The following is a 115,343-nucleotide window of genomic DNA, read 5'->3' on the forward strand; positions in this document are numbered from 1 at the left end:
CCCGCCGACGATGACGACGTCGTGTCCGCGCGTGCCGCGCCGCGTGGTCGAGGCGGTCATGGCTCTTGGTAGCACGCGTCGTTGGGCGCCGCCAGGTAGCCGAGGGGCGCCGCACGGTCGACGACGGCCCGGCGCGGGCCGGTGGTGCTGCCGGCGGCCGACGGCCCCGTCAGCGGCCCTCCGGCGTCTCCCGTCTCCGCGGCGCCGCCCCGCGAAACAGCTCTCCCGCCTCGGCGGTCCGGCCCAGTTGCTCCAGACAGTGCGCCTCGTCCTCGCGGGCGGCGGCCGTGTCGGGGTGGTCGGCGCCCAGGACGCGTTCGCGGGCGGCGGTCACCCGGCGGTACTCGGTCAACGCGGACTCCCAGCGGCCCAGCCAGCCCAGGCCGACGGCGACCTCGCGGCGGCTGACGAGGGTGTCGGGGTGGTCGGCGCCCAGGACACGTTCGCGCATCGCGGCCACCGCGCGGGACTCGGCGAGCGCCTCCTCCCAGCGGCCGAGCCGGCCGAGGTTGACGCCGATGCCGTGCCGGGCGCGCAGGGTCTCGGGGTGGTCGGCGCCCAGGACGCGGGCGCGGTCGTCGGCCAGTTCGCGGTACAGGGCGAGCGCCTCGTCGCTGCGGCCGAGCCGGCCCAGGCTGATGCCGGTCTCGTAGCGCGCGGCGAGGGTGTCGGGGTGGTCGGCGCCCAGCACCCGGGCACGCGCGGCGGCGACGCCCCGGTAGGTGGCGAGCGCCTCCTTCCAGCGGTCCAGCTGGCCGAGCGCGTACGCCACCTCGTAGCGGGTGACGAGGGTGTCGGGGTGGTCGGCGCCCAGCACCCGGGCGCGGGCGCCGGCGACGTCGGCCGCCATCCGGTGGGCGTCCGCCCAGCGGCCGAGCCGGCCGAGGCTGAAGGCGAGGTTGTGGCGGCAGCGCAGGGTGTCGGGGTGGTCGGCGCCCATCGTGTGCTCCCGGGCGGCGAGGACGGCGGCGTACACCTGGTGGGCGTCGGCGTGCCGGCCGAGCCGTCCCAGGACGTACGCCATCTCCTGGCGGACGGCGAGGGTGTCGGGGTGGTCGGGGCCCAGGACGCGGATCCTGGCCTCGGCCACCCGCTTGTAGACGCGGAGGGCGTCGGCGGGGCGTCCGGTGCGGCTGAGGGCGAAGGCGGCCTCGTAGTGGCTGGCGAGGGTGTCGGAGTGGTCGGGGCCGAGCAGGCGCTCGCGGGCGGCGGCGACCGTCCGGTGCACCTCGCCGGCCTCGGTCCAGCGGCCCAGCCGGCCCAGCCGCAGGCCGACGTGGTGCCGGGCGGCCAGGGTGGCGGCGGTCTCCGGCGGCGGGCCGGGGCGCCGGCCGGCGACGGGCTCGTCGGCGGGCCACGCGAGCCGCCCGTCGGACACGCCGCCCGCCTCCCCGCCCGCACCGGACGCCCCGGAACTGCCGCCCGCCACCGCCCCGGAGCCGCCGCCCGCCACCGCTCCGGAGCCGGCCGAGCCGTCGGCCGAGCCGCGGGCGTACGTCCAGGACGGCGGGCCCGCCGCGCGCCCGGCCGGCTGGGGTGCCCGCGGCCGGACCGCGACGGCGGTCGGCACGTACGCCGGCGCGGTGCGGCCGGCCGCGATCCGGCGGCCCAGCTCCCGGGCGTCGCCGGGGCGCTGCTCGGGCCGTTTGGCCAGCAGGTCCAGGATGATGCGCTCCAGGTAACCGGGCAGGTCGGGACGGTGGCTGCGGGGCGGCAGCGGCGGGGTGTCGCGGTGGCCGGCGAGCACCGCCCAGGGATCGTCCAGGTCGAACGGCGGTACGCCGGTGGCCAGTTCGTACAGCACGCAGCCGAGCGAGTACAGGTCGCTGCGCCGGTCGACCTCCGTACCGCCGATCTGCTCCGGGGACATGTAGTGCGGGGTGCCCATCGCGACGCCCGTGCCGGTGAGCCGGGCGGTGAACCCCACGTCGTGGCCGAGCCGGGCGATGCCGAAGTCGCAGATCTTCACCGTGCCGTCGGCCAGCCGCACCATGTTGGCGGGCTTCAGGTCACGGTGCACGATGCCCTGCTCGTGGGTGTAGGCGAGGGCGGCGGCGACCTGTTCGGCGATGTCGACGACGTCGGTGACCGCCAGCGGATGGTGCTTGTTGTCCTCCAGGAGCTGACTGAGGTTGCGGCCCTCCAGCAGTTCCATGACCAGGAACAGCACCCCGTCGGAGTCACCGAAGTCGTGCACCACGGTCACCCCGCGGTGCTGGAGCGCGGCGGCCACCCGGGCCTCGCGGCGGAACCGCTCCCGCAGCACCCGGGTGAAGGAGTGGTCCTCCTGCGCGGCGAGCGGTTTCAGGCACTTGACGGCCACCCGGCGGCCCAGCGACTCGTCGCGGGCCCGCCACACCTCCCCCATCCCGCCGCGTCCGATCAGGTCGAGCAGCCGGTACCGGCCTTGGATCAGCGTGCCGTCCCCCGTGCACCCCATGGACCCCATAGAAGCGCGCCCCCGTCGCTGTCGCTCCGCCCTCCCCTGGCCCGTCCAGTATGGCGGTCCATGGGCCTGGTTTGTACGGGGCCGAGGGCGCCCACGGTCCGACGCGTCAGCGCAGGGTGTCGAGGAACGCCCCGCACGCCTTGGCGCAGTCCCGGCACGCTGCGGCGCTGTCCTCCGCGCCCGGCTGCCGGTCGAAGACCTGCGCGCTCTCCAGGCACACCTGCCGGCACCACTCCAGCTGGACGCGTATCGCCTCCTCGTCCACCTGGGTCTGCTCGGACAGCACCCGGCAGGTCGCGTCGCACACCTCGGCGCACATGATGCCCTTGCGCCGCACGAGTTCCTGGTTCTCCGTGCCGTCCGGGTCCACGAGGCTCGCCCGCAGCGCGCACACACGGGCGCACTCGGTGCACGCCTGTGCACATGCGAAGCGGTCCTCCAGGAACTGGAACAGCTCCTGCTGCGAACTGGTCGAACCGGTCGTAGTCGTCGTAGTCGTGGAAGTCGTGGAAGTCACACCGGGCGGGTTGCCGCCGCGGCCCGCGCCAAACCCGCCGAGCCCGGTGTTCCCAAGGCCTCCGGCCGGTTTTCCGTCACCCGCCCCGGGCACCCGTTCACCCTCCGGAAGCGACGACGAACGGAGGTGTACGGCATGCCGGGACGACAGGAACTGCCGTCGACCCTGGAGCGGTCTCCCGAGGAGGCCCAGCGCACGTGGATCAAGGCGCACGACTCGGCCGTGCGGGAGTACGGCGAGGGCGAGCGCGCGCACCGGGTGGCGTACGGCGCGCTGAAGCACACGTACGAGAAGGTCGGCGACCACTGGGAGCGCAAGGAGGGCGGGCGCAAGGGCCCCTCGGACCCGCGGTCGGCCCGGCCCCGGGGGCGCGGCGGGCGCAGCGGCGAGGGTGTCGACGAGAACGCGACCAAGCAGCACCTGTACGACGTCGCCAAGCGGCTCGGCGTCGAGGGGCGGTCGCGGATGTCGAAGGAGGAGCTGCTCGGCGCGATCCGCAAGGCGAACCGTTCGCAGACGCGATCCGCGCGAGAGAGCTGAGGGGTTCGTGGCGGGGAGCGGGGGTACTCGGCGCCCATGACTAGCGCATGGATGGAGATGGCCGCGAGCAACGGCGCCATGGGCGTCGGACTGGTCGTGGCGGCTTTCGTGGTCGTGGCGCTGCTGATCGGCGCCTTCGCTGTCGGCATCCGCGTCAAGCGCCGGGAGTCGCCGCCGCCGACCCCGGACGAGCAGCCGCACATGCCCGCGGGCGGACCGGTCCGCGAGACCCGGGAGAGCAGGGCGCCGGAGGAGGTGCCCCACGGTGACGAGCGGCTGCTGCCGCACGACCTCCATCGCCAGAGCAGCCGCTCCGCCCCGGAGCAGCCGCGGCGCCGTTGGGACGAGGGCAGCAGCGGTTCCTTCGGCAGCGGCGGCCCGGGCGGCGGTCACTGAACGACGAGGCCACCGAAGACCTAGGTGACCGACGAGGAAGTGAGAACCATGGCCGACTCCGCCCACAACGCCCTGCCGTTGCCCGACTACGACCATCTGCCGCTCGGCAGCCTGGAGAGCCGGGTGCGGTCGCTGGGCACGGACGAGGTGGAGGAACTGCTCGCCTACGAGCGGTCGCACGGCGACCGGCTGCCGGTGACGGAACTGCTGGCGTCCCGTCTGGAGCAGTTGCAGGCGGGCGCGGTGCCGACCTCCGGCGACCCCGGTGCCCTGCGCCCCGAGCAGAGCCGGGGCCACGGCGGCTCCCCCGTCTCCCCCGCGACCTCCCCGCAGCCGTTCGGCGCACCGCCGCACGGCACCCCGGACCAGCGCGGCAAGCCGAAGGGCGACCGGAGCTAGGTGTATTGATCACGAGCGTTGTTAACGCCGACGGGGCTTGATCATGGCGAAGACCTCCGGTGTGGTGGAGCTGTCTAGGACTGCACCGCACGGAGGTCTTCGTGTCCCACCGTAATGCCCGGCTGACCGTTCACGGCAGGCGGCTCCTCATCGAGCGTGTCCACGCGGGCCGTCCGGTCGCGCACGTCGCAGCCGAGATGGGCATCTCGCGCGTCACGGCCCACAAGTGGGTCCGCCGCTGGCGGGCCGAAGGCGAGCAAGGGCTGCACGACCGCTCCGGCAGGCCGCGCACGGCCACGCCGCCGGGGTCGGCCACGGTGGTGCCGACGGTCACTCCGCGGTGCGCGCGGTCGGGCAGCGGGCCTCGTGCGCCGTGCCCGCCGGGGCCGGCCGGTCGGCGGTGGGCTCGGTGGTGGGCCGGGTGGCGGCGGCCCGCGGGGCCGGCGGGGCCAGGGACACGGCGACCGCGCCGACCGCCGCGACGGCCGCGAAGAGGGCGAAGCTCCAGCCGATGCCGGCGTCGGAGGCGAGCAGCAGGCCGCCGACCGAGGGGCCGAGGATGCCGCCGAGCCGGCCCACCCCGAGCGACCAGCCGATGCCCGTGGCGCGGGCCGGTACCGGGTAGGAGCGGGTGACGTGGGCGTTGAGCATGTTCATCGTGCCGATCGCCCCGAACCCGCTGACGGCGACGAGTACGTAGGTCAGCGCCACGGGCCCGCGCACGCTCAGCAGGGCCACGCACAGCGCGCCGAGCGCGAAGGCGCCCACGACCACGTACGTGGAGCCGACGCGGTCGGCGAGCCGGCCGGCCAGGAGCGAGCCCACGATCGAGCCGAGGTTGAACACGAGCAGGAAGGAGAGCGCCGAGCCGAGCGGGTAGCCGGCCTCCCGCATCAGCTCCGGCAGCCAGGTGTTCATCCCGTACACCAGCAGCAGCGCGGCGAAGGCGGCGGTCCAGAACAGCAGGGTGCGTCGGGCCAGACCGCCGGTGAACAGGGCCCGGACACCCGCGTGCCCGGTGCTCGGCGGGGGTTCGGGGACGGTGCGGCCGAGCCGTGCGGCCAGGGCGCGCGCCTCGTCGAGCCGCCCGCGGCCCACCAGGTGCTCGACGGACTCCGGGAGGTAGCGCAGCGCCAACGGCACCACCAGGACGAGCGGGGCCGCGCCGATGACGTACATCACCCGCCAGCCCGCGTCCTCCACCAGACCGATGGCGAGCGCGGAGGCGAGGATGCCGCCGACGGCGTACCCGGACTGCATGGCCATGTAGGTGAGGTTGCGCCGGTGGGCGGGCGCGTACTCGATGGTCAGCGCGGTCGCCGCGGGCAGTACGGCGCCCAGCCCCAGGCCGGTGAGGAAGCGCAGCACCATGAAGGTGTCCGGGTTCTGGGCGGCGGCGCACGCGGCGGTCAGCAGGGAGAAGGCGGTGAGTCCGCCGATCAGGGTGCGGCGGCGGCCGAGGCGGTCCGCGAGGGAACCGGCGAGCAGGGAGCCCAGCAGCATGCCGACGAGCGCGCTGGACGCCAGCCGCCCGGCCTCGGCCGGTCCGATCCCCCACTCGTCCATGAGCGCGGAGACGGTGGTGCCGTAAACGACGAGGTCGTACCCGTCGAACGCGACCGCGGCCCCGCACAGACCGATGACCAGTGGCGTACGCAGTCGGCGTGCGACCAGCATGCTTGCTTACCCTCCCAGGGGACGTGGACAGGCATGCCGAGGGGGCGGCTGTGAGCCGCCGCCCCCTCGGCAGAGAAAGTAAGGCAAGCCTAAGTCAATGGGTCAGGCGTTCATGAACTGCCCCGGCTTCAGCGCCCGGCCGCTGATCCGTACGTCGCCGATGGTGCCGTGGAACACCTGGCTGACGGCGTCGGCCCACTGGTAACCGCCCAGCAGGAACGGCAGGCCGAGGGCGGTCAGGCCGACGGCCCTGGAGGTGGGATTGCGGCCCTCCTCGCAGCCGTTGACGTAGAGCTTGCTGATCCGGCCGTCGTTGACGACGGCGACGTGCCACCACTCCTCCTTCTGGAGCAGGTGGCTCCAGGCGGTGGTGGCGCCGTCCTGGTTGAGCGGGTAGGCGTTCCACTGCAGTTCGATGGAGCTGGACAGGCCGAGGCTGAGAATGGGCTCCTCCGCGGTGGCGGTCGGCCCGTTCTTGCCGGCTGCGGCGGCGGTGCCCGCGCGGCTGAGCATCGCCGACCAGCCGTTGCGGCCGCCGTCCCAGTCGGCGGGCACCTTGAAGAACACCTCGAAGGTGTAACCGCGTTCGAAGGTCTCGCGGTTGAGGGGGGCGCTGTCGACCGTGCGCAGATAGCTGCCGCTGACCGGGTTGCCCTGGCCGGCGAAGACCAGGCCGGCGTGGGCCGGCTGGTCGGGGTGGTGGTCGCCGGTGCGGACGAGAGCGTGCGCGGGGGTGCCGGGCACGGTACGCACTTCGAGGTCGTTGCCGTTGCCGCTGCGGTCCTCGAACACCGTGCCCGCGGCGACGTCGGTGCCGGCGGCGCCCTCGTCGAACCGCCAGTAGGCGAGCGTGCCGGGCAGCAGCATCCGGCGGGCGGGGCGGGCCTTGCGGGGCGGCACCGGGGCGAACCCGGAGAACCGCTCGTCGAAGTCGATCTCCATGGAGAACCGGTCGACGGCGGAGGTGAGTTCCAGCTCCTGCGCGGCGAGCGCGTTCAGCTCCCCGTCCGCCGCCAGCTCGCGGATCCACGGGGAGAAGGTCGCGACGTCGATCCGGCCGCGGTCGAGGTCGAAACGGTAGGAGCGGACCATGCCTGCGCCGCCGTAGTACCGGTCCTGGTAGTTGGTGATGTGCAGGTGTACGTCGTGACCGGCGTCGTTCTTCATGACGGTGCTGCCGGGCGGCCAGTAGTGCCCGTTGAGGGTGAGGAAGATCTGGTCGTTGCCCTTGATGAGCTTGTCCCACAGCTGCTGCCCGTAGCCGGACAGGCCGGCCGTGCCGTCGTCGTAGGAGCCGACGATCTCGTGGGTGGTGACGATCACCGGCAGCGTCGGGTTGCCGGCGATGACGGCGTTGGCCCAGGCGAAGCCCGACTCCGACAGCCGCCAGTCCAGGGCGAGCAGCATCCAGTCCCGGCCGCCGGCGCGGAAGACGTGCGCGGTGTTGTAGCCGTCGGGGCTGGAGGCGTGGTGGCTGGGCCGCTTCTTCGCCCGGGCGACGCTGAAGGTGTCCAGGTACGGGGTGTCACCGCGCTGGTCGTCGTCGCTGACGTCGTGGTTGCCGGCCAGCACACCGTAGGAGGCGCCCGCGCGGTCCAGCAGGCCGAAGACCTCGGTCGCCGCGGCGTACTCCTCGGCGAGCCCGTTGTTGGTCACGTCGCCCAGGTGGGCCAGGAAGACGATGTTCTCGTCGTTGCCGCCCGCGCGGCCCTCGGGGTCCAGGACCCAGCGGAAGGACGCCTCCACCGGGGCCGGGTGGATGCGGTCCTGGTCGAACATGTACTGGGTGTCGGGCATCACGACGACGGTGAACCGGGGGCTGTCCGGGTCCGGACTCCACTTGCCCTTCGGCCCCCGGGACGTCGTGGTCCGGCCGTAGGGGTCGTCGTCCGCGCCCTGGCCGCCGTGGCCGGCACCGGCACCGGCCGCGTGCGCGGGGGCCGCCGCCAGCAGCCCGGCCGCGCCCGCTCCCGCGCCGAGCGCGCCCGCCCGCTGGAGGAAGGCGCGGCGGCTCGACGCGGCGACGCCGTCACCGTCGGGGTCCGCGGTGACGGGGCACGCGCAGCCGGAGGGGTGCGCGTCGACAGGTCTGTGCATGATCACTCCCGTACTCGTCGTTCGAACGGGCGCACGCTAACGACGGCTCGGGAACGGCAGACCCGCACACCGGAGTCCGGATACCGAACGCTGCCCCAACAGCACACAGCGGCCGCCCCATTGTGCCGTTAGGTAAGCCTTGCTTTACTCAAACCCAGTCAAGTGCCGTTCCTGGGAGGAACCTCCATGCGGGTCGTCATGTTCGGCTACCAGACCTGGGGACACCGGACGCTGCAGGCCCTCCTGGACTCCGACCACGACGTGGTCACGGTCGTGACGCACCCCAGGAGCGAGCACGCCTACGAGAAGATCTGGAGCGACTCCGTCGCCGACCTGGCCGCCGCCCACGGCGTCCCCGTCGTCATCCGCGACCGGCCCGACGACGAGGAACTGGCCGGCCTCCTGGAGAAGGCGGAGCCGGACATCATCGTGGCCAACAACTGGCGCACCTGGATCCCCCCGCGCGTCTACTCCCTGCCCCGCCACGGCACGCTCAACGTCCACGACTCGCTGCTGCCGAAGTACGCCGGCTTCTCGCCCCTCATCTGGGCGCTCCTCAACGGGGAACCGGAGGTCGGGGTCACCGCCCACATGATGAACGAGGAACTCGACGCGGGTGACATCGTCGTCCAGCGCGCCGTCCCCGTCGGACCGGCGGACACGGCGACCGACCTGTTCCACAAGACCGTCGACCTCATCGCCCCGGTCACCATCGGCGCCCTGGACCGCATCGCCGCCGGGGACACCGAGTTCACCCCGCAGGACCGCTCCCAGGCGTCCTTCTTCCACAAGCGCGCCGAAGAGGACATCCGGATCGACTGGGACTGGCCGGCGGAGGACCTCCACCGTCTGATCCGCGCCCAGTCCGCCCCGTATCCGGCGGCGTTCACCTTCCACAAGGGCAGGCGCCTGGAGATCCTCGCCGCCTTCGTGTCCCGGGGCCGCTACGGCGGCACCCCCGGCCGCGTCTTCTACCGGGAGGGCGACGGCGTCGTGATCGTCGCCGGAGCCGACGCCCGCAGGGGCCGCAACCACGGCCTCGCCCTCACCCGGGTACGGACCGAGGAGGGCCGCGAGTGCTCCGCGGCCGAGTACTTCACCACGATGGGCGGCTACCTCACCAGCCGGCCCTGAGCGGCCCGCCGCACACACGCCGCGGCGTCCGTGCGGCGTCCCGGTCGCCGAGCCGGAGCCGCCGGGCCGCGGCAGGCGACGGTGCTCACGGCTGTCCGGCCGGTGAGGTGCGGACGGGTTCCCCCTCCGCCGTCCTCGGGGCCGGCACCGGCAGCCGGGAGGCCAGCGCGGCGGCCGTGCGGCCCAGGGGCGTGGCCATGATGCCGGCGACGGTGGTGTGCCCGGCGATGTAGGCGTCGAGGTGGTGCCACGCCCAGGGCAGACGGGTCAGGGCGGCGTGGGCGAGGCCGGGGGTCCGGAAGAACAGGCGCATCAGGACGCCGCTGGCGCGCATCTCGACGCCGAGGGTCTCGTCGATCCGGCGGCCGTAGTCGCGGGTGGCCGCGGTCGCCTGCTCGGCGCCGGTGGCGGCGACGACGCGGACGGCGGCCCGTCCCGCCATGTCCCCCGAGCGCAGGGCGTAGGAGATGCCCTCGCGCGACCAGTGGTCCAGGAGGGCCGCGGCGTCCCCCGCGACCAGCACCCGCCCCCTGGCCAGCGGGGAGCCGGGACGGCGGCACCGGGTGAGGTGGCCGGTGTCGTGGAGGGGGCGGGGGCCGAGCAGGCCGTGGCGGCCGAGGAAGTCCTCCTTGTAGGCGCGCAGGGCGACCGGGTTGCCGCGGGCGGCGACCACCCCGGCCGTGCAGACGTCCCCCTTGGGGAAGATCCAGCCGAACGAGCCCGGCAGCGGCCCCCATTCCATCAGCAGCCGGCCCCGCCAGCGGCCGGCCGTCCGTTCGCCGACCGGCACCTCGGCCTCCAGGGCGAGGTCGACCTGCGCGCACTCGACCCCCACGTACCGGGCGACCCGGCTCGCGCTGCCGTCCGCGCCGACGACGGCACGGGCGCGCAGCAGGCCGCCGTGCCCGGTCCGCACGAGGACGGTGTCGCCCTCCTGTTCCAGAGCGGTCAGCGCGGTGCCGTCCCGGACCTGCGCGCCCGCCCGGGCGGCGGCCTCGGTGAGGGCCGCGTCGAGTTCGCTGCGGTAGACCATGGCGCAGGTCGGGGTGGCGCAGGTGAGGGTGCGTTCGGCGCGGCCGTGGTGGGCGAAGGTGAACCGCCCGGCCGTGTCGTAGATCCTCAGGGGCAGGTCCGGGGGCAGCGCGGCCAGGGACGCTCCGATGAGGCCGCCGCCGCAGGTCTTGTAGCGGGGGATGACGGCGCGCTCCAGCAGCAGCGTCGTACAGCCGCTCTCGGCGGCGACCCGGGCGGCGGTGGCGCCGGCCGGCCCGGCGCCGATGACGATGACGTCCCAGGTGCGGGGCGCGGGGGCCGGGGCGGGGGGAGGGGGCATGGGTTCATCACCTGCTGGAGGAGGGGGCGGCGGGGTGGTGCGGTGGACGGTCAGTGCCCGTCGGCCGGTCCGGCCTCGGGGGCGGCGTCCCTCTCGGGGTGGAGGCGGGCCAGGAGGTAGCGGGTGAGGGCCGAGGCGGTCGGGTGGGTCCACATCACCGTGGTGGGGATGTCCAGGGACAGGTCGCGCTGAAGGCGGTTGCGCAGGGCGATCGCCATGAGCGAGTCCAGGCCCAGCGTGACCAGGGACGTGTCGGCGTCGAACCGGTCGGCCGGCAGCCGCAGCACCGCGGCGATCTGCTCCGCCACCCGGGGCAGCAGGACCCGTTCGCGCCCCTCGGCGCCGTCCGCCGCGCGCAGGGCGTCCAGCAGGTCGCCGCGCCCGTCCGCCGGGTCCGTGCCCGCCGTCGGGGCGGCCAGTGCGGCGAAGAAGGCGGTGCGGCCGGTGGCGGGGTAGGAGTCCAGCCACCGGGGCAGGTCCACGGGCGTGCAGGCGGTGCGGTCGCGGTCGTGGGCGAGGAGGCGTTCCAGGGCGGCGATGCCCTCCGCGGGCGTGATCATGGCGTAACCGCGGTCCGCCATGCCGGTGCCGCGGCCGACTTCCGCCCAGGGTCCCCAGTTGACGCAGGTGGCCGGCAGGCCCTGGGCGCGGCGCCAGGAGGTGAACTCGTCCAGCCAGGCGTTGGCGGCGGCGTAGGCGCCCTGTCCGGGGTTGCCGAGGAGGGACGCGGCCGAGGAGAAGGTGACCCACCAGTCCAGTTCCTGTCCGGTGGTGGCGTGGTGCAGCAGCCAGGCCCCGGTCGCCTTGGGCCGCCAGACCCTCTCCAGCAGTTCCGCGGAGAGGTTGGCGACGGTGGCGTCCTCGACCACGGCCGCCGCGTGGACGACGCCGCGCAGCGCGTGGCCCGTCGCCAGGGCGGCCCGGACGAGGCGGTCGGCCACGCCCGGTTCGGCGAGGTCTCCGCTCACGACCTCGACACGGACGCCGGACTCCTGTGCCAGCGCGTCGAGTTCCGCCCGGACGGCCGCGGTGGGCGTGCCGCGGGACGTCAGCACCACGGCACCGGCGCCGCGCTCGGCCAGCCAGCGGGCGACCAGCAGTCCCAGCCCGCCGAGCCCGCCCGTGACCAGATAGCTCGCGTCGGCCCGGACCACGGGGACGTCCTCGGGCCGCACGGGGAGGGTGTCGGTGCCCTCGGCGGGCCAGGTGAGGACGAGTTTGCCGGTGTGCCGGGCGGAGGCCATGGCGTGGAAGGCCGACGCCGCCTCGGTGACGGGGTGGTCGGTGACGGGCAGCGGCGGCAGGGTGCCGTCCGCGAGCAGGCCGGCCAGTTCGCGGTAGCCCTCGGCGAGCAGGTCCGGTTCCCGGCGCATCATCAGCAGTACGTCGACGCAGGTGAAGGTCACGTTGTGGCGGAAGGGCAGCAGGCTCAGCCGGGTGCCCGCGTAGACGTCCCGCTTGCCCAGTTCGACGAAGCGGCCCCGGTGCGCCAGCAGTTCGAGGCTCGCGGTCTGCGCGGGTCCGGTGAGGGAGTTGAGTACGACGTCGACGCCGCGGCCCCCGGTGAGGTCGCGCACCCGGTCGGCGAAGGCCAGGCTGCGGGAGTCCATGACGTGCGCGACGCCCAGGCCGCGCAGAAAGGCCCGTTTGGCCTCGCTGCCCGCCGTGGCCAGCACGTCGGCGTCGTGGACGCGCGCCAGGTTCAGCGCGGCCAGGCCGGTGCCCCCGCTCGCACAGTGGACGAGCACCGTCTCGCCTCGGCGGAGCCGCGCCAGGTACCGCAGGCCGTACCAGGCGGTCAGGTAGGCGCAGGGCAGGGCGGCGGCGTCCCGCGTGCTCATCGCGTCCGGCACCGGCAGCAGGCAGTCGGCGCGGACGGTCGCGAAGGACGACATGACGGCGGACTCGTCCGCGTCCACGAACATGGCGGCCACCCGGTCGCCCGCGCGCACCTCCCGTACGCCGTCCCCGACGGCGGTGACGACGCCCGCGCCGTCGAACGCGCAGACGTCCCGCGCGGGCTCCTCCCCCGCGTTGAACTGCTGGTAGACGCCCATGGCCTGGAGGACGTTGATGAAGTTGACGCTGGTGGCGTCGAGCCGTACCTCCACCTCGCCGGGTGCGGGCCGGCGACGGGAGCGGGCGACCAGTTCGAAGGAGCCGAGGTCGCCGGGGCGTGTGAGGTGCAGGGCGATCCGGTCGCGTCCGCGGTCCACGGCGGTGCGGCGGCGGTCCCGGTCGTCCAGCGGAACGTTGCGCAGCCGCGCCAGGTGACGCGTGCCCCGGCGGTAGGCGACCTCGTCGTGCTCGTCGGGGCAGGACAGCAGTTCGGCGGCCACGTCCTCGACGGGCGTGTGCTCGTCGGTGTCCAGGACGGCGGGGCGCAGTTCGGGGTGCTCGTAGCTCAGGACGCGCACCAGCCCCCGCAGGCCGGCCTGGGCCAGATCCGGCCGGTCCTGCGGGGCGACGTGCTGTGCGGCACCGGTGACCGTCCACAGGCGGGGCGCCGCGCGGCCGTCCGCGCAGGTGCGGGCCGTTTCCGCCAACCGGGCCACCTGCTGCCGGGCGTGGTGGTCGGGCGACGCCCCGCCGGACACCGGCCCGGGCAGGTACACCACGGCCCGCGGCGCGGCCCCCGACGGCAGGAGCGGCGCGGCGCCGGCCGTCCGCACGTCCACCGCGGCGCCCCGCTCTCGGAGGGCCCGGCCGAGACGGGCCGCGTACCGCGTACGCCCGTTCTCCGCCAGCAGCACCCAGCCGCCGCCCGCCGTGTCCGGTGCGGGACGCTCGCCCGGCTCCCAGACCGTCCGCAGCAGCCGGCCGGCGAAGCGCTCCTCGGCGCTCTCGGCGGGCACGTGACGGAACTCCACCCCGGTGGCGTCGGCGGCCCGCGCCCCGTCGTCGTCCCACAGCCGGAAGTCGGCCGTGAACCGGTCGCCGTCCCTTCCCGTGAGGGTGACCAGGCAGTACCCGCTCAACGGCACCGCCGCGTACAGCCGCAGCGTCTCGATGCGCCGGGGCAGGACCCCTCCGGCGGGCACGGCGCCGGTGCGCAGGACGACGGCCGCGACGGCCTGGAGGCAGGTGTCCAGCGCGACGGGGTGGCAGTGCAGGGCCTGCGCGCCGGCCCGGCCGCCGTCCGGGACCCGGAGGCGGGCCAGCAGCCGGGCGCCCGTCCGGTCGGCCGGTGACCCGTCGGTGGACAGGGCCTGGAGGCCGAGGAACGCCGGGCCGTGGTGCACACCCCGCTCCTCGCGCATCTGCCGGTAGACGTCCGCCACGTCCACGGCGTGCGGGAACCGCGCCGCCAGGTCCCGCGGGTCACGGCCCGGCGGCCCGGGCTCCCCCTCGGGGGTGCGGTGCAGGTCCGCCCGGGCGTGCTGGACGGCGGTGCCGTCGGACGCCGTGCCGACCACCCGCCAGCGGGCGGTGTCCGGGCCGGCCGTCTCGGCGGTCGCCGTGACGGACGTGCCGTCGGCCGCCGGCAGCAGCAGCCGCTGGAGGTCCACGCCGGTCAGGCTCAGCCGCCCCGGACCGGTGCCGAACAGGTCCGCGGCGGCGGCGACGGCCATCTCGCACAGCGCGGCACCCGGCACCACGACGACGTCGTTCACCCGGTGCGCGTCCAGCCACGGCAGCGTCGTCGCGGTGATCCGGGTCTGCCACAGGTGACGGCCCTCGCCGTCGGGGTCCACGGTGTGCGGCCCGGTCAGCGGATGGGCGGCGAGGGCCGCGTGCGCCCCGGGCGACCGGCGCAGCGGCGAGGGCTCGACGACGTACCGCGTCCGCTCCCAGGTGGTCGGCGGTACGTCGGCCAGAGCCCCGTCGGCGTACCGCTCGGCCCAGTCCAGCGGGTGCCCGGCGCAGTGCAGCGCCGCCACCTGGGTGCGGAACGCCAGCGCGTCGTCGGTGTCGCGCAGCAGGGAGGGCACGACCGCGGTGCCGGTGTGACCGTGCGCGGTGAGCGTGGCCTGCACCGGGTGGACCAGCACCGGGTGCGGGCCGATCTCGACGAACACCCGGTGTCCGTCGTCGGCCGCCGCCCGCACGGCGTCGCCGAAGCGCACCACCCGCCGCAGGTTGTCCGACCAGTAGGCGGCGTCGAAGGCGACGGGCGCGCGCGGGTCGTCGGTGACGGTGCTGTAGAAGGCGGCCGCCGGCGTCCGGCCGGTGACCCCGGCGAGCGCGTCGGCGAGGTCGGGCAGGATGGGGTCCATGTGGGCGGTGTGCGAGGCGACGTCCACCTCGATGACGCGCACGCCCACCCCGCGCGCCTCCCACTCCTCGGCGAGCCGGCGGATGCGGTCGGCGTCCCCGCCGACGACCGTGTCCTCCGGTGACGCGACGACGGCGACGCTCACGCCCCGTACGCCGTCCTCCGCCAGCAGCCGTTCGACGTCGGCGCGGCCCAGGGCGACCGAGGCCATCAGTCCCTGTCCGGCGGTGCGCAGGATCAGCCGCGAGCGGCGGCAGATGACCCGTACGCCGTCCTCCGGGCTCAGCGCGCCCGCGGCGACCGCGGCGGCGACCTCGCCCATGGAGTGGCCGATCACGGCCGCCGGTTCGACGCCGTGGGCCCGCCACATCGCGGCCAGTCCCAACTGCACGGCGAAGATGACCGGCTGCACCCGGTCGAACCCGGTGACCACCTCGGGCCGGCCCAGGGTCTCGCGCAGGGAGAAACCGGACTCCGCGGCCACGAGCGGTTCGAGCATGCCGACGACCCGGGTGAACTCGGGGTCGTGGCCGAGGAGACCGCGGCACATGCCCGCCCACTGCGAGCCGTGCCCGGAGAAGACCCAGACCACGCCCTTCCCGGCCTCCGGTACGGCCCGCCCGGTCGCCGTGCCGACGGCGGACACGGACCCCTGGGCCAGTTCCTCCAGCCGCGCCACGAGTTCCGCCCGGTCGGCGGCGACGACGGCGGCGCGCTCCCGGGCGGGCGAGCGGCGCACCGCCAGGGTGTGCGCGACGTCGACCAACGGCACCCGCGCCCCCTCACCGCGCAGCCACCGGGCCAGCCGCCCGGCCGCGGCCCGCAGCGCGACGGGCGTGCCGGCGGACAGCGGGAACACCCGCGAGGCAGCGCCGGAAGGGACCGTGCCGGCCACGCCGTCCGGTGCCGGACGACGGGCCGCGCGCCGAGCCGCGGGGACCGTCGGCGGCGCTTCCACCACCACGTGGGCGTTGGTCCCGCTGATGCCGAACGAGGAGACCGCCGCCAGCCGCGTTCCCGCCCGGACCGGCCACTCCACGGCGTCGGTCGGCACGAACAGCCGGGTCCCGGCGGGGTCGATCTGCGGGTTCCAGTCGGTGAAGTGCAGACTGGCCGGCACCGTGCCGTGCCGCAGTGCCGCGATGGTCTTCAGCAGCCCGGCCACGCCCGAGACGGGCTCGGTGTGCCCGATGTTGGTCTTCACCGAACCCAGTGCGCACCGGTTCCGGCCCTTGCCGTACACGGCGGCCACCGCGGCGAACTCGATCGGGTCGCCCACCGCCGTGCCCGGCCCGTGCGCCTCCACCATGCCGACGTCCCCGGCCTCGGCCCCGGCCCGCTCCAGCGCCAGCCGGTACAGATCGATCTGCGCGGGCTCCGAGGGCGCGCTCAGCCGCGTACCCCGCCCGTTCTGGTTGACCGCCGTGCCCCGCAGCACCGCCAGCACCCGGTCCCCGGCCCGCCGCGCGTCCGACAGCCGCTTGAGTACGACGACACCGGCGCCCTCTCCCCGGACGTACCCGTCGGCCGCCGCGTCGAAGGCGTGGCAGCGGCCGGTCGGGGAGAACACCCCCCACAGGGCGGGCGCGACGACCCCCTCGGGTCCCAGGGTGAGCATCGCGGCCCCGGCGAGGGCGACGTCCGACTCGCCGGTCCGCAGGCTCTGGCAGGCGGTGTGCACGGCGACCAGCCCGGACGCGCAGGCGGCCTCGACGACGACCTGGGGCCCGCGCAGGTCCAGCATGAACCCCACCCGGCCGGGTCCGATGCTGTCGAAGCCGGTGTACATCGCGTAGGCGTCGACCTCCTCCAACGGCCGCTGCACCCGCAGCATGTAGTCCTTCTGATAGAGCCCGAAGAACATGCCCGTCGGCGTACCGGCCAGCCGCCGGGCCGGGATCCCGGCGTGCTCGATCGCCTCCCAGGTCACCTCCGACAGCAGCCGGTGCTCGGGGTCCACCCAGGGCGCTTCCTGGGCGTTGATGCCGAAGAACTCCGGTTCGTAGGCGTAGACGTCGTCGTCCAGGAAGCAGCCGTGGCGCAGCCGGTCCGCGACCGGGGCGGGCAGCCCGGCCAGCTCCGCCCGTTCCCACCGCTCCGCCGGCACCTCCCGCACCGTCTCCCGGCGTGCCATCAGCAACCGCCACAGCGAGGCGAGGGAGCGGACCTCACCGGGGAACCGGCAGGCGGCCCCGACGACCGCGACCGGCTCGTCCCCGCCGGCCCCGGGCTCCTCGACACGGGCTCTTGCGTGCATGGGCAGTCCGTCCTTCGCCATGAGAGAACCGGGAGACGGCCGGTCCGGCACGCGCTCCGCCACGCCCGCAGACCGATCGGGCGAGGTCCATCCATTGCGGCACGGGACCCGGCACGGGCCAAGGGCGTTCAGCGGACGGGCGGAAGTGCGCCGGAGGAAGATCCGGACGCCGACGCTTCGAGTTCAGCCGGTCGAGTGGGCTATTGAAAGACCTTCATTCCGGTCCGGCGGTCAGGGAACGGCCGTACGCCTCCCGCCCGCGTCGCAGCGACGGCACCGGCCCGGCCCCGGCCATCGGCGTCCGTGCGGCTGCCCTCCCGGCCGGTGGGCACGGATGCTTCCGGGAGCGGGCCACCGACCGAACCCCGTCCGGCCGGCAACACGCCCGGCCGGCAGCGATCCGCTGGTCGCAGGAGGTACCCATGAACCCATGAGGATGCTCGTCAACGTCCCGGGGACCGTCGTGGCGGACGCGCTGCGCGGCACGGCGGCCGCTCATCCCGAGCTGACCGGGGGGCGAGGGCATCCGGATCGCGAAGGTGCTGGTGGAGAGGGCGCCCCCACCGGCACACGGACCCGGCTCCGCCGTTCTCAGCCGACGCCCTCCGCCACCACCGCCAGGGCCGAGCGCAGGGTCGCGGCCAGTTCGGCGCGGGCCGTCGCCGGGTCGGCGGGGGTGGCGGCGGTGTGCCAGGCGTGGTGTTCGACCGCCGCGCGCAGCGCCCCGTTGAACATCGCCGCCTGGATCGCCGGCCGCAGGTCACCGGCGGGCAGCCCGGCCCGTTCGGCGAGGGCGCGGGCGAACGCCGGTTCGGCCTCGTCGTGCGTCTGGAGCCAGACGGCGCGCAGCCCCGGCTCGGTGCGGGTGAGCCGTACCAGCGCGCCGACGGTGGCCCGGTCCGGCCCGGCGAGGAGACGGCCGCCGGTGCCTGTCTCCCCACCGGGGCCGGAGTCCGAGCCGGCGCCGGAGTCGAAGTCGAAGACCTCGTCGAGCGGCCGGCCCGGGTGCCAGCGGCGCAGCGCGTCCGCGATCAGCTCGACGCCGGCCATGAGCAGTGGCCGTACGCAGCTCTCTTTGCTGGGGAAGTAGCGCCAGACGGTCCGCGCGGAGACGCCGACCGCCTGTCCGATCTGCTCGCCGGTGGTGGCGGCGACGCCCTGGGTCACGAAGAGGCGCACGGCGGCGTGGGCGATCTCCAGCCGGATCTCGGCCTTGCGTTCCTCGGTCAGGGGCGGCCGCCCCGTCCGTCCGCGGCCTGCGGTCACGTTCTCCTCCGTCTTCCTGTGACGCCGGTGGTCGCTGCCCGGGAATTCTCCCCCACGACTTTTTGTCACTCGGAGACACTAAGTCGTAGGGTGCGGGCGAGGGGTGCGACGCCCCCTGCCAGGCACAGAACGGAACAGAGGAGCAGCACATGGCCGGCGGACGCAGTGTGATCGTGACGGGGGCGGCCTCGGGTATCGGGCGGGCCGCCGCGCTGGCCTTCGCCGCGGAGGGCGACCGCGTGGTGGTGGCCGACCTCGACGCCGAGGGCGCCGCGGCGGTGGTGCGGGAGGTGGAGCGGGCGGGCGGCACGGCGGTGGCCGTCACCGGCGACCTGAGCGAGCAGGCGGTGGTCGACCGGGTGGCGGCCACCGCGGTGGAGCGGTTCGGCGGGGTGGACGTGCTGGTGAACAACGCCGGGATCATGGACCGCATGTCGGCGCCGGCGGACGTGAGCGACGCCGAGTGGGAGCGGGTGCTCCGGGTCAACCTCACCGCCCCGTTCCTGCTGACCCGCGCCGTCCTGCCGCACATGCTGGCGGCGGGCAGGGGCGCGATCGTGAACACCGCCTCCGAGGCCGCCCTGCGCGGCAGCGCAGCCGGCGCCGCGTACACCGCCTCCAAGCACGGCGTGGTGGGGCTGACCAAGTCCCTCGCCGTGATGTACCGGGGACAGGGCATCCGCGCCAACGCGATCTGCCCCGGCGGCACGGCGACCGCCATCTCCATGGACGCCGACCGCAGCGCCCACGGCCCGGCGACGATAGCCCCGCACTTCGTGAACCTCGGCCGGGTGTCGCGGCCCGAGGAGCAGGCGGCGGCGATCGTGTTCCTCGCCTCGGAGGCGGCGAGCAACGTCAACGGCGCGGTACTGCCCGTCGACGACGGCTGGTCGGCGGTCTGAGGCGGGGACGGCTCCTGTGCGACCGCGGCGTCGCGCCAGCCACTACGACGCCGTCAGGAACCGGCGGGCCAGCCGCTCCCCCGTCCGCTCGGCGGCCGACCGGTCCTCGACGGTGCCGACCCGGCTGCCCTTGAAGACGATGTACGTGACGCCGGACGGCACTCCGCCGGCGCGCGGGTCGGGCCGGATGCCGAGTTCCTCGGCCAGGGCGTAGGACCCCTCGCCGACCACGCCCCGGGGACCGACGTCGCCGACGACCGCGTACCGCACCCGGTCCCGGTACACCACGGCCGCGACCGAGCCGCCGGTGATGCCGTGGTCGCGGTGGTCCCAGGCGGCGTCGGCGCCGGGCACGACGATGTACGGCAGGCGTTCGGCGTCCAGCGGCCGGCCGTCCGACTGCGTGAAGGCGGTGGAGGCGGTGAAGGCCGGGTCGGTGCCGCGGTTGCAGCGGACGCCGGGCCGTCCGTCGCAGTCGACGTCCAGGTCGGCCTTCCAGAACACCGCGTCGGGCGTCCCGCACACCGGGATGTCGGCCGGTCTGCCGGCATCACCCCGGTAGCGGCCGGGTGCGACGGGGGCGCAGTCGCGCACCTTCGCCAGCAGACCGGCGGCGGTGACGGCGTCGTCGCCCGGTTTCTCCCGGACCTCCTCGAAGGCGGTGCGGGCATGCGCCTCGGCGCCGGGGCGGGGCGGGGGCGCGTCCGGGAGCGTCGTCGGGGCGAGCAGGGCGGCACTGGCCGCGACGAGCGTCAGCGACTGGGCGCGCGTCATGGGTCTCTCCTGGGGCGTCGGCGGAAACTGACGGGTACTCAGCCCCAATGTCCGGCCGCGGTCACCGCGCGGCCACCGGAGGAGGGCCGGACGGTGCACGCCGGGCACGCCGACGGGAGACGGGCGGCCGGCGCCCGATCGGCTCCGGCCGCCCGCACGGCGCGGCACAGCGACGACAGCGGTTCGCGCCCTCGACCCAACTGTCCCGTCGAGTCGGGAAGTTGGGCCGCCGTGGACGTCAGCATACGTAACTCTTACGAGTGACCGCGAACTCCCACCCACTTGATGTGACCGCGTCAGCGGGCCATATTGGTCCGGACCATTACCGTCGAGCCGTCCGGGAGGCAGCGCCGTGCCAGCCGTATCCGCTCCCGCCGGTCGCCGGTGCCCGCGCCTCTTCCCCCGCGTCGCCCTGCTCTGCGCCGCGTCGGCGCTGGCCGCCTCCTGCGGCTGGGGGGACGGGGCCGGGAGCGGGGACGTACCGCCGCCGGGGGCGCCGACGGGGGTCACCGCCGAGGCCGGGACCGCGACCAGCGTGCACGTGATGTGGAACACGGTCGCCGGGGCCGACGGCTACGAGGTCTACCGCGGGCGGACGAAGGTGCGGGAGGTGTCCGGCTCGGAGCGCATGGTGGACGTCACCCGGCTCCGGCCGTCGACCGCGTACGCCTTCACCGTGCGGGCGCGCGACGAGGACGGGCGTACGGGGCCGCCCAGCGGGGAGGCGCGGGCGACCACGCCCGCGGCCGTCGCGGAGGACCACGCGCCGCCCGCCCCGCCCTCGGACGTCCGGGGACGGGCCGCCGGCGGCCGTGCGGTCCAGCTCTCCTGGAGCGCGGCGACGGACGGCCGGGACGTGGTCTCCTACGACATCCACCAGGGCGGCACCAAGATCCACAGCGTGGGCGGGGAGCAGACGGCGGCCGTGGTGACGGGGCTGCGGCCCGGTCACCGCTACGCCTTCACGGTCCGGGCCCGGGACGCGGCCGGCAACGTCTCGGCGGCCGGCGGACCCGTCCGGATCAGCACGCCGGGCACCGACGACGGGCGGGCCACCGCGCCCACCGGGCTGCGCGCGAGCAGCCACCGCGCCGACGGGGCGTACCACATCGACCTCAGCTGGGTGCCGCCGGTCACGGACGGTGTGGTGACGGAGTACCGGATCCGGCTCGACGGGGAGCCGGCCACCTCGCTCGTCTACGGGGGCGACGCCCCGCGCGACCGGGCGGAGCACAGCTTCTACGCGGGCCGCGAGGCCGGCGTCACGCACCGGGTACGGGTCCGGGCGAAACTGCCCGACGGCACCTGGGGCGGCTGGTCGGTGGAACGGACCGTCACCACGGGCGCCCAGGACTGACCGTTCACCGCAGGCGCCCAGGACTGACCGTTCACCGCAGGCGCCCGGCACGGACCGTCACCGCAGGCGCCCGGAACGGACCGTACGCTACCGGCCGCGTCCGCCGATGAGCACTTCTGGGCATCTCGGTGAGCTTCCCGGTGAGCAGTCGCCGAGGGCAGTGTGGACGCCGCGACGGCACAGTCCGGACGGGAGCGGCGCGGTCACCTCGTCCGCCCGCACGACCGTGCCCGCGCGCACCCGGGCACGGGCCGCCCCCTCGGCCCGCGCCCGCATGTCGACGTACTCCCGGAACGCGACCGGCCCCCCGGCGGGGCGGACGCGGTGGCGCCGGCCGGGCATGAGAACAGAGGAAGACACGTGCACAGTTCGTACGCTCACCAGGCCGGCCAGGCCGACGCGGCGCGCCAGGCCGACCGGCCGCGGATCCCGGTGACGATCCACGCCGAGGACCCCGTCTCGCAGGCGGGGATGCGCAGTCAGCTGCGTGAGCTGCCGGACCTCGACGTCGTCGAGGCCGCCCGGCCCGCCCCCGGCGCGGTGGCCGTGCTGGTCGTCGAGGTGCTGGACGAGGAGGCGTACGCCAGGCTGCGCAAGATCCTGCGCACCGACGGCTCCCGTTCCGTCCTGGTGGTGAGCAGACTGCGCGGCCATGAGCTCCTCGACGTCATCGAGTGCGGCGTCGGCGCGGTGGTGTGGCGGCACGAGGCGACGGCGAGCCGTCTGCTGCAAGCGGTCCTCGCGGCCTCGCGCGGCGACGGTCACCTCCCCGCCGACCTGCTGGGCAGGCTCATGAACCAGGTCGGCACCCTGCACCGCGGCGCCGCCTCCCACCCGGCCGTCCCCACCGGGCTCACGCTGCGGGAGACCGACGTGCTGCGGCTGATCGCGGACGGGCTGGAGACGCGGGAGGTCGCGGCGAAGCTGGCGTACTCGGAGCGCACCGTCAAGAGCGTCCTGCAAGGTCTCACCATGCGACTGCACCTGCGCAACCGGACGCACGCGGTGGCGTACGCCCTGCGCGAGGGCCTCATCTGACACCGGGCGGGGCGCCCCGCCCCCGCGACCTCCGGCATGCCGGTGGCGGGGTCGAGGCCCACCGTGGTCAAGGGGTCGGAGGTGGCGAGGGCCGGCAGTGTGTCGGGCATGATGCCGAGCTGGCCGGGGACGGTGGGGTGGCCGCTGCAGCGCCGGCAGGCCGGCGGCCCGCCCCGGCAGGTCCGCCCGCCGCGGCGCGGCCGCCCGGCCGTCGGCGGCCGCACCCGCCCGTCGTCCGCCCATGCGCACGGCGTGTCCTCCTGAAGGCTCGGATTCGTTCACCGTCCGGGGGTCCCGGCGGCAGGCGGCAGGGACGGCCCCAGGGAGAGGCCCGCCGCCCGCCCGGCAGGGCCCTACTGCTCGACCGGTGCGGGCGGGAAGCCCTCCGCGGACGACGTCCCGGGCTGGTCCTGGTCCTTGACCCGGCCCGCGTGCAGGGCCGCGAAGAGCGCCTCGTCGACCGTGCCGGTCGCTTCCAGGCCCAGGGACCGCTGGCAGGAGGCGACGCGCTGGGCGAAGAGGTCCTCGGCGACGTTGCTCGCCCGGCCGTCGGCGCTCCGGAGGTAGTGGATGTCGGCCTCGACGTAGCCCCGCAGCGCTTCCACGTCTCCGGCGTCGTACTGCGAGTTGTCCGCCCACACGAGGATGCCGTTCATCCAGACGACGTCCGGGTTCTCGTCCCCCGGCTGGACGGACGACGTACCGCTGCCGAAGTGGGCCATCATCAGCGCCGTCATCGTGGACCGGCCGAGGTTGCCCGGGCCGTCCGTGGTGGCCGTGACCCCGCCGTACCGGGCGTCATTGGCCTCCTGGAAGCACGTGACCGCCGCCGTGGTCGCCTCGTCCATGACACCGGTACGGACGGTGCTGGTCAGCCGGCAGGGGTCCGACGCGTTCAGGGTGCTCAGCCGTACCTGGGCGAACTGCACGAACAGATTGGGACCGTCCCCCGGGCGGAACGGCAGCGGTCCGGCGGCGGTCTCCCGCTGCTCGGCGCCCGACGCATCGGACCCCTTGGAGCCACCGGACGCCGAGCCGCCGGAGCCCGCGCCGGAGCCGCTGTCCTCGGCGTCGCCCCCGGAGGTACCGGGCGCCTCCTCCGGGCTGACCAGGGGCGCTTGCGAACCGGGCGCGTCCGGAGACAGCTCGGGGGCGGGCGCGAGGTCCGCGGCGACCTCGTCGGTCCGCTCCGTCGCCAGGCTGCGCACCTGCGGCTGATAGCCGAACCACAGGACGGCGAAGGCGAGGGCGAGCGCGACGGTCACGCTCAGGCAGGTGGCGAGCCGGCGGGCCAGCACGCCGCGCTGCACGAACACCCCGTCGACAGCGTGCGGTTCCGCGCCGGAGCGGTGGACGCGCAGGGTGTACGGCCGCTCGTCGCTCGCCCCGAACCAGGTGATCCCCCGGGGCTTCAGCCTCACCTTCACGAAGGCCGCGCGCCCGGGTTCGATCCGCACGCTGGCGGGGCTCAGCTCGTAGTCCAGCTGGTCGCCGTTGTCGGAGCCGGTGAGCGACGCGGTCAGCGGGGTGTTGCCGAGGTTGTCGACGGCCAGCCGCGGCCGGCCGCTGAACCGGCCCTTGACCGTGTGCGGTACGAGTTCGGCGCGCAGTTCGGTGAAGGGAGTGACGGTGAGGCTGCCCTCGACGACGGTCGCCGCTCCGGTCTGCTCCGTGGGGGTGATCCGGATCGCGTACGGGTGCGGGCCCGCGGTCGCGTCGGGGGTGCGGGGCAGGGCGAAGGTCAGCCGCGCGGTTCCGGTGGTACCGGGGTAGAGCCGCAGCGTCCGCGGCTCCACGGCCGTCCACGGAGCGAGGTCGCCGACCGCTTCGAAACGGTACTCGTCGACGATGTCACCGGTGTTGCGCAGCCGGATCCGTACCGTCACGTCGGCACCGGGGTCGACGGTGGTGGAAGCGGGTTCGAGGGAGGTCCAAAGGCTCACGGGCCGACAGTAGGAAGCGGCCCTGAGCGGTGTCAGCGTCCATGGGGGCGGGGTTGTCGCCCGTCCGTACGGCACCGGGTTCCGCGCCCGGGCGGCCGGTGCGCGGTCGTCCGGTGCCGTCCGTGACGTCGGCCACGGGCGCCGGCCGCGCGATCGGGCAGGGGCCGCCGGAGCCCGGCCGCAGGCGGACGCGGCAGCCACCGGGTGGGCGCGGCGGCGGTGGCCGGCCCCGCCGGGAACCGCCCTTCCGGGCGCGTCCGCTGCCCTGCCGGGCGGTTCGCGGGCGGCCGTCCGGGCTCCGGCACCGTACGGACGCGCCGCGCGCGCCGCCCGCGAGCGGCACCGGCTCGGTACTTCCCGTAGGGCTCCGGTCGTCAGCTCAGCGCGCGCAGTGCGCGCTCCCGCTCCCACAGCGCGTCGCACACCAGGTCGACGCCGAGCGTCAGATGACGGCGGTAGGTGCTGAACGGCAGGCCGAGCCGCTGCGCGGCGCCCTGCTGGGTCCGCACGCGCTGGAAGTAGGTGGTGTACAGGGCCTGGTACGCCTTGGAGTGGCCTGCCGTCCCCTTGAGCCGGTCCACGGTCTCGGCCAGCAGCGAGCGCAGCAGGTCGGTGGGGTCGGCCTCGCTGTGGCGGGCGCGGTCGTCGAGGAGACGGGTGTCCAGCAGCGGGCTGCTCTCCAGCGCGCTCGGCTGCAGGACGGAGCGCAGCGCGTCGCGGACCGCCGCCCGGAACTCCTCGCCGCCCAGGGTGACGGCGGGGGCGTCCGCCCGGCCGGCCGGCGGGCTCGGGTGCAGGGCGCCCGGCTGGGTGCGGTCGAACCAGATCTCCAGGGGCGTGACCCGCCAGTCGCAGCCGAAGGTGGTGAAGACCCGGTCGTTGTCCCAGGGGGTCTCGGCCACCTGCTGGTGTCCGAGGTGGTGCATCAGGCCGCTCCACAGGGCGGCGTCCGGGGAGACGATGAAGGACCACGCCAGGTTCCGGGAGCGTATCCAGTCGCGGCAGATCCGCAGCTGCATCAGGTGGCCCACCGTCGAGATGCCGCCGTAGTCGGCCGGGTAGACCATGAACCGGGACATCAGCAGGTGCTGGCCGGCGCGCAGCGGGGCGACGGCGTCCACGTGCTGCCAGGCCGCCGCCGCGACGGGGTCCTGGTCGGCTCCCTCCCCGGGCGTGGTCAGCCGGAGCCAGGCCATGAAGGCGACGAGTTCGCCGGTACGCGCGGAACGGTAGGCCCAGAAGCCCTCGGGGTGCCGCCCGAGCCAGTGGCGCACGAGACGGGCGGAGCGTTCGCCCTCCGTGTCCGCGGTCATCCGGACGGCGGTGTCGTGGTCCTCGGGCCGCAACGGGCCCTCGTACACGTCGCCTTCGCGGGTGATGCCGGTGAAGTACGGCCCCATGGGACCGTAGCGCTTGAGGTGGGTCAGCGCCCGGATGGCGGCCATCGCCTCGTCCTCCGGCGCGTTCCGCGCGCGCTGCAGGAGGTGGTGGCCGACCACGCGGTGCATCCGCTCGTACCCCTGGGCGTCGCGCCAGCGCAGGTCGCGGTCGATCACCTCGGCCGCGGTCTCGTGCAGGAAGAGGCCCTGCCGGCCGAGTTCGGCGTACGGCAGGCCGCGCAGCCACGCGAACATGCGGGGGGCGTGTTCCTCGCCGACGACCGCGCGCAGCAGGCCCTCGGTGGTGACGAGGGTGTGGGCCGCCGTCTCCAGGGCCAGCCGCTCGTGTCCGGCGGGCAGTTCGCCGACCAGGGAGGTGAGCAGGTCGGTGATGACGTCGGGGGTGGGGGACCAGTCGTCGGCGGTCGATGACTCGGTGACGGCGACGCTCGCGGCGAGGCTGAGCGCCAGGGGGTGTCCGCCGGCGAAGGCGAACACGGCGTCCCGCAGGTCCTCCCGGACGCCGCGCCGCTCCAGCAGGGTCCTGGCGTCGTCCCGGCCGAGGGCGGCGAGCGGCAGGACCTCCAGGATGCCCTGCCAGGCGGCGTCGTGCACCCAGTGCGGGGCCGGGGCGAGCCGGCTGGCCACCACGACGGCGGAGCCCGCGGGGAGGTCCGGGAGGTAGGTCTCCCGCAGCCAGTCCTCCAGTCCCTGGCAGTGCTCGAAGGCGTCGACCAGCAGGACCGCCGGCCGGTCCGTCTCCGCCGGCGTCTCGACCGTGTCGGCCTCCAGCGCGAACCCGGTCGGTGAGGGGTCGATACGCCGGCCGTCCACCCGGGTCACCCGCCGGCCGCCGGCCAGCGCCTCGTCGGCGTACCGTCTGAGCAGGGCGGACTTGCCGACTCCGCCGGGGCCGTGGACGTAGAGCACGGACGGGGCGGCGGGGTCCGCGGTCAACACGGCCCGGAAGCGGGCGAGTTCGTGGGAGCGCCCGATGAAGGCCCGTTCACGGGCGGCGGACAGGCGGGTGGACAGCCGCGGACTTCCGGAACGCATGATCGGCAATCTAACACCTGGCCGGGCGCGGGCTCCGGCGTGCTTCTCCTGGTGAGACGGGGTGCACCAAGGCGCGCGGGACGGGTCCGCCGACGCCCGTGCCCGTACGCGGGTGCCGGTGCCGTACCACCGCGCGTCACCTGCCCGGATGCGCTGGGCATGCGGCGCGGGCCGCCGCCCTGTTGGCTGCCCGTGGGACGGCACGGGCCGTTGCCGATCCGGCGGCGTAAGGGATGTGCCGCCGGCCGTGCTGTCGAAAGGGCAGTCCACATGCGCATCTCCCAGCCGACCCTCCGCTCCGGGCCGCTCGTGGCAGCCGCCGCGCTGCCCCTGGCCCTGACCGCCGGCCCGGCCGCCGCCGGCCCCGGTATCTCGGTGAGCACCACCGGGAGCACCGTCTCGGTCACCACCGCCGCCTGCGCCCAGCTCAACGGCAGCTGGGGCACGGCCTCGCTGCTGAACAGCGGCCAGTCCAGCTTCGCCCAGGGCCGCCAGGTGGCGCTGTCGGGCACCAGCGCGAGTCAGACGGCCGCGTGGTCGGGCGTCAGCCCCGGCACCTACACGGTCATCGTCATGTGCTCGAACAACAGCACCGCCGGCACCCAGACCGTCATCGTGTCCCGGACCGCCTCCCCCTCGCCGTCCAGCAGGCCGACGATCTCCGCGACGGCCTCGCCGTCCCGGGGCGTCATGGGCGGTGTCGGCGGGGCGGTCAAGGACTACGGCACGGTCACGCTGGTGGCGGGCGGTGCCCTGGTGGGTTCCGGTGTCATCGCCACGGGCTGGTTCCTGCGCCGCCGCGCCAAGCCGTACCGGTTCTGATCACCTGGTGTCCCCGGCCGGACCCGGCAGCTCGGGGAAGTCGGTGAGCGCGTGCCGCAGCCACCGCGTCCAGAAGGTCTCCAGGTCGATCCCGGCCCGCAGCACCAGGTGCCGCAGCCGGTCCTCGGCGCCGTCCCTGCCCGGTGGGAAGTCGCGCCGCTCGATCTCCTCGTACTCGGCCAACTGGGCCTCGTGCAGCTCCAGATGGCGGCGCAGATCCGCTTCGATCCCCTCGGTGCCGACCACCGCCGCGGCCCGCAGCCGCAGCAGCATCGCGTCCCGCAGCGGTTTGGGGTCGTGTGCGGCGGCGGTCCAGCGGGCCAGTTCGGCGCGGCCCGCGGGCAGCACCTCGTACGCCTTCTTCTGGCCGCGGGCCGGCTGTGCGGCGGGCAGGGCCCGGATCAGTCCCGCGTCCTCCAGTTTCCCCAGCTCGCGGTAGATCTGCTGGTGCGTCGCCGACCAGAAGTAGCCGATCGACCGGTCGAACCGGCGGGTCAGTTCCAGTCCCGACGACGGCTTTTCGAGCAGGGCGGTGAGGATCGCGTGCGGGAGTGACATGGGCTCATCCTAGGGACGGCCGCGGGCCGTCCTACAGGCTCGCCGCCAGCTCCGTGCCCCGCGCGATCGCGCGCTTGGCGTCCAGTTCGGCGGCCACCTCGGCGCCGCCGATCAGGTGCGCGCGGCGGCCGGCGGCGACCAGCTCGTCGTAGAGGTCCCGGCGCGGTTCCTGGCCCGTGCACAGGACGACGGTGTCGACGTCGAGGACCGTGCTCTCGCCGCCGACGGTGACGTGCAGTCCGGCGTCGTCGATCCGGTCGTAGCGGGCGCCCGGGATCATGGTGACGCCGCGGTGCTTCAGTTCGGCACGGTGGATCCACCCGGTGGTCTTCCCGAGCCCGGCGCCCACCTTGGTCGTCCGGCGCTGGAGGAGGTGGACGGTGCGGCGGGGGGCGGGGCGCTCGGGTGCGGCCAGGCCGCCGGGGGCGCGGTACTGCGGGTCGACGCCCCAGTGGCGGAAGTACGTCTCCGGGTCCTCGTGGGCCTGGTCGCCGGCGTCGGTCAGGTACGCGGCGACGTCGAAGCCGATGCCGCCGGCGCCGAGGACCGCGACGCGCTCGCCGACGGGGGCGCCGCCGTGCAGGACGTCCAGGTAGCCGAGGACGCTCGGGTGGTCGACGCCGGGGATGGCGGGGACGCGCGGGGTGACGCCGGTGGCGACCACGATCTCGTCGTAGCCGTCGAGGCCGGCGGCGGTGACGGTGGTGTTCAGGCGGACGTCCACGCCCTCGCCGTCGAGCCGGGTGCGGAAGTAGCGCAGTGTCTCGTCGAACTCCTGCTTGCCGGGGACCCGGCGGGCCACGTTCAGCTGGCCGCCGATCTCGTCCGCGGCGTCGAACAGGGTGACCCGGTGGCCGCGTTCGGCCGCGGTCACGGCGCAGGCCAGCCCGGCCGGTCCGGCGCCGACGACGGCGACGCGCTTGCGCAGCCGGGTGGGGGCGAGGACGAGTTCCGTCTCGTGGCAGGCGCGCGGGTTGACCAGGCAGGAGGTGATCCTGCCGCTGAAGGTGTGGTCCAGGCAGGCCTGGTTGCAGCCGATGCAGGTGTTGATCGCCTCGGGACGCCCGGCCGCCGCCTTGGCGACGAAGTCGGGGTCGGCGAGCATCGGGCGGGCCATGGAGACCAGGTCGGCGGTCCCGTCGGCGAGCAGCCGCTCGGCCAGCTCCGGGGTGTTGATCCGGTTGGTGGCGACGAGCGGCACGGACACCTCGCCCATCAGCCGCCTGGTCACCCAGGTGTAGGCGCCGCGCGGCACGGAGGTGGCGATGGTGGGGACCCGCGCCTCGTGCCAGCCGATGCCGGTGTTGATGATGGTGGCCCCGGCGGCCTCGACGGCCCGGGCGAGGGTGATCACCTCGTCGAGCGTGGAGCCGCCGGGGACCAGGTCCAGCATGGACAGGCGGTACACGAGGATGAAGTCCTCGCCGACCGCCTCGCGCACCCGGCGGACGATCTCCACGGGGAAGCGGGTCCGGTTCGCGTAGGAGCCGCCCCAGCGGTCGGTGCGGTGGTTGGTGCGCGCGGCGATGAACTCGTTGATCAGGTAGCCCTCGGAGCCCATGATCTCGACGCCGTCGTAGCCGGCCGCGCGGGCGAGGCGGGCGGTGCGCGCGTAGTCGTCGATCGTCCGCTCGACCTCGGCGTCGGTCAGCTCGCGGGGGACGTGGGCGCTGATCGGGGCCTGGAGCGGGCTGGGGGCGACCAGGTCGCGGTGGTAGGCGTACCGGCCGAAGTGCAGGATCTGCAGGGCGATCCGGCCGCCCTCGCGGTGCACGGCGCCGGTGACGACGCGGTGCCGCTCCGCCTCCGCCTCGGTGGTGAGCTTGGCGCCGCCCTCGTACGGGCGGCCCTCGTCGTTGGGGGCGATGCCGCCGGTGACGATGAGGCCCACTCCCCCGCGTGCCCGGGCGGCGTAGAACGCGGCCATCCGCTCGAAGCCGCCCTCGGCCTCCTCCAGGCCGACGTGCATGGAACCCATCAGGACCCGGTTGGGCAGCGTGGTGAAGCCCAGGTCGAGCGGGCTCAGCAGGTGGGGGTAGCGGCTCATCGGGCCCTCCGTGCGCGGTGTCGTGCCTCTGTTGTAGAGGACGGCCACCACCTTTTGCAACTAGTTGCATAAGGTGGCGTCGCGCACAGGGGGCCCGCCGGTCAGCGGCGGTTCTCCAGCCGGACGTGCAGCTCCCGCTCCTGGTCCCCGGAGGCCGTGCACAGGTCCCGCACGGTGAACAGGGAGTCCAGGGTGGTGCGGAACCGGTCGATCGCCCAGTAGCCGCCCTGCACGTCGGCGTCGACCGGGGCGGCCAGCCGGGACGGGCCGTAGGTGCCGTGCCGGCCCTCGGAGACCTCGAAGGTCCCGAGCCACACGGTGGGCCGCACCTCGTGGCAGTCCCGGGGGACGTCGTCCGCGCACCGGTCGGACGTGAAGCACGCGCACAGGGTGTCGAAGACGGTCCGGGCGTCTTCCTTGCTGCATCCGCTCAGCTCCACCGAGACGGATTCCGGGTGGGTTCGCTCGGCGTCCATGGTGATCGCTCCTCTCGGGCCGCGCTCCCCCCCACTCACCAAGAAAAGCACCACCCCGGGCGGAGCACTACCGCGCGCCGTCCGGGGTGGCGGGCGGCGCGGCTCAGCCGCGGGTGAAGCGGTACGTCTTGCTGTCGGTCAGCACGCAGAAGCCCGGGGAGACGACGATCACGCGCAGGGTGCCGGTGCGGCGGTCGTAGTCGATGCCCTCCGCCTCGAAGGTGCCCGAGCAGGCGCTGCGCAGCGGCAGCTGCCTCAGGGCGGTGACCTGGCCGGTGACGTCGGCGGTGCCGCTCGGGGCGGCCGACAGGTCGATCTGGAGGAGCGGCTTGGTGATGCCGAAGAGGGCGCCTTCCGGGTCGTCGGAGGAGCACAGCAGGCGGGTGGCGGTGACGAAGTCGCAGCCCTGGACGTCGCGCACGGGGCGGTCGAGGCGCACGGTGGCGGCCTGCGGGAGGTTCGCGGAGGGCGAGGTGGCGGGGTTGACGCCCGGGGTCGGGAAGACCAGCAGCCGGCTCATGGTGCCCCACTCGCCGGACAGCATCCACTGGCCGTCGGGGGAGATCGCGGCCCAGGAGTTGTTCAGCGCCTCGCCGGAGCCGAGCGCGTGGGTGTACTCCGCCCAGGTCCCGTCGGGCGCCTGCACCCGGAACATCTTCGCGGCCCCGTCGTCGCGCTGGTACGGCTCGATGTAGTGGCCGTCGTAGGAGGCGTCGGGGTCGCCGACGTGGTTCCAGCCCCGGGCGGAGAGGCCGAGCGGGATGGTGCCGATGCCCGTGTAGCGGTTCGGGCTGTTCGCCGGGACCTCGACGGAGGCCAGCCCCTGGCTCTCGGTCAGCGGGTCGGCACGGTCGGAGCCCACCTCGGTCCAGGTGTCGGCGGCGGTGGTCGACGCGTCGGCGGCGGCGGGCGGGGCGGCGGCGAGGACGGCCGCGAGGGCGCAGGCGGCGATCCCGGAGAGGACCGCCTGACAACGTTGCCGGACGTCAAGGGGCATGGGTCGGCTCCTCGGTGGGGGCGGAAGGGCGGGAGGGACGTGTCCGGCGCACAGTGTGGCGTGACCCGGCAGGTCATGTACAGACCAACCCCCGCCCCGGTCACCCCTGCCCCGCCCCTACCGCCGCCCCTGCCGCCCCTGCCGCCCGCGTGAGCCGTGCGTCGCTAGCCCCGCACCCCCATCACCACATGGGCGTACAGCTCCTCCGACACCGCCAGCCGGGCCGTCAGACCGGCGCGGGTGAGGACGTCGAGGGCGGCGGGGGCCTGGCGTTCGCTCGTCTCGGCCAGGAGGCAGCCGCCGGGGGCGAGCCAGCGCCCGGCACCCTCGGCGACCCGGCGCAGCACGTCGAGCCCGTCGGCGCCGCCGTCCAGGGCGAGCGCGGGCTCGTGGTCGCGGGCCTCGGCGGGCAGCAGGGGGACCTCCGCGGTAGGGACGTACGGCACGTTGGCCGCGAGGAGGTCGACGCGGCCCCGCAGCGCGGCGGGCAGCGCCTCGAACAGGTCACCGGCGTACACCCGGCCGCCGGCCGCGGCGAGGTTGCGGCGGGCGCAGCGCACCGCGGCCGGGTCGATGTCGGCGGCGTGCACCTCGGGGGCGTCGAGCCCGGCGGCCAGGGCGGCGCCGACCGCGCCCGAGCCGCAGCACAGGTCGACGACGACGGAGGCGTCCGGGGCGTGCGCCAGGGCCTGGCCGACGAGGAACTCGGTGCGGCGCCGGGGGACGAAGACACCGGGTTCCACGGCTATCCGCAGGCCGCGGAACTCGGCCCAGCCGACGACGAGTTCGAGCGGAAGACCGGTGACACGGAGGTCCACCAGGGCGCTGATCCCGTCGGGGGTGCGGGCGGCGGAGAGGATCAGCTCCGCCTCGTCCTCGGCGAAGACACAGCCCGCGGCGCGCAGCGCGGCCACGATCCGGTCACGGGAGGGATGAAGGGCGGAAGAGGAAGGCGAAGGAGAAGACGGTGAGGACATGAAGGACGAGAAGCCTTTCGGGTACCGAAGGGCGCTCTCGCGGTCACCTGCCGGGGGTGACCCGGCTGCCGAGAGAGGAGAACGCCCGCGCCGACACAGCGGTGATGGGTCCCACCTCCTCGGTCCACGACGGCCGGGACGGTCCGCGGCCGTCGGTCACACTACCCCACCGGCACCCCATATCAGGTTGTATGATGCAACCAAGTAAGTGGAGGAGGTCCCGTGACAGCACCCGACAGGCCCGGCGAGACGAGCCCCGCTTCCGGGGCGAGCGAAGCCGAGGAGATCATCCACCGGGAGCTGACGGCCTTCGCCCGGCGGGCCCGCTCCTCGGCGGGCCGGATGCATCCCGAGCTGTCGCTGGTGTCGTACACCCTGCTCGGGCACCTGGAGGAGCGGGACGGCTGCCGGGCCACGGACCTGGCCGCGCACTACGCGCTGGACAAGTCCACCGTCAGCCGCCAGGTGGCCGCCCTGGAACGGACCGGCCTCGTCGAGCGGCGCCCGGACCCCGACGACGCCCGGGTGCAGGTCCTGCACCTGACGGAGGCGGGCCGGCGCATCCTGGCCCAGGTCACGGAGAGCCGCCGTACGGCGTTCCGGGAACGTCTCGCGGACTGGCCGGAGGAGGACCTCGTACGGTTCGCCCGCTACCTGGCGCGGTACAACGCGTGGCCCGCGCCCCACCGGCGTCCCGGGCCGGACGCGTAGTCCCCCGCCCCGGGCCCGTACTGTGGAGGACTTCCGTACGGTTCGCACGCCGCCGCCCCCGGCGGCCCGAAAGGCACCACCGCATGAACATCACCCGAGGCTTCACCGGACGCCCGCGCGCCGTCCGTCCGGGGCTGCCGCCCGGCCAGTACGACGCGCGCGACGACTGGCCCGTGCTGTCCGCCGAGGTCACCCCCGACCTGGCCGCCGCCGACTGGTCCTTCCGCGTCGGCGGACTGGTGGCCGAGTCCCGCTCCTGGAGCTGGGAGCAGGCCCATGAGCTGCCCGGGGCGGCGTACGAGGGCGACATCCACTGTGTGACGGGCTGGTCGAAGTTCGGGATGCGGTTCGAGGGCGTGTCCCTGGACTCCTTCCTGGCGGCGGCCGGTCCGCTGCCGTCCGCCACGCACGCCGTGGCCTACGCGCACACCGGCTACACGGCGAACCTGCCGCTCGCCGACCTGACCGGCGGGCGCGCCTGGATCGTCTGGTCGGCCGACGGCCGGCCGCTCGCCCCCGAGCACGGCGGGCCGGCCCGGCTGATCGTGCCCCACCTGTACTTCTGGAAGAGCGTGAAGTGGGTCGCGGGCCTGGAGCTGCTCGACCACGAGGAGCCGGGCTTCTGGGAGGGCAACGGCTACCACGCGCGCGGCAACCCGTGGCAGGAACAGAGGTACTCCGGTGACTGAGCAGGCCGTCTCCCCCGTGCCGCGCACGCGGTTCGCCGTGCCCGGGCGGATCGCCGTGGACGAGCAGGTCGCGGCCCGCTGGCAGACCGCCACGCTCACCGAGATCCGCCGGGAGACGCCGCGCGCGGCCACGTTCCGGTTCGCGGTGCCCGGCTGGGCCGGTCACCTGCCCGGCCAGCACCTGCTGCTGCGGCTCACCGCCGAGGACGGGTACACGGCCCAGCGCCACTACTCGCTGGCGTCGGCGCCGGACGGTTCCGGGCACATCGAGCTGACCCTGGACCGGGTCGCGGACGGCGAGGTCTCCGGCTGGTTCCACACGGTGGCCCGGCCCGGTGACCAGGTGGCGGTGCGGGGACCGCTGAGCGGGTTCTTCGCCTGGCCGGGCGACCGGCCCGCGCTGCTGATCGGCGCCGGTTCCGGCGTCGTGCCGCTGATGTCGATGGTGCGCCACCACCGGGCGCGGAACCTGTCGGTGCCGCTGCGGCTGGTGGTGTCCGCGCGCAGTCCCGAGGACCTGCTCTACGCGCGGGAGTACGGCGCGAAGACGACGCGGGTGTTCACCCGGTCCGCGCCGCGGGGGACGCCCGTGGGCCGGCTGACGACCGCGCACCTGGCGCCGCTGCTGGCCGAGCGGCCGGCCGGTGGCTGGGAGGCGTACGTGTGCGGGTCCAACTCCTTCGCCGAGCACGCCTCGCGGCTGCTGGTGGCGTCCGGGCAGCCGGTCGACCGGATCCGTATCGAGCGCTTCGGCTGAGCCGGCCCCCGAAAAGCGCCGCCCGGGCCTCCGGCCGCGTTTTCCGGTCCCGCGGCTGGGCACCTGAGCGGCGGCGCGGAGCGGCCGTCCGGCGTGGCGGGCGGCGCGGTGCACGGGACCGGCCGGACGGGGTACCAGAACCGTGCGGGTACCCGTACGCGGGCGGGACGCCGAGGGACCGGCGGCCCGGGAAGCCGTGCGGCCGGCCGTCCGGCCCTCCGGCCGCGGTGACGGCGAGGAGGACGAGATGCGAACCCGGGTGCGCGGCTGGCGCTGGCGACGCAATCCGCTGCGGCGCCGGTCGGACGTGATCGAGGCGTGGACGGTCCTGGTCGTGGCCGTACTGCTGCTGGTGGGAGCCCCGGCGCTGGGAGCGGCCACGGCGTGGTGGGCGCACGGCCAGGCGCGGGCGGTCGCCGCCGAGCAGCGGGCCGAGCGCCGGCAGGTCCGGGCGGAGGTGGTCGGCACGACCCCCGAGACGCTGCCGTCGGTGCAGTCCGGCGGGCAGCACTCCTACCGGGCCACCGTGCGCTGGAGCGAGCCGGGCGAGGCACCGCGGACCACCTCTGCGCGGCTGCCGGCCGAGACCCGGCACGGCGAGACCGTGACCGTGTGGCTCGACGCGCGGGGCCGGAGCGTGCCGCCGCCATCCGGCGGGGCCACGGTCTGGCGGCACGCGGTCACCATGGGCGCGTGCGCCACGGCGGGCTCGGCGGCGGTGGTGCTCCTCGGGCACTGCGCGGTACGCCGGGTGGCGCTGCGGCACCGGCTGGCGGAGTGGGACCGCGCCTGGGCCCGCGCCGAACCTCAGTGGTCGCACCGCGACGCCTGATCCGATCACCTTCCCCACCGAGGTCTTCCTCCCGTCACGTCGGAGCCCCGCAGAATACGCGTGAACAGCGGTGACGCCTGATACCAGCCCTCCGGGCGCGGCGTCGACCACGGTCGTTTCCGGCCAGGATCTGGCGAGTCATCCGATCACTCACGTACGGTGTGATCATCCGGACGGTCCGGCGCCGTCCCTCACCCAAAGGCGGTTCTCGATGGCCCTGTTCGACCTTCCGCTCGACGAACTACGCGACTACCGCAGCGCGGCACCCGAGCCGGAGGACTTCGACGCGTTCTGGAGCAAGACGCTCCAGGAGTCCCGCGAGCACGACCTGGACGCCCGCTTCGAGCAGGTCGACACGGGGCTGACCAGGGTACGGACGTACGACGTGACGTTCGCCGGGTTCGGCGGCCACCCGGTGAAGGGCTGGCTGAACCTGCCGGCCGAAGCCGAGGAGCCGCTGCCGCTGGTCGTCGAGTACATCGGCTACGGCGGCGGACGCGGCCTGCCGCACGAGCACCTGCTGTGGGCCGCCAGCGGCCGGGCGCACTTCGTGATGGACACCCGCGGCCAGGGCAGCGGCTGGGGCGGCGGAGGCGGTACGGCCGATCCCGTCGGCGGCGCCCCCGCGTACCCGGGGTTCATGACCAAGGGCATCGACGCGCCGGAGAACTACTACTACCGCCGGGTGTACACGGACGCGGTGCGCGCCGTCGAGGCGGCCCGCTCGCACCCGCTGACCGACGCCGCGCGCACCGCCGTCCTCGGCGCCAGCCAGGGCGGCGGCATCACCGTGGCCGTGGGCGGCCTGGTGCCGGACCTGACGGCGGTCGCGCCCGACGTGCCGTTCCTGTGCGACTTCCCGCGCGCGACCACGCTCACCGACCGGCACCCCTACCGGGAGATCGGCCTGTACCTGAAGACGCACCGGGGCCGCGCCCAGGACGTCCGGCGGACGCTGTCCTACTTCGACGGGGTGCACTTCGCGGCCCGCGGCCGGGCCCCCGCGCTGTTCTCGGCGGCGCTGGAGGACATGACCTGCCCGCCCTCGACGGTGTTCGCGGCCTTCAACGCCTGGGCCCACGAGGACAAGGACATCGAGGTCTACGAGTTCAACGACCACGAGGGCGGCGGCCCCTTCCAGGAGGCCGCCAAGGTGCGCTGGCTGAGCGGCCGGCTCTGACCGGCGTCAGGGTCTGCGGGCGGTGACCAGGCGGGCGCGCGGAGCGCCGTCGGGCCGCCGCCCGAAGCCGGGCAGGGGCCGCAGGTCGACCTGGAACCCGGCCCGGACCAGTTCCCGGCGCACGTCGCCGAGCCGGAAGGTCCGGTAGTACATCACGAACGGCGGCCGCCACACGGCGTTGCGCACCCGCATCGCCGCGTCGAAGCCGAGCAGCGCCCAGTAGGCCCGGGAGCCCGGCCGCGGCGGCGCTCCGAGCGGGAAGGCGAAGCGGCCGCCCGGCCGCAGCGCGGAGTACACCTGGTCGAACAGTCCCGGCAGTTCCCGGGGCAGGAAGTGGCCGAACGCGCCGAAGCTCACCACCAGGTCGAACGCCTCGGTGAACGGCAGGGCGCGGGCGTCGGCGCGGACCCAGGAGACCGTCGGCCCGGCGGGGCGGACCGGCCGCCGGGCCACGTCCAGCATGCCCGCGCTGAAGTCGACGCCCGTGGCGCTCCCGCGGCACAGGCGGGCCAGGACGTCCATGCCCGCGCCGGTGCCGCAGCACAGGTCCAGCCCCGCCTCGAAGGGGCCCAGCGGCAGCAGCGCGGAGGCCACGGCGTCGAGCACCCGTGGTGGGGTGCGGTACGGGGTGTGGTCGAACTTCGGGGCCAGCAGGTCGTAGCCGTGCTCGACCGACGACAGTGCCTGGACGGCGAGTTCACGCAGGGTGGGAGCCTCGGGGCGGGACATCCGGTCAGCCTAGCGGTGCCTCGCCGGTAGTGGTACGGTGTACTCAGCACACGTGCACGCCTCCCTTTCTTGCGAGGCGCCGGTGCCGTTCTTCTCTCGGTTCGCCGAGACCTCCCGTCCGTTCCGTTCGGAGCATCGGCTTTTCCACACCACCCCGCGAGCGGGTCCTCCCGTCGTCGCCAAGGTGCTGTTTCCCGCCGTCCGCAGGCATGCCCCCTGGGCCCGGCCCGCACGGCCTCTCCCCCCTCCCCACGCGCTCGTCTCGTTCACCGTCCTCGAAGGGACCCCTCATGACCACCACGATCGAACACCCTCCCGTCCAGCAGGCCCCGGCCGAGACCGTCAGCGGCGTCCTCGACCTGGACGCGGGCGGCAAGGGCCACCTGCGCACCGCCGGTCTGCTGCCCACCCCCGCGGACGTGCAGCTCCCCACCGCGCTGATCCGCCGGTACGGCCTGCGCAAGGGCGATCTCGTCGAAGGCGTACGCGGCGACCGGCGCACCCTGACCGACATCGTCCGGATCAACGGCCGCACCCCGCAACGGCCGGCCGCGCGCCGCAACTTCGCCGATCTGACGCCGCTCCACCCGCACCAGCGGCTGCGCCTCGAACACCCGGCGGCGGGTCTCGCCGGACGCGTCCTGGACCTGCTGGCGCCGGTCGGGAAGGGGCAGCGCGGTCTGCTCGTGGCCCCGCCGAAGACCGGCAAGACCGTACTCCTCCAGCAGATCGCGGCCGCCGTGACCGGCAACCACCCCGAGTGCCGGCTGATGGTCCTGCTGCTCGACGAGCGGCCCGAGGAGGTCACCGACATGCGGCGCTCGGTGCGCGGCGAGGTCTACGCCTCGACCTTCGACCGGACGCCCAAGCAGCACATCGCCCTGGCCGAGCTGGTGATCGAACGGGCCAAGCGGCTGGTCGAGGCCGGTGAGGACGTCGTCGTCCTGCTCGACTCGCTGACCCGGCTGTGCCGGGCGCACAACAACGCCGCCGGTCCGGGCGGGCGCACCCTCAGCGGCGGTGTCGACGCGGGCTCGCTGACCGGGCCCAAGCGCTTCTTCGGCGCCGCCCGGCAGGCCGAGGAGGGCGGCTCGCTCACCATCCTCGCCACCGCGCTGGTGGAGACCGGTTCCCGGGCCGACGAGTTCTTCTTCGAGGAGCTCAAGAGCACCGGCAACATGGAACTGCGGCTGAGCCGCGAGCCGGCCTCCCGCCGTCTCTTCCCGGCCGTGGACATCGACGGCTCGGGCACCCGGCGGGAGGAACTGCTGCTGTCCCCGGCCGAGTTGACGGCCGTGGCGGGGCTGCGGCGGGCGCTGCGTTCGCGGGACGGACACGGCGGCCTGGAGACGCTCATCGAGCGCCTGCGCGAGACGCCGGACAACGCCGCCTTCCTGCGCCGCGTCCAGCCGACGCTGCCCGCCACCGGCTGACGGTCCGCCCCCTCCTCACCTCGCGGCCCGTACCGCCTGTGCGGCCCGTGCGGCCCGTGCGGCATCCGGGTGCCCGTCCCCGGCCACTCGGCCCTGACAGCGTGGCGCCGGGCGATCCCCTTCCTACGTTTGCGGTATGACTATCGGATTCTCATCCCGGCTGGCCCTGTCCGGATGCGCACTGTGCGCGTTGGGGCTGCTGGCCCTGGCGCCCGCCGCGGCGGCGGTCCGCACCCGGCCGCCGGACCCCGGCCCGGCCGCCGGACCCCGGGCGGTAACACCGCAGCCGGGCCTGCTGTACCGCTCCGGCACCCAGGTCCGCCCGCGCCCCGGGGCGCCGGAACTCCCCGATGTCTCCGGTCTGTCCTGGGTGGTGGCCGACGCCGGCAGCGGCGAGGTGCTGGCCGCGCACGACGCCCACCGCAGGCTGCCGCCCGCCTCCACCTTGAAGACGCTGTTCGCCCTCACGGTGCTGCCGGTGCTGCCGGGCGGCATCCGCCACGAGGTGCGTCCCGAGGAACTGGCCCGGGTCGGCCCGGGCAGCAGCCTCGTCGGGGTCGCCGAAGGGCGTACCTACCGGGTCGCCGACCTGTGGAACGGGGTGTTCCTCAACTCCGGCAACGACGCCGTGCACGTGCTGGCCGCGCTCAGCGGCGGCTGGCGCGAGGCTGCCGCCCGGATGCAGGCCAAGGCCCGCGCGCTGGGCGCCCGCGACACGGAGGTGCGCTCGCCCGACGGCTATGACGCGCCGGGCCAGGTCTCGTCCGCCTTCGACCTGACGCTGTTCGGCCGGGCGGGGCTGCGCAACCCGGAGTTCGCCCGGTACTGCGCCCGGGCCGCGGCCCTCTTCCCGGGCGGCGGCGGGGACGTGTACCCGATCGAGAACACCAACCGGCTGCTGACCGGCGCGGACGGGGTCGCCGCGTACCCGGGGCTGGTCGGCGTCAAGAACGGCTACACCAGCGGCGCCGGGCACACCCTCGTCGCCGCCGCCCGGCGGGACGGACGGACCCTGCTGGTGACGGTGATGAACCCTCAGGAAGGCGGCGCCTTCGCCGTGTACGAGGAGGCGCGCTCGCTGCTGGACTGGGGGTTCGCGTCGGCCGGGCGGGTCGATCCGGTGGGCTCGCTGGACGCCCCCCGCGCACGGTCGCGGCCGGGACCGGAGCCGTCGGCCGAACCCGTCGCGGTGGCGGCTCCGGCCGGGGACGGGCCGGGCTGGGCGGAGACCGGGGCGGTCACGGCCGCGGCCGGGTTCGGCGCGGGCGCGGTGGCGCTGGTGCTGCGGCGGGTGCCGGGCCGTCCGGACGAGGAGTGACCGGCCGGCAGCGCCAGCAGCAGGCCGAGGGTGATCCAGACGTAGGCGTTGCCGCCGAGGAAGCCGGCCACGCCCGAGGCGTCGTCGGTCCACAGCCACACCACGCTGGTGCACAGCACCGCGTACAGGGCGCCCGCGACGCGCGGGTGGCCGGTGCGCAGCAGCACCGCGAAGGACGGCAGCAGCCACACCAGGTGGTGCACCCAGGTGACCGGGCTGACCAGGCACGCGGCCAGTCCGGTCAGGGCGAAGGCCGCCGTCCAGTCCGCCGCGGCCAGGGCCCGCCGGGTCCGCCACGCCCATACGCCGAGGACCAGCAGCACCGCCGCCGCCCACACCGCCCGGTCCGGTTCGCCGAGTCTGGCCAGCACCCCTTGGAGGGACTGGTTGGAGACGTAGTCGAGGCGGCCGACGCGGGTGGTGTCCCACATCGCGTGGGTCCAGTAGAAGCGGGAGGCGTCCGGCACCGCCCAGGCGGCCAGCGCGGTCGCCCCGGCGGCCACGGCCGTCGCGACCCCGGCCGCCCGCCGGCGCCGGGCGAGCAGCAGCAGGCCGATGAAGAGCGCGGGGGTGAGCTTGACGGCCGCGGCGAGGCCGATGCCGACGCCCGCCCACCGAACGCGCCCGGTGGCCAGCAGCCATCCGTCGGCGAGCACGAGGGCCAGCAGGATCAGGTTGACCTGGCCGAAGCTGACGGTGTCGCGCAGCGGCTCGAACAGGGCGAGCAGGCAGACGGTCAGGGCCCAGCCGTAGACACCCGGCCGCCGCCGGGCGCCGTCCGCCAGGACGCGCAGCACCGCCGTGAGGGCGATCAGGTCCAGCAGCAGGCAGACGACGACCGCGGCGGACAGGCCGAGCAGCGCCATCGGCAGCATGGCGAGGGCCGCGAACGGCGGGTAGGTGAAGCCGTACGCCGTGCCGGGCACCCGGTAGTCGTAGATCCGGCCGCCGTGGTGGATCCAGCTGTCCACGGTGCCGTGGTAGACGCGCAGGTCGAACCAGTCGCGCAGCAGGGGCACCGTCGCGGTGAAGACGGTCACGGCGGCGGCCAGGGCCAGGACCAGGGCCAGCCGGCCGCGGTCGGTGGACGGCTGCCTCATCCGACCGGGTCCAGCGCCGGGGCCGGCCGGGCCTGCCGGAACTGGTGGGCCTGCCACAGCACGACCGCGGCGAGGACGCCGCCGCACACGGCCAGGGCCAGCTGGCCCGCGTCCGCCGCTCCGCCGCCGGGCAGGGTGGCCAGGGCCAGCACCCCGGCCACGGCCGCCGCGCGGTGCCGTACGGGGGCGGGCGCGGCGGCGGCGATCAGGTAGAGGCCCCACAGGGCGTACCACGGGCGGATCGCCGGGCCGAGGGCGGCGACGACGGCGAGGCTGAGACCGACGGCGTACACCGGGCGGTGCCGCAGCCGGAGCCAGACCAGGAGGACGGCGACGGCGGCACACGCCAGGCCGAGGGTGTGCCAGGCGGGGACGGCCAGGTGGGCGAGGCTGCTGCCGACGCCCGCCAGGAGGTCGCGGGTGGCGCCGCCGAGGAGGGTCGTCAGGGCCCAGTTGCCGGTCGAGACGGGGGTGTCGAGGGCGGCGGTCCAGCCGTATCCGGTACCGGTCACGGCGGTGGCGGCGACGGTGGTGGCCGCGGCCGTGAGGGCGGTCGTCAGCAGGGCGCGCGCCGGGCGGCGGCCCGCGCGGATCTGGAGGACGACGACGGCGGCGAGCCCCAGCGCGGCGGGCGCCTTGACCAGGGCGGCCAGGGTGACCAGCGCGGCCCCGGCGGCGGGCCACCGGCCCAGCGCGGCGACCAGGCCGGCGCCGAGCAGCCCGAGCATGACGGCGTCGTTGTGGGCGCCGGCCACCAGGTGGAGCAGGACCAGCGGGTTGAGCGCGCCGAGCCACAGCGCGGCGGCCGGGTCGGCGCCGCTGTGCCGGGCGAGCCGGGCCAGGGCGAGCGCCATCAGCGCGACGCCGGCCAGCGCGACCAGCCGCATCCCGGCGACGCCCGCCTGGAGTTCGCCGCGGGTCAGGGCGGACAGGAGGGCGGAGACGCCGATGAACACCGGCCCGTACGGGGCGCTGGTGTGCTGCCACAGCGGCGCGACCTCGTCGGCGAGCGGTCCGCCGAGGCGGGCCGGGCCGTGGGTGTAGACGTCGATGCCCGCGTCGGCCATGGCGCCCTGCGCGAGGTAGCTGTAGACGTCCCGGCTGAACAGCGGCGGGGCGAGCAGCAGCGGTGCCGACCAGAGCGCCAGGACCAGCAGCAGGGCGCGCGGCGCCGGCGGCTCGGGGCCGCTCACCAGACGTCCGAGCAGGGCCCAGGCCGCGATCAGCAGGACGATGCCGAAGTAGACGGCGACCAGGCCGAGGGCGGCGCCGCCGGAGGCGGGGGCGAGCAGCTCGCGCACGGGCAGGGCACCGGCCGTCTCACCGCCCGTCGCGAGGGCGGCGGTACCGGCCAGGCCGAGTAACCGGCAGCGGCGGAGGTCGGCGGAGAGGACGACGGGCAGCACGCGGGCAGCATGTCGGCGCGGGGTGGCCGGGAATCGACGCGCCGCCCTCCGCCCGGGGGACTGCGGGTGACCGCCGGGCGATCCCGCCCCGGTGGCCGCGGTGCCGCCGGTGGTGGGGTCAGCCCCACCCCCGCCCGGGGGTGAGCACCGTCCGGGCTCGGGGGCCAACATCATTCTGCTGCCGCACGGCCGTTCACATACTGAAGTACATGGTCGATCCGACGGCGCCCACGACGGTGCGCACAGACAACACGTCCATACGCCGGCCCGCGCGGGACCGGGAAAGGGGCAGCGATTTCGCCGAACTCTCCCGCCGTATCACCGAGGCGGGACTGCTGCGGCGGCGCCCGCTGTACTACACGGTGCGTTTCGGTGCGGTGGGAGCCGCGCTCGCGGGGTGCGTGGCGGCGTTCCTGGCGCTGGGTGACAGCTGGGGGCAGGTGGGCGTCGCCGTCGCCCTGGCCGTCGTCTTCGGCCAGCTCGGACTGGCCGCCCACGACCTCGCCCACCGCCAGGTGTTCTCCCGCCGGCGCCCCAGCGAGATCGGCGGTCTGCTCACCGCCGACCTGCTGCTCGGCATGAGCTACGGCTGGTGGATGAACAAGCACACGCGCCATCACGCCAATCCCAACCACGAGGAGAAGGACCCGGACGTCTCCCCCGACATCCTGGTCTGGAGCCGGCGGCAGGCGCGGCAGGCCGAGGGGATCGCGCGGTTCGTCGGGAAGCACCAGGCCGCGCTGTTCTTCCCGCTGCTGACCCTCGAAGGCCTCAACCTGAGTTTCAACAGCTTCAAGGCGCTGCGCGGTCCGTCCATGAAGCGGCCGGTGCTGGAGGGCACGCTGCTGGTCGCGCACTTCGCGCTGTACTTCGGCGGGCTGTTCACGGTCCTCTCCCCCGGCAAGGCGCTCGTCTTCATCGCCGTCCACCAGGGCCTGTTCGGGATCTACCTGGGCTCGGTCTTCGCGCCCAACCACAAGGGCATGCCGATGATCGAGGAGGGCACGCGCCTGGACTTCCTGCGCCGTCAGGTGCTCACCTCCCGCAATGTCCGGGGCGGAGCGTTCATCGACGCGCTGATGGGCGGCCTCAACTACCAGATCGAGCACCACCTGTTCCCCAGCATGCCGACGCCCGCCCTGGCCCGGGCGCAGCACATCACCGAGCGGTACTGCGCCGAACTGGGCGTCCCCTACCACCAGACGGGGCTGCTCGCCTCGCACCGGGAGGCGCTGCGGCACATGCGCGCCGTCGGGGAGCCGCTGCGCGCCGCCCGGTGACCGGCGGGAGCGGGCTCAGCCCCAGAGGACCCGGCCCAGGGCCACGCCCGCGAACGCCGCGCCGACGCCGGCCGCCACGCTGAGCAGCACATTGCCGACGGCGTGCCGGTTGTCCCCGGCCTCCGCCAGCCGCAGCGTCTCGTACGAGAAGGTCGAGTACGTGGTGAGGGCCCCGCACAGGCCGGTGCCGAGCAGCAGCTGGAGGCGGGGGCCCGCCGCGCCCGTGAGGGCCGCGCCGGTGAGCAGGCCGAGGACCAGCGAGCCGGCGACGTTGACCAGGAAGGTGCCCCAGGGCAGGGACGAGCCGTACCGGGCGCGCACCGTGCGGTCGGTGAGGTAGCGGAGCGGGGCGCCCACCATGGCGCCCACGACGACGAGCAGCCAGTTCACGAGGACCGCCCGCCCGTCACCGTCAGGACCCGGCGGGTGGCCGAGGCGGCGAGCCAGACCGCGGTGAGCGCCGCGAGCGGGGTGGCGGCGAGGTAGGCCAGGGCGACGGGGAGGTGCCCGGTCCCGGCCAGCTGCCGGAAGTCGACGGTGAACGTCGAGAAGGTGGTGAAGCCGCCGAGCACCCCGGTGCCGAAGAAGGGCCGCAGCAGGCGGTGGACGGGCCACACGTCGGTGACGGTCATGAACACGCCGATCACGGCGCAGCCGGCCACGTTGACCCAGAAGACGGCCCAGGGAAAGCCACCGGCCCCGGCCGGCCAGCCCAGGGCGGCCGCGTAGCGGGCGGCGGCTCCGGCGCCTCCGCCGAGCGCCACGGCGGCGAGCACGGGCAGCTGGCTCCGGACGGGCCGGGGTGGGGTGGCGGGAGGCGCGGCGGCGCTCTCGGGCTCGGTCATGAGGGGGTGGCCATGAGGGGGTGCGTCTTCCTACTCGCCGGCCTGGATGCCGTCGTGCGCAAGCAGGGACCGTTGGCGGCGCCTGTGCCGCGGTTCGGATACGGCGGGCCCCTCCGCCGCGCCGCGCGGGAGCGGGCGCGGCCGGTGACCAGCGTAACGCGGGCCGCGCCGAGGCCGGGCCGGCCGGTCGCCACCGCCCCTTGCCGGACCGTGATGTCGGCGACGGGTCCGCCGGTGGGCGGCTCCGGCCCTTCGGGTGCGGGCCCGGCCCGGTACTACCATGCGGATATGGCAGCGAAGACGGCCGGCGTGCGGCTGGAGGACCGGTGGCGGGAGATCCTCTCGGTGCACGCGCGCACGTCCTGTGAGATCGACCGGGTCCTGCACCCCTACGGCCTCGGCGCGAGCGACTTCGAGGTGCTCGACCTCCTCGCCGCCACCGTGCACGAGGAGGGGGACCACTGCCGGGTGCAGAACCTCGTCGGCCGGGTCCATCTCAGCCAGAGCGCGCTGTCCCGGCTGATCGCCCGGCTGGAGCGGGACGGCCTGGTGCGGCGCACCGTCTGCCTGGAGGACCGGCGCGGCGTGTGGGTGGCGCTGACCCCCGAGGGCCGCGACCTGCACGCCGAGACGCTGCCGTTGCAGCGGGCGGTGCTGGCCCGGACGCTGGGCGACGACGCCCGGTAGGGCTCGGTCAGGGGCGCGCCAGCAGGGTGCGGACGCCGTCCGAGGTGAGGGTGAGCCGGTGCTCGGAGCCGGCGTCGATGGACAGGGACAGGTCGTCGGCCGGCCACTGCGCGGCCAGGGCGCCGAGCGGCACCAGGCGGTACCGGGAGACGAACGGCAGCAGGCCGGCCATCTCCAGCTCCGAGGTGAAGACGGGCACCACCTGCCCGCCGCCCGACTGTTCCAGCACCGGCAGCGCCAGCGAGGTCGCGCCGGTGGCGTCCTCGTCGCTCGCGTCGTCCGGCACCGGGACGAGCACCTCGCTGCCCGCCAGCGTGTCGAGCGCCGCCGTGTCCGCGGTGTTCTCGGCGAGGGTGTCCAGCGCCCGCTGCGCGGGGGTCGCGGTGTTGTCGTTCGCAGGAGTCTCCATGGCGGTTCCCTGATAGCGGCGGTGTGCCGCCCGTCCTCGTGGTGAGCGGCACGGGCGCGGTCCCGCCTCGCGTACCCGGTCGGGGCGGCGGCAATCCTGTCCGGGACGCCCCTCGGGCGCCGGCCGCCGAGGAGCGAGCCGGCCGCCGGGGACCAGCGCGGGGGTTGACCCCGGGCCCGGTCGACGGGTGTCATGTTACCGGTAACACGCTCTCGGTCCCGCGCGGCGCCCCGCCCCCTCGAAGGGAACCCCCGTATGCCCGCCCTGACGACGACCTCCGACGGATTCCTGCTCCACGGCGAGCCGTTCCGCATCATCTCCGGTGCGCTGCACTACTTCCGGGTCCATCCGCGGCAGTGGGCCGACCGGCTGCGCAAGGCCCGCCTGATGGGGCTCAACACGGTGGAGACCTACGTCCCGTGGAACCTCCACCAGCCGGACCCCGCCGGTCCGCTCGACCTCGACGGCATCCTCGACCTGCCGCGCTTCCTGCGGCTGGCCGGCGAGGAGGGGCTGCGGGTGCTGCTGCGGCCCGGCCCGTACATCTGCGCCGAGTGGGACGGGGGCGGGCTGCCCGGGTGGCTCACCGCGGACCGGGGCATCCGGCTGCGCAGCGGCGACCCCCGGTTCACCGCCGCCGTCGACCGCTACCTCGACCTGCTGCTGCCCCCGCTGCTGCCGCACCTCGCCGCGTCGGGCGGCCCCGTCATCGCCGTACAGGTGGAGAACGAGTACGGGGCGTACGGCGACGACACCGCGTACCTGAAGCACCTCGCCGAGGGACTGCGGGCGCGCGGTGTCGAGGAGTTGCTGTTCACCTGCGACCAGGCCGACCCGGCGCACCTGGCCGCCGGGAGCCTGCCGGGCGTGCTCGCCACCGGCACCTTCGGCAGCCGCATCGAGGAGTCGCTCGGCACGCTCCGCGCCCACCGGGGCGAAGGGCCGCTGATGTGCGCCGAGTTCTGGATCGGCTGGTTCGACCACTGGGGTGGGCCGCACCACGTGCGGGACGCGGCCGACGCCGCCGCCGACCTGGACCGGCTGCTGGCGGCGGGCGCCTCGGTAAACCTGTACATGTTCCACGGCGGCACCAACTTCGGCCTCACCAACGGCGCCAACCACCACCACGCCTACGCCCCCACCGTCACCTCGTACGACTACGACGCCCCGCTCACCGAGTGCGGCGACCCCGGGCCGAAGTACCACGCCTTCCGCGAGGTCATCGCCCGCCACGCCCCGGTGCCGGACGGACCCGTCCCGGCCGCGGGCCCCAAACTGCCGCCGACGCCGGTGGAGCTGGACCGGCGGGCGCCGCTGCTGCCGTACGCCGTGGCGTCGGGAGCGGCGGCGTGCGGTGACGATCCGCTGGCGATGCACGAGCTGGGGCAGGCGTCCGGCCTGGCCCTGTACCGCACCACCGTGCCCGCCGCCGGTGACGGGCTGCTGCGCTTCGAGGGCGGGGTCGGCGACCGGGCCCAGGTCTTCGTCGACGGCGCCCCGGCGGGCGTGCTGGAGCGCGAGCGCGGCGAGGAGACGCTGCCGGTGCGCGTGCCCCGCCCCGGCGCCACGCTGGACGTCCTGGTGGAGAACCTGGGCGGGGTCAACTACGGGCCGCACATCGGGGACCCCAAGGGTCTCCTCGGGCCGGTCTCCTTCGACGGGACGGTGCTGCGCGGCTGGGAGTGCCGTCCGCTGCCGCACGGGGTGCCCGGCCCGGAGGCGTTCACGGCGTCCGGGACCGGACCGGCCGCCGCCCCGGCCTACCACCACGGCACGTTCGAGGTGACGGTGCCCGCCGACGCCTTCCTGGCGCTGCCCGGCTGGACCAAGGGGCAGGCGTGGGTCAACGGCTTCGCCCTCGGCCGCTACTGGAACCGGGGCCCGCAGTGCACGCTGTACGTCCCCGCGCCGGTGCTGCGCCCGGGGGCCAACGACCTGGTCCTGCTGGAACTGCACGGCGGTGTCGCCGGACGTGCCCTGCTCACGGACGCCCCCGACCTCGGGCCGGACAAGGTCTGACCCGGGTAGGCCCCGGTCCGACCGGGTCAGATCCGGGTCCGCCCCGGTCCGACCGGGTCAGTCCGGGTCCGACCGGGTCAGTCCGGGTCCGCCCCGGGTCCGACCGGGTCAGATCCGGGTTCGGTTCGGCCCTGGTCCGGGACCGGGTCCGGCCCGTGTCGCCGCCTGTCCCGCCCGGGTCAGATCCGGGTCCGACCCTGGGTCCGGGACCGGGTCCGGCCCGTGTCGCCGCCTGTCCCGCCCGGCCTATGCTGTGCTTCTGCCGGGCGGGACGGGTCCGCCGTACCGCCGTCTGCCGACGCGGAGGAACGGACCCGTCATGAGCCCGAGCGCACCCGAGGGCCCCGCGCGGCGCAGCCGGCGGGGCTTCGCCGGGGCGCGTCCCGTGATGGACGACGTGGCACGCCGCGCGGGCGTCTCCAAACAGACCGTCTCCCGGGTGCTCAACGACCATCCCGCCGTCCGCCCCGAGACCCGCGAGGCGGTGCGGGAGGCCATGCGGGCGCTCGGGTACCGCCCCAGCCGCAGCGCGCGGTCCCTGGCCAGCGGACGGACCCGGATGCTGGGCGTCATCTCGTTCGACGCCGCGCGCTACGGCCCCGCCGCCATCCTGGCCGCGATCGACACGGCGGCGCAGAAGGCCGGTTACCTGGTCAGCTCCATCGCCCTGGACACGGCCGACCGGGACACGGTGGTCGAGGCCGTGGACCGGCTGTCGGCCGAGGGCGCGGACGGGGTGATCGCCATCGCGCCGCAGCGGTGGGTGGGCCGGGCCCTCGCGGACACCGCTCTGACCTCGCCCCTGGTGGTGCTGGACGACACCCCGGCGGTCGTCGGCGATTCCGGCAGCGGGGCCCGCAAGGCCACCGGGCACCTGCTCTTCCTCGGCCACCGCACCGTCCACCACATCGCGGGCCCGGCCGGCTGGACCTCGGCCGATCTGCGGCTGGCCGCCTGGCGGGGTGCCCTGGAGGAGGCCGGGGCCGAGGTGCCCGAGCCGCTCGTCGGCGACTGGAGCGCGGACGCCGGGTACGAACTGGGCCGGCGGCTGGCGCGGCGGGCGGGGGCGACGGCGGTGTTCGTCTCCAACGACCAGATGGCGCTGGGCGTCCTGCACGCCCTGCACGAGGCCGGGCGGCCCGTCCCCGGCGAGGTCAGCGTGGTCGGCTACGACGACATTCCGGAGGCGGCCCACTTCCTGCCCCCGCTGACCACGGTGCGCACCGACTTCGCCGAACTCGGCACCCGGTCGCTGCGGCTGCTCCTCGACCGGATCGACGGCGCCGCGCCGGCGCCGTCGGGCACACCGGTCCCGGCCGAGCTGGTGGTGCGGCGCAGCAGCGGGCCGCCGCCGGTCCGGTAGCGCCCGGCGGTCGATTGCGGCACTGCCCCCGGGGTGTTTCGCTGGCGCCTGAAGATCAACCGAGTGGGAGGCATCGCCATGACCGTCGAGACGGCAGCGCAGGCCGTGTTGTCCGGGCTGAACGACATCCGGTCCGACGTGGAGGACCTGTACCGCGACCTCCACGCCCACCCCGAGCTGGGCTTCCGGGAGCACCGCACCGCCGGGAAGGCGGCCGAGGTGCTGCGCGGCTGCGGTTACGAGGTGACGGAGGGGCTGGGCGGGACCGGCGTGACCGGCGTACTGACGCGGGGCACCGGTCCCACGGTGCTGCTGCGCGCGGACATGGACGCCCTGCCGGTGCGGGAGGCGACCGGTCTGCCGTACGCGTCGACGGTCACGGCGGAGGACGCGGAGGGCCGGGACCGGCCGGTGATGCACGCCTGCGGGCACGATGTGCACGTGGCCTGCATGGCCGGGTTCGCCCGGCTGATGGCGGCGGCGCCGGAGGGCACCTGGCGGGGCACCCTGGTCGTGCTGTTCCAGCCCTCGGAGGAGAACGGCGACGGCGCCCGGGCCATGCTCGACGACGGTCTGACGGAGAAGGTGCCGCGGCCGGACGTGGTCCTCGCCCAGCACGTACTGCCGTACCCGGCCGGATACGTCGGCACGCGCCCCGGCTCCTTCCTCTCCGCCGCCGACAACCTGCGGATCACCCTGCACGGGCGGGGCGCGCACGGCTCGGCCCCGCAGACCGGGGTCGACCCCGTGGTCATGGCGGCGATGTGTGTGATCCGGCTCCAGACGGTGGTCTCCCGCGAGACCGGCGCGACCACGCCCGTCGTCGTCACCGTGGGCAGCATCCAGGCCGGCACCGGGCCGAACATCATCCCCGACCACGCCGTCCTCCAGCTCAACGTGCGCACGTACGACGAGGCCGTGCGCGAGCAGGTGCTGGCCGCGATCGAGCGGATCGTGCGCGCGGAGGCGCAGGCGTCCGGGGCGCCGAAGGAGCCGGAGATCGAGCACCTGCGGTCGTTCCCGCCGACGGTCAACGACGCCGGTGTGACCGGGACCGTCACCCGTGCCTTCGCGGACCATTTCGGCGACGCCCTGCACACGGTCGAACTCCAGACGGCCAGCGAGGACCTGAGCGAGATCCCGGCGGCGTTCGGCGTCCCGTACACCTACTGGGGCATCGGCGGCATCGCGCCGCAGGCGTATGCCCGGGCCGAGCAGCGGGGCACCCTCCGGCAGGACGTCCCCTCCAACCACAGCCCGAGGTTCGCCCCGGTCCCGCAGCCCACCCTCGACACCGGTGTGCGGGCGCTGACGGTGGGCGCGCTGGCCTGGCTGGCGGGGTAGCGCGGGCCCGGTCACCGAGACACCGCGGGAGCCCTGTCACCGAGGCCGGGCGGCGCTCATTCGATCACCCCTGCCCCCACTTGATCGATCATCGGGGCGGTGTGGTTAACATATGAGCGCCGCCTAGCTCGAAAGATGGAACCGTGACTGTCAACGACGACTCGTTCACCGACTGGAAGAACCGCGAGGAGATCGCGGAATCGATGATCCCGATGATCGGGAAGCTGCACCGGGAGCGGGACGTGACGGTCCTGCTGCACAGCCGCTCCCTGGTGAACAAGTCGGTGGTCAGCATCCTGAAGACGCACCGCTTCGCCCGGCAGATCGCCGGCGCGGAGCTGTCGGTCACCGAGACGCTGCCCTTCCTCCAGGCACTCACCACGCTCGACCTCGGCCCGTCCCAGATCGACATCGGCATGCTCGCCGCGACCTACAAGGCCGACGACCGGGGGCTGTCGGTGGCCGAGTTCACCGCCGAGGCCGTCGCCGGGGCCACGGGGGCGAACAAGATCGACCGGCGTGAGCCGCGGGACGTCGTCCTCTACGGCTTCGGCCGCATCGGCCGACTACTGGCCCGGCTGCTGATCGAGAAGGCCGGCTCCGGCAACGGGCTGCGGCTGCGCGCCATCGTCGTCCGCGACAGCGGGGGCGGCGACCTCGTCAAGCGCGCCTCGCTGCTGCGCCGGGACTCCATCCACGGCCAGTTCCAGGGCACGATCACCGTCGACGAGGCGAACAGCACCATCGTCGCCAACGGCAACGCCGTCAAGGTCATCTACTCCGCCGACCCGACGACGGTGGACTACACGGCGTACGGGATCAAGAACGCCATCCTCATCGACAACACCGGCCGCTGGCGCGACCGGGAGGGCCTGTCGCAGCACCTGCGCCCGGGCATCGACAAGGTGGTGCTGACCGCGCCCGGCAAGGGCGACGTCCCCAACATCGTGCACGGCGTCAACCACGAGACGGTCAAGCCGGACGAGCGGATCATCTCCTGCGCCTCCTGCACCACCAACGCGATCGTGCCGCCGCTGAAGGCGATGGCCGACGAGTACGGCGTACTGCGCGGGCACGTCGAGACGGTCCACTCGTTCACCAACGACCAGAACCTGCTGGACAATTACCACAAGTCCGACCGGCGGGGCCGTTCGGCGCCGCTGAACATGGTGATCACCGAGACCGGCGCCGCCTCGGCCGTCGCCAAGGCGCTCCCGGACCTGAAGGCGCGGATCACCGGCTCCTCGATCCGCGTCCCGGTCCCGGACGTGTCGATAGCGATCCTCAACCTCCAGCTCGCCCGCGAGACCACCCGCGAGGAGGTCCTGGACCACCTGCGCGAGGTGTCGCTGACGTCGCCGCTGAAGCGCCAGATCGACTTCATCACCGCCCCGGACGCGGTCTCCAGCGACTTCATCGGCTCCCGGCACGCCTCGATCGTCGACGCCGGCGCGCTGAAGGCCGAGGGCGACAACGCGATCCTCTACCTCTGGTACGACAACGAGTTCGGCTACTCCTGCCAGGTGGTCCGGGTCGTCCAGCACGTCTCCGGCGTGGAGTACCCGACCTACCCGGCGGTCGACGCCTGATCCCGGCCCGGGACGCGCGGGCGGGCAGGTCAACACCCGTGTTCCGCCCCCGCGTTGGCACGTCGCCGGTTCGATCCGCACCGGGAGTGGTACCTCTCCTTCACGTCCGTTGTCCGGCAAGGAGAAGGAAATGGCTCCGCAGGTACGCGAGGTGATGACCCTCGGCCCGGTCACCGTGGCCCCCGACACCCCGGTCCCGGAGGTGGCCCGCGTCATGCGCGACAAGGACATCGGCGCGGTACTGGTGGTGGCCGACGGGCGGCTGCGCGGGCTGGTCACCGACCGTGACCTGACGGTGCGCATCCTCGCCGACGCCCAGGACGCCTCCGCCCGGACGGTCGCCGAGGCGTGCAGCGGGGACGTGGTGTGCGTCGCCCCCGAGGACGACGTCGACCGGGCGGTGCAGCTGATGCGGGGCAAGGCCCTGCGCCGGCTGCCCGTGGTCGACGACGGCCGCCCGGTCGGCATCGTCACCTTGGGAGACGTGGCCGTCGACCAGGACCCCACGTGTGTCCTGGCACGGATCAGCGCGGCCGAGCCGAACCGCTGAGGGCACCCGGCGGCGGGTCCGGGTGAGCCCTCCTCCGAGGGGTACTCCGTCCGTGCCCGAGGGCCCGGGCGCCCGGGCCCGGCCGAGCACTCCCGGACAGGATCGATCGCTCATGGACCCGTCCTCCCCCGACGACTCACTGCGGCTCCACTTCATCGGCAACGCCACCGTGCTGCTCCGGTACCGCGGGCTGAGTCTGCTCACCGACCCGAACTTCCTGCACCGCGGCCAGCTCGCCCACCTCGGGTACGGGCTGGTCAGCCGCCGTCTGACCAAGCCCGCCCTGGACCCGCGCGACCTGCCGGCCCTCGACGCGGTGGTGCTGTCCCACCTGCACGGCGACCACTGGGACCGCCGGGCCAGGCGGCACCTGTCCCGGTCCCTGCCGATCGTCACCACCCCGCACGCGTCCCGCCGGCTCCAGGCCGTGCACGGCTTCCACCGGGCCGTCGGGCTGCGCACCTGGCAGGAGGAGACCGTGCGGCACGGGGACGCCCAGGTGCGGGTCACCGCGCTGCCCGCCCGGCACGCGGGCCACCCGGTGCTGCGGCGCCTGCTGCCGCCGGTGATGGGGAGCCTGCTGGAGTTCGGCCCGCTCGGCGGGCCCGCGCGGCACTGTCTGTACCTCTCCGGCGACACCCTGCTCTTCGACGGCCTGGACGAGATCGCCCGGCGTCATCCGGCGATGGACCTCGCCGTGCTCCACCTGGGCGGTACGACGCTGCCGGGCGGCTCCGTGGTGACCATGGACGGACGCCAGGGCGCGGAACTCGCGCGGCGGCTCGGTCCACGGCTGGTCCTGCCGGTGCACTACGACGACTACACGGTCTTCCGCTCACCGCTCGACGCCTTCCTGGCCGAGGCCGGCCGCGCGGGGCTCGCCGACCGGATCGTGCACTGCCGCCGCGGTCAGCGGGCGGTCCTGGGCCCGGACGGCGGGCCGCCCGTCGTCACGTAGCGCGGGGGCGTCCCGGGCAGCCGGGCGCCGGGGCGGAACGCGGTGAACACGCGGGGGTGCGGGTACTCGCGGCGGCATGAGGAAACACGCGTGGTGGCAGGGGCCGGCGGCCGGCATGGCCGGGGTGGTGGTGATGACGCTGGCCGAGAAGGCCGAGCAGCGGCTGACCGGCCGTCCCGATTCCCATGTGCCCGCCCGGACCCTGCAGCGGCTGACCGGCCTGCCGGAACACCCGGGCGGCCGTCAGCCCGTGCCGGTGAACCTCGCCATGCACGTCGGGCAGGGCGCCCTCCTGGGCGTGCTGCGGTCGGTGATGGCACACGCCGGGCTGCGCGGGCCCTGGTCGTCGGCGCAGTTCGCCGTCGTACGGTTCACCAGCGACCAGATCCTGGAGAACGCCACCGGCGTGGGCGCCCCGCCGCCCACCTGGCCCCGCCGGGAGCTGGTGGTCGACCTGTTCCACAAGACGGTGTACGCCTTCGTGACCGGTGCCGTCGCCGACGCCCTGGCCGCCCGCTCGGGCCCGGGGCCCGGGCAGCGGCACGCCGCGGCGCGTCCCGGCCGCCACGCGGACGCGGGACCCGTGCCCCGCGCTCAGGTTCGGGGGCGATGACCCGGCCCGGGACCGGCGGGAGGACGCCCCTCGTCCCAGCGGCCTCGTCCCAGCGGCTTCATCCCAGCGGCCTCGTCCCAGCGGCAGAACGGCACGACCATGACGGACACCCCCCACATGACCACCTTCACCACCCTGCGCGGCCTGACCGCCCTGGTGACCGCCCGCCACGGGCTCTACGTGCGCTGGTCGCTGGGCCCCGGCAAGGACCTGTCGGCGATCTCCAGCACGGACGACCTGACCGGCGTGGCGATGCCCGGTCTGTCGGCCAGCCCGCTGGACGTCGAGAGCTGGTGGGGCGACCGGCCGCCGGGCGTCTGGGTCGCCCGGCGGCTGTACGACTACTCCCACCTGCCGCGGGTGAAGCACTCCGGCACCCGCCCCTGGGTGCTGGCCGGCCGGGAGGTGGCCCGTGGGCCGGACAACGAACCGCTGGTCACGGACGTGGAGCCGCTGGGCTGGATCGACGCACGGGTGATCGCCGAGGCCGGTGACATCATCCGCCGGCAGCGCGGCCCCTGGGGGCCGTTGAACCGCGACGGAGCCGTCGGGGCCTGACCGCCGGGCCGGATCCCGGTTCCCCCGTGCCCGCCGTCCGGGCCCGGCGTCCGCCCCAAACCGGCGTTCAGCCCTTCCCCATGGCCCTGCGGGCGGCGTCCTTGGTGCGGTCCATGAGGGCGGCGACAGGGCCCAGGGCCATGTTCTTGGCCCCCGACTCCACCCCCGGATGCGGGCGGGTGGGTGCCATCGCCTCGGCGGCCTTGATCGCCCGCGCCATGGCCGCCAGGCTCGCGGCGTCGGTGCTGCGCCGGATGTGCGTGAACTCGTACCGCTCCTCGGCCCGGGCGTGTTCCTGCACGTCGGTACGGAGCCGCATCAGCTGGGACAGGAACTCCGGGTCGTCGGTGTCCATGTCGTCGAGGACCGCGAGGGTCTCCTTGGCGGCCTTCTCCTCGGCGAGCCGGTCGGCGACGACCTCCTCGCCGCCGTCGAACGCGCGCCGCGCGAAGGGATGGATCACCTCCTCCTCGGCTGTCTCGTGCACCGCCAGCAGCCGCACCAGCCGGCGGAAGGCGTCCCGGCGTTCCTCACCGGTGCACGCCTCCACCTCGTCGAAGAGGTTGCGGATGTCGCCGTGCTGGCGCATCAGCAGCGCCACGACGTCGTCGTCCTCGGCGTGGTCGTCCCCGGCCTGCGGGGTGTGCAGCTCGGACATGTCGTGCCCCCTCACTTCTCGCGCATGGCGGGGTCGGGGTGCTCGCCCTCGGACTGGACCCGGTACTCGCGGCCGAACATGGCGTCGTGCTCGGCCATCACGCGGTCGCTCGGCGGGGCCTCGCCGCCGTGGATCTGCTCCTGCATCGCCTCGAACCGCTCGTGCGCCTCGCGGACGTAGCCCGCTCCGAGGGTGGTCAGGTCCATCTGGGTGTCCAGCAGTTCCCGCAGATAGCCCTTGTTCGGCTCGAAGGTGAGCACGTTGGGCAGCTCGGGCGCCAGCACCGAGGCGGGGTCCCGGCCGTCGTGGCGGCGCATCAGGTCGCAGGCGGTGTGCAGGTGCTCCAGCTCCATGTTCAGGTGCAGCTCCCAGATCGCCTTGACCCTGGGGTCGCTCTCCTGCTCCATGAAGGAGTAGTACAGGTAGCACTCGTTGTACTCGTGGTTGACGAGCTGCTCCCACCACGTCTCCCCCGGGTCCACCAGGGACTCGTAGTGGGTGACGTGCTCCTCCTCGATCAGCCCGATCTCCTGGTAGAGCTGGCGGGCGATCGGCTCCATGTAGGTGGGGCCGGTGTTCATGTAGAAGTTCATGGTCTGCTGCTCCGCCGACATGATGGTCAGCGCGTGCAGCTTGGACAGCGGGTTCGTCGTGTCCTTGTCGTAGGGGTCACGGACGTTGTCGACCGGGTCGCGGTGGTGGAACCGGGTGGGCCGGCCGGGCATGACCTCGGTGAGGTTGTCGACGATCGACTCCGCCTTGCGGTGCTCGATCATCTCGTACAGGTTCGCGTACCGGTACAGGTGGTCGAAGTCCTCCAGCACCCCGAACTGGTACGCCTGCTTCAGGTACGGGTCCGGCTCCATCCGCGCCACCCACGCCGTCAGGTCCACCGCGACCTGCTCGTAGGCGATCGTCGTCTCCAGGACCGAGGACAGCCCCGGAAGCAGCCAGTTCACGACCTTCTGCTGCTGCGCCTCGATGTACCGGGTGCGGGCCAGCTGCCGCTTGATCTCGGGGTCGGGACAGTGCCGGGCGAGCTGGTGGCTGAAGAGGATCGCCTCCACCTCGATGCCGTTCATGGTGATGATCCGGCAGCGGGTGTAGGGGTCGCACCGGTCCGGGTCGATGGGCTCCACGTTCAGCTCGCGCCAGCTGCGCAGCTGGCGGTCGAGCGGGATACCCCGCTGCTCCAGCGGATTGAACGTCATACGCCTGCCTCCTGAGGACGAGGGGGGACTCGCGCGCCGCCGGGGTACCCCGTTTCCGGCGGTCGGCGCGGACGTGCACTCGCAGTCTTTCCGCCGGGGGCGGTTCCGGGCCACCGCTCACGTCCATGGGCCGGAGGGTTCCCCCTGGTGGCTCAGTCAGGGCGACAGCGGGCCCGGCGTATGACATGTCCGGATGCCGCTGGGCGGGGGAAGCGTCCGTCAGCCGCTGTGCTCGTGGGTCCGCTCGCCGTCCCCGGCGGCTTCCGGCTCCGGTCCGTCCTGCCCGCGCAGCCGCACCTCGACGTGGCCGTCGACGACGCGGGTGTCGAAGGCGGGCTGGGGTGCGGTGGCGGGGCCGCGGACGTTCCAGCCGTCGGAGAGCCGGAAGACGCTGCCGTGCCAGGGGCAGGTGACGCACCCGTCGGCGACCGCGCCCTCGGACAGGGGTCCGGCGAGGTGGCTGCACCGCTCGGCCAGCGCGTGGACGGTGCCGCCGGTCTCACGGACGACCAGGACCGGCACGTCGTCCACGGTCCGCCGTACGGGCTCGCCGGCGGGGAACTCCGCCACGTCGCCGACCCGGTGCCAGCCCGGCGTGACGACGTGCGGGACCTCCTCGGCGTGGTTGGCGCCGGAGGCCTGGCGGTAGGCCAGGTGGCCGCCGAGCATGCCGCCCGCGCCGACCGCCGTCAGACCGAGGAACCCGTACGCCCGTCCGGCCGCCGGCCGGCCCGTGAGGCGGCACAGCAGTGAGGCGCCGTAGAGGCCGAGGGCGGTCGTGTTGGCCAGGGCGTGCACCAGGCCGACCCGCTGCTGCTGCGGGTGGAGTTCCGCCCAGTCGACGGCGCCCGTCACGGCGGCGGGCGCGGCGGTCGCGAGCCCGACGCCGATGAGCAGGCCCGCCTCCCGGGAGCGGCCGGGGCACAGGTCGAGCACGGCGGCCGAGAGCCAGCTGCCGATCGGCACCTGCACCAGCAGCGGGTGCACCGGGTGCCCGAGCCACCGGCCGTGCAGCAGGTCCCGCGCGGACCCCAGGGGCAGCGCCCGTACCCTCCTGCCCAGGGCGTCGATGACCGTGTCCGCCTTGGGGGTGCGTTCCAGGGCGTCCAGCAGCCACAGGACGCGGTTCTGCCCCATCCGGCGGTGACCTGGCTTTCTGTTCATGAGCGGTGAGTCCCCCGGGGAGCGGTGCGGAAACGCCCGGTGGGTCCGGCTCAGCCGCAGTGCAGGCGGACGCGTGGCCAGGAGGTGTTGGCGTAGCCCTTGGGGTTCCACACGGTGGCGGGTGACTCGGGGGTGGTGGCACCGGCGCAGTCCCAGGCCCGGGCGACGACCTCCGACGCGCCTGCGGGCAGGTCCAGTACGGTGCGCCAGTGCTGCCACACCCACGGGCCGGCGGCCTCGTCCAGGTCGGCCCGCGTCCAGGAGCGGCCGCCGTCCGGTGACACGTCGACCCGGGCGACGGTGCGGTCCTCGCCGGCCAGGGCGTAGCCGGTGATCACCGTCGGGCCGGCGGGCGGGCGGGAACCGTCGGCGGGGCTCAGGACGGCGCAGTTCAGGGTGAGCGGTCCGAGCGGGATGCCGTCTCCGGGGCGAGTGCGGCCGGGGTCGGCGCCGGCCGGGAGCAGGCGGTAGGCGGTGGCCTGGAAGTAGGCGTCGGACGGTGCGGTCCGGGCGGTGATCCGGTGCAGCCACTTGACGCTGCGGGCACCGATCCAGCCCGGCACCACCGCGCGCAGCGGCGCTCCGTGCACGCGGGGCAGCGGGCGGTCGTTCATGGTCCAGGCGAGCAGCACCTCCGGTCCGAGCGCCTTGCCGAGCGGGACCGAGACGCCGTAGGGCTGCGGCGGATCGGCGAGCGGGGAGACGTCGGGGGCGGTGAAGGCGATGTGCGCCGTACGGGGGTCCAGGCCGGCGCAGGCGAGGACGTCGGCCAGCCGGACGCCGCGGAAGCGGGCGGTGGACAGGGCGCACGGGCCCCACGGTGTCTCGCCGGGGATGTCGCGTACGCCGGTCAGTTCCGTCCGCCGGTTGCCCGCGCACTGGAGGGTGGCGGTCACCTCCGCCTCCTCGAACCGGGCCCGCAGCTCGGCCGCCGACAGGCTCAGCCGCCGCTCGACCAGGCCGTCCACCTCCAGCCGCCACCCGGCCGGGTCGATGTCGGGGACGGGACCGTGGTTGCGGCTGTAGAAGGCGTCCAGGGGGGTGATGCCGCCGCCGGTCAGCGCGGCGGGTGGTGGTTCGGCGTTGAACGGCTCCCGTTCGTGCACCACCATGTCGTTCCGTTTGCCCCACAGGCCCATATGTCGTGATTATCCGCTCTCTCTCCGGTGTCCGCGCGGCTGGACCGTCACCGAGCGCGGCCGGAGCGTCATCGGCGCGAACATCCGGCCACCGGCGGCACACCGCCTCGCGGCCGGCCGATCGCGCCGCCCAGGACAGGACCTCTCCGGACTGCCGCCTCACCGCCATATCACCGAAAAGAACACGCCATGGAAAATGCCGGCCCGCTGGCCGGTTTTTCGCCGAAGACGCCGCGTTCGGCGCCTCCACGGCCGACCGATGGGGCGGCCCCCGCCCGGCGCAAGGAAATCGACAATTCCTCATGAACCCCCTGCGCACAGTTCTCTATGAAGCTCCTATGAACAGCATGTTGCACGCTCCGGCCATGACCGAGGGTGTGCATTACGTTGACCGCAGGTGTTGCCACAGAAGCTCGGACGCCGCAGCGTAAAAGCCTACCCACCGAGGAATCCTGTGAAGTTGCACAAGCAACCGGACGACCTTGTGGCCGTCATCGGAGCCGGCGCCATGGGGACCGGGATATCCCAGGTCGCGCTCCTCGCCGGCCACCGGGTGCTCCTGCTGACCCGCCGTGCGGAGAGTTCCCGCCGAGGCCGGGAGGAAATCGAGAGCCGTATCCTCCGACTGGTCGACAAGGGACGGCTGGGCAAAGAGGAAGCGCTCGCCGCTCTGGATTGTATTACCAGCTCGGAAGAATTGACCGAAGCGGCATCGGCCGGCCTCGTCATAGAGTCCGTGCACGAGGACATGGCGGCCAAGTCCGCACTTCTCGCGGACATCGAGAAGCATGTGGGCGAGGAATCCGTCATCGCCACCAACACTTCTTCCCTGTCCGTGACCGCTCTCGCCGCCGGCCTGGAGAACCCGGCCCGGTTCGCGGGACTGCACTTCTTCAATCCGGCTCCCCTGATGGCGCTGGTCGAAGTGGTTTCCGCGCCGTCCACGGCCGAGCGCACCACCCGTTTCCTGCACCGGACCGCGGAGCGCTGGGGAAAGACCCCGGTGTTCTCCGCCGACCTGCCCGGATTCATCGTCAACCGGGTGGCACGCCCTTTCTACGGAGAGGCGCTGCGCACCCGGGAACAGCGGGCGGCGTCACCGGCCACCATCGACGCGGTCCTCACGGGCTCGGGGGGCTTCGCCATGGGCCCCTGCGCGCTGATGGACCTCATCGGCCACGACGTCAACGAAGCGGTCACCCGGGGGGTGTGGAGCGCCTTCCACCACGACGCGCGCTTCGCGCCCTCCCTCGTCCAGCGCAAGCTGGTGGAGGGCGGGTACCTCGGGCGCAAGACGGGCCGGGGGTTCTACGACCACGGGCCCGGCGCCGCCCGGCCCGTCCCCGACACCCGCGCCCCGGTGTCCGTACCGCCGCCGCGTCTGGTGCGTCTGCACGGTGACGCCGGGCCCGCCGGAGGACTCGTGGACGCGCTCGTCGCGGCCAGGATCCCCGTCGAGCGGGTGGCGGCGGCCGCCGGCAGCGCGCTGGACGGCATGTTCGAGCTGCCCGACGGGACGCTGCTGCGTCTGACCGACGGGCGTACGGCCGACCGGCACGCCCGGCGTACGGAACGTCCGGTCGTCCTGTTCGACCTGAGCCTGGACTTCGCCACCTCCTCCCGGACCGCCCTGGCGGTGAGCGGCGGGACGTCCGACGCCTCGCGGGACGCCGCGGTGGGCCTGTTCCAGCTGCTGGGCAAGGACGTCAGCACGGTGGACGACATCCCGGGGCTGCTGGTGTTCCGCACCGTCGCCATGCTCGTCAACATCGCGCTGGACGCGGTGGCCGACGGCCTGGCGAGCGCCACCGACGTCGACACCGCCATGCGCTTGGGCACCAACTACCCGCTGGGGCCGATCGCCTGGGGCGAGCGGATCGGGCTGCCCTCGGTCCTCGCCCTGCTGGAGAACCTCGACGACGAACACCGGGACGGGCACTACCGCCCCTCCCCCGCGCTGCGCCGCGGGGCACTGCGCACCGGCCCGCTCGCGGCCTGACCCCCATGCCAGAAAGGGAATCCCACCCATGCAGCAGGCTCTGTCACACCTCGCCCAGGACGTCGCGTCGGCCAAGGAGCAGGGGCGCTACCGGACGTACCTGAACCTGGAGCGCCGCGCCGAGACGGCCCCGCGGGCCGTGCTCCACGCCGCCGACGGTCCGCGCGAGATCACCGTCTGGTGCTCCAACGACTACCTCTCGCTGAGCCACCACCCGACGGTCGCCGACGCGGTCGCCGACGCGGTGCGCGGCGTGGGCCTGGGCACCGGCGGCGCGCGCAGCATCTCGGGCACCAGCACCTTCCACGAGGACCTGGAGGCCGAGCTCGCCTCGCTCTACCGCAAGGAGCGGGCGCTGCTGTTCAGCACCGGCTTCGCGGCCAACGACGCCACCCTGTCGGTGCTGGGCCGGCGCATACCGGGGCTGGTGATCTTCTCCGACGAGCTGAACCACGCTTCGATCATCCAGGGCATCCGCAACAGCGGCGCGCAGAAGAGGATCTTCCGCCACAACGACACGGGCCACCTGCGCAAGCTGCTGGAGGAGACGGACCCGGACGCGCCCAAGCTGGTCGCCTTCGAGTCCCTGTACTCCATGGAGGGCGACTTCTCCCCGGTCCGGGAGATCGTGGACATCGCCGAGGAGTCGGGCGCCCTGACCTACCTGGACGAGATCCACTCGGTCGGCATCTACGGCGAGGAGGGCTCCGGCTACGCGGAGCAGCAGGGGGTCCGCGACCGGATCACCGTCTTCCAGGGCGGTTTCGGCAAGGGGCTCGGCGGGGCCGGCGGTTACATCGCCGGGCCGGCCTCGGTCATCGACAGCGTGCGGACCTTCGCGGCCCCGTTCGTCTTCAGCACGTCCGCCCCGGCGCCGCTGGTGGCCGGCGCGCTGTCCGCGCTGCGTCTGGTCCGCCACGACTCCACCCAGCGGGACCTGCTGCGGGCGCGCGCGGCGGAACTGAAGGAGGGACTGGCCGCGCGGGGCATCCCGGTCATCTCGCGGGACAGCCACGTGGTCCCGGTGCTCGTCGGTGACCCGCACCGCAACAAGCAGGTCAGCGCGTTGCTCCTGGGCGACCACGGCATCTACGTCCAGCCGGTGAACGCGCCGACCGTTCCCGAGGGCACCGAGCGGCTGCGCGTCACGCCCACCTCCCGCCACACGGCCGAGGACGTCCAGACCTTCGTCGAGGCGCTCGACGCCGTGTGGTCGGCGGCCGGTCTTCCCCGCGGCCGCTGATCGCACCGGCCGACGGCCGTCGCCCCGGCACGGGTTCCGGAACGGTGCTCGTGCCGGGCCGCGGCCGAACCTGAACACGAGATGTCGAGGATTCCCGTGAAAAACTCCACCCCGCCTGTGCTCTGGCTGCTCGCGGTGGGCGCCTTCGCCATCGGCACGGACGCGTTCGTGATCGCCGGTGTGCTGCCGGAGATCGCGCACGACCTCCGTGTCTCCTCCGGTGCCGCCGGTCAGCTGATCACCGTGTTCTCCCTGACGTACGCGCTGTTCGCCCCGGTCAGCGCCACGATCACCGGCTCGCTGTCCCGCCGGACCGTACTGGCCTGCGGGCTGGGGACGTTCATCGCCGGCAACGTGATCTCCGCACTGGGCGACTCCTACGGCTGGGTCGCGGCGGGCCGGTTCGTCGCCGCGCTCGGCGCCGCCTCGTACACGCCCCAGGCGTCCGCCGCCGCCGCGTCCCTGGTCCCCGAGGAGCGCAGGGGCCGGGCACTGGGGATCGTCATCGGCGGCCTGACCGTGGCCACCGCGCTGGGAGTGCCGATCGGCACCTGGATCGGCGGCCTGGCGGGCTGGCGGGCCACGCTCTGGGCGGTCGCCGCGCTGGGCGCGGTCGCGCTGCTGGGGAGCCTGACGCTGCCGAGACTGGCGCCCGCGGGCAGGCACCCGCTGGCCGAACGGCTCTCGGGCCTGCGCGACCCGGCCGTCCTGATCACCCTGTCGGTCACCCTGCTCGCCGTCACCTCCGAGCACGTGGTCTACACGTACATCGGCCCGGTGCTCCAGGACGCCACCCACGGCGGGCGGGCGCTGTCGGTGCTGCTGTTCGTGTTCGGCGTCGGCGCCGTCGCGGGCAACGCCATCGCCGGGATCGCCACCGACCGGCTGGGCAACCGGGCGGTGCTCCTGCTCGCCGTCGGCGGCATGGCGGTGGACCTGGCCCTGCTGCCGCTGTGGTCCGATTCCCTGATCGGGGCGGGCGTCGCGCTGTTCGTCTGGGGCGCCACGGGGTGGATGTACCTCGTGCCCCAGCAGCACCGGCTGCTTTCGCTCAGCGAGGCGAGCGGCCCCTTCACCGTGGCGCTCAACAGCTCCGCTCTGTACCTGGGCATCGCCATCGGCGGCGTGGTCGGCGGTCTCCTCGTCAACACCCGGGGCCCCGAGTCGACCGCCGTGCCCGCCTTCGTCCTCGCAGCCGTCGCCGTCGCCGTCGCGGCCCTCACCTACGGACGTCCCACCCCCACCGGTCCGGCGCGGGAGACACGCAGTGATCCCGCACTGCAAGGAGTTTCCGACGATGACTGACCGACCTGCCGCCGACGACCCGGTCGTCATCACCGGGATAGGCGCCCTGCTGCCCGGTACCGGATCGGCCGCCGCATTCTGGCAGCACCTCTCGGGCGGGCGGTCCCAGATCGGGGCCCTCACCCGGTTCGACGGCCCCGCCGAGGGAATGCCCGTGCACGCGGCGGCCGAGATACGCGACTTCGACCACACCGCCCACCTGCCCGGCCTCGACCCCTCCCACGCCCACAAGTACAGCCGGGAGATCCTGATCGCGGTGTCCGCGCTCGTCCAGGCCCGCGACGACGCGGGCCTGGGCCAGGGGGATGTCGATCCCCGGCGGCTCAGCGTCATCTTCTCCTCGTCGCGCGGCCCGCTCTCCTGGTGGCAGCCGGTGCTGCGTGGCGAGGACCCGACGGCGTACGACGACAAGGGCGCCATGTTCCGCGGGCTGCCCGGCACCCCGGCCAGCCTGGCCGCCATCCACACCGGGGCGAAGGGCCTCGTCACGACGGTCAGCAACGCCTGCGTCGGCGGCCACCAGGCGATCGGCCTGGCCCTGCGGGAGCTGCGGGCGGGCAGCAGCGACGCCGTCCTGGTGGGCGGCCACGAGTTTCCCATCCTGCCCGAGGTGGCGCGCTGCTACCGGGCGCTGGGCAGTGGTGTGCTCTCCACCGAGTCCGAGGACCCGTCCCGCGCGGTGCGCCCCTACAGCGCCGACCGCGAGGGGTTCGCCCTCGGCGAGGGTTCCGTGGTGCTGTGCCTGGAGCGGGAGTCGGCCGCCCGGCGGCGCGGTGCCCGGGTGTACGCCCGTGTCCTCGCCCACGCCTCGATGAACGAGGCCGACCACCCCACCACCATGGACCTGACCGGCAAGGTCACCGCCGGTCTGGTGGTGGAGGCCCTGGAGGAGGCCGGGCGCCGCCCGGACGAGGTGGGCTACTTCTGCGGCCACGGGACCGCGACCCGCTACAACGACCTCGCCGAGAGCCGGGCCCTGCGCGCGCTGTATCCCGGCCGCGGTCTCGGGGCGCTGCCCCCGATCAGCTCCAACAAGCCGATCTACGGGCACACCTTCGGCCTGGCCGGGATCATCAACGCGGCCTCCACCGCCTTGATGCTGCACCACCAGCGGCTGGTGCCGACCATCAATCTGACGACGCCCGACCCGGAGTGCGACCACGACCACGTGGCGGAGGGCGCCCGCGACACCTCGTTCGACCTCGCGGTGTCCATGTCGTTCGCCTTCGGGAGCCAGACGTCGGTGCTGGCGATGGGGGCGGCGGCCTGAGATCCGCGCCCCGGCCGCCCCGGCGGGCCGGTAACCGGGGCGCGGGCGGGCCGTCGAGGGCGGAGCGGCACTCGTCAGCAGCGGGACCGGCCTCGCTCCCGCTGGAGCGGGTCGCCGCGGACGCCCGCTGTCCGGGCACGGCCTCCGCGCCGCGTCCGGCGGGCGTGACGAGATGCCGCCGGCCGTCTTGGAGCACGGTCCGGGAGATCGGCATCGCCGTCGCGCCCTGTCAGCGGTTCCGGGACGCGTCGGGCCGGTCCACGATGCCCTCGACGATGCGCAGCAGCCTTTCCCCCGCCCGGTCGATGCTGCCGTTCTGGGTGCTGACCTGCGCGCCTTCGAGTACGAAGGTGATCTCGGCGGCGACCTGGTCGGGGTCGGGCAGCCCGGCCTCGGCGCACATGCCGGCCAGTCTGCGGGTCTGGCGGGCCTTGTGTTCCTCGATCACCTGCCGGGCGGGGTGGTCGCGGTCGGGCAGCTCGGCGAGGGAGTTGATGAACGGGCAGCCCCGGTGCGAGAGCGCCGGCAGCCCTTCGGCGATGAAACGGGCCAGGCCCAGGATCTGCTCCCTGGGCCGCCCCGGGTGTTCCGCCTCGGCCCGGTCGAAGGCCGCCTGGTAGTCGGCGGCGACGATCCGCAGCCACTCCGCGACCAAGGCGTCCTTGGTCTCGAAGTGCCGGTAGATCGCCATTTTGGTGGTCTCGGCCCGCTCGGCGATCGCCTGGACGCCCACCCGCCGGATCCCCTCGCTCTGGAACAGCTCCTCCGCCGCGTCGAGGATGCGCTCACGGGGCGGCAGTTTCGCCACCCGGTCCGGTCTTCTGGACGGCCTCGCGGCGGTCGGTTCCATGGCTGCTCCGTGACATCCGGTCGGTTTCGGCCCCTCGGCCCCGGCCTTTTCGGCCCCTGGTACGGTACCAGTCCGTCCCATGCGATACCGATCGGTATCGTCAGGGACTCACCGGTATCGTTCGCGTTCTTTTCTCATCTTCTTTTCGTGTTTTCTTTTCGTGTTTTCTCTTCGCATCGGGAGTGGCAGTGGAAGTTGCCGAGTACGTGAGGTTCGACGCTGTCGGACTGGCGGAGCTGGTGGCCGGGGGCGAGGTGACGCCCGCCGAGGTGGAGGCGGCCGCGCGGGCGGCGGCGCGGGCGGTCGGTCCGCGGATCAACGCCGTCGTGGAGACCTGGGACACCGACGACCGGCCCGCTCCCGGCAGCGCGCCGCTGGCCGGTGTCCCCTTCCTGATCAAGGACCTCGGGGTCACCATGGCCGGGCGGCGCACGGAGCTGGGCAGCCGGCTCGCGGCCGGTCTCGTCGCCGGCGCCGACTCCTTCCTGATGACCCGCTTCCGGCGGGCCGGCCTCGTGACGTTCGGGCGGACCGCGACCCCGGAGATGGCGTACAGCGTCACGACGGAACCGGTGCTGTACGGCGCGACCCGTAACCCGTGGGACGTGACGCGCAGCGCGGGCGGCTCCAGCGGGGGCGCGGGCGCCGCGGTCGCCGCCGGGGTGGTGCCGATGGCGCACGCCACCGACGCGGCCGGATCCCTGCGGATACCCGCCGCCTGCAACGGCCTGTTCGGGCTGAAGCCCACCCGCGGCCGGGTCTCCATGGGCCCCGGCGCGGACGAGGTCTTCAACGGCCTGGCCGTGCACGGCGCCGTCAGCCGCTCCGTGCGCGACAGCGCGGTCCTGCTCGACCTGATCAGCGGCCCGGAACCGGGCGACCCCTACTACGCCGCGCCGCCGTCCCGGCCGTACGCGCAGGAGGTCACCCGTGACCCGGGCTCGCTGCGGATCGGGGTGCTCACCCAGGCGTGGGGCGGACGCCGCACCACCGCCGCCGTGGCCGACGCCGTCGCGCGCACCGCCGCCCTGCTCGCATCCCTCGGCCACCGGGTGGCGGAGGCGGAGGTGGACCTCGGGGCCGGCTGGGAGGAGTTCGTGCTGGCCAACGCCCGACAGTGGGCGGCGAATCTGGCCGCCCAGGTCGACGAACTGGCCGCCGGGCTCGGCCGGCCGGTCGACTCCTCGACCCTGGAGCCGCCCGTCCTGGCGAGCTACCACTACGGACGGCAGGTCACCGGCCCGCAGTTCGTCGCCGCCCTCGGGATGCGCAACCGGGTCGCCCGGAGCCTGGCCCGGTCCTTCGAGGCGTACGACGTGCTGCTCACCCCGACCCTGCCCGAGCTTCCCGTCCCCCTCGGCACGTTCGCCGAGGGGGAGGAGACGCTGGACGGCCACGGGTGGCTCGACCGGGTCCTGTCCCGTGCGCCGTTCACCGCGGTGTTCAACGTGGCGGGCACGCCCGCCATGTCCGTACCGGTGACGGCGGACGCCGGGACGGGGCTTCCGGTCGGGATGCAGTTCGCCGCCGGTCACGGCCGCGAGGACAGCCTCTTCCGTCTCGCCGGCCAGCTGGAGCAGGCGAGCCCGTGGTCGGGCCGGACGCCGGCGGTGTGGGCGGGGGACGGCGAGGGCCGCTGAGGCGTGACCCCCGCCGGGCCCCCGCCGGTCACAGCCGCAGGCCGGCCCCGCGGGGGAAGAGCGGGTCGGCGGTGTCGTCGGGGACGTCCGGGCGGGACGCCTCGACGGCCGCCATGGAGCGGGGCAGTTCGAACGGCAGCCGGCCCTCGGGCCGGGCCCGGCCGAACACCACGTCCAGGACCGCCGCGTCGTCGGCGCCGTAGTCGGCGATCAGCGCGGCGGCCCGTTCGGCGATCTCCGGGATGACCGCGGCCCGCTCCAGGTTGACGCAGACGACCGTGGGCACCGTGTCCAGCAGGTCGAGGACCGGCTTCAGCTCCTCCTCGGTGAAGTCGAGCCGGCCGGAGTGGAACATCGACTCGAACTTGTTCGGGCGGGGCTCGTAGGGGGTGCGCAGCCGCAGGACGGCGAGGTCCGCCCGCGCCGGGTCCGCCACCACCTCGCCGTACCCGCCCGCCGTCCCGGCCGCCACGTTCTCCACGTAGAGCCTGGGGCGTCCGGTCACCGGGAGGGTGTGCTCCCGGTTGGTGAGGAGGGTCAGGGAGCGGCGCTGGGCGCGGGCGCCCGCCTCGGCGAAGTCGGCGCGGCCGACGGTCTCGGCGGCCCGGTCGGCGTCGACGTACGGGTCGTCGAACAGGCCGAGGACGAACTTCTCCCGCAGTACGCGGCGCAGGGACGCGTCCAGGCGGTACTCGGGGACGCGGCCCGAGGCGACGAGTTCCTCGACGAGTTCGGGGCGGGCCTCGCCGCCGAACTGGTCGCAGCCCGCCTCCAGCACCCGGGCCGCCCGGTCCGCCTCCGACAGCGACTCCAGGCCCCAGGCGCGGGCCTCGTGCCGCTCGCCGAAGATCTCCGCGTCGCTGATCAGACCCCAGTCGGTGCAGACGATGCCGTCGAAGCCGAGGCGGTCCCGCAGCAGGCCCTGGACGACGTCCTTGTTGAAGCCGAAGCCGACCTCCTCCCAGTCGGTGCCGACGGGCTGCCCGTAGTACGGCATCATCTGCGCGCACCCGGCGGCGATCGCCGCCTTGAAGGGCTCCAGGTGCAGGTCGCGCATGCCGCCGGGGTAGACCTGCTCCTTGCCGTGCGGGAAGTGCGGGTCCTCGCCGTCCTTCTGCGGGCCGCCGCCCGGGAAGTGCTTGACCATCGCCGAGACCGAGTGCCGGCCCAGCTTCTCCCCCTGGAGTCCGCGGACGTAGGCGCGGACGAGCCGTGCGGTGAGGGCGGCGTCGGAGCCGAACGTGCCGCTCTGGCGGGACCAGCGGGGCTCGGTGGCCAGGTCGATCTGCGGGTGCAGGGCGACGCGGAAGCCGACCGCCAGGTACTCGCGCCGGACGGTGTCCGCGAACGCGTGCACCAGGTCCGGGTCGCGCAGGGCGGCCAGGCCCAGCGGCTCGGGCCAGGCGGAGAACGCGCCGGCGCCGAAGGAGGCGCCCACGTTGTCGGTGAAGGCGTGGCGGGGGTCGGTGGAGAGGGTGACCGGGATGCCGAGGCGGGTGTCGGCGGCCATCGCCTGGAGGGTGTTGTGCCAGCGCGCCATGGCGCCGGGCTCGTACGTGCCCAGGAGGTTGAAGTGGGTGAGGTACTGGGTGTGCAGCATGCGGGTGGTGTCCAGCTCCACCATGCCCGCGTCGCCCTTCTCGACGGTCGAGCCGTCGGGCTTCATGGCGATCATGGTGTGGAAGAGCTGACCCGCCTTCTCGGCCACCGTCATCCGGGCGATGAGGTCGTCGACCCGCTGTTCCACGGGGAGTTCGGGGTTCTGGTAGGGGTGGCCTTCGTCGCGGACCTGGGGCTTCATGGCGGACTGCCTCACTTGACGCTGCGGATGAACTGGACGGCGAGCGCGCCGAGCACGCACGCGACGCCGCCGAAGAGGAAGAGGGCGCCGTAGTTCCCGCCGCCGCCGAGGGCGAGCAGGGCCGGAGCCATGATCGGCACGAGGGACTGCGGGAGGGCGTTGCCGATGTTGAGGACACCCATGTCCTTGGCGGCTTCCTCGGGATCGGGCAGGACGGCCGCCGCGAGGGCGACGTCGACCGAGAGGTAGAGGCCCTCGCCGAAGCCGAAGACGACCATGGCGAGGACGTAGAGCGGGAAGGAGTACGCCGTCGCGACGAGGAACAGGCCGAGCGCGAGGATGAGCGAGGAGCCGAGGACGTAGGGCTTGCGGCGGCCCGAGCGGTCGGAGAGGGTGCCGCCGAGGAGCGAGCCGGCGACGACCGCCGCGACCATGGCGACCGTGCCGATCAGGACCTTGCCGGAGACCTCGTCCTCGCCGTACCCGAGGCGGTCCATCAGGAAGTACACCTGGTAGCTGGTGACGCAGGAGGTGCCGACGAAGACCAGGAAGCGGCCGGCGAAGTTCCAGGCGAAGTCCGGGTGCCGCTTCGGGTTGACCCAGAAGGAGCGCAGGAACTCGCGGAGACCGTACGGCGCGAAGGCGCCCGGGGTGGCGGGGCGGTCCTTCATCACGGAGGCGAGGTAGCTCACCCCGGCGAGTCCGACGGCGGCCGGCACGACGAAGGCCAGCGCGAGGTTGTCGTCGAAGACGTTGGCCAGCACGGTGCCGGCGACCATCGCCAGCGAGGTCATCATGCCGATGATGCCGGAGACCTTGCCGCGCTGCTGCTCGGGCACCAGGTCGGGGACGCCGGCGACGACCGCGGACAGGGCCGCGTTGCCGCCGAGCTGGGCCAGTGCCCAGCCCAGCATGAGGACCGGAACGCTGCCGCCGAGGGCGACCACGAGCAGCCCGAGGAACGCGGCCGCCATGCCGCCGACCAGCCAGGGACGGCGGCGTCCGAAGCGGCCGCGGGTGCGGTCGGACAGGGAGCCGAAGACCGGGTTGCCGATCATCGCGAGGATCGCGCCGAGGGAGAGGACCTGGCCGAGGGCGGCGCCCCGGTCGTCCGCCGGGACGATCTGCGCGACCCGTAGCGCGAGGGTGACCATCACCGGCGTCAGCAGCGAGAGCATGACGCCGAACTGGGCGAAGGCGAGGCCGAAAACAAGCGTTCCGGGAACGGGCTGGGGCGGCGCGGACAGGGCCGGAGCGGGGGACTCGGCGTCCGGCGCGGCGTCGGGGATGACAGCCATGGCGGCTCTCCAGTGGGGAGGGGGACGGCTTCCTCGCCGTCCGACATCCTCACGGTAAGCGCACAAACCGAGTAGGTACTATGTTTTCACGCGTGGCTTGAATCACACCCTCGAAGGGCTTGCCCGGACGCGGACTAGGGTGAAGGAATGGACCGAACTCAGGACCCGAGGCCCCGCAGAACCGCGGTTCGCGGCAGTTACTCGGTGGGTGACGAGCGCCGCGCCCGCATTCTCGACGTGGCCGTCGAGCACTTCGCGCAGTGGGGCTTCCACGCCTCCTCGCTCGCGCGGATCGCGAAGGACGTCGGCATCACCCAGGGCGGTCTGCTGCACCACTTCCGCAGCAAGGAGGACCTGCTCGTCTCGGTCCTGCGGCACAGCGACGAGCAGGACGTCGCCCGGTTCTTCGCGACGGAGGCGCGGTCCGCCGTCGAGGCGTTCGAGACGCTGGTGGACCTCGCCGCGTACAACGCGGCGCGGCCCGGCCGTACCAGGATGTTCAACGTCCTGGCCGCGGAGGCGGGCGAACGGGGCCACCCCGCGCACGAGTTCTTCACCCGCCGCTACCGCACGGTCATCGGCCACTCCGCCCGGCCGCTGCGCGCCGCCGTCGAACGGGGCGAACTCCGGGCCGGCACCGACTGCGAGGGCGTCGCCGCGGAGGCGGCGGCCGTCATGGACGGGCTTCAGCTGCAGTGGGCGCTCGCCCCGGACACGTACGACATGGCGGGCCGGCTGCACACCTATCTGGACCGGCTGCTGCGCTCGGTCACGGTGGACGGCTCCGGGCTGCCCGCACGCCCCTGAGGGCGGCCCCCCGAGGGGGCCGCCCGATGCCGGGTCATTCCTCGTCGCGCAGGCGGGCCGCCAGGGCGGTCAGGGGTTCGGTCTCCTCCGTGTGGCCCAGCGCGGTGAGGCGGGCGACGGCCGCGTCGAGGCGGGTCAGGGCCGGGACGGGACGTTCCAGGTAGATGCCCTCGACGGCGCCCGCGAGCCGGACGCACTCGGCCCACTCGCCGGCCCCGTCGGGTTCCGGTCCCGGCTCGCCGAGCAGGGCGAGGGCCTTCTCCAGGGCCGCGAGGGCGTCCTCGTACGCACCGGCGTAGGCGTTGACCCTGCCGTGCTCGTAGGCCAGGGCGGTGTCCAGGGAGCGGCCCTGGGGCACGTGTCCGGCGGCGCGGGCCTCGTCGGCGACCCGGGCGGCGTCGGCGAGGTGGGCCCGGGCGTCGGCGAGGCCCTCGGGGCCCTGGCGCTGGGCCTGGAGCCGGGCGAGTTCCCGCAGGCAGCTGCTGAGCTGCTCGTAGCGCGGGGCGCGGGCGTGGGCGGCGAGCGCCTGGCCGGCGGCCTGCCGGGCCCGGTCGAACTCGCCGGACTCACCGAGGAGTACGGCCGTCTCCGCGGCGATCATGGCGTGGCTGCCCGGGTCGTCGTCCCAGTCGGCCGACTCGGCCGCGAGGGCGACGAGTTCCGCCGTGGCGGCCTTGAGGTCCTCCCCCGCGTGCAGCGCGCGGGCACGGGTCAGGCGCAGTTGGGCCACCAGCCGGTCGTCCAGCTCTCCGGCGGTGACGTCGGGTTCGGCGAGCAGGGAGTCCAGCAGGGCGATGCAGTCCTCGACGCGGCCCAGGTCGAGGCTGAGCTGCGCGGCGTTGGCGTAGGTGCAGAACGCGTCGGTGCGGCTGCCGGTGCGCAGGTCGAGTTCGGCCGAGCGGGTCAGGTGGCGCAGGGCCTCGTCGGGGCGGCCCAGGTGCATGCAGGTCTCGGCCAGGTCGCCGTGCAGGCGGGCGGTGTCGCTCGTGCCGGCCGGCCAGTCCGCGGCCAGCCGCAGGGCCTCGGTCAGGTTCGCGTGGGCGGCCTCGGCGTCGCGCAGGCCGAGCTGGAGCCGGCCGCGCAGGCCGAGCGTGCGGGGCAGGTGCCAGGCGGGGCCGTGGGTCCGCAGCCGGTCGAGGAGGGCGTCGATGCCGGTGACGGCGGCGGGCAGGTCGCCGGAGAGGGCGTGGGTGGTGGCCCGCAGCAGCAGGGCGCCGGAGAGCTGCCCGGCGAGGTCGTGCCGGGTGGCGAACGCCTCCAGCAGGTCCACCTCGGCGAAGACCGGCGCGATGTGCTGCTCGCTGTGCGAGGTCTGCAGACGCAGGCCGAGCGCGGTCGCCCGCAGCCGCAGCAGCCGGGCCTCCTGGTACGGGGCGAGGCCGGGCGTCTGCTCGTGCAGGCGGACGACCGCCTCGTGGGCGGCGGTCAGCGCGGCGGTCCTCGCCTCGTCCGCGTCGGTGTCCTCCCCCGGGATCTGGGTGGCGGCGAGCAGGGCGCAGCCGCGCGAGACCGCCGCGTCTCCCGGCCGGCCGGCGTCCTCGTACAGCCCCGCGGCCTCCTCGTGGAGGGCGGCGGCGTGGGCGTGCTCGTCCTTCTCGGACGCCAGGCCCGCCTCGTCGGACAGCAGGTCGGCGCGGAGCCGGACCAGCGGGCCCACGGCCGGGTCGTCGGGGTGGGTGTAGTCGCGGGCGGCTGCGAGGGTGCGCAGCCGCGCCCAGCGGGCCCGGGCGTCCGGATGCCCTTCCTGCTCCGACGCCCGTGCCTGGACTATGAGTTCGGGGAGTGACTCCGGCTGGTCGGCGGAGGCCGGGCGGGCGGCGGGCGGGGCCGCGGGGGCGGCCGGGGCGACGTCGTCGAGGGCGCGGGGACGCAGGGTCAGCTCCAGCGCGTCCAGGAGCGGTTGCCTCGCGAGGCGGTCCCCGCGGCGGTCGGTGTGGACCGTGGTGCCGCCCCGGGTGTCGAAGCGGGCGGCGAGGTCGTCGGCGCGGGCGTGGATCTCGGTGCGCAGGGCGGCCACCGTCCAGGTGCGGCCCGACGGGCCGGTGGCGGGCAGGCCGCCGTGGCCGAGGGACTCGACGCGCTGGAGGAGGACCTCGACGCCGGTGAGGAAGTCGAGCTGGTCCAGCGGCGAGTCGACCTGGTCGAACAGGGTGCGGTTCTCGGCGAGGAGTTCCAGGCCGCGGGCCTCGTTGCCGGTCAGCGCGCAGAACTCCAGGTGCCGGCCGACCTCCCCGGACATCGAGGGGTTGCGGCGGCAGCCGCGGTAGCCGGCCAGGTGCAGGGCGCGGGCCCGGTCGGTGCGGCCGGTGCGCAGCAGGGGCAGCAGCGCGTACGAGACGGAGCGGGCCGGTTCCTCCTGGCAGGACTCCTGGCCGGCCAGGACGGGCTCCCAGACGCGCAGCGCCCGCTCGTCGTCGCCGGCCGCGAGGTGGTGGCGGGCGCGCTGGCAGATCTCACAGGCCTCGCAGTCGCTGAGCTGGGTGCGGACGCGGCCCGCCCACAGCTCGTAGGCGAGGTCGGTGTCCTCGCCGAGGTGGGCGGCGAGCTGGTAGGCCTGGCCGTAGTACGGCTGGAGGCCGAGGCCCGCCTTCTCGTAGCGGTCGCGCATCTCGGTGAGCCACTGGCGCAGGCTGGCCAGGGGGATCTCGGGCAGCTGGCGCAGGGCGTGGGCCACCCACTTGAACCGCCAGAACAGCAGGTGGCGCAGCCGCTCGTCGAAGAGGTCGGGCTGCTCGTCGAAGAGGGTGAGCAGCCGCGCGAAGACCACGGGCGACTTACGGGGTTCGGAGCCGTAGGTGTACGCCTCCTGGAGTTCGAACAGCGCGTGGATCAGGGGTACGGGCTCCTCGAACCGCTCGGCCGCGTCGGCGAGTTCCTCGGCGGTGACGGTGCGGGTGCGGCCGTAGGGGCGCCGGTCGTTCTCCTGGAGCGCCTGGTACAGCTCGTCCGTGTTCCGGGGTGCGGATGTGGTGGGCATCGTCAGCTGTCCTTGCGGAGGGCGTGGGCGAGAAGGTCGAGGAAGGAGCGGTTGATGAGGCTCGACTCGGCGGGCCTGAGCGGGCGCCGGGACAGCATCGCGGCCTGCCCGTACAGGGCTTCGGCGCTGGTGCGGGCCAGTTCCGGTTCGTCGATGGCGACGGCGGCGCGGACCAGCGGGTTGAGCTGGTTGAGGATGAGCTGGGCGCGCGGGGCCTCCTGGCGCAGCGCGCCGAGGATGTCGCCCCACAGGCCGCCTTCCTGCTCGCGGGCGAGCCGGGAGCGGGTGCGCTCGTGCCGGGCCTCGCGGCTGTCCATGAGGAGGGCGGGTGCGGAGGCGGGCTGGAAGGTGCGCAGGGCGACGTCGCAGTCGAAGACGGCCAGGGCGTCGCGGGCGAGGGCGAGGTAGGCCGCGGCGGCGAGTTCGGTCTCCCGGTCGACGGGGTCGAGGTGGGCGGTGAGGGTGGCCGGGTCGAGGTCGGCGACGGTGGCCTCGGGGCGGATCTCGGGGAGTCGGTGGACCAGTTCGCGGTCGTAGGTGTAGCCGCCGTTGACGACGCCGAGTCCGGCGGCCGAGGCGATCGCGGCGATCTGCCGGAACTCCTCCACGCTGGAGGTGACGAGGACGGTGCGGTGGGTGCGGGCGAACTCGTCGAGGGTGGTGTGTCCGTCGGTGGTCTCGAACGGCAGCCAGGGCAGCAGCATCCGCAGGATCTCGTCGTCGTGCACGGCGAGGGACTTCACGGCCAGGTGGTGGATCCGGAGGAAGCGGCCGAGCAGGTCGGGGTCGCTGGCGGCGGCGCGGGCGATCCACTCCCGCAGCCGTTCGGCGAGGGCCTCGCGGACGGCGGCGAGGGTGTCGTCCTCGTACAGGGACTCGCGGGAGGCGGTGGGGCGCAGGCCCTCGGCGTCGACGACGCAGCGGACGAAGAACGCCCACTCGGGCAGGATTTCGTCGGCCTGCTCGGACAGCAGCATGCCCTTGACGTGCACGCGGTGGCCGTGCCGGCGGCCGGCCGGCACCGTCTCGGGCAGCACGCAGGCGATGCCCTTGAGGCCCACGGCGGGCAGGTCCAGTTCGATGGTGTCCAGCGGGGTGAACCCGAAGACCTCCTCGCCGTACGCGGCGAGCGCGCGGGAGCGGGCTCCCGGGGTGGGGTGGGCGCGCTCCCAGGGGGCGGGTTCGGGATTGACGGGCACGCCGGGGCCGTCGGGGCCCGCCGTGCCGTCGTCGAAGGTCACCGGGTGGCGCAGCAGGGAGCCGAAGTGCCGGGCCAGGGCGTGCACTTGGGCGGGGCGGGTCCACTCCCCCGCGTCGGCGCGGGGCGTCAGGGTGACGGTGGTGCCGGGCCGGGGGCGGGCGGAGGCGGGCAGGGTGCGGACGGTGTAACTGCCGTCGCCGCGTCCGCGCCACTCCACGGCGGGCGCGTCGGGGGTGCGGGCGGAACGGCTCAGGACGTGGATCTCGTCGGCGACCAGGAAGCAGGAGAGCAGACCGATGCCGAACTGGCCGATGAAGTCGCCGCGTTGCTCGGCGATCCCTTCGGCCCGCTTGCTGCTGCGGCCGATGGTGGCGAGGAAGGCGTGCACGTCGGCGTCGGTGAGGCCGACACCGTCGTCCTCGACGCGGACGACCGAGCCGTCGGCGTACAGGCGGATGCCGAAGGCGTCGGCACCGGCGGCGGGTTGGAGCGCGTGCCGGGCGGTCAGCGCGTCCACCGCGTTCTGGAGGAGTTCGCGGAGGTAGACGCGGGGGCTGGAGTAGAGGTGGTGGGAGAGGAGGTCGACGAGGCCGCGCAGGTCCACCTGGAAGGTGTGATCGGCGCCGGCCGCGTTCGCGGCGGTGTCCGGGAGAGTCATCGGGCAGTCCGGGGTGGGAGGGTCGGCAGGGGCATGGGCAGGGGCAGGAGTATGGGCAGGCGGGGGCGGTGGTGCGGGCCGGCCGTGGCGTCGATGACCGGCGGACCGGGTGCGGCGTACGCGGCGGACGGACCGGGTGCGGCATGCGCAGACGCCGGACCGGGAGCCGCGTACGGACCGGGATCGGCACACCGCCCACAGGGACAACCGAGGGCGGCGGACCGGAACGGACCGGATCCGACGGGACGCCGGCGATGGGCGGGCGGGGCCGGCCGGCGGTCAGACGCGGCGGTGGTGGCGGGCGAACCGCTTCTCGGGCTCCGCGAGGTACTTCCAGGGCCAGCTGTCGGTGTAGGCGCCGTCGAGCGTCTGGAAGACCCGCCGGATCGTGTGCCGTTCGTCGGCCAGCGACAGGGCCATGGCGAAGAGGTTGAAGTCGTACTGCCAGCCGGGCCGCCGCTCGTAGGCAGGGTGGAGGATGCTGTGGTCGGCCGCCTGCCGCAGCTCCGCCCGGATCTCGTCGGTCTGCAGACAGTCCCCGCTGTCCGACTCGACCCAGTCCTCGATGTGCGCGATGGCGATCACGCAGCCGAGCCGGTGTCCCTGCGGGGTGCGGGCGAGCGCGTCGCGGGCGTATGCCAGGGCCTCGCCCGGCTCGCCGCCCCAACGGGGCTGCAACTGCGACACCCACTCGATGTGGCACTCCAGGTCCAGCGGGTCGCGGCGCAGGGCGGCGTCGCGCCGGGTCTCGTTGACGGCGGCGCCGAGCGACATGCCGCGGCCGGAGGTGAGCAGGCTGCGCCAGGGAGTGACCCAGTCCGGCCGCAGTTCGGCGGCGGCGAACAAGTGCTCCTCGGCGATGTGGAGCCGCTCGTGGAAGATCCGCCACTGCTCCTGTGTGACGTTCACGGCGCGGTCGCTGGTGCGTGCTTCCCAGCCCCAGCTGAGGTGGCGCTTCCCGGAGATCAGCAGGGCCGTCGCCCGGTGCTCGTCGTCCTTCTCCTCCTCGACGGCGCGGCCGATCCAGTCCTGCACACCGGCCCGGTCGGCCAGCTGGCCCAGGACCTGGTGGTCACGGCCGGCGTCGAAGGGGGCCAGCGCCGTCTTGACCGCGTCCCAGTCACCGGCTTCGGCGGCCTCCACCAGGGCGTGCACCCGCTGGTCGCCGAGGGCGCGCAGCGTGTACATCCCGTTCTTCTGTCTGTGCGGAACGGGAAGGGCGTGCGGGTCCGCCGGTCTCTCCCCGCCCCTGCCGAACAGCTTGCCGAACATGCCGCGTCCTCCCCTGGTCCCGCGTGATCAACTGGTGCAGCATAAGCGGCCCCACCGACATCACGCCCACAGGGTGTTCACGGATGCTTCACGGACCCGGCCCCCGGCTTCAGGTTCTCGGGGAGCACGGCGGACGCCGCCGCCCCGCGGTCCGTACGGTGCGGGGCGGCGGCGTCGTGGGGCGTACCGGGTCAGTGGCCCGCGACGACCCCCGACAGCTCGTTGGTGCTCTCCGGCAGGGTCACGGAGGTGATCTTCTTGCCGGTCGTGAGGTCGACGGCGTGCAGGGCCTTCTCGCCGGGTTCGGAGACGTAGGCGGTGGTGCCGCGGACGAACAGGGTGGGCCGGGCCTGCTGCCAGTCCAGCGGTTCCTGCCACTCGGCCACGACGGGGATCTTCTTCTCGATCTTGCCGTCGGCCGGGTCGATCACGTGGATCGCGCCGTCCGTGCCGAGGACGAGTGCCTCGCCCTCGGGGCCGCGGGCCAGTGAGCGGAAGGAGTAGCTGGTGCCCAGGTCGACCAGGCGCAGCTTCTTCTTCTCGGTGTCGATGAGGGAGATGCGGGTGGGCCGCTCCAGTTCGGCCTCCGGGTCGGTCTTGTAGTCGCCGAGCAGGACCGGGGAGGCGTCGCTGCCGGCCTGGTTGCCGATGCGGCCGTAGTCGTCGGGGGCGTCGATCTTGGTGAACTCGCCGTCCTTGTAGATCAGTACGCCGTCCTCGCAGCCGACGGCGACGGCCTCGTTCCGCGCGGCGGCCTCACCGTGGACGCCGGGGCACTTCTCGTTGCGGTCGATCTCCTTGTCGTTCTTGTCCAGGACCAGCGCGCCCGTGCGCTTCTCCTCGGTGCCGAGGGTGGTGAGGAGTTCGCCGTTCGCCAGCTCGATGGCGACGCCGTGGTGGGCCTCGGCGGAGGTGTAGGTGCGGGTCTCGGGCTTCTTGCCGGCGGCGAGGTCGGCGGGGTCGAAGACGTTGACCTCGCCGGTGCCGTCGGTGAACAGCACCGTCTTGCCCGCGTGGCGGACGACGTGGCCGGGCTTGGCACCCTGGTACTCGATGTCGGTGAGGGCCTGTCCGGTGGCGTCCAGGACGCGGAAGCCGCTGTCGGTGGAGACGATGACGTGGTCCTCGTCGCCCGCGGGGTTGACCCGGTTGAAGCCGGCCAGCTCGATGGTCTTGCCGAGCTCCAGGGTCTCGCCGTCGAGGATGTAGAGGCCGCCGTCGAAGGTGGCGACCAGCGGGTCCTTGACCGCCGCGGCGGGTGAGGCGCCGGCGGTGCCCTCGGTCTTGGCCTTGGCGTCGGAGGAGGAGTCCGAGTCCTGCCCGCCGCAGGCGGTCAGGACGGTGGACACCGCCAGGGCGAGTGCCGTACCCGTGAGGGCTCTCCTGCGTGTGGTCGTGTTCACCGGTGTGTTCCTTCCATGGCCGCGTGTGGCGGCGGGAGTCGGGTGGTCCCGGCCGGTCGGCCGGTGTCGTTCGGGTCGGTGGGAGGTCAGTCGCCGGCGGTGCCGGCGGTCAGGCCGTCGGTCATGGCGGTGGTGTTGGCGCGCATCATCCGCAGATAGGTGTCGGCGCCCTCGCCCTTGGCGGTCAGCGACTCGGAGTACAGCTCGACGACCCGCACCTGGCCGCCGAGTTCCGTCTTCAGGACCTCGGCCAGCCGGGTGGGCTGGGAGGAGTCGGCGAAGACGGTGCGTACTCCGGCGTCCTCCATCGCCTGGGTGAGGGAGCGCAGGTCGGAGGAGCTGGGTGAGGCGAGCGTGGTGCCGCTGGGGATGACCGCGCCGATCACCCGGAAGCCGAAGCGGTCGGCGAGGTAGCCGAAGACGTGGTGGTTGGTGACCAGGGCGCGCTTGTCCTCGGGGACGCGGTCGAAGGACTTCTCCATCCAGGTGGTGAGGTGCGCCAGCTCCTCGTCGTAGCGGGCGGCGCCGGCGCGGACGGTGTCCTCGTCCACCCCGTCGACGTGCTCGATCACCTGGTCGGCGATGAGCCCGGCGGCCTTGCGCACCCGGTCCGGGTCGGTCCAGAAGTGCGGGTCGGGCTGTCCTTCCCCGTCCTCGGGGCCGCCGTCGTCGCCGGCCTTGAAGGTGAGGGGGTCGGCGGCCTCGCCCGCCGCGAAGGTGGCGACGCCCGCTTCACGGGCGGCGGTCACGTGTCGCAGTACGTTCTCCTCCAGGCCGAGGCCGTTGTAGACGACGAGGTCCGCGCCCTCCAGTTCGGCGGCCTGGACGGCCGACAGGCCGAAGGAGTGCGGGTCGGCGTTGGGCTTCATCAGGACGGTGACGTCGGCTTCGTCACCGACGATCTCCCGGGTGACGTCGCCGAGGATGTTGGTGGTGACGACGATGGCGGGCCGGTCGTCACCGGTGGCGCAGGCGGTGGCGGTGGCGGCCGTGACCAGGGCCAGCAGGCCCATCAGCGCGCTGCGCAGCCGTGCCGCGCCCAGGCGCACCCGCCGCTTCGTCGCGCCCCGGCTCATCGGCCGGTCTCCGCCATGAGGACCGGCTCGATGTCCAGGTCGAAGGAGCGGGCGATGCGCAGGCCGTCGTTGTAGTCGATCTCGAACACCTGCTTGCCGTCCGGGTCGTTGACGTACGCGCGGCTGCGGTCCACCTCGATCACCGGAGCGCCGTCGTCCGCCCCCGCCCGCTGCTTCCCGGTCAGCAGGCTCTTGGTACGGGCGGTCTGCTTGCCGGTGGCGATGTCGTAGCCGTGCAGTGCCCCGTCGGTCTCCAGGACGAGCAGCGGGGAGCCCTCCCCGGCGGTGTTGGCGGCGACGACGGGTCCGGTCTCCACCCGGGTCCAGGTCCGCTCGGTGACGTCCAGGACCCATACGGCGTCGTCGCCGGCGGGTGCGGTGAGGGTGTCGCTGCCGGAACGCTGCCGGAAGTCGGTGGCGCGTTCCGCGGCCGGTACGTCCTCGTCGTAGGCGATCTTCTCGGCGGTGAAGGCGCCGTTCTCCTCACGGACGAGCAGGGCGCCGTCGGCGCAGCCCAGCACCACGCCGCGCCGGGTGACGGCGTCGCCGCGCGGCTCCTCGCACGCGGCCTCGGGGGCGGCGACGCGCTTGCCCGTGCGGTCGAGTACCACGAGTTCCGTGGCGCCGCGCGGGCCGGTGAAGCCCAGGAGGTGTTCCGCGTAGGGGACGACGGCTCCGTCGTAGGTGCCCGGCAGGGTGCGGGAGGACGCGATCTCGCCCTGCTCCAGCTTGCTCCGGTCGTACAGGACGGCCTTGCCGTCCTCGCCGGTGACCGCGGTGACGGTGATGTCGCTGCGTATGCGCGCCTCAACGCCGACGGGGAGTTCGCCGACGTAGCGTACGGCAGCGCGGTAGTAGTGGACGTGGTCGCCGTGGTCCACCATCCAGGAGCCGCTGTCGACGACGTGCGTGGCGCCGGAGGCGTGCAGATAGCCGAACCGGCCGTCCGTGGCCAGCCGGGCGGCACCTGTCACCTGGTCCGTCTCGGTCACCTTGCCGGTGATGAGGTCGAGGACCCGGGTGTTCCCGCTCGCGGGGTCGTTGAGCAGCAGCCGGGACTGCTGCTCGGCGGCCTCCTGGGCTCCCTCGACATAGCCGTGCGGGGTGGCGGACGGCGAACTCGCCGCCGGCCGGCTGTCGTCGTCCTGCTCTCCGCCGCAGCCCGTGGCGAGCAGCGCGGTGAGCGCCAGTGCGGCCGGAGCCCATGGCTTGACGTTTCTGCGGACGGTGTTTCTGCGGACGGCGCCGGCAGTGTTCAGGGTGCGGACGGTCAAGACGATCGCCTCGGATTTCCTTCGGTCGGCTTCACAGGGCAGGGGTGGCGGCGAGACGCGCGCGGCGGTGGCGGAGGCCGGACGCCAGGTGGGAGAGGAAGAACAGGCTCACCGCGAGGGCGGAGACGGTCGCTCCGGCGGCGGTGCTCAGATGCCAGGACAGGAGCAGCCCGCCGAACGTGGCGACGGCGCCGAGGAGCGCGGCCAGGACCATCACCCCGCGCACCCCGCGGGCCCACGGCAGGGCGGCCGCCGGCGGGGCGATGAGCAGGCCGAGGACGAGCAGGGTGCCGACGATGTGGAACGAGGCGACGATCGCCAGGCCCAGCAGACCGAGCAGCACGGCGTGCGCGAGGCGCGGACGCAGCCCCAGGGTCTGCGCCTTGCGGGAGTCGAACGTGAGGGCGAGGAAGGCCCGGTGGCCCAGGACCGACACGACCAGGGCCGCCAGCAGCGCGCCCGCCAGGAGGAAGAGGTCCTGCTCGCGGACGGCGAGCACGTCGCCGAAGAGGAAGCCGGTCAGGTCCACCGCGAAGGACTGCGACCGCGACACGATGATGACGCCGAGCGAGAGCATGCCGACGAACAGCAGCCCGATCCCGGTGTCCTGGGAGAGCCGGGGTGTACGTCCGAGCGCGGTGACGCCGGCCGTCATCACGGCCGCGCTCACCACCGCGCCGACCATCAGGTTGCCGCCCAGCAGCGCGGCCAGCGCCACCCCCGGCAGCAGCCCGTGGGACATGGCGTCGCCGAGGAAGGCCATCCCCCTGAGCACCACCCAGGTTCCGGCGAGCGCGCAGATCGCGGAGACGAGGATCCCGCCCCACAGGGCGCGCTGCACGAAGGTGACCTCGAACGGGGCCGTCAACCAGTCCATGGCGAGGACACTACAATGAAAACCATGTTCAAAAAACCGGGCCCTCCGCCCGTCCCGCCCCAGGAGGGGACCGTGCGCGTCCGCCTCACCGAGCTGTGCGCCGGCTATCCGGGGCGCCCCGTGCTGCGCCAACTCAGCGCGGACATAACGGGGTTGGCCATGACCGCACTGGTCGGTCCGAACGGCAGCGGCAAGTCGACCCTGCTCGGCGTGCTCGCCGGTGTGATCCACCCGACATCCGGCAGGGCGCGCCACCACGGGGAGCTGCCGCCCGCCTTCGTGCCGCAGCGCGGAGCCGTCGGCGACACCCTGCCGCTCACCGTCCGGCAGACCGTGGAGATGGGCCGCTGGGGCGAGCGCGGCCCCTGGCGCCGGCTGACCCGGCGTGATCACGCGACGGTGGACGCCGCGCTCGACCGGCTCGGCATCGGCGGCCTCGCCGCGCGCCAGCTGGGCGAGCTGTCGGGCGGCCAGCGGCAACGGGCGCTGATCGCCCAGGGGTTGGCACAGGAGTCCGACCTGCTGCTGCTCGACGAGCCGACCACGGGCCTGGACCCGGAGGCCAGGGAACGGATCGGGACGCTGCTGACGGAACTCGTCGCCGACGGTGTGACGGTCGTACAGGCCACGCACGATCTGGCGGCCGCCCGCTCGGCGGACGCCTGCCTGCTGCTGCGCGACGGACGTCTCGTCGGGCAGGGGCCTCCCGGCCAGGTGCTCACCACGTCGGCACTGGCCGAGATCTGGCAGCCGGCCTGACGGCGGGAACGCGACCGGGCACCGACGGCACCGGCGGGGCGCGATCCGGCGCCCAGCCCGCCGCCGGCCCGCCGAGGTCCGGCGACACCATTAACAATGAACACCGTTTTCATATAGCGTCGTGGTTCCACTCATCTCCGCAGTCTCTGGAGGCGGCCATGACGGCACGGCGTGAGGTGTCACCGGGCACGGTGCAGGAGACCCTGCTGATCCCGCTGTACGGGCGCGCGGTGGAGAACCGCAAGCCCGAACCGGCCCTGCGCGATCCTCGGGCCGAGGAGATCGTCGCGGCGATCGACTACGACTTCGCCCGCTTCGACGGTCTGCCCAGCCTGGTGGGTTCGGTCCTGCGCACCGCCCTGTTCGACCACTGGGTGTCGGAGTTCCTCTCCGGCTCTCCCCAGGGGACGGTGGTGGAGCTCGGCGCCGGGCTGAACACCCGTCACGAGCGGATCGACAACGGCCGGGCGCGCTGGTTCGAACTGGACCTGCCCGACGTGGCCGACCTGCGGCGTTCGTTCTTCGCCGACACCGCGCGCCGGACGTCGATCGCCGCCTCCGTGACCGACCCGTCCTGGGCCCGGACGGTCGCCGCCGGGTCGGGGGGACCGTACTTCTTCGCCGCCGAGGCCGTCCTGCCGTTCCTCACGGAGGACGACGTGCGCGGCGTCGTCGCCGGCATCGCCGAACGGTTCCCTGGCTCCCTGCTGGCCCTGGACACCGCCGGCCCCGGCATCGTCGGCGCGCAGGACGAGCACGACGCGCTCGGCAAGGTCGAGGCGCGGATGCGGTGGGCCTGTGCCGGTCCCGCCGACGTCGCCGCCTGGCTCCCGGGCACCGAGGTGCTCGCCTCGTGCACCGTCGCCGCCCTGCCGTCACCCCTGCGCGACCGTCTGCCCGGCCCCTACCAGGAGATGCTCTCCGGCCTGGCGCGGCAGCGCCTGCCGCAGGTCGAGGAGTACCGGCTCGGACTCCTGCGGCTCCCGTAGCACCACCTCCCACCACTCCCCCCGTACCCCCACGAAAGGATCCGCTCCATGGCCGTTGAGAGGCCGCCGTCACGACGCCTTCCCGTCACCGTGCTCTCGGGTTTCCTCGGCGCCGGGAAGACGACACTGCTCAACCACGTCCTCACCAATCGCGAGGGCCTGCGCGTGGCGGTGATCGTCAACGACATGAGTGAGATCAACATCGACGCCGCGCTGGTGCGCGGCGGCGAGGCCGCGCTCTCCCGGACCGAGGAGCGGCTGGTGGAGATGACCAACGGCTGCATCTGCTGCACCCTGCGGGACGACCTGCTCGACGAGGTCGACCGGCTCGCCCGGGAGGGCCGCTTCGACTACCTGCTCATCGAGTCCAGCGGCATCTCCGAACCCATGCCGGTGGCGGCCACCTTCGCCTTCGCCCGCGACGACGGCGCCACCCTGGACGACGTGGCACGGCTGGACACCATGGTCACCGTGGTCGACGCGGCCAACTTCCTGGCCGAACTCGACCGCGGTGACGACCTGGCCGAGCGCGGGCTGGCCCCGTACGAGGACGACGAGCGCACCGTCAGCGATCTGCTGATCGACCAGGTGGAGTTCGCGGACGTGCTGGTGCTCAACAAGCTGGACCTGGTGGACGGCGCCGAAGCCGACCGGCTGCGCGGGGTGCTGACCCGGCTCAACCCCCGGGCCCGGTTGATCACTTCGGTGCTCGGGCGGGTCGACGCGCGGGACGTCCTGGAGACCGGGCGGTTCGACCTGGAGCACGCCCAGCAGGCGCCGGGCTGGGTGCGGGAGCTGAACGGGGACCACGTGCCGGAGACCGAGGAGTACGGCATCTCCTCCCTGGTCTTCCGGTCGGCGGCGCCGTTCCACCCCGGCCGGCTCTGGGAGTTCGTCACCGAGGGCCTGGACAGCGGGGCGTACGGCCGTGTCCTGCGGTCCAAGGGGTTCTTCTCCCTGGCGGGCCGCGAAGGCGTGACCGGGCTGTGGTCGCAGGCCGGTTCCGTCGCCCGGTTCGAGCCCTCCGGCACGCGCGACGCCGAGCTGCCGGACGCCCAGGAGCTGGTCTTCATCGGCGTCGGCCTGCGGGCCCAGGCGCTGCGGGTCGCCCTGGCCGGCTGTCTGCTGGCCGAGGGGGAACCGGTGCCCGCAGCCGATCCGTTCCCCGGCTGGGACACCGGGGAGGTCTGCGCGCACGAGCCCGGCCACGGACCGTCGTCCCTGGCAGCGGCCGTCTGACCGGGGGCGGGCCGTTCCCGCCGTGACGGAGGCACACCGATGTACGGAACGACCCGCGGCGCTTGGCGCTTCACCCCGCAACGGGCCGCCGTCCTGGAGGCGTTGACCGCGTGCGACGGCTTCACCTCGGCCCAGACCCTGCACGCGGCGCTCACGGCCGACGGGGTCGAGGTCGGCCTGACCACCGTCTACCGCACGCTGCACCTGCTGGAGTCCGCCGGCCAGGTGGACATGGTGCGCGACAGCGACGGCGAGCGTCTCTACCGGCCCCGGCCCGCCGACGGCCACCGGCACTACCTGCTGTGCCGGCGCTGCGGCCTCAGTCTCGCCGTCGACTCCGACGAGGTCGAACGGTGGGCGGCGGACATCGCGCGCGTCACCGGCTTCCACGACGTGGACCACACGCTGGAGCTGACCGGCATGTGCGACGACTGCCACACCGGACGTACGGACGCCTGACGGCGCACGTGTGCCGCGCCCGGACGGCGCGGCACACGTGGGTCGGGCCCCGCGGCCCGTGCTCAGAGCCTGCTCATCGCGTGCTCACAGCACCCCTTCCTCCATGCGCTCCGTCCCCGTGCTCTCCTCCTGCGTCCGGGCGCGGGCGAGGTCGGCGAAGGCGCCGACGGTCGGCCGGGCGAAGAAGCGGGCGAGGGGCAGCCGTACCCCGAGTTCACCGGCGGCCCGTTCGACGAGCCGGACCGCCTGAACGCTGTCCCCGCCGAGGGTGAAGAAGTTGTCCTCCGCCGTGCGCACCGGGGTGTCCAGGACGCTCTCCCACAGCCGTGCCACCGACCGTTCGACCGGGTCGAGTTCCCGGTCCGCCGCGTCCTGTCCGAGGTTCCGGTCCGCCGCCACGGCCGAGGTCACCGCCCGCCGGTCCACCTTGCCGTTGGCGGTCAGGGGGACGGCGGGCAGCGTCGCGATCCGGCGCGGCACCATGGCGGGCGGCAGCCGGTCCGCCAGCCAGCGCGGCAACTCCTCCGGGAGCGCCGCGCCTTCGTGCCCTTCGGCGGGTACGACGGCCGCCACCAGCTCACGTGCGGCGCCGGTGCCGGAGACGGCGACCGCGGCGCGGGTCACCGCCGGGTGCGCGGACAGCGCGGTCTCGATCTCCCCCAGCTCGATGCGGTGGCCCCGGATCTTCACCTGGTCGTCGGTGCGGCCGAGGAACTCCAGCACTCCCCCGGGCCGGTACCGGCCGAGGTCACCGGTGCGGTACCAGCGCAGGCCGCCGTCGACGACGAACCGGGACGCCGTCAGGTCGGGTGCGCCCCGGTAGCCGCGGGCCAGTCCCGCGCCGCCGATCCACAGCTCGCCGGGCACCCAGTCGGGCCGGTCGGCGCCGCTGTGCGGGTCGACGACCCGGTAGCACTGGTTGCGCAGCGGCCTGCCGTACGGGATCGACGGCCAGCCCGGGAGCGGGCGCTCGACGTCATGGGCGTTGGACCAGATCGCCGCCTCGGTGGCGCCGCCCAGCGCGACGAGCCGGGCGGAGGGGACCAGCGCGGACAGCCGCCCCGGCAGGTCGAGGCCGATCCAGTCACCGGACAGCAGCGCCAGCCGCAGCGTGCCGGGCACCCGGCCGGGCTGGTGCTCGGCCACCGTCAGCAGCATGTCCAGCAGGGCGGGGACGGTGTTCCAGACGGTCACCCCGTGCCGGACGCACAGGTCGGCCCACCGCTCGGCGTCGCGGCGCTCGTCCTCGGCGACGGTGACCAGCGCGCCGCCGGCCGACAGCGGGCCGAAGACGTCGTACACCGAGAGGTCGAAGTCCAGGGCGGAGACGGCCAGGACGCGGTCGCCGGCGCCCACCCCGTAGCGGTCGTCGATGTCCTCGACCGTGTTGGCGGCGGCGCCGTGGGTGATCTCGACGCCCTTGGGGTCGCCGGTGGACCCGGAGGTGAAGATGACGTACGCCAGTCGGTCCGGTGGGGCGACGACCGGGGCCCGGAGCGGCTCGTGCCGGTCCGCTTCGGCGAGGGGCAGGAGTACGGCCGGCCAGTCGTCGGCGCTGTCCCCGGTCAGGGCCAGGCGTACGCCCGCCCCGGTGAGGATGCGGTCACGACGGGCCGGTGGCTGGTCGACGCCGACGGGGACGTAGGCGGCGCCGGCGGCGAGGACGCCGAGGACGGCGGCGATCTGGTCCGGGCCCTTGGGCAGGCTGACGGCGACGGGTTCGCCGGGGCGGACGCCGTGCGCGGTCAGCAGGGCGGCGATCCGGCGGGCCCGCAGCGACAGTTCGCCGTAGGTCACGGTGGTGTCGCCGGCGAGGAGCGCCGGGGCGTCCGGGCGGGCGGCGGCGTTGCGGAAGAACGGTGTGTGCAGGGAGGTCTCCCGCAGGGGCGCGGCCGTGTCGTTGGCCCGGTCGCGCGCGGCACGCTGGGCGGCCGGGAGGGGGACCGGGCGGGGCGCGGTCCAGTCGGCCTCCAGCAGGGTGCGCAGGTGGGCGGTGTACGCGGCGAACATGGCGTCGAGGACGCCCTCGGGGAACAGGTCCTCCACCGCGTCCCAGTGCAGGTCGATCACGGTGCCCTCGGGGGTGCGCCGCTCCACGGCCTGGTGGTCCAGCCAGACCTGCGGGGTCTGGGTGATGCCGTACACCTGGTCGGCGAAGAGGCCGGCCGGGTCGTCGCCGGTGGCCAGGCCGAGGGCGCTGGTGAAGACGACGGGCATGGTGACGTCGGCCTGTCCGGTGCGGCGGGCGAGCCGGCGCAGTACCTGGACGGCGGAGAGGGAGCGGTGGTCGAGGGCCTCCCACAGTTCGCGCTGGGTGCGGCGGGCGCCGGTCAGCCAGGGCTCGCCGGGCCGGTGCTCGTGGCCGACCAGGACGAGGGAGGTGAAGTCGCCCAGCACCCGGGTGATGTGCGGGTGGGCCTCCCGCCGGTCGAACAGGGTCAGGTTGACGGTGAGGTCCGGCTCGGCGCTCCAGCGGGACAGCACCTCGCAGTACGCCGTGAGCAGCACGGCGGACGGGGTGACGCCGTGGGCGCGGGCGCGTTCCTCCAGGGCGCGGCGGGCGGCGGTGTCGAGGACGGCGGTACGCCGGGCGAACCGGGGCCGGGCGAGGTCGGCCGGGTCGCACGCGAGCGGCAGCCGGGGGGCGGCGGGCAGGGTGTCGAGCCGCTGGTCCCAGTGCCGTTCGGCGGCCTCCAGTTCGCCGGGGTCGGGCCGGGCGGCGAGGACGTGGTCGCGGAAGGAGACGTCCACGGGCGGCAGTCCGGCGTCCGGGTCGGCGTAGAGGGCGGAGAGTTCGGCGTAGCAGGTGAGGATGCTCAGGGCGTCCAGGACCAGGTTGTCCATGCCGACGGCGAGCCGTACGCGCTGCCCGTCGCGGACGGCGGCGACGCTGAACAGGGGCCAGCGGCCGGGGTCGAAGACGTGGTGGGACCAGGTGTCGCGCAGGGCGGCGCGGGCGCTGTCGGGGTCTGGTCCGGCGTCCGGTCCGGCGTCGGTGACCTCGATGGTGAAGCGGGGCACGTCGGGCAGGATCCGCTGATTGCCGTCGGTGTCGAAGACGGCCCGGAGCATCTCGTGCCGGGCGACGAGGCGGTTGACGGCCTCCTCCAGGCGGGCCACGTCGAGGCCGGGTATGTCGTACTCGCGGTAGAAGTGGCAGCCGACGCCGCCCAGGGTGAACTCCTCGCCGCGGCCGAGCCAGTAGGCGAGCTGGACGTCGGTGGGCGGGAACGGGTCGTGGCGGTGCGCCGGGTCGGCGGCGGGCGGCCGGACCGGCGGGCGGGCCGGGCCGAGGTGGACGGTCTCGGCGAAGTCGGCGAGCACCGGGTGGGCGAACAGGGCGCTCAGGGCGGTGCCCCGGGCGCCGTCGGCGCGCAGCCGGGTGAGGAGCCGGGTGGCCAGCAGGGAGTCGCCGCCGAGGGCGAAGAAGTCGTCGGTGCGGCCGGGGCCGGGTGCGGGGATGCCGAGGACGTCCTGCCAGGCGGCGGCGACCAGGCGTTCGGCGTCGGTGCGGGGCGGCTCGTGCCGGTCGGGCGCGGACCGCTCGGCCAACCGGGCGGTGACCGCGGCGCGGTCGGTCTTGCCGTTGCGGGTCAGGGGGAGTTCGGTGAGCACGGCCGCGGTGTCGGGGAGCATGGCGGGCGGCAGGAGGGTGCCGAGGTGCTCCGCGAGGCCGGCGGGCGTGGGCCGGCGGCCGGGGACGGGGACGACCGCCGCGGCCAGCCGGCGGGTGGGCAGCAGGACCGCCACGGCCCGCGCCACGTCGGGGTGGGCGGCCAACGCGGCCTCGATCTCGCCCAGTTCGACGCGGTGGCCGCGCACCTTGACCTGGTGGTCGGCGCGGCCGAGGAACTCCAGACCGCCGTCGGGGCGGTAGCGGGCACGGTCGCCGGTGCGGTACCAGCGCACGCCGTCGTGGTCGACGAACCGGTCGGCGCTGCGCTCGGGGTCGCCGCGGTAGCCGCGGGCCACTCCCCCGCCGCCGATCCACAGCTCGCCCGGCACCCAGTCGGGACGGTCCCGGCCGAGCGGGTCCACGACCCGGCAGCGCACGCCGTCGAGCGGACGGCCGTAGGGGACGATGCTCCAGTCCTCCGGGACGGGGAGGGTGACCTGCTGCCAGGTGGAGTGGATGGCGGTCTCGGTCGTGCCGCCGAGGCCGGCGAAGAGGCAGTCGGGGGCCCGGCGGGCGAGCCGTTCGGCGAGGTCGGGGGTGACCCGGTCGCCGCCGAGCAGGACCGCCCGCAGGGGCAGCGGCGTGGTCCGCGTCTCCGCGACGGTGAGGAGCATGTCCAGCAGCGCGGGTACGCAGTTCAGCACGGTCGCCCGGTGGGCGTGCGCCAGACGCAGCCAGGCGTCGGCGTCCCGGCGGTCCGGTTCCCGGACGCAGATCACCGCGCCGCCGGTGCTCAGCGGCGCGAACAGGTCGAAGACGGAGAGGTCGAACTCCAGCGCGGAGAGGGCGAGGGTGCGGTCGGCGGGGCCGAGTCCGAGGCGGGCCCGGAGGTCGGCCACGGTACACATCGCCGCCGCGTGGGCCACCTCGACGCCCTTGGGTTCGCCGGTCGAGCCCGAGGTGTACAGGACGTAGGCGAGGTCGTCGGGTGAGCCGGGCACCGGGGCGGGCAGGGGCTCGGCGGTACGGGCCGCGTCCAGGTCGTCGAGGAGCAGGCGGGCGCCGGCGGAGGCGAGGACGCGGGCGCGGCGCGCGGGGGGCTGGTCGACGGCGACGGGGAGGTAGGCGGCACCGGCCGCGAGGACGCCGAGGACCGCGACGGCCTGCTCGGAGCCCTTGGGCAGGCTGACGGCGACCAGGTCGCCGGGGCGCACCCCCTGGGCGCGCAGGTGGCCCGCGACGGTGAGGGCGCGGGCGGCGAGGTCGCCGTAGGTGTGGTGCGCGGTGTCGTCGCCGAGCAGCGCGGGGGCGTCGGGCGCGGTGGCGGCGTGGCGGAAGAACTCGTCGTGGAGGCGGAGTCCGGTGCCGGGCGGACGGCCCGTGTCGTCGCCGGCGGCGTGCCGGGTGCGCCGCTGGGCGGCGGGCAGCAGGTCGCCGACCGGGGCGGTCCACGCCTCCGGGTCGTCGGTGAGCCGGTCCAGGAGACCCTCGTACGCGGCGAACATGGCGTCCAGCACGCCGGGCGCGAACGCGGCCTCGCGGGCGTCCCAGTTGACGAGCAGTCCGCCGTCGAGTTCGGTGATCTGGGCGTCCAGCCAGACCTGCGGGCCCTGCGAGATGATCCACACCGGGTCCCCGAGGACGCGGGTGACGGAGGCCGGGAAGAGCGGGCCGAGGCCCAGCGCGCTGGTGTGCACCACGGGGGCGAGCAGCTGGGCGCCGCGGCGGCGGGTCAGGTCGCGCAGCACCTCGACGCCGGAGTGCCGGGCGTGCGCGGCGTCGGCGTGGAACCGCTCCTGGAGCCGTCCGGCCCGGTCGGCGAAGCCGCCCGGCGCGGTGCCGTCCCAGGCGAGCAGGACCGAGGAGGTGAAGTCGCCGACCAGGGCGTCGACGTCGGGGTGCAGCGGCTCGCGGTCGAACAGGGGGAGGTTGAGCAGGAAGGAGGGCTCGGCGGACCAGGCGGTGAGGACCTCGGCGAAGACGGCGGTGAGGGCGAGCGCCGGGGTCAGGCCGTGGGCGCGGGCCCGTGCCTCGAAGGCGGCGGCCCGCTCGGGGGCGAGCAGCCGGTGCCTGCGCACGACGGTCGTGGCGTCGGCGTCGTGGCCTGCGGCGGGCAGCTCCGGCGGCCCGGGGAGCGCGTCGAGGCGCTCCCGCCACCAGGCCCGGTCCGCTTCCCGCGCGGCGCGGCCGGGGCCGGCCCGGTGGGCCTCCCGGTCGGACAGGTAGCGGCGGAAGGAGTAGCCGGGCTCGGCCCGGGGCACCTTGCCGCCCGCGGTGTAGGCGTCGGCGAGGTCGGCCAGCAGGACACGCAGGCTGAGCGCGTCGGCGGCGATCATGTCGAGGTTGACGTGGGTACGGGTACGGCCGTCCGGCAGCAGGGTGAGCCGTACGTCGAAGACCTCGCCGGCGCCGATGTCCAGGGTGCGGTGGGACAACGCGGCGCGCAGGCGCTCCAGTTCCGCCTCGGCCCGCTCGGCGGTCTCGTGGCGCAGGTCGGTGACGCGGAGGCCGGGCCAGGGGGCGGCGGCGAGGATCTCCTGGGTGCCGTCGTCGAGGACGCGGACCCGGAGCATGTCGTGCCGGGCGAGGACGGACCGTACGGCGTCCTGGAGGCGGTCGGGGTCGACTCCGGTGCCGTCGAACTCGTGGTAGAAGTGCGCGGCCACCCCGCCGAGCCGCTGCCCCGGGGAGCGTCCGGCCCAGTAGGCGTGCTGCATCAGGGCCAGGGGGAAGGGGCCGGTCGGTGGGTGATCCCCGGGAGCGGCGGCGGGCGTGGTGTCCGGCTCCGTACGGGTGGCGAGCAGCGCGTGCCAGGCCGCCGGGGTCGGGTGGGCCGCGAGGGCGCCGAAGGTGAGGTCGGCCCCGGCGCGGCGCCAGCGGGCCGCCAGCTTCATGAGGGTGATGGAGTCCAGACCCAGGGCGATGAGGTTGTCGTCGTCGTGCACGGCGTCGGGCGACAGGTCGAGGACCGAGGCGAGGCGGGCGCGCAGGGCATGGAGGTCCGTCAGCTCGGCGGCGGCCGGGTCCGTCTTGGCCACCTCGGCGGTCGGGGCGGTCGGGGCGGTCTGGGCTGTCGTGGCGGTCTGACCGGCCTGGGCAGTCGCGGCGGTCTGGTCGGTCGGGGCGGTCTGACCGGCCTGGGCAGTCGCGGCGGTCTGGTCGGTCGTGGCGGTCTGACCGGTCGGGACGGTCGTTGCGGTCTGTTCGGTCGGGTCGGTCAGCACGGTCTTCCTTCTGTCTCGCGGGTGCGCGGGGCTGTGTCGCGGGAGCGCCCGGGCTGTCTGGCGGGGCGCGGCGGGGCCGTCTCGGGGGGGCGCGGTGGCGCACGGCCCGGCGTCGGGCGGGGCGGGGGTGCGGGGGCCCGGCGGTGTCACCAGCGCACGGGCAGCGTGGCCGGACCGCGCAGGAAGGCGGCCGGCCGCCAGGTCGCGTCACCGGCCGGGCGCAGGCCGGGCAGCAGCCGGGCGAGCGCGGTCAGACCCTCCTGGAGTTCGATCCGGGCCAGGGCGGCGCCGGCGCAGTGGTGGATGCCGTGGCCGAAGGCGAGGTGTCCGGAGGTGTCTCGGTCGGGTTCGAGGCGGTCGGGCCTCGGGAAGCGCAGGGCGTCACGGTCTGCGGCGCCGATGGCGACCAGGACGGGTTCGCCGGCGCGCACCTTCACGCCGCCCACCTGTACGTCCTCCAGGGCGTAGCGCGGCAGGGAGGCGGACGCGGCCAGGGGGACGTACCGGAGCAGTTCCTCGACCCAGACCCGGGCCCGGTCGGGCCGGTCGGCCAACTCGGCGAGCGCGTCGGGGCGTTCGGTGAGCAGCACCCAGGTGAAGTTGGCGAGCTGGGCGGCGGTGGTCTCGTAGCCGCCGAGCAGGATCGCGACGCACAGTTCGACGAGTTCCTCGCGCGAGGCCCCGCCGTCCGGGGCGTCCTCGTCGCCGGCGTGCAGCAGCGCGGTCATCAGGTCGTCGGCGGGTTCGGCCCGCCGGCGGTCGAGCAGGTCTCCCATGTACTCCTTGAGCGCGGCAGTGGCGGCCAGGACGTCGTGCGGTCCGGCGCCGCTGGTGGACAGCACGGTGTCGCTCCAGCCGCGGAAGCGGTCGCGGTCCTCGGCGGGGACGCCGAGCAGTTCGCAGATGACCGCGATGGGCACGGGCAGCGCGACGTGCTCCACGAGGTCGGCGGGGGCGCCGGCGGCCGTCATGCGGCGGACGGCATCCTCGGCGATCTCCCTGACGCGCGGGCGCAGCGCCTCCGCCCGGCGCGGGGTGAACGCGCGGGCGGCGGGGCGGCGCAGGCGGGTGTGGTCGGGCGGATCGGTGGCGACCAGGCCGATGGGGCTGACCGGGGTGGTGCGGGGCGCGTCCCGTCCGGCGTCCGCGCGGGAGAAGCGGGCGTCGGCGAGGACGGCACGGGCGTCGTGGTGGCGGGTGACGAGCCAGGCCGGTTCGCCGTAGGGCAGTTGGACGCGGAGCAGGCCGGGGGTGCGCTGGGCGACGCGGTAGGCGTCGGCCAGGTCCAGGCCGTCGGGGGTGTTGAAGGGGTAGGGGCAGGGGGCGGGCGTGTCCGGGGCGGGTGTGTCCGGGGCCGGCGCGGACCCGCCCGAGCCGGAGGCACGCACCCCCGGCCCCGGCACGGACGCGCCCGAGCCCGAGCCGGTGGTCCCCGGGTCGGCGGCGGGCGTGCTCACAGGGCCTCCGCGACGGTGTTCAGCGTGCGGGTGAGGGCGACGCGGTCGACCTTGCCCGCGCCGGTACGGGGGAAGCGGTCGACGGTGCGGACCCGGTCGGGGTGTTTGAAGGCCGCGACGCCCCGGCCGACGAGGTGGTCGACGAGGTCGCGCCGGGTGGGGGCCTCGCCCCGGGGGACGACGAAGGCGCAGGTGCGCTCGCCCATGTCGGGGTCGGGGAAGCCGACCAGGGCCACGTCGTGCACGTGGGGGTGGGCGAGGAGGTGGTTCTCGACCTCCTCCACCGGGACCTTGTCGCCGCCCCGGTTGATGACGTCCTTCAGGCGGCCCTCCACGACGAGGTTCCCGCCGGGCAGCCGCCGCACCAGGTCGCCGGAGCGGTAGAAGCCGTCGGGGGTGAAGGCGGTGGCGTTGTGCTGCTCGGCGCGGAAGTAGCCGCGCAGGGTGTAGGGGCCGCGTGTCCACAGTTCGCCCATCTCGCCGTCGGGGACGTCGGTGCCGTCGGGGCCGACGACCCGTACCTCGTCGGCGTCGGACAGCGGGCGGCCCTGGCTGGTGAACACCGTCTCGTCGGGGTCGTCGAGGCGGGTGAAGTTCAGCAGCCCCTCGGCCATGCCGTACACCTGTTGCAGGGCGCAGCCGAGGACCGGGCGTACGCGGCGGGCGGCCTCCTCCTTGAGGCGGGCGCCGCCCGCCTGGAGGAGGGTGAGGCTGGTGAGGTCGGGGGCGAGGAGTTCGGCGGCGTCGAGCCAGGCGAGGACCAGCGGGGGGACCAGGGCGACGGTGGTGACGCGTTCGCGGGCGATCAGGTCGAAGGCGGTCTCCGGGTCGGGCGAGGGGGCCAGGACGGTGGTGCCGCCGGCGTGCAGGGTGCCGAGCAGGCCGGGGCAGGCGAGGGCGAAGTTGTGGGCGGCGGGCAGGGCGAGGAGGGTGACGGTGGAGTCGTCGAGGCCGGTGACGCGGGCGCTGGCGCGCAGGTTGTAGGCGTAGTCGTCGTGGGTGCGCGGGATGAGTTTGGGCAGGCCGGTGGTGCCGCCGGACAGCAGTAGCACGGCGACGTCCTGGGGGCGGGCGTCGTCGGGGGCGCCGGGGTCCGGTTCGGCGGAGGTGAGCGCGTCGAAGGGGCGGTACGGGCCGGGGGCGACGGTGAAGACGTGCCGGACGGTGTGGGCGGCGGCGTTCACCGTCCGGGCGAGCCGTTCCTGCTCGGGGTCGCCGCCCGCCATGACGCAGGCGGCGGCGCCGGAGAGGCGGGCGAGGTGGACGAGTTCGCTCTCCCGGTGTGCGGGCAGGGCGAGGACGGGGACGACGGCGGCGCGGAAACAGCCGAACAGGGTGAGGACGAACGGCAGTCCGTTGGGAAGGTGGACCAGCAGGCGGTTGCCGGCTTTGAGGCCGTGGGCGCGCAGGCCGGCGGCGACCCGGTCGGCGGCCTCGTCCAGTTCGGCGTAGGTGAGGCGCCGGCCGTCGGTGACCAGCGCGGTGTGTCCGGGGGTGCGGCGGGCGCCGTCCCGGAGGACGGAGCCGAGGGTGGTGCCGGTCCAGTAGCCCTCGGCGCGGTAGCGGGCGGCGGCGGGTTCGGGCCAGGGGGTGAATCCGTCGAGCAGGGGCACGAGAGTCCTCCGTCGGAAGATCGCGAGTGTCGGAGTAGGGGGAGGGGTCAGCGGGCGGCCGGGCCGAGGCGCAGCGGGAGGGTCTCCAGGCCGTGCATGGCGGTGGAGAAGCGCCAGCGCAACGCGGACTCGTCGACGGCCAGTTCGAGGTCGGGGAAGCGGCCCAGGAGCCGGCCGAAGGCGATCTCGCCCTCCAGCCGGGCCAGGGCGGCGCCGACGCAGTAGTGGATGCCGTGGCCGAAGGCGAGGTGGCCGCCGGCGGGGCGGGTGATGTCGAGCCGGTCGGGTTCGGCGAACCGTTCGTCGCGGTTGGCGGCCAGCCAGGACACCACCACGAAGTGGCCGGCGGGGATGGTGACACCGCCGAGTTCGACGTCCTCGGTGGCGTAGCGGGGGCTGGACAGGTTGTTGGGGGTCTCGTAGCGCAGGAACTCCTCCACCGCCTGCGGCAGCAGGTCGGGGCGTGCCTTGAGCAGCGCGAACTGCTCGGGGTGGCGCAGCAGGGCGAGGACGCCGCTGCTGATGAGGTTGACGGTGGTCTCGAAGCCGCCGGTCAGCAGGACGACGGCGGTGGAGATCAGCTCGTCGCGGCTGAGCCGGTCGCCGTCCTCACTGACGTGCACCAGGCGGGTCAGCAGGTCGTCGCCGGGGTCGCGGCGCTTGGCCTCGACCAGGTCACCGAGGTAGGCGGCCATGCGCATCGAGGCGGCGCCGATCTCCTCGGGGGTGACGGCGGCGACCATGGTGCGGGTCCAGGCGGTGAAGTCGTCGCGGTCCTCGAAGGGGATGCCGAGGAGTTCGCAGATGACGCGGATCGGCAGGGGCAGCGCGTAGTCGGCGAGGAGTTCGCGGTCCGGGCCGGACTTCTCCATGGCGTCCAGGAGTTCGTCGGTGATGGCCTCGATGCGCGGGCGCAGCGGGGCCACGGCGCCGGGGGTGAACACCTTGGTGATCAGGGACCGCAGCCGGGTGTGGTCCGGCGGGTCGAGGTTGAGGAGGTTCTTGGCCAGTTCGGGCGCGAAGTGGCTCTCGGTGTCCTCGCCGCCGCCCAGGCGCAGCCGCTCCAGCCGGTCGTAGACGCCGTCGCTGCTGAAGCGGGGGTCGGTGACGGCGGTGCGGGCCTCTTCGTGGCCGGTGACGAGCCAGACGGGGAAGCCGCCGGGGAGTTCGACGAACCGTACGGGCGAGGCCGCGCGCAGGCCGGCGGCGACGGTGTGGGCGTCCTGGATGAAGCTCTCGTCGAGCGGGAGGGGGGCGGTGGTCACGGGGTTCTCCGGTGGCTCGGTGCGGCAGGGAACGGGGCGGTCACGGGGTTCTCCGGTGCGCCGACGGGAAGGAGGCCGCCGGTCACGGGGTGCTCCGGCCCGTCGGCCGGAAGGGGGCCGCCGGTCACGGCAGGTCCAGCGTGGGGCGGTACAGGTCGGCCCAGACGTGGAAGTCCAGGAGGCGTTCGAGGCCGGTGCGGACGGCGCCGGTGACGGCGGCCGGGTCGGCGGCGGCGGTGGAGCGGGCCCAGTCGGGGTCGAAGACGGCGAACACCGGGTGCCCGGGGTCGGTCAGCACCTCGCGGACCTGCTCCTGGAGGGCGGCGGCGTACGCGGTGTCCTGCGTGGACGGGTACGGGCTCTTGACACGCTCGGTGACGGAACGGGGCAGCAGGTGGGCGACGGCCTGCCGCAGCAGGCCCTTCTCACGGCCGTCGACGGTCTTCAGGGACCAGGGCGCGTTGTAGACGTAGGAGACCAGGCGGTGGTCGGCGAAGGGGACGCGGACCTCCAGGCCGGTCGCCATCGACATGCGGTCCTTGCGGTCGAGCATGGCCCGCACCAGCCGGGTGATGTGCAGGTGGCTGCTGGTGCGCATCCGGCGTTCGAAGGCGTCCTCGCCGGGCAGGTGCTCGACCTTGGCGACGGCACCGGCGTACTCGTCGGCGACGTAGCCGCCGATGTCGAGGGCGGTGCGCAGTGCGGGGCGGAGCGGTTCGGTGCGGTCGGCGGTGTAGGTGTTCTGGAAGGCGAGCCAGGGGAACGTGTCGGCGTCGCGGGCGGCCGGGTGGTGGAACCAGACGTAGCCGCCGAAGAGTTCGTCCGCGAACTCCCCGGACAGGGCCACGGTCGACTGCTCCCGGATGGCGCGGAACAGCAGCAGCATGGAGCTGTCGATGTCGCCGAGGCCGATGGGCATGTCGCGGGCGGCGACCACCGCGCGGCGCAGCGCCGGGTCGGTGAGCGCGCGGGAGTCCAGGACGACGTTGCGGTGGTCGGCGCCGACGTGGGCGGCGACCTCGCGGATGAACGGGGCGTCGGGGGTGTCGCGGAACTCGTCGGGGCGGAAGTTCTCCTCGTACCCGGCGAAGTCCACGGAGAAGGTGCGGAGTTTCTCCCCGGTCTCCCGCTGCCGGCGGGCGGCGAGGGCGGTGACGGCGCTGGAGTCGAGGCCGCCGGAGAGCAGCACGCACTGCGGCACGTCGGAGACGAACTGCTCGGGCACGATCTCGCCGAGCAGGGCGGCGACCCGCTCGACGGTCGTGGCGGCGTCGTCGGTGTGTTCGGCGGTCTCCAGCCGCCAGTAGGTGTGCTCGCGCATCCCGTCGCGGTCGACGGTCAGCACGGTCCCCGGTTCGACCTCGTACAGGTCCTTCCACAGCGACCAGCCGGGCGCCTTGGTGAAGCCGACGAGTTCGCGCAGGCAGGAGGTGTCGACGCGGCGCGGGAAGGCCGGGTTGGCGAGGACGGCCTTGGGTTCGGAGCCGAAGAGGACGCCGTCGGGGGTGCGGTGGTAGTAGAGGGGCTTGACGCCCATGCGGTCGCGGACCAGGACGAGGCGCTGTCGCCGTTCGTCCCAGACGGCGAAGGCGTACATGCCGGTGAGGCGTTCGGCGACGGCCTCGCCCCACTCCAGGTAGCCGCGCAGCACGGTCTCGGTGTCGCTGCGGGTGGTGAACCGGTGGCCGCGGCGCTGGAGTTCGGCGCGCAGCCCGGGGTGGTTGTAGACCTCGCCGGAGTAGACGAGGGTGACGTCGCCGTCGGGGGTCTCGGCCGTCATGGGCTGGGCGCCGCCCGGCAGGTCGATGACGGCGAGGCGGCGGTGGCCGAGGGCGGCGTGCCGGTACAGGCGCACGCCGCCCTCGTCGGGGCCGCGGTCGGCGAGGGTGGCGGTCATGGCGTCGACCGTGTCGCCCCGCAGGGTGAGGTCCTGGTCGAACGCCACCCAGCCGGTGATTCCGCACATGGGTGCTCCTTGGAGTCGTACGCGTGAGTCGTAGGCGTGAGTCGTAGGCGTGAGTCGTAGGCGTGAGTCGTAGGCGTGAAGGCCGGGTCAGGGGCGCCGGGCGGCGAACACCCGGTGGCCCAGCGGGTGGAGGGGGTGTCCCTCGGCGGGCAGGTCGGCGACGGGCAGCAGGCCGGCGCCGTCGAGGACGGCCCGCCACTGGGGGTGGGTGAGGAAGCTGGCCCCGGTGACCGCGCGGGCGTCCCGCGGGGCGGCCAGCAGGAAGCCCTGGGAGGCCAGCACCCAGTACTCCTCCCGGGTCGGCTCGGTGAGCACCAGCAGCCCGCCGGGCACCAGCAGGCGGGCCAGTCCCCGTACGGAGGCGTCGGTGTCGACGGCCGCGTTGAGGACGCCGCCGGCCACCACCACGTCGAAGGAACCGGCCGCGTGCCCCTGCTCCCCGGGGTCGCGGTCGACGTCCAGCAGGCCGTAGCGCAGCCGGTCGCCGAAGCGGGCGCGGGCGTGGTCGAGGAAGAACGGGGAGACGTCGGTGAACAGGTACTCCACGGACGTGCCCGGCAGCCGTTCCAGTTCCGGCAGGACCACCTCGGTGGTGGTCGCCGTCCCGCCGCCCGCCTCCAGGACCCGGCCGCGCGGGGTGCCCCGCAGCTGGTCCGCGACCAGCGCGGAGGCGGCGTGGTGCTGGTAGCGGGCGGTGGCGCTCTCCCGGTACAGCGAGCGTGCGGTGTCCGTCTCGCCGCGCGGGAAGAGCAGGGCGGCCGCCGACCGTTCGGCCCGCATCAGGGCGAGGAGTTCCCCGGCCGAGCGGCGGGCGTAGGCGACGGTGGCGTCGGAGCCGTGGGCGGCCCGCCAGCCGCGCAGGGCGGGTCGCCACACCGTGTCGAGGTCGGTGTACGTGTCCGGTGGCACCGTGGGGGTCAGGGCGCCCGACGGGGAGCGGTCGAGCAGGTGCTCCTCGGTCAGCACGGTCAGCCAGCGGTCCAGGAGCCGCCGGTGCTCGGGGGCCGGGCGCACCGCCGCCGCGATCTCCTCCGGGGTGTGTGTCCCGGGCCCGGTCAGGCAGCCGGCCCGGTGGAGGGTGTGCAGCATGCTGAGCAGGGCGGCCCGGGCCACCTCGTGGGCCGCGTCGATGCAGGCGGGTACGTCGAGTCCGCGCAGGGCCAAGTCGGCTCGGGCGGCTGCGTCGAGTCCGCGCGGGGCCGCGTCGGCGGCCACGGCCGGGGAATCCACGCGGGTGCGGGGAGCGGTGGCCGCCAAGCCGGGGGCCCTCTCCAGGCGGGGGCCCAGCTCCGCCCAAGCCGTGACGTCCGCCGCCGTGACGCCCGGTTCCGGGCAGCTCACGCGGGTCAGGGCGGACAGGTCGGTCAGCGCGGCGGCGGGCGTCGCGGGCAGGGCGCGCGCCAGCGCCAGTGGGAGCACCGCCTCGGTGGCCTCCGCCCGTTCCAGGGCGGCGAGCAGACGGGCCGGCGCGGTGTCCGGCGGGACCGCCGTGACCCGGCCGCGCCGGGCCCAGGCGTCGAGCGCCGCCGCCGCGCCCGCCGGATCGCCGGTCAGCACGAGGACGTGCGGCGGCGGCCCCGGGTCGGGTGCGGGCCGCGGCCGTACGGCGGTCAGGGCCTGGGCCAGGTCCGCGCAGAACCGGGCCGCCTCGTCCGGCAGGGGGCTCCCTGAGCCGCCCGGACGGTCCCCGGCGACGGCGGCGAGGACGGCCGCCGCGTCGAGGTCCGTGCCGTCGGCCGTGCACACCGGTTCCCCGTCCCGGCCGTCGAGGAGGCGGCGCAGCTCCGCCGTGTCGACGGCGGCGGCCCCGGGGACGGTGGCGTGCCACAGGTACTGTCCGGCCGGGGCGGGCCCGGCGGTGTCGTCCGGGTGGCGGGCGCGGACGTCGAAACCGGCCGCCGTCAGGTCCTCCTCCCACTCCCCCGCCGCCGGGAAGACGGTGGCGGTGCCGGCCCGGCGGTCGGTGAACCGGCCGTGCGGGTCGGCGGCGTGCGGGGACGAGGCCGGCGGGGAGAGCAGGAACTGCATGGAGGTCAGGACGGTGTCGCAGTCCCCCGCCGAGTCCACCAGCAGCAGCGTGCCGCCGGGCGCGAGCAGCCGCCGGACACGGCGCAGCGCGGCCGGTATGTCGGTGGCGTTGTGCAGGACGTTGGCGGCGACGACGACATCGGCGCCGCCCGCCGGGAAGCCCTGGGCGGTGAAGTCGGCGTCCACGTCGAGCAGGGCGGTGGCGACCCCGAACCGTTCGGCGGCGGCAGTGGTGTAGAGGGGGCTGACGTCGGTGAACGTGTGGTCGGTGTCCAGGCCGCGCAGCGCCTCCGTGGTGGCGCCCGAGCCGCCGCCCAGCTCCACCACCCGCACCCGGCCGGGCGCGTGCCGGGCCACCGCCTCGGCCACCAGCTCCGCGCACCGGGCGTGCAGCCGTCCGGTGAAGGCGTTGCGCTGGTAGGCCCCGAGCGAGGCCACCACGTCGGTGTCCTCGGGCAGCAGGTCGGTGAGGGCGACCCGGTCGGCGAGCAGGTCGGGCAGCCGCTCCAGGGCGGCGCGGTGCAGGCGGGCCATCTCCGGAGGGAAGCCCAACCGCTCGTAGCGGGAGGGCAGTTCGTGCAGGGCGGGGGTGTCGGCCGGGCCCGTGGCGTGGAAGACGCCGTGCGCGTCGCGGCGGAGCGCGCCGGCCGCGGTGAGCGCGGTGAGCCACCGGTCGAGAAGGGTGCGGTGCCGTGGCGCCACGGGGAGGGCGGCGGCCAGGGCGTCCGCGGTGGCGGGCAGTACGGGGTGGAGTACGGCGGTCATGGCGGTGCGGCTGATGCCGTCCAGGTGGTGCAGGTCGCGGCGGAGCCGGAGTTCGGCGCCCGCGCCGGTGGGCGCGGAGAGCGTGCCGGTCACAGGGCACCCACCTCCGCCACCGCGTCCGGCGCGAACGGGTCCACGCCGTCCGGCAGTACGTCGACCCGCGCGCAGGGGCCCGCCGGGGTGCGGGTGAGGGCGGTGACGGCCGCCTCCGGGTCGAGGACCTCGGCGGCGAAGTGCCGTCCGGGCGGCAGGTCGCCGCGCAGCACGCTCAGCGCCGTGTGGGCGGCGACGGCGCCGCTCAGCGGGGCGTTGCCGGTGCCGTGCAGGACCGCGGTGCGCGGGGCACCGTCGGCCGTGAGGGTCACGGCCAGGGTGACCGAGGGGCGGTGTCCGGCGAGGTCCAGCGCGGCGGCCCGGCACAGGCGCCGTGCCGCCTCGTCGTGCGGCAGGACGTGCACCCGGTCGAAGGCGGCGAGGACGTGGTCGCCCCGGACCAGGGTCAGCCAGTCGCCGTCGCGGACGCCGAGGGCCCGCGCGGTCCGCGCGTCCTCGGCGGACAGCTGCGGCAGCTCGGCGCCGGCGCCCGGGAAGAAGGGCAGGTCGGTGACGGTACGGCGGGTCAGTGCGCGTGCCCGGGGTGCTCCGTCCCGCCAGGCCGCCAGAGGGCCGGCACCCGGGGTGGAGGCACCGTGCAGGTACTCCAGGGCGGAGGTGGTGGTGAAGAGGTCCAGTACGCGGGTGCGGACGGTGGCCGTGTCCGGCCGGGCGGCCCCGGCGAGCCCCGCCCAGCGGGCGACGGCCCTGGGGAACAGCCCGGTCAGGCCGGGGCGCAGCCCCGCGGAGAGCACGGCGGTGCGGCCCGCGCGCCGGTAGCGGCCGTCGTCCAGGAGCGCGTGCAGCGCGTCGTCCCCGGCGGCGTCCACATAGTCGACGCCCGCCCGGAAGGCGGCGTCGGCGGCGACGGAACCGGTGAGGTGGGACGGGCCCGCGCAGTTGACCAGGACACTCAGCCCCTCGGCGAACGCCGTCACGTCGTCGCCGTCGCGGACGTCCACCGTCCGGTGTTCCACCGCCTCGTCACCCGGCAGGTGACGGGCGAGGAACTCCGCCGCGGCGGTCGCCGACCGGCCGCCGACGCGCACCGGCCGGCCCGCCCGGCGCAGGGCCAGGACGACGTGGCGGCCCACGTCCCCGTAACCGCCGATCACCCCGATCACCGGGTCACCTCCGCGGCGTCCGCGGCGTCCGCGGCGTCCGCGGCGTCCCTGGCGTCCCTGGCGTCCCTGGCGTCCCTGGCGTCCGTGGCGTTCTCCGGCACCAGCCGCCAGCCCCTGCTGCGGCGGCGCCGTTCCCAGAAGCGGGCGTACAGGCCGTCGGCGGCGAGGAGTTCCTCGTGGGTGCCGCGTTCGGCGACGCGGCCCTCGTCCAGGACGAGGATCTGGTCGGCGGCCACCACGGTGGAGAGCTGGTGGGCGATGACGATCAGGGTGGAGTCCCGCATCAGGGTGCGCAGGGCCCGCTGGACGTACTTCTCGTTCTCCGGGTCGAGGGCGGCGGTGGCCTCGTCGAGGAGGACGACGGGGGCGCGTTTGAGGACGGCGCGGGCGACGGAGACGCGCTGGCGTTCGCCGCCGGACAGGGCGGTGCCGCCCTCGCCGACGCGGGTGGCGAGGCCGTCCGGCAGCCGCTCGACGATCTCGTCGACGCCGGCGATCCGGACCGCCTCGCGGACCTCGTCGTCGGTGGCGCCGGGCCGGCCGACGCGGATGTTGCCCTCCAGGGTGTCGTCGAAGAGGTACACGTCCTGCTGGACCAGGGAGACCTGGGCCATCAGCTGCTCCACCGGCATCCCGCGCACATCGGCGCCGCCGACCCGGACCGAGCCGGCGTCCGTGTCGAAGAAGCGGGCGATGAGCCGGACCAGGGTGGTCTTGCCGGCGCCGGACGGGCCGACCACCGCGGTCATGGTGCGCGGCGGCACCCGCAGGGAGACGTCCCGTAGGACCGGCCGGCCGGCGTCCTCGTAGCCGAAGGTGACGTTCTCGAAGACGATCTCACCGGGGCGGTCGAGGTCGGCGCGGTCCGCGGTGTCGGGCAGGGGCGGCTCGTCCAGCAGGGCGGCGAGCCGGCCGAGGTCGTTGCCGGCCATGCGCAGCATGCCGCTCATGCCGGCCGCCTCGGAGAGCGGGCCGACGAAGCGGGCGGCCAGCGCGAGGAGCGCGACCAGGGCGGCGGGCTCCACGGCGTCGTTCAGGGCGAGGGCCACGCCGGTCGCGACCAGGGCGGCGAAGCAGAGCTGCACGGCGAGGCCGTTGGCCAGCAGCCGGGGCATGGTCTCGGCGAGCATCCGGCCGCCCGCCCGGCTGCGTTCCTCCACCGCCGCCTCCAGCGGGGCGTAGCCCTGCCGGTCGCGGCCGAAGGCGCGCAGGGTCTTCTGGGCGCGGGCGAACTCCACCACCCGGTTGCCGGCGAGCGCGTCGGCGGACTCCCGCTGTTCCTCGCTGCGGCCGATCCACCCCGCCGACCAGCGGTGGGTGGCGTACAGCAGTGGCGCGCAGCACAGCAGGACCAGGCCGAGGCGCCAGTCCAGGACGAGCATGGCGACGACGACGGTGGCGGGGGTGACGACGCCGCTGACCACGGGGGTGAGCAGGTGGGCGAAGACGTTGGTGACGGTGAAGGTGCCGGTGGTGGCGGAGCGCGCGACCCGGCCGACCTTCTCGGAGGTGAACCAGCCCAGCGGCAGCCGCACCAGGTGGTCGCCGAGCCGGTCGTGCAGGGTGGTGAGGGTGACGACGGCCAGGGCGAAGCCCCGCATGGCCTGCTGGTAGCGGGCGACGCAGGTGGCGACGACCAGCACCGCGAGGACCGCGAGGCCCTGCCAGGCGCCGGTGGTGTCGCCGTCGAAGACCGACCGCAGCACGGGTACCAGGAAGGCCATGGCGACGCCTTCGAGGACCGCGTAGGCGATCAGCCAGGCCAGGAAGCGGCGCAGGGCGCCCCGGTGGCCGGGCCCCAGGACGGTGGCCAGGTGGCGGATCATCGGTCGGCCTCCTCGGTGAGCGCCCCGTCGGGGCGGTGCGCCGCCCACATCCGGGCGTAGCGCCCGTCGGCGGCGAGCAGTTCGGTGTGGGTGCCCTGCTCGACGACGCGGCCCGCGTCGAGTACGGCGATCCGGTCGGCGCCGGTGATGGTGGACAGGCGGTGCGCGACGACGAGGACGGTGCGGCCCCGGACCAGGGTGGACAGGGCGTCCTGGATCTCCGCCTCGGACTCGGGGTCGGCGTAGGCGGTGGCCTCGTCGAGGACGAGGACGGGGGTGTCGGCGAGCAGGGCGCGGGCGATGGTGAGGCGCTGGGCCTCGCCGCCGGAGAACCGGGCGTCCTCGCCGACGACGCTGTCGTAGCCGCGCGGCAGCCGGGTGACGCGGTCGTGGATACGGGCTGCGGTCGCGGCGGCGACGAGGTCGTCGTCGGTGGCGTCGGGCCGGCCCAGGCGCAGGTTGTCGGCGACCGTGCCGTGCAGCAGCTGTACGTCCTGGAGGACGAAGCCGACGTGCCGGTACAGCTCCTCGGGCGCGATGTCGCGGACGTCGGTGCCGCCGATGCGGACCGCGCCGGCGTCCGCGTCGTGGAACCTGGGGACGAGGGCGGCGAGCGTGGACTTGCCCGCGCCGGAGCCGCCGACCAGGGCGGTGACGGTGCCGGCCCGGCAGGTGAGGTCGACGCCGTGCAGGACGGGGCGCTCGGGGTCGTAGCCGAAGACGACGCCCTCGAAGGTGACGTCGTTGCCGTCGGGGCGCTGGGGCCGGTCGGTGACGGGGAGTTCGGGGACGTCCAGGAGCGCGGTGATGCGTCCGGCGGCGGCCACCGCCTTGCGCTGCGCGGTCAGGCCCTGGTTGAGGGTGAGCAGGGTGGTGGGCAGCACGGCGGCGACGAGGACCTCGGCGAGGACGTCGGCCGGCCCGACCCACCCCTCGTGCGTGAACCAGATGCCGCCGGCCAGCCCGACCACGGAGATCACCGGCACGGACAGCGCCATGGAGGTGTACGCCTCCAGTTTCAGCACCGGCCGGACCCAGCCCGCGTACTGGTCGCCGTAGGCGTGCACGGCCTCCCGGTACCCGGCGTGGGCGCGGCGGGTGCCGCCGAACACCTTGACGACGCCGATGCCGTGCACGAACTCGACGACCGCCGCGCTGACCCGGCCGAACGCGGTGTCCAGCGCGACCATCTTCTCCGCGAAGCCGCGCATCATGAACGCGTACGCCGTGAAGTAGACCGGCAGGGTGGCGAGGGCCAGCAGGGCGAGCCGCCAGTCCACCCACAGCAGGTAGCCGAGCCCGGCCAGCGGCAGGGCGACGGCACCGGCGAGTTCGACGTCGTGGTGGGCGACGAGGTGGTGCAGGTCGTCGATGTCCTCCTGGGCGGCCTTGCGGACCTGCCCGGAGGTGGTGGCCGAGTACCAGCCGAGCGGGACGCGGCCGAGTTTGGCGACCATACGGCGGCGCAGGTCGGCCTGGAGCCGGCCGTCGGCGAGGTGGGTGATCCACAGGGCGGCGCCGTTGCAGCTCCAGCCGGCGACGAGGGTGACGGCGACGACGACGGCCGCGGTGACCACCCGGTCGCGGTCCAGCGGGCCGTCGGCGAGCAGCGCCCGGCCGATCTCGGCGATGCCGACGAAGGGCACCAGGTTCGTGACGGCGCCGAGGGCGCCCAGCACGATGCCGAGCCGGGTCATCCAGGCGACGGGGCGGCGCAGTTCGCGCAGGGCGCCGGCGGTGGCCGGCGGGGCGGGGGCCGGGCGCTCGGGCGCGGTCGCGGCCTCGGCGGCGGTCGTGGTCGTCGTGGTGGTCGTGGTCATCGGGGGGTGTCTCCCTCGGCGTCCCGGCGCGGCTCGGTGTCGGGCCCCGGCTCGGTGTCCGGGCCCGACGGCCGCAGCGGGGCCGCCAGGTGTTCGGCGACGGTATGGACGTGCGGTGGCTCGATGACGCTGAAGTGGTTGCCGGGTACGTCGGTGACGGTGAACCGGCCCAGGCAGGTCTCGGCCCAGAACGGCTCGGCCAGGTGGCCGACGCCGCCGGTGACGCCGAACGACTGCTGCTCGGCGGCGCGCAGGAACGTCATGTCGCCCGCGTAGGGCTCCAGTTGGAGGTGGGCGGCCTTCATGCTGTGCCGGCAGGTGCGGAACAGGGCCGGGACCAGTTCGGCGTCGACGGGCACCTGGGCGTTGTCCTCGGCGGCGCGGGCGTACGCGGCGAGCCGTTCCTCCTGGGGGCGGGCGGCGGCCCGGCGGGCGGCGGCGGCCACCGCGGCCAGGCCCTCGTCGGCCCCGTCGGTCTCGTCCAGGGCGGCGAGCGCGCCGGCCGGGATGCGTCCGCCGCCGCGTTCGGTGAGCAGTTCCACCGCCCGGTAGACGTCCTGGTCGGCGACGTCCGGTCCGAAGACGGCCGGTACGGGGTCCAGGCCGAGGTTGGGCACGAAGATGGACTCGTAGGCGAGTTCCTCGTCGGTGTCCAGGAACATCGGGATGCTGTCGACCAGGGTGAGGTCGTCCACCCGCAGCCCGCGTTCGGTCAGCCGGCGGGCGACCTCGGTGGCGAGCAGTCCGCCGAGGCAGTAGCCGATCAACTGGAAGCGGGTGTGGCCCTCGTCGGCGAGGCGCTGGGCGTACCGGTCGGCGACGGTGGCCACCAGGCGATCGGGCGGGGTCGCGGTGTACACCTCGGCGTCGGCGACGGCCACGCCGAGCACCGGGCCGAGGTCCTGGGCGGCCAGGGCGCGGCCGAGGTGCTGGAAGTAGTCCAGGGTGCCCAGCGCCGCGTGGAACATGACGCGCACGGTGCCGTCGGGGTGCGGAGCGCCGCCGAACGGCACGAGCAGGGCGTTGCCGCTGGTGTCGCGGGCCCCGGCGTCGGCTGCGGCGGGTGCCGCCGTCGTGCGCAGGGCGCGGGCCAGGGCCCGTACGGTGGGCTCGTTGAGCATCTGCCGCAGCAGGGCGTCGTAGGTGAACTCCGCCGCCTCCGGCACCTCTTCGCGCAGCCGGCCCGCGACCCGGGCGAGGATCAGGGAGTCGGCGCCGTGGTCGTAGAAGTTGTCCTCGGGTGCGAGGGCGGTGATGCCGAGGGCGGTGGCCCACAGGGCGCACAGCCGCTCCTCCAGCCCGGCGTCCCCGTCCGTGACGGCCGCTTCCGCGCCGGCCAGTTCGCCGGGCCGCCGGGCGGCCAGGGCGCGCCGGTCGATCTTGCCGTTGGCGGTCATGGGCAGCGCGTCGACGACCTGGAGGTGGCCGGGCACCATGGCGGCGGGCAGCCGCTCGGCGACGAACGCGGCCAGCTCCTGGGGCCGCAGCGGCGTCCGGTCCGCCTTGGCGCGCAGCACGAACAGCCGGTGCCCGGCGGCGTCGAGGGCGTGTCCGGGGCCGGGCAGAGTGAGGACCGGCTCCGCCCCGGCGCGGTCGAACAACTCGCGCCAGCCGTCCTCGTCGAGCAGCGGGCAGGCGCCGGCCTCGCGGTCGCCGTCGGCCGGTTCCATCATGAAACCCTGGGTGAGCAGGATGTGCGGGTGGGCGCCGACCGGTTCGGTCACCACCAGCAGCCCGCCCGGGGCGAGGAGTTCGACTGCGGTGCGCACAGCGCGGGCGCTGTCCCGGGCGCTGTTGAGCACGCCCGCGCAGAGCACGAGGTCGGCGGAGTTGGGCGGCAGGCCCTGCGGGAGCGGGTCGCGGTCGATGTCCACCACGCCGAAGCGCAGGCCCTGTCCCTGGAACGCGGCGCGGGCGCGGGGCAGGAAGGACGGGCTGACGTCGGTGAACAGGTAGTCGACGTCGAAGCCGTCGAGCAACGGCAGGACCGACTCGGTGGTCGCGCCGGTACCGGCGCCGAGTTCCAGGACGCGCAGCGGGCCCAGGCCGTCGTGCTCGGCCGCGCGGCGGTGGACCACGGCGGCGACGGCGGCGTTGAGGTGCCGGGAGAGGGCGTCGTCGCGGTAGACGGCTCGGGCGGGGGCGTCGTCGCCCTCGGGGAAGAGCAGGTCGAAGGGGTTGACGCGGTCGTCGAGCAGGTCGTCGAGGCGGTCGGTGTGCGCGCGGTGGTAGGCGAGGTAGTCCTCCGTGCACAGGCCGTCGGCGATCCCGCGGGCGGCCTCGTCCCAGGCGGTGTCCGGATCGTCGGCCGCCTCCCCGGCGCGGTAGCGGCCCGCCTCGTCCCGCTCCAGCAGCCCCGCCTCCGCCAGTGCCGTCAGCCAGTGGCGCACCAGCCAGCGGTGGCGGGGGGCCACCCGGGCGGCGTCCAGTATCTCGTCCGCGCTCCGGGCGACAGCGGGGGCGGCGGCTCCGGCTTCGGCTCCGGCTCCGGCTCCGGCTTCGGCTCCGGCTCCGGCTCCGGTTTCGGCTCCGGTGAGCGCGCCGCGGCGGCGCAGGGCGTGCAGCATGGTCAGCAGGGCCGCCCGGTGCAGGGCCCGGTGGTGGGCTGCGGTGCGCTCGGGGCCGGCGTCGGGCAGGAGCCGGTCGGCGTGGCGCTGGGCGGCGGTGCGCAGCCGGGCGTCCCGGGCCGTCTCGTCCGGCGCGGTGCGCGGGGCCGGTTCGACGAAGCCGAGCAGCATCCGGTCGCCGTCGTCGTCGCTCGCCACGGCCGCGGCGGCACCGACGGCCGGGTGGGCCAGCAGGGCGGCCTCGACCTCGCCGAGTTCGATGCGGTGACCGCGGATCTTGACCTGGTTGTCCTCCCGGCCGAGGAACTCGATCTCCCCGCCGGGCAGATACCGGCCCACGTCCCCGGTGCGGTACAGCCGCTGTCCGTCGTGGGGGTGGCCGGGGAAGCGGCGGGCGGTGAGGTCCGGGTCGTCGAGGTAGCCGAGGGCCAGCCCCTCCCCGGTGATGCACAGTTCGCCGGGCACCCAGACCGGGCAGTCGCGGCCGTCCTCGTCCAACACCCGGAAGCCCTGGTTCCGCAGCGGGACGCCGTACGGGATGCTGGTGCGTCCGTCGTCCGCCTCGGTGACCGGGTGGTGGATGGACCAGATCGCCGCCTCCGTGGCGCCGCCCAGGGACATCAGCGACAGGCCGGGCAGCAGCTCGCGCAGGCGGCCGGGGAGCGTCACCGGGATCCAGTCGCCGGAGAGCAGCGCGAGGCGCAGCGAGCCCAGGTCGGCGGGCTCGGTGGTCAGGTAGTCGGCGAGCATGTGGAGCTGGGCGGGGACGGAGTTCCACAGGGTGACGCCGTGCCGGGCGACGAGGTCCGCCCAGTGGGAGGGGTCGGCGCCGCGCGCCGGGTCGGGCAGGACGAGGGCGGCGCCGGTGGCGAGGGCGCCGAAGACGTCGTACACCGACAGGTCGAAGCCGAGCAGGGCGAGCTGGAGCACCCGGTCGGTGCCGGTGACGCCGAACCGCTCGTTGACGTCGTCGACGGTGTTGAGGGCGGCGCGGTGGGAGGTGACGACGCCCTTGGGGTCGCCGGTGGAGCCGGAGGTGTAGATGACGTACGCCGGTGCGCCGGGATCGCCGGCCTCCGGTACAGGTATGGACGCGAGGGGTATCAACCGGTCGACGTCGACGCGGTCCACGCCCTCGGGGCGTCCCTCGCCGTCCTCGACCCAGGACTGGGTGAGGACCTGCCGGACCCCGGCGGAGGTCAGCAGCCGGGCGCGGCGCAGCGCGGGCTGCGTGGTGTCGACGGGCACGTACACGCAGCCGGCGAGCAGCACGCCGAGCACGGCGGCGGCCTGCTCGGGTCCCTTGTCCATGACGACGGCGATCCGGTCGCCGCCGGTGCGGCCCGCCGCCCTCAGCGCGTCGGCCACGGCCCCGGCGCGGCGGGCGAGTTCGCCGTAGGTGACCGTGCCGAAGTCGCCCAGCAGGGCGGGGGCGTCGGGGGTGCGGGCGGCGCGGGCGAAGAAACCCTCGTGCAGCAGGCCCTCGGGCAGCGGCCCCGCCGTGTCGTTGACGGCCCGGCGCTCCCGCTCCTGCCAGGCGGGCAGGGCGACGAGGTTCGGGCGGTCCCAGGCGTCCGGGTCGTCGGCCAGGACGTCCAGCAGCGCGCCGAAGGCGGCGAGCATGTCCTCGGCCATCCCGTCGGGCAGCACGCCCTGCCGGATGTCCCAGTTGACCTCCAGGTCCCCGGAGCCGTCGCCGACCTGGCAGTCCAGGAAGACCTGCGGGGTCTGGGTGATGCCCAGGCCCAGCCTGCGGCCGCTGCGCTCCGACGAACCGGGGCCGAGCCCGAGCGAGCTGGTGAAGACGTACGGCATCAGGGCCGCCTCCCGGCCGCGGGCCCGGGTGAGGTCGCGGATGACCTCCACGCCCGAGTACAGGCGGTGGTCGAGGTCGGTGAAGAGCCGCTCGCCCAGCCGCTTCGCCCGCTCGGCCGGCGCCGCCCCGGGCTGTGCCTCGACGGCGAGCAGGGTGACGGAGGTGAAGTCGCCGACCAGGCGGTCGACGTCGGGGTGCAGCGGCATGCGGTTGAGCAGCGTCAGGTTGACGGTGAAGGAGGTGCGGCGGCTCCAGCGCTCCAGGACCGACACATAGGCGGCGAGGACGGCGGTGGTGGGGGTCAGTCCGCGGGCCGCCGCCTGTCCGCGCAGCCGCTCCCAGGCCGGCGCGGGCAGGCGGTGGGAGAGCCGTGCGAAGCGGGGTGCTCCGCCGTCCGGCGCGCTGACCAGGGGCAGGTCGGGGGCGGGCGGCAGGGACGCCAGCCGGGAGCGCCAGTAGTCGCGGTCGCGGCGGTGGCGGGCGGTGTCCTTGAGGGCGCGTTCGGCCAGCACGTAGTCGCGGAAGGAGATCGCGGCCCGCGGCAGGGACGAGGTGTCGGTGGGGTCGGGCGAGGCGAGCAGGCTGTCCAGTTCGTCGAGGAGGACGGCGGCGCTGGCCCAGTCGGCGATGAGGGAGTCGAGCGAGAAGTGCAGGACGTCGCCGTCGGGCAGCCGGGTCACCCGCAGTTCGAACAGGGGCCAGCGGGTGGTGTCGTACGTACGGTGTCCCAGGTCCGCCCGGACCGACTCCAGGTGCCGTTCCCGGCCCGCCGGGTCGTCGCGCAGGTCGGTGACGGCGACCCGGCAGCGCGGCACCTCGGCGAGGACCCGCTGGTAGCCGTCCTCGTGGACGACCGCGCGCAGCATGGCGTGCCGGGCGATCAGCGCGTTCCAGGCGTCCTCCAGCGCGGCGGGGTCGAGGCTCGGGTAGTGGATCTCCAGGTAGCCGTGGCAGGCGACGCCGCCGAGCCCGAACGGGTCCCGCCGGCCCAGCAGGTAGGCGCTCTGCACGTCGGTGAGCGGGAACGGCTCGTGGGCGGCGGCGGGGTCGGCGGTGACCGTGCGGGCGGCGTCCTCCGCGTCGAGCAGGGCGACGACCCGCTCCTTGTGGTGCCGCAGGGCGGCCCGGCGTTCCTCGGTGAGGACGCCCTGCGGCGCCCGGAACCGTATCTGTCCGTCCTCGCTCCACAACTCGACGCCGAGTGCGGTGAGTTCGTCGATGAGGCCGGCCGCGGTGGTGGGTGCGGTCATGACGTGGAGGACCCCTTGCCGTGTGTGGTGGGCGGTACGGGTGCGGTGTCGGCCGGGAGCAGCACGGCGCCGTGCAGCAGGGCCGGGTCGGGCGGTGCGGTCAGTCCGGCGAGGTGGACGGCGCGTACGGCGGTCACCGGCGCCTCCTCCAGGCGGAGGCCGGGCGCGTCACCGGCCAGGCGCCGTACGGCGGGCAGGTCGGCGGGGCGGACCCCGAGGACGACCTCGGTCAGGGCGGTGGCGCCGTTGGGGTGGTGCACGGCGGCCGGGTGCTGGGGCGGGTCGTAGGGGGTGACGAGGAAGGGGAGACGGCCGGACCTCGGGTAGGAGAAGGCGAACCGGGTCTCGGCGCCGTCGGGGCGCTTGCGGGTCCAGCGCACCACGCGCCCGCAGGGCACCTGCCGGGCGAGACCCTCCAGCCGGGCGTCTTCGACCAGCAGGGCGAGGTCGCAGAAGCCCTCGTCCTGGCGGGCCCAGCGGACCATGCGCTCGCCCGCGCCCCGGCCGAAGCGCAGGTCGACGGGGAGGCGCATCCAGCGGGCCCCGGGCGGCGTGGCCAGCAGCTCGATGACCGGTCCGGAGGAGAACCAGACGTGCGCGTGCAGGGCCTTGTGCTCGGGGGCGGTGGCGTAGGCGACCTCGAAACCGGCGGTGCGGAAGTCGGCGACGGCGCGGCGCAGGTCGTGCACGCGCAGGAGCACGTGGCTGCACCGGCGGGCGGGGCTGTCGGTGGTTCCGGTCATTCCGGTGGTGTCGGGGGTGTCGGGGGTGTCGGTCATCGTGCCTGGTCTCCTGCGGGGGCGGTGACGGATGAGGCCGCGGCGTCCCGCAGGTCGGTCCAGGGCACGACGGGCGGTTCGGGGGGCCGGATCAGCTCCGGCAGGCCGAGCTGTGCGGTCAGGTCGGCCCAGCAGCGGGACACCGACAGCGCCCACTGCCCGGCCGCGGGCCGCAGGGCGGGGTCGGCGGCGGCGTCGCGCAGCCGGTGCAGGGCGGCCAGCACGGCCCGCGGCCACAGGTGGGCGAAGACGTCGTGGTAGCTGTCGGCGGCCGGGTGCAGTTCCACGGTGGAGGGGGTGGCGAGCCGTTCGGTGCCGGGCCCGGCGAGGACCAGGCGCCCGGTGGTGTCGCGGGGCGCGTGCAGGCGCGGGTTGAACAGCACCGGACCGTGGGTGTCGGCGAGGGTGAGGACGCCGGCGTCGGTGCCGAGCGAGACGCGGTGCAGCAGGTGGGAGTGGTTGTCGGGGTCGTCCGGGTGGACCTCGTTCTGCACCCGCAGGGTGACGGGGGCACCGCCGACCACGGCGTGCAGCGTGCGGAACGGCTGCGGCTGTCCGGTGAGTCCGGCCAGTTCGGCGTCGGGGCCGGGCTGGGCACGGAAGGCCCAGGGCCGCAGCGTCCCGGCGGCCCGCCCGAGGACGTCGAGCAGAGGGTAGGCGACCTGGCTGTTGCAGGCGGCGTCGAGGAACCGGACCGGCCCTCGGGCGCGCAACACCTCGGCGGCGGCCAGGAACGCGCGTACCGGCGCCAGGTCGGGGTAGAGGGTGCCGACGGCGTAGGCGGCGTCGCCGTCGCGGGCCGCCCGCAGGTTGTCGGCGAGTTCGCCGGCGTGGACGGGGTGTTCCTGGAGGACGTGGATGCCGCGGCGCAGTGCGGTGCGGGCGATGTCCGACCCGGGGCCGCCGGTGGCGCCCGAGCGGACGACGACGCAGAGGACGTCGGTGTCGTCGGGAAGCCGCGCGGCGTCGGTGTACAGCGGCACTCCCGACCGCTCGGCCAGCCGCCTGGAGTAGTCGCCGCCCTTGGCGAGGATGCCGGTGAGGGTGAACGCCTCCGGGTCGCCGCGGACGGCGTCGAGGTAGATCCGGCCGAAGGCGGTACCGGCGACGACGACCCGCAGGGGACGCCGGGCGCGGCTCACGAAAGCGCCCCGACGGCCACCGCGTCCGTGCCGGTCCCGGTGTCCGTGCCGGTCCCGGGGTCTGTGCCCGTACCGACACCGGGGTCTGTGCCCGTACCGGTGCCGGGGTCTGCGTCCGTGCCGGTGTTTGTGCCCGTGCCCGTGCCCGCGTCCGTGCCGGTGCCCGTGCCCGCACCGATGTCCGTCCCCGCCCCCGCCCCCGCCCCCGGCACCCCCGCCCGGGAGGCGGGCACGAGGTGCCCGCTGACCGCGCGCAGCTTCTCCCGGGTCTCCTCCAGCTCCCGTTCCGGGTCGGAGTCCGCCACGACACCGGCACCCGCCCGCAGCCAGGTCCGGCCGCCCCGGCGCAGTACGGTGCGCAGCACGAGGGCCGCGTCCAGGGTGCCGTCGGCCTCCAGCCGTACGACCGCGCCGCTGTACAGCCCGCGTTCGCCGGGCTCGGCACGGCGGATCGCGTCCAGCGCGCTCCGCTTGGGTATGCCGGAGGCGGTCACCGCGGGGAACAGGGCGGCCAGCGCGTCCCACCGGTCCCGGCCGGGCGCGAGCCGGCCCCGCAGCCGCGAGGCGAGGTGCTGCACGCTGCCGCGTTCCTCCACGGCCATGAACTCCTCGGTGCGCACCGTCTCCGGCAGGCACACCGCGTTCATCTCCTCCTGCACCAGACGGACGGAGACGGCGTGCTCGTACACCTCCTTGGCGTCGCGGTGCAGTTCGGCGCGGCGGGCGGCGTCCGCGGCGGGGTCGCCGGTCAGCGCGCGGGTGCCGGCCAGCGGCTGCGCCGTGACGGAGCCGTCGGCGTCGATCCGGGCCACGATCTCGGGACTGAACCCGGCGGCCTCCCAGCCCCCGTGCCGCAACAGGAAGGAACGGGCGGGCAGATGCCCGCGCCGGCCGGCCAGATAGGTCGCCGGGAGGTCGAGTTCGACGGGTACGGACACGCTGCGCGAGACGATGGCCTTGTCCAGCTCCCCCGCGCGGACGGCACGCACCGTGCCGGCGACAGCCGCGCGGTACCGGTCGGCGTGCTCCTCCAGGTCGACGCCGACGCGCGCGCCGAGCGGTACGCCCGCCGAGCGCACGGCGGCGCGCAGCAGCTCCTCCAGCTCGTCCAGGGCGGCCTGGCCCGCCGCCCGCAGCACCGCCGCGGCGGACGTCAGTTCGATCTCGCGTTCCGGGACCACGAAGCGGGCGAGAGCGGCGCCGGTGGGCGCGTCGCCGCCGTGGTAGGCGTGAGTGAGCTCGAAGGCGATCCAGCCGTGCGCCGATCCGACGCCGCCGGTGTGCCGCTGGAGCAGTTCACCGACGGTGGCCAACGGGTGTGCGCCGACCGGCAGTTCGGCGTCTTCGACGTCCGTGCCGTGCAGCCGGGCGGTCGCGCCGTCCGCCTCGACCACGGCCGACTCGCCCTCGCTCCATACGACGGAGCCGTCCCGCTCGTAGAGGAGG

General features: G+C 74.7%; 84 protein-coding genes and 2 pseudogenes (2 of these 86 only partly in view). 36 read left to right on the top strand and 50 right to left on the bottom strand.

Translation table 11 applies throughout. The features are described 5' to 3' along the window. From ACIQR3_RS18310 to ACIQR3_RS18320, 3 genes are all read right to left on the bottom strand, one after another. On the bottom strand, positions 1-60 hold the start of the coding sequence (locus ACIQR3_RS18310) for a phytoene desaturase family protein (protein WP_403539843.1). Its footprint begins 1,518 nt before the window's first position; 60 of the gene's 1,578 nt are visible here — the first part of the coding sequence; it begins with the start codon at positions 58-60; the stop codon falls past the left edge of the window. 109 nt (positions 61-169) lie between these two features. Then, the gene (locus tag ACIQR3_RS18315; protein ID WP_403539845.1) at positions 170-2,440 is read right to left on the bottom strand and encodes a tetratricopeptide repeat protein; all 2,271 of its coding nucleotides are present in this window, start codon (positions 2,438-2,440) and stop codon (positions 170-172) included. Positions 2,441-2,555: 115 nt separating this feature from the next. Beyond that, positions 2,556-2,966 carry a ferredoxin gene (locus ACIQR3_RS18320; protein ID WP_403539847.1) on the bottom strand — a complete coding sequence of 137 codons (411 nt, stop codon included), beginning with the start codon at positions 2,964-2,966 and terminating at the stop codon, positions 2,556-2,558. A gap of 135 nt (positions 2,967-3,101) precedes the next feature. Here ACIQR3_RS18320 and ACIQR3_RS18325 point away from each other — a divergent pair, with 135 nt between their 5' ends. From ACIQR3_RS18325 to ACIQR3_RS18340, 4 genes and pseudogenes are all read left to right on the top strand, one after another. Further along, entirely contained in the window at positions 3,102-3,506 is a 405-nt protein-coding gene (locus tag ACIQR3_RS18325) for a ChaB family protein (protein ID WP_403539850.1), read from the top strand. Positions 3,507-3,542: 36 nt separating this feature from the next. Next, positions 3,543-3,902, top strand: coding sequence for a DUF6479 family protein (locus tag ACIQR3_RS18330; protein ID WP_403539851.1), 360 nt, complete (start codon positions 3,543-3,545; stop codon positions 3,900-3,902). Positions 3,903-3,950: 48 nt separating this feature from the next. Next, a complete protein-coding gene (locus ACIQR3_RS18335; protein WP_403539854.1) occupies positions 3,951-4,301 on the top strand; it encodes a hypothetical protein in 351 nt (116 codons plus the stop codon). A gap of 101 nt (positions 4,302-4,402) precedes the next feature. Next, positions 4,403-4,594 (top strand): annotated as a pseudogene (locus tag ACIQR3_RS18340) (helix-turn-helix domain-containing protein); the annotation flags it as partial. Positions 4,595-4,631: 37 nt separating this feature from the next. Here ACIQR3_RS18340 and ACIQR3_RS18345 read toward each other — a convergent pair. Next, positions 4,632-5,978, bottom strand: a complete 1,347-nt coding sequence (locus tag ACIQR3_RS18345) for an MFS transporter (protein ID WP_403539857.1) — start codon at positions 5,976-5,978, stop codon at positions 4,632-4,634. 102 nt (positions 5,979-6,080) lie between these two features. Then, positions 6,081-8,075 carry a LamG-like jellyroll fold domain-containing protein gene (locus ACIQR3_RS18350; protein WP_403539858.1) on the bottom strand — a complete coding sequence of 665 codons (1,995 nt, stop codon included), beginning with the start codon at positions 8,073-8,075 and terminating at the stop codon, positions 6,081-6,083. 186 nt (positions 8,076-8,261) lie between these two features. On the opposite strand from ACIQR3_RS18350, the gene ACIQR3_RS18355 reads away from it, so the two are divergent. Then, entirely contained in the window at positions 8,262-9,209 is a 948-nt protein-coding gene (locus tag ACIQR3_RS18355) for a methionyl-tRNA formyltransferase (RefSeq protein ID WP_403539861.1), read from the top strand. Positions 9,210-9,294: 85 nt separating this feature from the next. Here the strand turns inward: ACIQR3_RS18355 and ACIQR3_RS18360 are convergent, their stop codons facing one another. The 3 genes from ACIQR3_RS18360 to ACIQR3_RS18370 form a co-directional block, all read right to left on the bottom strand. Continuing rightward, positions 9,295-10,542 carry a geranylgeranyl reductase family protein gene (locus ACIQR3_RS18360; protein ID WP_403539864.1) on the bottom strand — a complete coding sequence of 416 codons (1,248 nt, stop codon included), beginning with the start codon at positions 10,540-10,542 and terminating at the stop codon, positions 9,295-9,297. A gap of 50 nt (positions 10,543-10,592) precedes the next feature. Next, positions 10,593-17,015: an SDR family NAD(P)-dependent oxidoreductase gene (locus ACIQR3_RS18365; protein WP_403539866.1), complete on the bottom strand. Its 6,423-nt coding sequence runs from the start codon at positions 17,013-17,015 to the stop codon at positions 10,593-10,595. 591 nt (positions 17,016-17,606) lie between these two features. Further along, positions 17,607-18,281 carry a TetR/AcrR family transcriptional regulator gene (locus ACIQR3_RS18370; protein WP_403539869.1) on the bottom strand — a complete coding sequence of 225 codons (675 nt, stop codon included), beginning with the start codon at positions 18,279-18,281 and terminating at the stop codon, positions 17,607-17,609. Positions 18,282-18,430: 149 nt separating this feature from the next. Between ACIQR3_RS18370 and ACIQR3_RS18375 the strand changes: the two genes are divergently transcribed. Continuing rightward, positions 18,431-19,183 carry an SDR family NAD(P)-dependent oxidoreductase gene (locus tag ACIQR3_RS18375; protein WP_403539871.1) on the top strand — a complete coding sequence of 251 codons (753 nt, stop codon included), beginning with the start codon at positions 18,431-18,433 and terminating at the stop codon, positions 19,181-19,183. 42 nt (positions 19,184-19,225) lie between these two features. Here the strand turns inward: ACIQR3_RS18375 and ACIQR3_RS18380 are convergent, their stop codons facing one another. Further along, the gene (locus ACIQR3_RS18380) at positions 19,226-19,957 is read right to left on the bottom strand and encodes a glycoside hydrolase family 75 protein (protein WP_403539873.1); all 732 of its coding nucleotides are present in this window, start codon (positions 19,955-19,957) and stop codon (positions 19,226-19,228) included. Between the two features lie 352 nt (positions 19,958-20,309). On the opposite strand from ACIQR3_RS18380, the gene ACIQR3_RS18385 reads away from it, so the two are divergent. Continuing rightward, positions 20,310-21,314, top strand: a complete 1,005-nt coding sequence (locus ACIQR3_RS18385) for a fibronectin type III domain-containing protein (RefSeq protein WP_403539876.1) — start codon at positions 20,310-20,312, stop codon at positions 21,312-21,314. Between the two features lie 87 nt (positions 21,315-21,401). On the opposite strand, the gene ACIQR3_RS18390 is transcribed toward ACIQR3_RS18385, so the two are convergent. Beyond that, positions 21,402-21,674, bottom strand: coding sequence for a hypothetical protein (locus ACIQR3_RS18390; RefSeq protein ID WP_403539878.1), 273 nt, complete (start codon positions 21,672-21,674; stop codon positions 21,402-21,404). Between ACIQR3_RS18390 and ACIQR3_RS18395 the strand changes: the two genes are divergently transcribed. After that, entirely contained in the window at positions 21,675-22,352 is a 678-nt protein-coding gene (locus ACIQR3_RS18395) for a LuxR C-terminal-related transcriptional regulator (protein ID WP_403539881.1), read from the top strand. It abuts the gene before it with no gap. Positions 22,353-22,705: 353 nt separating this feature from the next. On the opposite strand, the gene ACIQR3_RS18400 is transcribed toward ACIQR3_RS18395, so the two are convergent. Both ACIQR3_RS18400 and ACIQR3_RS18405 read right to left on the bottom strand, forming a co-directional pair. Continuing rightward, on the bottom strand, positions 22,706-24,295 hold the full coding sequence (locus ACIQR3_RS18400; RefSeq protein ID WP_403539883.1) for a peptidoglycan-binding protein: 1,590 nt from the start codon (positions 24,293-24,295) through the stop codon (positions 22,706-22,708). 374 nt (positions 24,296-24,669) lie between these two features. Next, positions 24,670-26,730 carry an ATP-binding protein gene (locus tag ACIQR3_RS18405; RefSeq protein WP_403539885.1) on the bottom strand — a complete coding sequence of 687 codons (2,061 nt, stop codon included), beginning with the start codon at positions 26,728-26,730 and terminating at the stop codon, positions 24,670-24,672. 270 nt (positions 26,731-27,000) lie between these two features. Here ACIQR3_RS18405 and ACIQR3_RS18410 point away from each other — a divergent pair, with 270 nt between their 5' ends. Further along, positions 27,001-27,552, top strand: a complete 552-nt coding sequence (locus ACIQR3_RS18410; RefSeq protein ID WP_403539887.1) for a hypothetical protein — start codon at positions 27,001-27,003, stop codon at positions 27,550-27,552. Here the strand turns inward: ACIQR3_RS18410 and ACIQR3_RS18415 are convergent, their stop codons facing one another. From ACIQR3_RS18415 to ACIQR3_RS18435, 5 genes are all read right to left on the bottom strand, one after another. Then, positions 27,553-28,110: a PadR family transcriptional regulator gene (locus tag ACIQR3_RS18415; protein WP_403539890.1), complete on the bottom strand. Its 558-nt coding sequence runs from the start codon at positions 28,108-28,110 to the stop codon at positions 27,553-27,555. It lies immediately after the preceding gene. A gap of 31 nt (positions 28,111-28,141) precedes the next feature. Beyond that, entirely contained in the window at positions 28,142-30,157 is a 2,016-nt protein-coding gene (locus tag ACIQR3_RS18420; protein ID WP_403539892.1) for an FAD-dependent oxidoreductase, read from the bottom strand. A 101-nt stretch (positions 30,158-30,258) separates the two neighbouring features. Beyond that, complete coding sequence (locus ACIQR3_RS18425; protein ID WP_403539894.1) at positions 30,259-30,633, bottom strand: hypothetical protein; 375 nt, start codon at positions 30,631-30,633, stop codon at positions 30,259-30,261. Between the two features lie 103 nt (positions 30,634-30,736). Beyond that, positions 30,737-31,630 carry a hypothetical protein gene (locus ACIQR3_RS18430; RefSeq protein WP_403539895.1) on the bottom strand — a complete coding sequence of 298 codons (894 nt, stop codon included), beginning with the start codon at positions 31,628-31,630 and terminating at the stop codon, positions 30,737-30,739. A 164-nt stretch (positions 31,631-31,794) separates the two neighbouring features. Beyond that, complete coding sequence (locus ACIQR3_RS18435; protein ID WP_403539897.1) at positions 31,795-32,607, bottom strand: putative protein N(5)-glutamine methyltransferase; 813 nt, start codon at positions 32,605-32,607, stop codon at positions 31,795-31,797. 222 nt (positions 32,608-32,829) lie between these two features. On the opposite strand from ACIQR3_RS18435, the gene ACIQR3_RS18440 reads away from it, so the two are divergent. The 5 genes from ACIQR3_RS18440 (at position 32,830) to ACIQR3_RS18460 (ending at position 36,776) form a co-directional block, all read left to right on the top strand. After that, on the top strand, positions 32,830-33,318 hold the full coding sequence (locus ACIQR3_RS18440) for a MarR family winged helix-turn-helix transcriptional regulator (protein ID WP_403539900.1): 489 nt from the start codon (positions 32,830-32,832) through the stop codon (positions 33,316-33,318). Positions 33,319-33,401: 83 nt separating this feature from the next. Then, the gene (locus ACIQR3_RS18445) at positions 33,402-34,007 is read left to right on the top strand and encodes a sulfite oxidase-like oxidoreductase (RefSeq protein ID WP_403539902.1); all 606 of its coding nucleotides are present in this window, start codon (positions 33,402-33,404) and stop codon (positions 34,005-34,007) included. After that, on the top strand, positions 34,000-34,764 hold the full coding sequence (locus tag ACIQR3_RS18450) for a ferredoxin reductase (protein WP_403539905.1): 765 nt from the start codon (positions 34,000-34,002) through the stop codon (positions 34,762-34,764). Before ACIQR3_RS18445 ends, ACIQR3_RS18450 begins: the two co-directional genes overlap by 8 nt. 247 nt (positions 34,765-35,011) lie before the next feature. After that, positions 35,012-35,596 carry a hypothetical protein gene (locus tag ACIQR3_RS18455; protein WP_403540068.1) on the top strand — a complete coding sequence of 195 codons (585 nt, stop codon included), beginning with the start codon at positions 35,012-35,014 and terminating at the stop codon, positions 35,594-35,596. Between the two features lie 211 nt (positions 35,597-35,807). Beyond that, positions 35,808-36,776 (top strand): acetylxylan esterase, encoded by a 969-nt coding sequence (locus ACIQR3_RS18460; RefSeq protein ID WP_403539907.1) that lies wholly within the window; start codon positions 35,808-35,810, stop codon positions 36,774-36,776. Between the two features lie 6 nt (positions 36,777-36,782). Here ACIQR3_RS18460 and ACIQR3_RS18465 read toward each other — a convergent pair whose 3' ends face one another. After that, positions 36,783-37,505 (bottom strand): class I SAM-dependent methyltransferase, encoded by a 723-nt coding sequence (locus ACIQR3_RS18465; RefSeq protein WP_403539909.1) that lies wholly within the window; start codon positions 37,503-37,505, stop codon positions 36,783-36,785. A gap of 290 nt (positions 37,506-37,795) precedes the next feature. Between ACIQR3_RS18465 and rho the strand changes: the two genes are divergently transcribed. Together rho and ACIQR3_RS18475 are read left to right on the top strand one after the other, a co-directional pair. Next, a complete protein-coding gene (rho, locus tag ACIQR3_RS18470) occupies positions 37,796-38,938 on the top strand; it encodes a transcription termination factor Rho (RefSeq protein ID WP_403539910.1) in 1,143 nt (380 codons plus the stop codon). A 136-nt stretch (positions 38,939-39,074) separates the two neighbouring features. Continuing rightward, positions 39,075-39,914 (top strand): annotated as a pseudogene (locus tag ACIQR3_RS18475) (D-alanyl-D-alanine carboxypeptidase family protein); the annotation flags it as partial. Positions 39,915-39,973: 59 nt separating this feature from the next. Here the strand turns inward: ACIQR3_RS18475 and ACIQR3_RS18480 are convergent. Beyond that, on the bottom strand, positions 39,974-41,356 hold the full coding sequence (locus tag ACIQR3_RS18480) for a glycosyltransferase family 87 protein (protein ID WP_403539913.1): 1,383 nt from the start codon (positions 41,354-41,356) through the stop codon (positions 39,974-39,976). Further along, positions 41,353-42,762, bottom strand: coding sequence for a polyprenol phosphomannose-dependent alpha 1,6 mannosyltransferase MptB (gene mptB / locus ACIQR3_RS18485; RefSeq protein WP_403539915.1), 1,410 nt, complete (start codon positions 42,760-42,762; stop codon positions 41,353-41,355). Before mptB ends, ACIQR3_RS18480 begins: the two co-directional genes overlap by 4 nt. 209 nt (positions 42,763-42,971) lie before the next feature. On the opposite strand from mptB, the gene ACIQR3_RS18490 reads away from it, so the two are divergent. Next, positions 42,972-44,042 (top strand): fatty acid desaturase family protein, encoded by a 1,071-nt coding sequence (locus ACIQR3_RS18490; RefSeq protein ID WP_403539917.1) that lies wholly within the window; start codon positions 42,972-42,974, stop codon positions 44,040-44,042. A 15-nt stretch (positions 44,043-44,057) separates the two neighbouring features. Here the strand turns inward: ACIQR3_RS18490 and crcB are convergent, their stop codons facing one another. Both crcB and ACIQR3_RS18500 read right to left on the bottom strand, forming a co-directional pair. Beyond that, entirely contained in the window at positions 44,058-44,432 is a 375-nt protein-coding gene (crcB, locus tag ACIQR3_RS18495) for a fluoride efflux transporter CrcB (protein WP_403539921.1), read from the bottom strand. Beyond that, the gene (locus tag ACIQR3_RS18500; protein WP_403539923.1) at positions 44,429-44,887 is read right to left on the bottom strand and encodes a CrcB family protein; all 459 of its coding nucleotides are present in this window, start codon (positions 44,885-44,887) and stop codon (positions 44,429-44,431) included. Before ACIQR3_RS18500 ends, crcB begins: the two co-directional genes overlap by 4 nt. Positions 44,888-45,175: 288 nt before the next feature. Here ACIQR3_RS18500 and ACIQR3_RS18505 point away from each other — a divergent pair, with 288 nt between their 5' ends. Then, positions 45,176-45,574: a MarR family winged helix-turn-helix transcriptional regulator gene (locus tag ACIQR3_RS18505; RefSeq protein WP_403539926.1), complete on the top strand. Its 399-nt coding sequence runs from the start codon at positions 45,176-45,178 to the stop codon at positions 45,572-45,574. 7 nt (positions 45,575-45,581) lie between these two features. On the opposite strand, the gene ACIQR3_RS18510 is transcribed toward ACIQR3_RS18505, so the two are convergent. Beyond that, positions 45,582-45,983, bottom strand: coding sequence for an SseB family protein (locus ACIQR3_RS18510; protein WP_403539929.1), 402 nt, complete (start codon positions 45,981-45,983; stop codon positions 45,582-45,584). 255 nt (positions 45,984-46,238) lie between these two features. Between ACIQR3_RS18510 and ACIQR3_RS18515 the strand changes: the two genes are divergently transcribed. The 8 genes from ACIQR3_RS18515 to ACIQR3_RS18550 all read left to right on the top strand — a co-directional run bounded on the left by ACIQR3_RS18515 (position 46,239) and on the right by ACIQR3_RS18550 (position 54,977). Then, on the top strand, positions 46,239-48,002 hold the full coding sequence (locus ACIQR3_RS18515; protein WP_403539932.1) for a beta-galactosidase family protein: 1,764 nt from the start codon (positions 46,239-46,241) through the stop codon (positions 48,000-48,002). 319 nt (positions 48,003-48,321) lie between these two features. Then, positions 48,322-49,365, top strand: coding sequence for a LacI family DNA-binding transcriptional regulator (locus ACIQR3_RS18520; protein ID WP_403539934.1), 1,044 nt, complete (start codon positions 48,322-48,324; stop codon positions 49,363-49,365). 78 nt (positions 49,366-49,443) lie between these two features. After that, complete coding sequence (locus ACIQR3_RS18525) at positions 49,444-50,709, top strand: amidohydrolase (RefSeq protein WP_403539936.1); 1,266 nt, start codon at positions 49,444-49,446, stop codon at positions 50,707-50,709. 143 nt (positions 50,710-50,852) lie between these two features. Next, the gene (locus tag ACIQR3_RS18530) at positions 50,853-52,298 is read left to right on the top strand and encodes a glyceraldehyde-3-phosphate dehydrogenase (protein ID WP_403539939.1); all 1,446 of its coding nucleotides are present in this window, start codon (positions 50,853-50,855) and stop codon (positions 52,296-52,298) included. A 130-nt stretch (positions 52,299-52,428) separates the two neighbouring features. Then, entirely contained in the window at positions 52,429-52,848 is a 420-nt protein-coding gene (locus tag ACIQR3_RS18535; protein WP_215171732.1) for a CBS domain-containing protein, read from the top strand. 112 nt (positions 52,849-52,960) lie between these two features. Further along, the gene (locus ACIQR3_RS18540) at positions 52,961-53,806 is read left to right on the top strand and encodes an MBL fold metallo-hydrolase (RefSeq protein WP_403539943.1); all 846 of its coding nucleotides are present in this window, start codon (positions 52,961-52,963) and stop codon (positions 53,804-53,806) included. A 76-nt stretch (positions 53,807-53,882) separates the two neighbouring features. Beyond that, positions 53,883-54,419, top strand: coding sequence for a hypothetical protein (locus tag ACIQR3_RS18545; RefSeq protein ID WP_403539946.1), 537 nt, complete (start codon positions 53,883-53,885; stop codon positions 54,417-54,419). A 99-nt stretch (positions 54,420-54,518) separates the two neighbouring features. After that, entirely contained in the window at positions 54,519-54,977 is a 459-nt protein-coding gene (locus ACIQR3_RS18550; RefSeq protein ID WP_403539947.1) for a DUF6098 family protein, read from the top strand. A 67-nt stretch (positions 54,978-55,044) separates the two neighbouring features. Here ACIQR3_RS18550 and ACIQR3_RS18555 read toward each other — a convergent pair whose 3' ends face one another. From ACIQR3_RS18555 to ACIQR3_RS18570, 4 genes are all read right to left on the bottom strand, one after another. Beyond that, positions 55,045-55,635 (bottom strand): hemerythrin domain-containing protein, encoded by a 591-nt coding sequence (locus tag ACIQR3_RS18555; RefSeq protein ID WP_403539949.1) that lies wholly within the window; start codon positions 55,633-55,635, stop codon positions 55,045-55,047. Between the two features lie 11 nt (positions 55,636-55,646). Next, positions 55,647-56,846, bottom strand: a complete 1,200-nt coding sequence (locus ACIQR3_RS18560) for a hypothetical protein (RefSeq protein WP_215171724.1) — start codon at positions 56,844-56,846, stop codon at positions 55,647-55,649. A 219-nt stretch (positions 56,847-57,065) separates the two neighbouring features. Then, the gene (locus ACIQR3_RS18565; protein ID WP_403539951.1) at positions 57,066-57,983 is read right to left on the bottom strand and encodes a Rieske 2Fe-2S domain-containing protein; all 918 of its coding nucleotides are present in this window, start codon (positions 57,981-57,983) and stop codon (positions 57,066-57,068) included. Between the two features lie 77 nt (positions 57,984-58,060). Beyond that, positions 58,061-59,122, bottom strand: a complete 1,062-nt coding sequence (locus ACIQR3_RS18570; RefSeq protein ID WP_403539954.1) for a sulfite oxidase — start codon at positions 59,120-59,122, stop codon at positions 58,061-58,063. Between the two features lie 487 nt (positions 59,123-59,609). Between ACIQR3_RS18570 and ACIQR3_RS18575 the strand changes: the two genes are divergently transcribed. The 4 genes from ACIQR3_RS18575 to ACIQR3_RS18590 all read left to right on the top strand — a co-directional run bounded on the left by ACIQR3_RS18575 (position 59,610) and on the right by ACIQR3_RS18590 (position 64,966). Then, positions 59,610-61,148: a 3-hydroxyacyl-CoA dehydrogenase gene (locus ACIQR3_RS18575; protein WP_403539957.1), complete on the top strand. Its 1,539-nt coding sequence runs from the start codon at positions 59,610-59,612 to the stop codon at positions 61,146-61,148. 28 nt (positions 61,149-61,176) lie between these two features. Next, on the top strand, positions 61,177-62,391 hold the full coding sequence (gene hemA / locus ACIQR3_RS18580; RefSeq protein WP_403539959.1) for a 5-aminolevulinate synthase: 1,215 nt from the start codon (positions 61,177-61,179) through the stop codon (positions 62,389-62,391). A 96-nt stretch (positions 62,392-62,487) separates the two neighbouring features. Then, a complete protein-coding gene (locus ACIQR3_RS18585) occupies positions 62,488-63,696 on the top strand; it encodes an MFS transporter (protein WP_403539961.1) in 1,209 nt (402 codons plus the stop codon). Further along, positions 63,689-64,966, top strand: coding sequence for a beta-ketoacyl-[acyl-carrier-protein] synthase family protein (locus tag ACIQR3_RS18590; protein ID WP_403539963.1), 1,278 nt, complete (start codon positions 63,689-63,691; stop codon positions 64,964-64,966). The genes ACIQR3_RS18585 and ACIQR3_RS18590 overlap by 8 nt, the downstream gene beginning before the upstream one ends. Positions 64,967-65,195: 229 nt before the next feature. Here ACIQR3_RS18590 and ACIQR3_RS18595 read toward each other — a convergent pair whose 3' ends face one another. Then, a complete protein-coding gene (locus tag ACIQR3_RS18595; RefSeq protein ID WP_403539964.1) occupies positions 65,196-65,816 on the bottom strand; it encodes a TetR/AcrR family transcriptional regulator in 621 nt (206 codons plus the stop codon). A gap of 188 nt (positions 65,817-66,004) precedes the next feature. On the opposite strand from ACIQR3_RS18595, the gene ACIQR3_RS18600 reads away from it, so the two are divergent. Next, positions 66,005-67,456, top strand: a complete 1,452-nt coding sequence (locus ACIQR3_RS18600; RefSeq protein ID WP_403540069.1) for an amidase — start codon at positions 66,005-66,007, stop codon at positions 67,454-67,456. Positions 67,457-67,484: 28 nt separating this feature from the next. Here ACIQR3_RS18600 and ACIQR3_RS18605 read toward each other — a convergent pair whose 3' ends face one another. Beyond that, positions 67,485-69,257 (bottom strand): glycoside hydrolase family 3 protein, encoded by a 1,773-nt coding sequence (locus tag ACIQR3_RS18605; protein ID WP_403539966.1) that lies wholly within the window; start codon positions 69,255-69,257, stop codon positions 67,485-67,487. 11 nt (positions 69,258-69,268) lie between these two features. Continuing rightward, entirely contained in the window at positions 69,269-70,555 is a 1,287-nt protein-coding gene (locus ACIQR3_RS18610; RefSeq protein WP_403539968.1) for an MFS transporter, read from the bottom strand. A gap of 147 nt (positions 70,556-70,702) precedes the next feature. Here ACIQR3_RS18610 and ACIQR3_RS18615 point away from each other — a divergent pair, with 147 nt between their 5' ends. After that, a complete protein-coding gene (locus ACIQR3_RS18615) occupies positions 70,703-71,362 on the top strand; it encodes a TetR/AcrR family transcriptional regulator (RefSeq protein WP_403539970.1) in 660 nt (219 codons plus the stop codon). A gap of 34 nt (positions 71,363-71,396) precedes the next feature. Here ACIQR3_RS18615 and ACIQR3_RS18620 read toward each other — a convergent pair whose 3' ends face one another. From ACIQR3_RS18620 to aztB, 7 genes are all read right to left on the bottom strand, one after another. Next, positions 71,397-74,339, bottom strand: coding sequence for a hypothetical protein (locus ACIQR3_RS18620; protein ID WP_403539973.1), 2,943 nt, complete (start codon positions 74,337-74,339; stop codon positions 71,397-71,399). A 2-nt stretch (positions 74,340-74,341) separates the two neighbouring features. Then, positions 74,342-76,198, bottom strand: a complete 1,857-nt coding sequence (locus ACIQR3_RS18625) for an HSP90 family protein (protein ID WP_403539975.1) — start codon at positions 76,196-76,198, stop codon at positions 74,342-74,344. A gap of 279 nt (positions 76,199-76,477) precedes the next feature. Continuing rightward, positions 76,478-77,470, bottom strand: coding sequence for a hypothetical protein (locus ACIQR3_RS18630; protein WP_403539977.1), 993 nt, complete (start codon positions 77,468-77,470; stop codon positions 76,478-76,480). 191 nt (positions 77,471-77,661) lie between these two features. Continuing rightward, positions 77,662-78,873 (bottom strand): zinc metallochaperone AztD, encoded by a 1,212-nt coding sequence (gene aztD, locus ACIQR3_RS18635; protein WP_403539979.1) that lies wholly within the window; start codon positions 78,871-78,873, stop codon positions 77,662-77,664. An 86-nt stretch (positions 78,874-78,959) separates the two neighbouring features. Beyond that, complete coding sequence (gene aztC, locus ACIQR3_RS18640) at positions 78,960-79,949, bottom strand: zinc ABC transporter substrate-binding protein AztC (protein WP_403539982.1); 990 nt, start codon at positions 79,947-79,949, stop codon at positions 78,960-78,962. Then, entirely contained in the window at positions 79,946-81,223 is a 1,278-nt protein-coding gene (locus tag ACIQR3_RS18645) for a hypothetical protein (protein WP_403539985.1), read from the bottom strand. The genes aztC and ACIQR3_RS18645 overlap by 4 nt, the downstream gene beginning before the upstream one ends. Before the next feature lie 31 nt (positions 81,224-81,254). Further along, positions 81,255-82,100, bottom strand: coding sequence for a zinc ABC transporter permease AztB (gene aztB / locus ACIQR3_RS18650; RefSeq protein ID WP_403539987.1), 846 nt, complete (start codon positions 82,098-82,100; stop codon positions 81,255-81,257). A gap of 15 nt (positions 82,101-82,115) precedes the next feature. Here aztB and aztA point away from each other — a divergent pair, with 15 nt between their 5' ends. The 4 genes from aztA to ACIQR3_RS18670 all read left to right on the top strand — a co-directional run bounded on the left by aztA (position 82,116) and on the right by ACIQR3_RS18670 (position 85,546). Further along, positions 82,116-82,859 carry a zinc ABC transporter ATP-binding protein AztA gene (gene aztA, locus ACIQR3_RS18655; protein ID WP_403539990.1) on the top strand — a complete coding sequence of 248 codons (744 nt, stop codon included), beginning with the start codon at positions 82,116-82,118 and terminating at the stop codon, positions 82,857-82,859. Between the two features lie 158 nt (positions 82,860-83,017). Further along, the gene (locus ACIQR3_RS18660) at positions 83,018-83,848 is read left to right on the top strand and encodes a class I SAM-dependent methyltransferase (RefSeq protein WP_403539992.1); all 831 of its coding nucleotides are present in this window, start codon (positions 83,018-83,020) and stop codon (positions 83,846-83,848) included. A gap of 48 nt (positions 83,849-83,896) precedes the next feature. Next, on the top strand, positions 83,897-85,087 hold the full coding sequence (locus ACIQR3_RS18665; protein ID WP_403539995.1) for a GTP-binding protein: 1,191 nt from the start codon (positions 83,897-83,899) through the stop codon (positions 85,085-85,087). 39 nt (positions 85,088-85,126) lie between these two features. Beyond that, positions 85,127-85,546 (top strand): Fur family transcriptional regulator, encoded by a 420-nt coding sequence (locus ACIQR3_RS18670; RefSeq protein ID WP_403539998.1) that lies wholly within the window; start codon positions 85,127-85,129, stop codon positions 85,544-85,546. Positions 85,547-85,630: 84 nt separating this feature from the next. Here the strand turns inward: ACIQR3_RS18670 and ACIQR3_RS18675 are convergent, their stop codons facing one another. The 13 genes from ACIQR3_RS18675 to ACIQR3_RS18735 form a co-directional block, all read right to left on the bottom strand. Then, entirely contained in the window at positions 85,631-92,200 is a 6,570-nt protein-coding gene (locus ACIQR3_RS18675; protein WP_403540072.1) for an amino acid adenylation domain-containing protein, read from the bottom strand. Between the two features lie 332 nt (positions 92,201-92,532). Further along, on the bottom strand, positions 92,533-93,675 hold the full coding sequence (locus ACIQR3_RS18680) for a cytochrome P450 (RefSeq protein ID WP_403540074.1): 1,143 nt from the start codon (positions 93,673-93,675) through the stop codon (positions 92,533-92,535). 164 nt (positions 93,676-93,839) lie between these two features. Next, positions 93,840-95,456, bottom strand: a complete 1,617-nt coding sequence (locus tag ACIQR3_RS18685; RefSeq protein ID WP_403540000.1) for a (2,3-dihydroxybenzoyl)adenylate synthase — start codon at positions 95,454-95,456, stop codon at positions 93,840-93,842. A gap of 47 nt (positions 95,457-95,503) precedes the next feature. After that, entirely contained in the window at positions 95,504-96,721 is a 1,218-nt protein-coding gene (locus ACIQR3_RS18690) for a cytochrome P450 (protein WP_403540002.1), read from the bottom strand. Positions 96,722-96,845: 124 nt separating this feature from the next. Then, positions 96,846-98,687: an asparagine synthase (glutamine-hydrolyzing) gene (asnB, locus tag ACIQR3_RS18695; RefSeq protein ID WP_403540004.1), complete on the bottom strand. Its 1,842-nt coding sequence runs from the start codon at positions 98,685-98,687 to the stop codon at positions 96,846-96,848. 87 nt (positions 98,688-98,774) lie between these two features. Then, positions 98,775-101,573 (bottom strand): methyltransferase, encoded by a 2,799-nt coding sequence (locus ACIQR3_RS18700; RefSeq protein ID WP_403540007.1) that lies wholly within the window; start codon positions 101,571-101,573, stop codon positions 98,775-98,777. Then, entirely contained in the window at positions 101,570-102,697 is a 1,128-nt protein-coding gene (locus ACIQR3_RS18705) for a saccharopine dehydrogenase NADP-binding domain-containing protein (RefSeq protein ID WP_403540009.1), read from the bottom strand. The genes ACIQR3_RS18700 and ACIQR3_RS18705 overlap by 4 nt, the downstream gene beginning before the upstream one ends. After that, positions 102,694-104,523 carry an ABC transporter ATP-binding protein gene (locus tag ACIQR3_RS18710; protein ID WP_403540012.1) on the bottom strand — a complete coding sequence of 610 codons (1,830 nt, stop codon included), beginning with the start codon at positions 104,521-104,523 and terminating at the stop codon, positions 102,694-102,696. Before ACIQR3_RS18710 ends, ACIQR3_RS18705 begins: the two co-directional genes overlap by 4 nt. Then, a complete protein-coding gene (locus tag ACIQR3_RS18715) occupies positions 104,520-106,343 on the bottom strand; it encodes an ABC transporter ATP-binding protein (RefSeq protein ID WP_403540014.1) in 1,824 nt (607 codons plus the stop codon). The genes ACIQR3_RS18710 and ACIQR3_RS18715 overlap by 4 nt, the downstream gene beginning before the upstream one ends. Beyond that, positions 106,340-111,976 (bottom strand): amino acid adenylation domain-containing protein, encoded by a 5,637-nt coding sequence (locus tag ACIQR3_RS18720; protein ID WP_403540016.1) that lies wholly within the window; start codon positions 111,974-111,976, stop codon positions 106,340-106,342. Before ACIQR3_RS18720 ends, ACIQR3_RS18715 begins: the two co-directional genes overlap by 4 nt. Continuing rightward, complete coding sequence (locus ACIQR3_RS18725; RefSeq protein WP_403540019.1) at positions 111,973-112,755, bottom strand: VOC family protein; 783 nt, start codon at positions 112,753-112,755, stop codon at positions 111,973-111,975. Before ACIQR3_RS18725 ends, ACIQR3_RS18720 begins: the two co-directional genes overlap by 4 nt. Then, positions 112,752-113,897 carry a Gfo/Idh/MocA family oxidoreductase gene (locus tag ACIQR3_RS18730; RefSeq protein WP_403540022.1) on the bottom strand — a complete coding sequence of 382 codons (1,146 nt, stop codon included), beginning with the start codon at positions 113,895-113,897 and terminating at the stop codon, positions 112,752-112,754. The genes ACIQR3_RS18725 and ACIQR3_RS18730 overlap by 4 nt, the downstream gene beginning before the upstream one ends. Continuing rightward, on the bottom strand, positions 113,894-115,343 hold the 3' portion of the coding sequence (locus tag ACIQR3_RS18735; RefSeq protein WP_403540025.1) for a salicylate synthase. The gene runs 134 nt beyond the window's last position; the window shows 1,450 of its 1,584 coding nt (coding positions 135-1,584); the start codon falls outside the window, past its right edge — the gene reads right to left on this strand; it ends in the stop codon at positions 113,894-113,896. Before ACIQR3_RS18735 ends, ACIQR3_RS18730 begins: the two co-directional genes overlap by 4 nt.

The organism is Streptomyces sp. NPDC090994 (assembly GCF_044768905.1).
Lineage (GTDB): Bacteria > Actinomycetota > Actinomycetes > Streptomycetales > Streptomycetaceae > Streptomyces.

What these genes read in the sequence shown, in the direction of transcription:
- ACIQR3_RS18315 (WP_403539845.1), bottom strand. Translation starts at nt 2,440, where the DNA reads ATGGGGTGCACGGGGGACGGCACGCTGATCCAAGGCCGGTACCGGCTG.
- ACIQR3_RS18325 (WP_403539850.1), top strand. Translation starts at nt 3,102, where the DNA reads ATGCCGGGACGACAGGAACTGCCGTCGACCCTGGAGCGGTCTCCCGAG.
- ACIQR3_RS18330 (WP_403539851.1), top strand. Translation starts at nt 3,543, where the DNA reads ATGACTAGCGCATGGATGGAGATGGCCGCGAGCAACGGCGCCATGGGC.
- ACIQR3_RS18335 (WP_403539854.1), top strand. Translation starts at nt 3,951, where the DNA reads ATGGCCGACTCCGCCCACAACGCCCTGCCGTTGCCCGACTACGACCAT.
- ACIQR3_RS18345 (WP_403539857.1), bottom strand. Translation starts at nt 5,978, where the DNA reads ATGCTGGTCGCACGCCGACTGCGTACGCCACTGGTCATCGGTCTGTGC.
- ACIQR3_RS18350 (WP_403539858.1), bottom strand. Translation starts at nt 8,075, where the DNA reads ATGCACAGACCTGTCGACGCGCACCCCTCCGGCTGCGCGTGCCCCGTC.
- ACIQR3_RS18355 (WP_403539861.1), top strand. Translation starts at nt 8,262, where the DNA reads ATGCGGGTCGTCATGTTCGGCTACCAGACCTGGGGACACCGGACGCTG.
- ACIQR3_RS18360 (WP_403539864.1), bottom strand. Translation starts at nt 10,542, where the DNA reads ATGCCCCCTCCCCCCGCCCCGGCCCCCGCGCCCCGCACCTGGGACGTC.
- ACIQR3_RS18365 (WP_403539866.1), bottom strand. Translation starts at nt 17,015, where the DNA reads ATGCACGCAAGAGCCCGTGTCGAGGAGCCCGGGGCCGGCGGGGACGAG.
- ACIQR3_RS18375 (WP_403539871.1), top strand. Translation starts at nt 18,431, where the DNA reads ATGGCCGGCGGACGCAGTGTGATCGTGACGGGGGCGGCCTCGGGTATC.
- ACIQR3_RS18380 (WP_403539873.1), bottom strand. Translation starts at nt 19,957, where the DNA reads ATGACGCGCGCCCAGTCGCTGACGCTCGTCGCGGCCAGTGCCGCCCTG.
- ACIQR3_RS18405 (WP_403539885.1), bottom strand. Translation starts at nt 26,730, where the DNA reads ATGCGTTCCGGAAGTCCGCGGCTGTCCACCCGCCTGTCCGCCGCCCGT.
- ACIQR3_RS18410 (WP_403539887.1), top strand. Translation starts at nt 27,001, where the DNA reads ATGCGCATCTCCCAGCCGACCCTCCGCTCCGGGCCGCTCGTGGCAGCC.
- ACIQR3_RS18415 (WP_403539890.1), bottom strand. Translation starts at nt 28,110, where the DNA reads ATGTCACTCCCGCACGCGATCCTCACCGCCCTGCTCGAAAAGCCGTCG.
- ACIQR3_RS18420 (WP_403539892.1), bottom strand. Translation starts at nt 30,157, where the DNA reads ATGAGCCGCTACCCCCACCTGCTGAGCCCGCTCGACCTGGGCTTCACC.
- ACIQR3_RS18425 (WP_403539894.1), bottom strand. Translation starts at nt 30,633, where the DNA reads ATGGACGCCGAGCGAACCCACCCGGAATCCGTCTCGGTGGAGCTGAGC.
- ACIQR3_RS18430 (WP_403539895.1), bottom strand. Translation starts at nt 31,630, where the DNA reads ATGCCCCTTGACGTCCGGCAACGTTGTCAGGCGGTCCTCTCCGGGATC.
- ACIQR3_RS18435 (WP_403539897.1), bottom strand. Translation starts at nt 32,607, where the DNA reads ATGTCCTCACCGTCTTCTCCTTCGCCTTCCTCTTCCGCCCTTCATCCC.
- ACIQR3_RS18445 (WP_403539902.1), top strand. Translation starts at nt 33,402, where the DNA reads ATGAACATCACCCGAGGCTTCACCGGACGCCCGCGCGCCGTCCGTCCG.
- ACIQR3_RS18455 (WP_403540068.1), top strand. Translation starts at nt 35,012, where the DNA reads ATGCGAACCCGGGTGCGCGGCTGGCGCTGGCGACGCAATCCGCTGCGG.
- ACIQR3_RS18460 (WP_403539907.1), top strand. Translation starts at nt 35,808, where the DNA reads ATGGCCCTGTTCGACCTTCCGCTCGACGAACTACGCGACTACCGCAGC.
- ACIQR3_RS18465 (WP_403539909.1), bottom strand. Translation starts at nt 37,505, where the DNA reads ATGTCCCGCCCCGAGGCTCCCACCCTGCGTGAACTCGCCGTCCAGGCA.
- rho (WP_403539910.1), top strand. Translation starts at nt 37,796, where the DNA reads ATGACCACCACGATCGAACACCCTCCCGTCCAGCAGGCCCCGGCCGAG.
- ACIQR3_RS18480 (WP_403539913.1), bottom strand. Translation starts at nt 41,356, where the DNA reads ATGAGGCAGCCGTCCACCGACCGCGGCCGGCTGGCCCTGGTCCTGGCC.
- ACIQR3_RS18490 (WP_403539917.1), top strand. Translation starts at nt 42,972, where the DNA reads ATGGTCGATCCGACGGCGCCCACGACGGTGCGCACAGACAACACGTCC.
- ACIQR3_RS18500 (WP_403539923.1), bottom strand. Translation starts at nt 44,887, where the DNA reads ATGACCGAGCCCGAGAGCGCCGCCGCGCCTCCCGCCACCCCACCCCGG.
- ACIQR3_RS18505 (WP_403539926.1), top strand. Translation starts at nt 45,176, where the DNA reads ATGGCAGCGAAGACGGCCGGCGTGCGGCTGGAGGACCGGTGGCGGGAG.
- ACIQR3_RS18510 (WP_403539929.1), bottom strand. Translation starts at nt 45,983, where the DNA reads ATGGAGACTCCTGCGAACGACAACACCGCGACCCCCGCGCAGCGGGCG.
- ACIQR3_RS18515 (WP_403539932.1), top strand. Translation starts at nt 46,239, where the DNA reads ATGCCCGCCCTGACGACGACCTCCGACGGATTCCTGCTCCACGGCGAG.
- ACIQR3_RS18520 (WP_403539934.1), top strand. Translation starts at nt 48,322, where the DNA reads ATGAGCCCGAGCGCACCCGAGGGCCCCGCGCGGCGCAGCCGGCGGGGC.
- ACIQR3_RS18525 (WP_403539936.1), top strand. Translation starts at nt 49,444, where the DNA reads ATGACCGTCGAGACGGCAGCGCAGGCCGTGTTGTCCGGGCTGAACGAC.
- ACIQR3_RS18535 (WP_215171732.1), top strand. Translation starts at nt 52,429, where the DNA reads ATGGCTCCGCAGGTACGCGAGGTGATGACCCTCGGCCCGGTCACCGTG.
- ACIQR3_RS18540 (WP_403539943.1), top strand. Translation starts at nt 52,961, where the DNA reads ATGGACCCGTCCTCCCCCGACGACTCACTGCGGCTCCACTTCATCGGC.
- ACIQR3_RS18545 (WP_403539946.1), top strand. Translation starts at nt 53,883, where the DNA reads ATGAGGAAACACGCGTGGTGGCAGGGGCCGGCGGCCGGCATGGCCGGG.
- ACIQR3_RS18550 (WP_403539947.1), top strand. Translation starts at nt 54,519, where the DNA reads ATGACGGACACCCCCCACATGACCACCTTCACCACCCTGCGCGGCCTG.
- ACIQR3_RS18555 (WP_403539949.1), bottom strand. Translation starts at nt 55,635, where the DNA reads ATGTCCGAGCTGCACACCCCGCAGGCCGGGGACGACCACGCCGAGGAC.
- ACIQR3_RS18560 (WP_215171724.1), bottom strand. Translation starts at nt 56,846, where the DNA reads ATGACGTTCAATCCGCTGGAGCAGCGGGGTATCCCGCTCGACCGCCAG.
- ACIQR3_RS18565 (WP_403539951.1), bottom strand. Translation starts at nt 57,983, where the DNA reads ATGGGGCAGAACCGCGTCCTGTGGCTGCTGGACGCCCTGGAACGCACC.
- ACIQR3_RS18570 (WP_403539954.1), bottom strand. Translation starts at nt 59,122, where the DNA reads ATGGTGGTGCACGAACGGGAGCCGTTCAACGCCGAACCACCACCCGCC.
- hemA (WP_403539959.1), top strand. Translation starts at nt 61,177, where the DNA reads ATGCAGCAGGCTCTGTCACACCTCGCCCAGGACGTCGCGTCGGCCAAG.
- ACIQR3_RS18590 (WP_403539963.1), top strand. Translation starts at nt 63,689, where the DNA reads ATGACTGACCGACCTGCCGCCGACGACCCGGTCGTCATCACCGGGATA.
- ACIQR3_RS18595 (WP_403539964.1), bottom strand. Translation starts at nt 65,816, where the DNA reads ATGGAACCGACCGCCGCGAGGCCGTCCAGAAGACCGGACCGGGTGGCG.
- ACIQR3_RS18605 (WP_403539966.1), bottom strand. Translation starts at nt 69,257, where the DNA reads ATGAAGCCCCAGGTCCGCGACGAAGGCCACCCCTACCAGAACCCCGAA.
- ACIQR3_RS18610 (WP_403539968.1), bottom strand. Translation starts at nt 70,555, where the DNA reads ATGGCTGTCATCCCCGACGCCGCGCCGGACGCCGAGTCCCCCGCTCCG.
- ACIQR3_RS18615 (WP_403539970.1), top strand. Translation starts at nt 70,703, where the DNA reads ATGGACCGAACTCAGGACCCGAGGCCCCGCAGAACCGCGGTTCGCGGC.
- ACIQR3_RS18620 (WP_403539973.1), bottom strand. Translation starts at nt 74,339, where the DNA reads ATGCCCACCACATCCGCACCCCGGAACACGGACGAGCTGTACCAGGCG.
- ACIQR3_RS18625 (WP_403539975.1), bottom strand. Translation starts at nt 76,198, where the DNA reads ATGACTCTCCCGGACACCGCCGCGAACGCGGCCGGCGCCGATCACACC.
- ACIQR3_RS18630 (WP_403539977.1), bottom strand. Translation starts at nt 77,470, where the DNA reads ATGTTCGGCAAGCTGTTCGGCAGGGGCGGGGAGAGACCGGCGGACCCG.
- aztC (WP_403539982.1), bottom strand. Translation starts at nt 79,949, where the DNA reads ATGAGCCGGGGCGCGACGAAGCGGCGGGTGCGCCTGGGCGCGGCACGG.
- aztB (WP_403539987.1), bottom strand. Translation starts at nt 82,100, where the DNA reads ATGGACTGGTTGACGGCCCCGTTCGAGGTCACCTTCGTGCAGCGCGCC.
- aztA (WP_403539990.1), top strand. Translation starts at nt 82,116, where the DNA reads ATGAAAACCATGTTCAAAAAACCGGGCCCTCCGCCCGTCCCGCCCCAG.
- ACIQR3_RS18660 (WP_403539992.1), top strand. Translation starts at nt 83,018, where the DNA reads ATGACGGCACGGCGTGAGGTGTCACCGGGCACGGTGCAGGAGACCCTG.
- ACIQR3_RS18665 (WP_403539995.1), top strand. Translation starts at nt 83,897, where the DNA reads ATGGCCGTTGAGAGGCCGCCGTCACGACGCCTTCCCGTCACCGTGCTC.
- ACIQR3_RS18670 (WP_403539998.1), top strand. Translation starts at nt 85,127, where the DNA reads ATGTACGGAACGACCCGCGGCGCTTGGCGCTTCACCCCGCAACGGGCC.
- asnB (WP_403540004.1), bottom strand. Translation starts at nt 98,687, where the DNA reads ATGTGCGGAATCACCGGCTGGGTGGCGTTCGACCAGGACCTCACCCTG.
- ACIQR3_RS18710 (WP_403540012.1), bottom strand. Translation starts at nt 104,523, where the DNA reads ATGATCCGCCACCTGGCCACCGTCCTGGGGCCCGGCCACCGGGGCGCC.
- ACIQR3_RS18715 (WP_403540014.1), bottom strand. Translation starts at nt 106,343, where the DNA reads ATGACCACGACCACCACGACGACCACGACCGCCGCCGAGGCCGCGACC.
- ACIQR3_RS18720 (WP_403540016.1), bottom strand. Translation starts at nt 111,976, where the DNA reads ATGACCGCACCCACCACCGCGGCCGGCCTCATCGACGAACTCACCGCA.
- ACIQR3_RS18725 (WP_403540019.1), bottom strand. Translation starts at nt 112,755, where the DNA reads ATGACCGACACCCCCGACACCCCCGACACCACCGGAATGACCGGAACC.